Source organism: Achromobacter deleyi, assembly GCF_902859705.1.
Taxonomy (GTDB): domain Bacteria; phylum Pseudomonadota; class Gammaproteobacteria; order Burkholderiales; family Burkholderiaceae_B; genus Achromobacter; species Achromobacter deleyi.
In genome coordinates, this window is the sequence record NZ_CADIJO010000025.1 from 1 (window position 1) to 86,506 (window position 86,506).

Below are 86,506 nucleotides of genomic sequence, written 5' to 3' on the forward strand. Positions count from 1 at the left end.
AGTTACGCCTGACGACCATAGCAAGGTGGTACCACTCCTTCCCATCCCGAACAGGACAGTGAAACGCCTTTGCGCCGATGATAGTGGACGGACGTCTGTGAAAGTAGGTCATCGTCAGGCTTTTATTCCGCAAAACCCCATAGGCTCTCGCCTGTGGGGTTTTGTCTTTGTGGCGACAGAAAGCCTGAGTCGCGACGCCACAAACACAACAATACAAAAAAAGCCCCAGGGCGGCTGCGCCGCCCTGGGGCTTTTGCGTGGGCATCGAGCATGGAATACGCAGGGCCAGGTGCTGTGAATTGGCCGGCGCCTGGCCTGAAAATGGAAGCCTTGAAGGCCCGTCAACGGGGCTGCGAGCCGCGCCAATATTGAATGTGCCCAAATAACAACGCTCGTGGGCCAGATGGCTTTGTGCGGTAAGATTGACTGAGTCAATTGTTGGAGCGTAATCGTGAGTGATACCCAGACCCCCGCGCCCGGTACGGCATTAGACCTGCGCACGCTGACCCATGTGGCCTACGGCTTGTTTGCCCTGGGCTTTCTGACCAGTGGCTTCCTGGGCATTGCTACGTTGGCCGCCGTCGTGTTGATGTACCTGAAGCGTTCGGATGCCGCCGGCACCGTTTACGCAGCCCATTTCGACTGGCTGCTGCGCACCTTCTGGTGGGCCTTGCTGTGGCTGGCCATCAGCGGCCTGGCTCTGGTGATCTATATTGGTTGGATTGGTGTGGTCGCCACGGTTGTTTGGGGCCTGTACCGCCTGATCAAGGGCTGGCTGTCCCTGCTGGACGGCACGGCGCCGACCACCTACGCTTGATTGCAGGCGTCCTCGACGAAAGGCCGGCAACATGCCGGCCTTTTGCATTGTCAGCTCAGAACCACGTACAGCGCGACCAGCAACATCGAGGTGCCGAAGATCGCTGCCTGGATGCGTACCGCGCGCGGCGAATTGAAGCGGCCGAGGATGACCTTGCCGCCATAGATCCAGGGGAAATGGCAGAGCAACCCCAATACCGCGAAAGCCGCGCTGAGCTGGCCTACCTGCAGGGATAGGCTGACGTCCGGCGTCAGGAACTGAGCGAACATGACGACGATCATCGAATGGATTTTCGGGTTGAGGATCACGCAGATGAAGCCGTCGGCAAACCGCAGGCGCCTGTCGGGCTCGGCGTGATCGGCGGGTTTGACCGACGCGCGGAAAAAGCACCAGGCCAGGTAGAGCAGATAGGTGGCGCCGGCCCATTTCAGGGCGACGTGGATCTGAGGATGCTCGTGCAGCGCGCCGCCCAAGCCCAGCCCGTATAGCGCACAAAGGGCCAGATTGGCGGCTTCGAAACCCATCCAGAATGGTACGGATCCGCCGATGCCATAGCGGCCGCCCGCGGTGGCCAACAAGGTGTTGCCCGGCCCGGGACTGATGATCATGGGTGCTGCGTATCCCAGGAATGCCGCCCACATTTCCCAACCTGCCATGACTGCTCCCTGCTGTTGTACAGGCCGGCGCGAAGGTCAGGTGGGCGCCGACGGAATGGCCATTAGACGGGTCTTACTGGTGCGCTCAAAACGATCTATTCTCATGGCTTCGATAACCCTGGCTAATCGAGAAAATGCGACGTCTGCCTCCGATGAGCGCAATGCGAGCGTTCGAATCCGCTGCGCGGCATTTGAGTTTCACGCGGGCCGCTGCCGAGCTGTGCGTGACGCAGGCTGCCGTCAGCCATCAGGTACGGCAGTTGGAGCAATGGCTGGGCAGGTCTCTCTTCCTGCGGCGCGGGCATACGTTGGCGCTGACCCACAAGGGCCGGGCTTATCTCGATGAGCTATCGCTCGCGTTTGACCGCATGGCTGCGGCAACCGAACAGGTTCGCGAGCGCAAGGACGGGCCGCTGCGCATCACGGCATTGCCGTCCTTCGCGTCTCGTTGGTTGCTGCCGCGCTTGCCGACGTTTCGGGCACGTCATCCCGACATAGAAATCAAGTTCTCCAGTTCCGTGCAGCTTTGGTCGGGCGATGATGAATTCGATCTGGGGATACGCTCTGGCTTGGGGCGTTGGCCGGGGTTGAAGGCGGACCTGATCGCACGTGAGTATTTGAGTCCGGTATGCAGCCCGACTCTGCTGCAAGAGCAATCGGTGCTGGCTCAACCCGCAGGCCTGACAAGCGTCATGCTGTTGCACGACGAGCCGCGCGCCGCCTGGCGGCACTGGGCAGAGCTGGCGGGTGTGTCGCTTGACCTGGATCGAGGCGTGCAGTTCAGTGATGCCGCGCTTGTGCTGCAAGCGGCTGCCGATGGCCTGGGCGTGGCGTTGGGCCGCTTGATGTTGGCCGCTGATGATCTGCGGGCTGGGCGCCTTGTGCAGTTGTTTGACCAGGCGCTACCCAATGACTTCAGTTATTGGCTGGTCTATGCGCATGCGACGGCACAGCGGCCTGAAGCCGCGGCATTCAGGGCGTGGCTACTGGAGGCGGCGCACGAACACACCGGCAAGACAGCGCGTCAAGCGAGGGCGGGCACTATGCTGAACTAGGAGGGGGAGGCTGTGCCCAACGCGGGTGTGGGTCAAGCCACGCAAGGCGGAAAGCCTGCGGAACTGCATCGGCGGGGAGACGCCGTAAGTCGGGTCCGCCCGGCGTTCAAGCCAGGGCGTCGCGACAGTATCGAGGCAGGGACGTACGAGGTACGCCCTTTGCCTGCTTACTTCAGATGTGCGTTGACCAGCTTGGTCAGTTCGAACATCGTGACCTGATCCTTGCCAAAGATCGGGCGCAGCTTGGCATCGGCGTTGATGTTGCGCTTGTTGCTGGCGTCTTGCAGGTTGTGCTTCTTGATGTATTCCCAGATCTTCTTGGTGACCTCGGTGCGCGGCACGGCTTCCGAACCGATCACAGCAGCCAATTCGGCGCTGGGAGTCAGGGGCTTCATGAATGCAGCGTTCGGCTTGCGCGCGGTCGCGGGTTTGGAGGTTGTGGCCATAATGCGGCGCTCCTTCTCTGGCTGTTGGAAAAATTGTCCTGCGGCCGGAGCATAACGTGTCTCTCCCGTAAAGACAAAGGCATTTATCCTCTGTAGCAACTAAAATGTCCCGACCGTCCCCCACCTCACGTCATTCTGTAACCTCCTATGTACGCACGTTCTCCTTTGGAATCAATTCGGCTGTTTCATGACGAATTGACGGCGCTGCGGCGCGATTTGCATGCTCATCCAGAATTGGGCTTCGAAGAAGTCCGTACCTCCGGGATCGTCGCGGGCGCGCTGGAGGCGCTGGGAATCGAGGTGCATCGAGGCATCGGCAAGACCGGTGTGGTGGGTGTCATTCGCGGCAAGCGCTGCGACAGCGGCCGGATGATCGGCCTGCGTGCCGACATGGATGCCTTGCCCATGACCGAAGACAACGACTTCGGCCACAAGTCCACCAAGCCCGGCCTGATGCACGGTTGCGGCCATGATGGCCATACGGCGGTGCTGATCGGGGCGGCCAAGTACCTGGCCCAGACGCGCAATTTCGACGGTACGGCGGTGCTGATCTTCCAGCCGGCCGAAGAAGGGCGCGGTGGCGCGAAAGCCATGCTAGAAGATGGGTTATTCGATACGTTTCCGTGTGATGCGATTTACGCGTTGCATAATTGGCCAGGCCTGAAGCCTGGCACCATCGGCATCAATCCCGGGCCGATGATGGCGGCCGCAGATCGCTTCGAGATCCAGATCACCGGTCGCGGCGGCCACGGCGCGCATCCTTACCAGACGATCGACCCCGTGACCATCGCCGGTCAGATCATCACGGCGTTGCAGACCATCGTGTCGCGTAACGTCAATCCGCTGGATTCCGCGGTAGTCTCGATCGGATCGATGCAGGCTGGGCACCCCGGCGCGATGAGCGTGATCCCGCGCGAAGCCAAGCTGGTGGGCACGGTGCGCACGTTCCGCAAGTCGGTGCAGGAAATGGTCGAGACGCGCATGCGCGAATTGGTCACTGCCATCGCCGGTGCGTTCGGCGGCACGGCTGAACTGATCTATGAACGTATCTATCCCGCAACCCTGAACACGCCGCAGCACGCCAATCTTGTCGCCGACATCGCTACCGAGATGATCGGCAAGGAGAACGTCGTGCGTGACCTGGTACCGTCGATGGGTTCGGAAGATTTTTCCTTCATGTTGCAGAGCAAGCCCGGCGCGTATTTCCGGCTGGGGCAGGGCGGGGCCGATTCCGGCTGCGTGCTGCACAACTCGCATTTTGATTTCAACGATGCCGTCATTCCCCTGGGCAGCGCGATGTTCTGCGCGCTGGCCGAACGGGGCATGCCGCTGGCAGATTAAGAAGCTTCCCATGTCTACGCAAAACCCCCAGCAACTGATCATCACCCGCCCCGACGACTGGCACCTGCACCTGCGCGACGGCACGGCGCTGGAAGCCGTGGTGGCGGATACCGCCCGGCAATTCGCCCGCGCCATCATCATGCCGAACCTGAAGCCGCCGGTGACCACCACCGAGCAGGCGCTGGCCTACCGTGGCCGCATCCTGGCTGCGCTGACCAAGGCGGGCGGCAACGCCGACGCGTTCACGCCGCTGATGACGCTGTACCTGACCGATAACACGTCGGCCGAAGAGATTTTCCGTGCGCACGAGTCCGGCCAGGTCTACGCCGTGAAGCTGTACCCGGCGGGTGCGACCACCAATTCCGATGCCGGCGTGACCGACCTGCTGGGCAAGTGCGCCAAGGCGCTGGAAGCGCTGGAAAAATGCGGCATGCCGCTGCTGGTGCATGGCGAAGTGACCGATCCGTCGATCGACGTGTTCGACCGCGAGGCAATCTTCGTGGAACGCGTCATGAAGCCGCTGCGCCGCGCCTTCCCGGCGCTGAAGGTGGTGTTCGAGCACATCACGACCAAGGAAGGCGCCGAGTACGTGCGCGATGCCGAAGGTCCGATCGCGGCCACGATCACGCCGCAGCACATGCTGTACAACCGCAACGCCATTTTCCAGGGCGGCGTTCGGCCGCACTGGTACTGCCTGCCGATTCTCAAGCGTGAAACGCACCGCCTGGCATTGGTGGAAGCCGCGACCAGCGGCAGCCCGCGATTCTTCCTGGGCACGGACAGCGCGCCGCATGCGCGCGGCCTGAAGGAACACGCCTGCGGCTGTGCCGGTTGCTACACGGCGCTGCACGCCATGGAGCTGTACGCCACGGCGTTCGATGCCGTCGGCAAGCTGGACAAGCTGGAAGGCTTTGCCAGCTTCCATGGTCCGGACTTCTATGGCCTGCCGCGCAATACGGGCACGCTGACGCTGGTACGCGAAAGCTTCCAGATTCCGGATGAGGTGCCGTTCGGCAATACGGCGCTGGTGCCGCTGGCCGCGGGTGAAACCCTGGCCTGGCGCGCAGCAGTCTGACCGCGGGCGGCCTTGCCGCCCATTCATGACATGCCACTATCTATATATATAGATAGTGGCGTTGTCTTTACAGGGCGCCTTCGCGGCGCGCCTCGAGCAGCTCCCAGCGGGCGAACTTTTCTTCGAGCTCGCTTTCGAGCTTGGACAGTTCGCCGTTGATGCGCTCGACTTCGGCCGGGGCATCGCGATACAGGCTGCCGTCGGCCAGCTTGCCGGCCAGTTCGGCCTGCTTGGCTTCCAGTGCGGCGATGGCCTCGGGCAGGCCTTCCAGTTCGCGCAGTTCCCACGAGTTCATCTTGGCGGTCTTGGCCGGCTTGGGCTTGGCGGCCTTGGCGCGCGCCGCCGCCTCGTCGGCAGCCTTGATCGCCTTTTCGGCGTCTTCGCCGTTCGGCGATGCCGGGCGCTGGGCGACCCATTCGTCATAGCCGCCCACGTAGTCGCGCCAGCGGCCGTGGCCTTCATAGGCGATGGTCTGCGTGACGACGTTGTTCAAAAAGGCGCGATCGTGGCTGACCAGCAGGACGGTGCCGGAATATTCCTGCAGCAGTTCTTCCAGCAGTTCGAGCGTTTCGATGTCCAGGTCGTTGGTGGGTTCGTCCAGTACCAGGACGTTGGCCGGGCGGGCAAACAGGCGCGCCAGCAGCAGGCGGGCGCGCTCGCCGCCGGACAGGCTGCGTACCGGTGAGCCGGCGCGGGCGGGCGAGAACAGGAAGTCGCCCAGGTAGCTCATGACGTGCTTGCGCGTGCCGCCGATTTCCACCCATTCGCTGCCCGGGCTGATGATGTCGACCAGGGTGGCGTTTTCATCCAGTTGGGCGCGCATCTGGTCGAAATAGGCGACCGAGACGTTGGTGCCCAGGCGGGTCTTGCCGCTGTCGGGCTGCATTTCACCGAGGATGAGCTTGAGCAGCGTGGTCTTGCCGGCGCCATTGGGCCCGACGATGCCGATGCGGTCGCCGCGCAGCAGCGTGGTGGAGTAGTCGTCCACCACGATCTTGTCGCCAAAGCGCTTGCTGACGTGTTCCAGCTCGGCCACCATCTTGCCCGAGCGTTGGCCCTCGGCCAGCGCCAGCGATACGTCGCCGACGCGTTCGCGGCGCTCGGCGCGTTCGACGCGCAGCTTCTCCAGCCGGCGCACGCGGCCTTCGTTGCGGGTGCGGCGCGCTTCCACGCCCTTGCGAATCCAGACTTCTTCCTGGGCCAGCAGCTTGTCGAAGCGCGCCTGCTCCAGGCGTTCGGATTCGAGCCACTGCGCCTTGCGCTCCTGCCATTGCGAGAAATTGCCGGGGAAGCTGAGCAGGCGTCCGCGATCGAGTTCGACGATGCGGGTGGCCACCGAATCCAGGAAGCGGCGATCGTGGGTGATGATGACCGCGGCGCCCTTCCAGGTGCGCAGCATCTCTTCCAGCCAGGCGATGCCTTCGAAGTCGAGGTGGTTGGTGGGTTCGTCCAGCAGCAGCAGGTCGGGTTCGTCGACCAGGGCGCGGGCCAGCGCGACGCGCTTGCGGGTGCCGCCGGACAGGCCGGCAATCTGCGCGTCCGCGGGCAGGCCCAGCTTTTCGAGCACCGAGCGCACGCGCGACGGGCGCTGCCAGTCTTCGTGGTCGTCGCCCAGGTTGCAGACGACGTCAAAGACGGTGGCGTTCTCGTCGAGCTCGGGTTCCTGTTCGACCGTGGCCACGCGCAGGCCCGACGTGCGGGCGATATCGCCGTCGTCGGGCAGGGTGCGGCCATCGAGCAGGCGGAGCAGCGAGGACTTGCCGGCGCCGTTGCGGCCGATGAGGCCGATGCGCTCGCCGGCCTGGATGGCGAAGTCGGCGTGGTCCAGCAGCGGGTGGTGGCCATAGGCCAGCTGGATGTCGGTCAGGGTGATGAGAGTTGCGAGGGCCATGTAGTGGTAGTGTCTGCTGCGTCTAGGCGGATCAAGCGCTATTGTCGCAGGAACCCTGCCGGGTCGTTTGGGCCCTCTGGGGGACAGGCTCGCAACCTGTACTAGAATACGCACCGCAAGGCGGGTCGGGCGATCGCGGTGGATGCGAATCCATCGAGGAAGGTCCGGACTCCATAGGGCAGGGTAACGGCTAACGGCCGTCCGGCTGCGTCTTCGGGCGCGGACGAGGAATAGGACCACAGAGACGAGTCTGCGGGGCGGGCGCGCCAGTCGCGCACTGATACGGCCATCTCCGTATTGCGCCGGTCGGCAACGATCGGCGGCATCGCAGGGTGAAACGCGGCAACCTCTACCCGGAGCAACATCAAATAGGCATGCGTGCGGCTTTCGGGCCGCGAAGGGCGGCTCCGTTCAAGCATGCGGGTAGGTGGCTACAGCGGCTCAGCAATGATCCGCGCAGAGGAATGATTGCCCGCCAGGGAAACCTGGCGTACAGAATCCGGCCTATAGACCCGTCTTGCATTGAATTTCTCTTCCGTGCGGCGCCGGCGGCTTTTTTTCAAAGCCCATGGTGCGGCAGCCAGCGCGGAACGCCCGCCAGTCTTCGGCCAGCGGGCCAGGTAAAACAATGCAAAGGCATCGTTAGCCGCCACTTCTTAAGAAGCACTTTTAGTTAGTGACGCAACCTCCTGATTTATTAGGAGGTTTTTCTTTTTGCGCATTTACAAGTTGCTCTAAGTCCTTGTTGTGATTGAAAAAATTGCAACCGCGCGCTTGACCGCCCCATTGCCATACCGTAGAGTGGGAAATAGTAGGAAATTGTGCAATTAAGTGGGGTAAAAGTGGTGTTTCAGGGAAGCAGCGCGCTCACGCTGGATGCCAAGGGACGGATCTCGATTCCGACCCGGCATCGTGACGCGCTGGTGTCGCAGGCCGAAGGCCGCCTGACCCTGACTCGCCATCCAGACGGCTGCCTGCTGGTGTACCCGCGGCCCGAGTGGGAAAAGAAGCGCGAGCAGATTGCCGCCTTTCCCATGACGGCTCGCGCGTTGCAGCGGCTGTTGCTGGGCAACGCTCAGGACGTGGAACTGGACGGCTCTGGCCGCGTCCTGATCGCGCCTGAACTGCGCAACGCTTCCGGTATGACGCGCGATGTGATGCTGCTCGGTCTGGGCGCTCATTTCGAGCTGTGGGATGCCGCTACCCTGGCAAGCCGAGAGGCTGAAGACCTGGCCAAGGGTATGCCGGATGTGTTGAATCAGTTTTCGTTCTGAAAAAGTTATGGAATTCGAACATCGGCCCGTCCTGCTGGAGCCGACGGTGGACGCGCTGTTGCTGGCCGATTTCGGCGGCAAGGGCGCGACCCGGTCGCACATCCAGGACGAGCCGGCCGCGGCTACGCGGGCGGAACGTGGCGTCTTTGTAGACGGTACGTTCGGACGCGGCGGCCACAGCCGGGAATTGCTCAGTCGCCTGGGGGCGGGAGCGCGGCTGGTGGTGTTCGACAAGGACCCCGAGGCCATTGCGGTCGCCAATGCGTTGGCGGCGGCGGATTCCCGGGTGACGGTGGTGCATGGCGGCTTTGCCACCATGGCCGAAGAATTAGGGCAACTCGGCATCGACAAGGTCGATGGCGTGATGCTGGATCTGGGCGTGTCGTCGCCTCAGATCGACGATGCCGAGCGCGGTTTCTCGTTCATGCGAGACGGCCCGCTCGACATGCGGATGGACACCACTCGTGGACCCACGGTGGCGGATTGGCTGGCGCAAGCCAGTGTGGATGAGATGCGGGAGGTCATAGCGGATTATGGCGAAGAACGGTTTGCTTTTCAGGTTGCAAAGGCGATTGCTGCTCGCCGCGCAACAAGGCCGCTGCGCACCACGCTCGAACTTGCCGAGTGCGTCGCCAGCGCCGTCCGCACGCGCGAAAAGGGGCAGCATCCGGCCACACGCACCTTTCAAGCTCTACGGATTTACATCAATCGGGAACTCGAAGAGCTCGCGCGCACCCTCGCGTCAGCTTTAGATCTGCTCGCCCCAGGGGGGAGGTTGGCGGTGATCAGCTTTCATTCGCTTGAAGACCGCATGGTCAAGCAGTGCATCGCGGCGGCGGCTCGTCCGGCTGCCGCGCATGCGCGCCTGCCGCTGCGCGAAAGCGAAATGCCCCAACCCGTATTGCGTTCCCTGGGACGCGTGCTGGCCGAAGACGACGAAGTCTCGGCCAATGCGCGCGCCCGCTCGGCGGTGCTGCGTGTCGCCGAGCGCACTGAAACTGCGCTGCCCGCCGAGGGCGGCGCCGCCTTCGTCAAGATTGGCTCGCTGCCCGGCAGCGACCTGGCTCCGCCGCCGCGCCGCGGTGGCAAAGGGGGGCGCCGCTGATGGGTCGCGTCAACCTGATCGTTGCGGCTTTACTGATGCTGTCGGCCATTTCCCTGGTCACCAGCCGGTATCAGTCGCGCCAGCTCTTTGTTGAGCTGGGTCGCGATCAGGCGCAGGCACGCGACCTGGAAACCAACTGGCGGCGCCTGCAGCTGGAACGTGCCGAACTTGCGCGCAATGCGCGGGTCGACGTGATTGCGCGCGACAACCTGAAGATGATTCCCATCGTTCCGGACCGCACGCTGTACCTGAACCAGGCCCCGGTGCCGGCCAACGGAGGTGCCCAGTGAAGCGCGTTCCGTTCTTCGACAATCCGGTGCTGCGCGGGCAGTTGCCCACCTGGCGCGCCCGCCTGGTGCTGATCCTGCTGTTCGGCGGTTTTACCGTGCTGGCCGGTCGCGCCCTGTTTCTGCAAGGCCTGTCCACCGAATTCCTGCAACAGCAAGGCGAGCGCCGTTACGAGCGCACGCTGACGCTGGCCGCCACGCGGGGCAAGATCATGGACCGCAATGGCGCCGTGCTGGCGTCGAGCGTGCCGGCGCGCGCTATTTGGGCGATCCCCGAAGACCTGAAGCAGGCCACGCCTTCTCAGTTGGACTCCCTGGCCAAGCTGCTTGAGTCCCCGATCGCCGACCTGCGTCGCCGGGTCGAGGAAGACAAGAACTTCGTCTATCTCAAGCGCCAGGTCTCGATGGACGTGGCCGACAAGATCAAGCAGCTGGGCCTGCCCGGCGTGCACCAGCAGCCGGAGACCCGCCGCTACTATCCGGACGGCGACGTGATGGCGCACGTGGTCGGGTTCAACAGCGTCGAAGACCAGGGCCAGGAAGGGGTCGAACTGACCTTCAACCAGCAGCTGTCGGGCCGCCCCGGCAGCCGTCGCGTCATCAAGGACCGCCTGGGCCGCGTCATTGAAGACGTGCAGGCCGTGACCCTGCCCGTGGATGGCCGCGACCTGCGCCTGTCCATCGATACCCGTTTGCAGTACCTGGTGTTCAAGGAATTGAAGGACGCCATGGACAAGCACCAGGCCAAGGGTGCAACCGCCGTGGTCGTCGATGTGCATACGGGCGAAATCCTGGCGCTGGCCAACGTGCCGACATTCGACCCGAACAAGCGCGAGACCTTCCACGGCGCCAACCTGCGCAACCAGGCCATTACCGACACGTTCGAGCCCGGCTCGATCATGAAGCCCTTCACCGCCGCACTGGCACTGGATCTGGGCCGCATCAGCACGACCACCCTGTTCGAAACCGGCAACGGCCGCTTTACCTACCAGGGCAGCACGATCAGCGATGTGAGCCGCAACGGCACGCTGGATGTGGCCGGCGTGCTGCGCAAGTCCAGCAACATCGGCATGACGATGATCTCCGAGAAGCTGGAGTCCCGCGAGATGTGGGACCGCTTCACCGAGTTGGGCCTGGGGCAGGCGCCCCAAGTGGGATTCCCCGGCGCCGCGCCCGGCCGCCTGCGTCCCTGGGACCGCTGGCGCCTGATCGAAAAGGCCACGATGGCCTATGGCTACGGCCTGTCGGTGTCGCTGCTGCAGGTGGCGCGCGCCTACACCGTGTTCGCCCGCAACGGCGACATGGTTTCGCTGACCCTGGTCAAGCGCGACAGCGATCCCACCAGCGTCAAGATCTATACGCCCAAGACCACCGCGCTGGTGCGCGGCATGCTGGAAGCCGCCGCCGGCCCCGACGGCACCAAGGCCGCCCAGGTGCAGGGCTACCGTGTGGCCGGCAAGAGCGGCACCGCGCGCAAGATCGTCGACGGCAAGTACAGCATGCAGCGTTATCGCAGCTCGTACGTGGGTTTTGCGCCTGTGTCCGATCCGAAGATCGTCGTGGCCGTGTCCATCGACGAGCCCACGGTCGGCGGTTATTACGGCGGCGCGATTGCCGCACCCGTGTTCTCCCATATTGTCGGCGGGAGTCTGCGGTTGATGGGCGTGAGGCCGGACGCGCCCTTCGAATCCACTATTGTTGCCGGTAGCAAGGAGCCAGGCAGATGAGCGCCAAAGGCTTCCTCTCATCCCCCGCCGCCACGGTCGAACAAGCCGTGGCGTGGTTGCATTCGCGCGTGTCGTTGACCGCGCACCTGAAACTGGACTCGCGCGAGATCGAGCCGGGCGACGTCTTCGTCGCCTGCCCCGGCCTGTCCAGCGATGGCCGCCTCTATATAGAGAAGGCGTTGGCGCTGGGCGCCAGCGCGGTGTTGTTCGAGGCGCCCGCCACCGAGACCATCGAAGCCGCTGGCGCTGCCGGCGATACGCCGATGCTGCCGGTGACCGGCCTGCGCGCCCTGCTGGGCGAGCTGGGCGACACCTGGTACGGCCGTCCTTCGTCGGCGCTGGCCGTGGTGGCCGTGACCGGCACCAATGGCAAGACCTCGTCGGTGCAATGGATTGCCCACGCACTGGGCCGCAATGACAAGCCTTGCGGCACCATCGGTACGCTGGGCGCCGTGCTGCCTGACGGCCGCACGCTGGGCGGCAGCCTGACGACCCCCGATGTGCTGACCGTGCACCGCCTGCTGGCCGCGATGCGCGATGCCGGCGCCAAGGCGGTGGCCATGGAAGCCTCTTCCATCGGCATCGAACAGGGCCGCATGGACGGCGTGCGCGTGGCCTTGGCCGCGTACACCAACCTGACCCGCGATCATCTGGATTACCACGGCACGATGGAACGCTACGAGGCCGCCAAGGCGCGCCTGTTCCGCTGGCCGGGCCTGAATGCCGCCGTGGTGAACGCGGACGACGAAGCTGGACGCCGCCTGATCGCGTCGCTGCCGTCCGACGTGTCGGTCATGGGGTACAGCCTGAGCGCGGACGCCGCGATTCCCGCCGCGATGCGCGCGCGTGATCTGCAGGCGACCGCCCAAGGCCAGATCTTCACGCTGGTGTCGCCGCATGGCGAGGCACAGATCGTGACGCGCCTCCTGGGCGCGCACAACGTGTCCAACCTGTTGCTGGTGGCCGGCGTGCTGTACAAGCTGGGCCTGCCGTTCGCGCAGATCGCGCGCGAGCTGGCCGCGACCGATCCGGTCGATGGCCGCCTGCAGACCGTGGAACCCGTTGTCTCGAGCACCCAGGCCAATGCCGGGCGCGGCGCGCTGGTGGTGGTGGACTACGCCCACACGCCCGACGCGCTGGCTCGTGCGCTGGCCGCACTGCGCCCGGTGGCGCAGGCGCGGGCCGGCCGTCTCATCTGCCTGTTTGGCTGCGGCGGCGAACGCGATCCGGGCAAGCGTCCCGAAATGGGCCGCATTGCCGCCGAGCTGGCCGACCATGTGGTGGTGTCGAGCGACAACCCCCGTACTGAATCGCCCGAGGCCATCGTGGCCCAGATCCTGGCCGGTATTCCGGCGTCGGCAGGCGCCGATGTCCAGGTCGACCGCGCCCGCGCCATCATGCAGACCATCTGGGCCAGTTCGCCCGAAGACGTCGTGCTGCTGGCCGGCAAGGGCCACGAGACCTACCAGGACATCGGTGGCGAAAAGCTGCCCTTCGACGACCGCGAGTGGGCCCGACTGGCGCTGCTGTTGCCGCTGGTGAAGGGCGTGTCCACGGACACGCGCCGCATCGGCGCCGGCGAATTGTTCGTGGCGCTGGTCGGCGATAACTTCGACGCCCATAACTACCTGGACCAGGCCGCCGAACGTGGCGCCTGCGCCGCCGTGGTGGCGCATGCCGTGCCGGATTCGAGCCTGCCGCAACTGGTGCTGGGCGATACGCGCCTGGCGCTGATGCGCATCGGCGCTGCCTGGCGCGCCCAATACACGCTGCCGGTGGTGGCGGTGACGGGCAGCAATGGCAAGACGACCACCAAGGAAATGATTTCCGCCATGCTGGCGGGCTGGAAGGGCGAAGCGGCCCGTCTGGCCACCGCGGGCAATCTGAACAACGATATCGGCGTGCCGCTGACGCTGTTGCGCCTGCGGCCCGAGCATCGTGCGGCGGTGTTCGAACTGGGCATGAACCATCCGGGCGAGATCGCGCAGCTGGCGGCCATTGCCGCGCCCAGCGTGGCGTTGGTCACCAACGCCCAGCGCGAGCACCAGGAATTCATGCACACCGTGGAAGCGGTGGCCCACGAAAATGGCGCGGCCATCGCGGCCTTGCCCGACGACGGCGTGGCCGTGTACCCCGGCGACGAGCCCTATGCGGCCATCTGGGACAAGCTGGCCGCGCCGCGCCGCGTGCTGCGTTTCGGCCTGCAGCCCGGCCTGGACGTCTACGCGGAGCAGATCCTGGCAGACGTCGATTCGACGCGCTGCCGCGTGGTGACGCCGATGGGCGCCGCCGACCTGACGCTGCCGGTGCCCGGCCTGCACAACCTGCGCAATGCCCTGGCGGCCATCGCCAGCGCCATCGCCGCGGGGGCGCCGCTGGATGTCGCCGTGCGCGCGCTGGCGGGTTTCAGCCCGGTGGCGGGGCGCATGCAGTACAAGAAATTGAGTGACGGAACGTTGCTCATTGATGATACCTACAATGCCAACCCCGATTCGGTTCGCGTGGCCATCGACGTGCTGGCGCGCATCGGCGGCACCCGCGTCCTGGTCTTGGGCGACATGGGCGAGGTCGGGGACAACGGCCCCGCCATGCATGTCGAGGTGGGCAATTACGCGCGCGAGCATGGGCTCGACGCGCTCATCACGCTAGGCGAAGCCAGCCGGGCGGCAGCCGCCGCTTACGGTTCGGGCGCGCACGCCTGCGCATCGGTAGACGAAGTCGTTGCCGCGTTGCGCGGCCTGCGCGCGTCCTGCGTATTGATTAAGGGATCGCGCTTTATGCGCATGGAGCGGGTAGTGACGGCTTTTACTTCGACTGACGGGCAAGTGTCCAAGGGGCAGGGAGACCACCATGCTGCTTGAGATCGCCCGTCTGCTTTCCGATGATGTGCGCGCCTTGGGCGTGTTCGAGTACATCACGCTGCGTGCGGTGCTGGCATGTGCCACCGCCTTGCTGATCGGCCTGGTGGCCGGTCCGCGCGTGATCCGCAAGCTGACCGAAATGAAGATCGGTCAGGCCGTGCGTTCGTACGGCCCCGAAACCCATCTGGTCAAGACCGGCACCCCCACCATGGGCGGCGTGCTGATCCTGATTTCCATCGCCATCAGCACGCTGCTGTGGGCCGACTGGACCAACCGCTTCGTGTGGGTGGTGCTGCTGGTGACCTTCGGCTTTGGCTGGATCGGCTGGATGGACGATTACCGCAAGGTGGTCTACCGCGATCCGGAAGGCATGCCGGCGCGCCAGAAGTTCTTCTGGCAAGCCACCATCGGCCTTGTGGCCGCGGTCTACCTGGCGTTTGCCGTATCGGCGCCGGCCAATACCGAACTGTGGCCGCTCTTCAAGGCCTGGGTGGGCAGCGGCTTCACGATGGCGCTGCCGACGCGCGCCGACCTGATCGTGCCGTTCTTCAAGACCGTCAGCTATCCGCTGGGCGTGCTGGGTTTCGTGGCGCTGACCTGGGCCGTGATCGTGGGCACCAGCAATGCCGTCAATCTGACCGACGGCCTGGATGGCCTGGCGATCATGCCTACCGTCATGGTGGGCAGCGCGCTGGGCATCTTCGCCTACGTCGTCGGCCGCGTCGACTATTCGAAGTACCTGCTGTTCCCGTATATCCCGGGGGCGTCCGAACTGATGGTGCTGTGCGCGGCAATCGGCGGCGCGGGACTGGCATTTTTGTGGTTCAACGCGTATCCGGCGCAGGTCTTCATGGGCGACGTCGGCGCACTGGCTTTGGGCGGCGCGCTGGGCACCATCGCGGTCATCGTGCGCCAGGAAATCGTGCTGTTCATCATGGGCGGCGTGTTCGTGGTCGAGACCCTGTCGGTGATGATCCAGGTGACCTGGTTCAAGTACACGAAGCGACGTTATGGAACAGGTCGACGCATATTCCGCATGGCGCCGCTGCATCATCACTTTGAAGTGGGCGGCTGGAAAGAAACCCAGGTGGTCGTGCGTTTCTGGATCATCAGCATGATGCTGGTGCTGATTGGCCTCTCTACCCTGAAGTTGCGATGAACACGATGGAAACCTCTCGCGCTGACGCGCCGCTCGTCCTGATCCTCGGATTGGGCGAGTCGGGTGTCGCCGCCGCTCGCTGGTGCGCCCGACAGGGCGCCCGCCTGCGCGTGGCCGACACGCGCGCGGAGCCGGGCGGGTTGCCGGCGCTGCGCGACGCGCTGGCGCAGGCCGAGGTCGAATACCGGCTGGGTTGCGACACCGCGTTCGACGTCGCTCTGCTGGACGACGTGAACCAGGTCGTGATCAGCCCGGGCCTGGCGCCCACCGGCGCGCCGGCCGAAGACCTGCTGCGCGAGGCCAAGGCCCGCGGCATCGAAGTCATCGGTGAAATGGAACTGTTCGCACGCGCGTTGGCCGAGTTGGCCGAAAGCCGTGAATACCGTCCCCGCGTGCTGGCCGTGACCGGCACCAACGGCAAGACCACCGTGACCGCACTGACGCGCGACCTGGTGCAGGCCAGCGGCCTGTCGGTGCTGGCTGCCGGCAATATCAGCCCGGCCGCGCTGACCGCATTGATCGGGGCGCTGGACGCCGACGAACTGCCGCAGGTGTGGGTGCTGGAGTTCTCCAGCTTCCAGCTGGAAACCACGCACACGCTGATGGCCGACGCGGCCGTCGTGCTGAACGTGACGCAAGACCACCTGGACTGGCATGGCGGCATGGACGCCTATGCGCAGGCCAAGGCGCGCCTGTTGAAGATGGCGCGCGTGGCCATCGTCAATCGTGAAGATCCGTACACGGTCGCCATGGTGCCGACGCTGGACGCATTGAACGTGCGCAGCTTTGGCCGTGACGTGCCCGAGCGCGTGGGCGACATGGGCCTGGAATTGGGCCAGGGTGTGGCCTGGCTGGTTGCCGCCGAGCCGGTCGATTTCGACGAGCCCGTCGCACCCGTGCGCCGCAAGAAAGACGCGCCGGAACCCGTGCGCGCCAAAGGCCGCATGAGCCGCCTGATGCCGGTGGATGCCTTGCGCATCCGCGGCATCCACAACGCCTTGAATGCCCTGGCCGCGCTGCAGCTGGCGCGCTGCCTGGACCTGGGCTGGGGCGCCATGCTGCGCGCCCTGCGCGACTACGCGGGCGAACCGCATCGCGCTGCGTTCGTGCGCAATATCGGCGGCGTCGACTACATCAACGACAGCAAGGGCACCAACGTGGGCGCCACCGTGGCCGCGCTGGAAGGCCTGGGCCAGCCTGTGGTGCTGATCGCTGGCGGCCTGGGCAAGGGGCAGGATTTCTCGCCCCTGATCCCGGTTGTCTCGCGCCACGCGCGCGCCGTCGTGCTCATCGGTCAGGACGGTCCTGAAATCGGCCGCGTGCTGGCTGAAACCGGCGTCGACTGCATCCAGGCCGCATCCCTGCACGAGGCCGTGCGTCGCGCCGCCGACCTGGCGCAAGCCGGCGACGCGGTGCTGCTGTCGCCCGCCTGCGCCAGCATGGACATGTTCCGCAACTACCCGCACCGCGGGCAGGTGTTCGTGGAAGAGGTCGAAGACCTGGCCCGCGACCGTGGAGAGGTGGCATGAGCCTGATCGCCGATCTCACCGCCAGCGTCAACGCCGTACGGCCCGGCCGTACCCGCATGCGCAACTTCGATCTGCCGCTGGTCATCGCGGCGTCGACGTTGTTGCTGCTCGGCTTGCTGATGGTGTATTCGGCATCGATCGCGCTGGCCGACGGACCGCGCTATGCCTCGTATGGCCGCTATTACTTCGTGATCCGCCACGGCCTGTTCATCAGCGCCGGCCTGCTGGCCGCCGCGGTCGTGCTGGCCATTCCCATCCGCGTGTGGCAACGGCTGGCCGTGCCGCTGTTCGTGGTGGCGATGGTGCTGCTGGTGGCCGTGCTGGTGCCCGGCATCGGCCGCGAGGTCAACGGCGCGCACCGCTGGATTCCCCTGGGTCCGCTGAATTTCCAGCCGTCCGAACTGATGAAGCTGGCCGCCCTGCTGTACGCCGCCGACTACACCGTGCGCAAGCAAGAACACATGCAAGCCTTTGCCCGCGGCTTTCTGCCGATGGCGTTCGCGCTGGCCGGCGTGGGCATGCTGCTGCTGCTCGAACCTGACCTGGGCGCCTTCATGGTGATCGTGGCGATTGCCATCGGCATCCTGTTCCTGGGCGGTATCAACGGCAAGTACTTCAGCAGCCTGCTGGCGGTGCTGGTCAGCACCTTCCTGATGCTGATCTGGCTGTCGCCGTGGCGTCGTGCGCGCCTGTTCGCCTACCTGGATCCCTGGAACGAAGACAACGCCTACGGCAGCGCCTATCAGCTGTCGCATTCGCTGATCGCGTTGGGCCGCGGCGAATGGCTGGGCGTGGGCCTGGGCGCCAGCGTCGAAAAACTGCATTACCTGCCCGAAGCGCACACCGACTTCCTGATGGCGGTGGTGGGCGAGGAACTCGGCTTTGCCGGCGTGATGCTGGTGATCACGCTGTTCGCCATCATCGTCTACCGCGGCTTTGACATCGGCCGCCAGGCCATCGCCATGGAACGCACCTTCGCGGGTCTGGTGGCGCATGGCGTGGCGATGTGGTTCGGCGTGCAGGCCTTCATCAACATGGGCGTGTGCCTGGGGCTGCTGCCCACCAAGGGCCTGACCCTGCCGCTGATGAGCTACGGCGGTTCGGGCGTGGTGATGAACCTGTGCGCCCTGGCCATGCTGATCCGGGTGGACGTCGAAAACCGCATCATGATGCGCGGGGGGCGGACATGAGCGCCACGCCTCGCACCATCCTGATCATGGCCGGCGGCACCGGCGGCCACATCATGCCCGGCCTGGCCGTGGCCGACGTGCTGCGCCAGCGCGGCTGGCGCGTGCTGTGGCTGGGCAATCCCGACAAGATGGAAGGCAAGCTGGTGCCCCCGCGCGGGATCGAACTCGTGCCGCTGCGCTTTGCCGGTGTGCGCGGCAAGGGTGCCGCGGCGCTGCTCAAGCTGCCGTTCCTGCTGGTGCGTGCGTTTGCGCAGGCCTGGGGGCGGCTGTCTGCAGTGCGTCCCGATGTGGTGCTGGGCATGGGCGGCTACGTCGCTTTCCCTGGTGGTGTCATCGCGGCGCTGCGCGGCACGCCGCTGGTGGTGCACGAACAGAACGCCGTGGCCGGCACCGCCAACAAGTGGCTGGCCCGCATGGCCCGCCGCGTGCTCAGCGGATTCCCCGGCGTGCTGCCCAAGGGCGAAGCGATGGGTAATCCGGTACGCGCCGACCTGTGCGCTTTGCCCGACCCGGCCCAGCGCTACAGCGGCCGCAGCGGCGCGCTGCGGGTGCTGGTGGTCGGTGGCAGCCTGGGCGCCCAGGCATTGAATACCGCCGTACCCCAGGCGCTGGCGCGCCTGCCGCAAGACCGTCGTCCCGTGGTGGTTCACCAGGCCGGCGAACAACATCTGCCGGCGCTGCAGCAGGCCTACGCCCAGGCGGGCGTGGCGGCCGACTGCCGCGCCTTCATCGACGACATGGCCGGCGCCATGGGCGACGCCGACCTGCTGATCTGCCGCGCGGGCGCCATGACGGTGTCCGAAGTGGCCGCGGCGGGCGTGGCGGCGCTGTTCGTGCCGTTCCCCCATGCCATCGATGACCACCAAACCGCCAACGCGCGCTTCCTGAGCGACGCGCAGGCCGCCTGGCTGCAGCCGCAGAACGCCTTGAGCCCCGAGTGGCTGGCGGACTGGCTGGACCAGCGCTCCCGTCAAGAACTGCAGGCTGTTGCCGAACGGGCCCGCGCGCATGCGCACCCCGAAGCGGCAGCCCATATCGCCGACGTCTGTGAACAAGCAGCGGGGCGTTCAACATGAAACACAGAATTCAACATATCCATTTCGTAGGCATCGGCGGCTCGGGCATGAGCGGCATTGCCGAGGTGCTGCTCAACCTGGGCTACACCATCAGCGGTTCCGACCTGAACGAGTCAGCCGTGACGCGCCGCCTGGCGGGCCTGGGCGTGAACATCGCCATCGGCCACGTCGCCAGCAATGTCACAGGCGCGGGCGCGATCGTCACGTCCACGGCGGTGGCGGGCGACAACCCCGAGGTCATCGCGGCACGCGCCGCGCGCATCCCGGTGGTGCCGCGCGCCATCATGCTGGCCGAACTGATGCGCCTGAAACGCGGCATTGCGGTGGCCGGCACGCACGGCAAGACCACCACGACCAGCCTGGTGGCCAGCATCCTGGCTGCGGGCGACCTGGACCCGACCTTCGTGATCGGCGGCCGCCTGAATTCCGCGGGCGCCAACGCGCGCCTGGGGCAGGGCGACTACATCGTGGTCGAAGCCGACGAATCCGACGCCTCGTTCCTGAACCTGCTGCCGGTGATGGCCATCGTGACCAACATCGACGCGGACCACATGGACACCTACGGCCATGACGTGGCGCGCCTGAAGAGCGCGTTCATCGAGTTCACGCAGCGCCTGCCGTTCTACGGCAGCGCCGTGCTGTGCACCGACGACGCCAACGTGCGCGAGATCATGCCGTTCGTGTCGCGCCCCATTACCTCGTATGGCCTGAACGAAGAAGCCATGGTGCGTGGCTACGAAGTGCAGCCGGAAGGCACGCGCATGCGTTTCAACGTGCAGCGCAGCCATCGCGACACTCTGCTGCCGCCGTTGCAGGTGGTGTTGAACCTGCCGGGCCTGCACAACGTGCGCAATGCGCTGGCGGCAATCGCCGTGGCGACCGAGCTGGGCGTGTCCGACGAAGCCATCTGCGACGCGCTGGCCTCGTTCAAGGGCGTGGGCCGGCGGTTCACGCAGACCGGCGAATTCCCGGTGCCCGCCTCGCATGGCGGCGGCACCTTCACGGTGATCGACGACTACGGCCACCACCCGGTCGAGATGGCCGCCACGCTGGCAGCCGCCCGTGGCGCCTGGCCTGACCGCCGCATCGTGCTGGCTTTCCAGCCGCACCGCTACACGCGGACGCGTGATTGCTTTGAAGATTTCGTGCGTGTGCTGGGCACGGCCGACGCCGTGCTGCTGACCGAGGTCTATTCCGCGGGCGAGCCGCCCCTGGTGGCCGCCGATGGCCGCGCCTTGTCGCGCGCCCTGCGCGTGGCCGGCAAGGTCGAACCGGTTTTCGTCGAAGACGTCGCCGAGCTGCCGCAGGCCGTGGTGGATTTCGTGCGCGACGGCGACGTGGTGATTGTTATGGGAGCGGGTTCGATCAGCAAGGTCCCCGCCCAAGTTGGAGAACTGGCATGACCGCGAAATTCGGCAAGGTAGGCGTGTTGTACGGCGGTCGTTCCGCCGAACGCGAGGTGTCCCTGATGTCCGGGGCCGGCGTGCACCAGGCGCTGCTCAGCGCGGGTGTCGACGCGCACCTGTTCGACACCGGCGAGCGCAGCCTGGCCGAGCTGGCCAGCCAGGGTTTTGACCGCGTGTTCATCGCACTGCACGGCCGCTACGGCGAAGACGGTTCGATCCAGGGCGCCCTGGAACTGCTGGGCATTCCCTATACCGGCAGCGGCCCGCTGGCCTCGGCACTGGCCATGGACAAGACCATGACCAAGCGCGTCTGGCTGCAGCAGGGCCTGCCGACGCCGCAATTCGAATTGCTGGACGCCGACACCGAACTGCGCCTGGTGCCTGACCGCCTGAGCCTGCCGCTGATCATCAAGCCGCCGCATGAAGGCTCGACCGTGGGCATCACCAAGGTAGTGGGCTATTCCGACATGAAGGAAGCCTATGCCCTGGCCGCCAAGTTCGACGCCGAGGTGCTGGCCGAGCAATTCATCCAGGGCCGCGAACTGACCGTGGCGGTGCTGGGCGGCGGCAAGACCGCGCGCGCGCTGCCGGTCATCGAGATCGCCGCGCCCGGTGGCAACTACGACTACGAGCACAAGTACTTCTCGGACGACACGCAGTACTTCTGCCCGGCCACGCTGCCGCCGGCGGTGGCCGAAGAAGTGTCCGACATCGCCGTGCGCGCCTACCGCGCGCTGGGCTGCGAAGGCTGGGGTCGTGCCGACTTCATCCTGGACGCCGACAACCGCCCCTGGCTGCTTGAAATGAATACTTCGCCCGGCATGACGAGCCATTCGCTGGTTCCCATGGCCGCCCGCGCCACGGGGATGAGCTATGCCGACCTGTGCGTGGCGATCCTGGCCGACGCTTCGTGCAAAGTGCACAGCATCGCCCGCAACGCTTGACCTGGATACTCTGTGTGGAACGACGCTCGCACTACCAACCTGATTGCCAACACGCTAGCCGTGCTGGCGGTCTGCGCCATGCTGATCGCGGGCGTGGTGTGGGTAGCGCAACGCCCGTACTTCACGCTGTCGGCCATCGAACTGGAATCCACGCCGGATACCGAGCTGCACTATGTGTCGCCGGGCGCCGTGCGTGCGGCGATCGCGGGGCGGTTCAAGGGCAACTTCTTCACGGTGGACCTGGACGACGCGCGCGAGATCTTCGAATCGGTGCCCTGGGTGCGGCATGCCACCGTGCGTCGCATCTGGCCCAATGTGCTGCGCGTGCGCATCGAAGAGCAGCAGCCACTGGCGCTGTGGAACGAAAACCAGATGATCAACACCTGGGGCGAAGCGTTCACAGCCAATACGGGCGAGGTGGACGACGAAACGGTATTGCCGCAGTTCTCCGGGCCCGAGGGCACCGAATCGCTGGTGGTGCAGCGCTACGCCGAATTGGCGCGCTGGTTTGCACCGCTGGACATGCACGTCAAGCAGTTGGAGCTGAGCCCGCGCTATGCCTGGCGCGTGGTGCTGTCCAACGGCATGTTGCTGGACCTGGGCCGCGATCCGGGCGCCGATGCGCCGGACCCGCATGGCCTGCCCGGCGCGTTGCCGTTCGCGGCTCGCATTCAACGCTTTGTGCAGGCCTGGCCGGCCGTGGCGGGGCGCCTGGAAGGGCGCACCATCACGCAGGCCGACCTGCGCTATCCCAATGGTTTCGCCCTGGCGCTGGCCCCGTTGCCCGCGTCGGAAACCAAATCCAAATCCACACCGAAACCTCCCAAGAAACGCTAACGCCATGACCCGTGACATCAAGGACCTTATCGTCGCCCTCGATATCGGCACCAGCAAGGTGGTGGCTGTGGTGGCTGAAATCTTGCCTGAAGGCCGATTCGAAGTGCTTGGCCTGGGCCAGCACGAATCGCGCGGCATGCGCAAGGGCGTGGTCGTCAATATCGAGACCACCGTTAACTCCATCCAGCGTGCGCTTGAAGAAGCCGAGCTGATGGCAGATTGCAAGATCCGCGACGTCTACACCGGCATCGCCGGCAGCCATATCCGCAGCTTCAACTCCAGCGGCATGGTCGCCGTCAAGGACAAGGAAGTCACCGCCACCGATGTCGCTCGCGTCATCGAAACCGCCAAGGCCGTGAACATCCCGACCGACCAGCAAGTGCTGCACGTGCTGACGCAGGAATTCATCGTCGACGGCCAGGAAGACATCCGCGAGCCCATCGGCATGAGCGGCCTGCGCCTGGAAGTGCGCGTGCACATCGTGACCGGCGCGGTCAGCGCCGCGCAGAACATCGTCAAGTGCGTGCGCCGCTGCGGCCTGGAAGTACAGGACCTGATCCTGCAGCCGCTGGCCTCCAGCCTGGCCGTGCTGACTGCCGATGAAAAAGAACTGGGCGTCGTGCTGGTGGACATCGGCGGCGGCACGACCGACGTCGCCATCTTCACCGGCGGCGCCATTCGCCACACCGCGGTGCTGCCGATCGCCGGCGACCAGATCACCAACGACATCGCGGCCATGCTGCGCACGCCGACGCCCGATGCCGAGGAAATCAAGCTGCGCTACGGCGTGGCCAAGCAGGTGCTGGCCAGCCCGGACGAGTCCGTGGAAGTGCCGGGCCTGGGCGACCGCGGTCCGCGCCAGGTCAAGCGCCAGGCGCTGGGCGCCGTCATCGAGCCGCGCGTGGAAGAACTGTTCACGCTGGTGCAGCAGGTGGTGCGTGACTCCGGCTACGAAGACCTGCTGGCGTCCGGCGTGGTGCTGACCGGCGGCTCGGCGCAGTTGCCCGGCATGATCGAACTGGCCGAGGACGTGTTCCTCAAGCCGGTGCGCGTGGCGGTACCCGAATACGAAGGCAGCCTGGCCGACGTGATGCGCAATCCGCGCTTCTCGACCGTGATGGGCTTGCTGCAGGAAGCGCGCATGCAGCGTGTGCGCGGCCGCAAGGTCGCCGCGCAGACGGGCAATTTCAAGAGCCTGCTGGCGCGCATGAAGGAATGGTTTATGAATTGAGGGGGGCAGGTTGGGGCCTGCTCCTTGGCGTGATCCGCAGCAGCATCGCGGGTCGGGCCAGAAGGGGAGGCGTCTCAAACCCGTTGCGGATCAAACCGGTCGGCTTCGGCTTTGAGGCGATTCACAAAATATAGGTTGTTGGGGAATTTTTGTGATTTGCAAAATCGGACTTGTGAGGGAGTCATCATGATGAACTTTGAGATGCTTGAGAACAACACCAAAGGGACCGTAATCAAGGTCGTTGGTGTGGGTGGTGCAGGCGGCAATGCCGTCGCGCACATGATTCGCAGCGGCGTGCACGGCGTGGATTTCATCTGCGCCAACACCGATGCGCAGGCACTGGCGGCGACCAACGCCCCGGTGCAGATCCGTCTGGGCCGCACGGGCCTGGGCGCGGGCGCCAAGCCCGAGCAAGGCCGCGCGTCGGCTGAAACCGCACGCGAGGAGATCCGTGCCGCCCTGAACGGCGCGCATATGGTCTTCATCACCGCCGGCATGGGCGGCGGCACCGGCACGGGCGCAGGTCCGGTCGTGGCCGAAGTGGCCAAGGAGCTGGGCATTCTGACGGTGGGCGTGGTCACCAAGCCCTTCACGTTCGAAGGCAACAAGCGCCTGAAGATGGCCGAGGACGGCATTGCCGAACTCGCCAAGCACGTGCATTCGCTCATCGTGGTGCTCAACGAGAACCTCTATGAACTGATGGACGAGGACGCGACGCAGGAAGACTGCTTCCGTTCGGCCGACGATATCCTGCACAACGCGTGCGCGGGCATCGCCGAAATCATCAACGTCGAAGGTAACGTCAACGTCGACTTCGAAGACGTCAAGACGATCATGGGCGAGCAAGGCCAGGCCATGATGGGCACGGCATCGGCTTCGGGCGCTGACCGCGCCCGCGTCGCCGCCGAGCACGCCATTGCCTGCCCGCTGCTGGAAGGCGTGGACCTGAACGGCGCTCGCGGCGTGCTGGTCAACATCACCGCCAGCCGCTCGCTGAAGATGCGCGAAACGCGCGAAATCATGGAAACGATCCGCAGCTACGCTTCGGACGACGCGACCGTGATCTTCGGCACCGCCTACGACGAGTCGATGGGTGAAAACCTGCGCGTGACCGTGGTTGCGACCGGCCTGGGCCGTGCGCAGGCGCGTCCGCAACTGGTGCAGAGCACCGCTGAAGTGCTGCGTACCGGTACCGACAACATGCCCATGGGCACGATGCCGGCCGCCGGTCAGGGTGATTACCGCAATCTGGACATGCCGTCTGTCATGCGCAACCCGCGCAGCCAGGCGTCGGCCCAGGTGCGTGCACTGGAAAGCTCGGGCATGGATCATTTCGACATCCCGGCATTCCTGCGCAAGCAGGCGGATTGAACCTGGAGCCTGATTCGGGCTCTATATGCACTCCCTCATCTTCGGCTTGCCTGTCCCCGCAGGCAAGCCGGAGGCGGAGCGGCCCGTGTTTCCCTTGCACGGTGTGAATAGGGGACGGTTTTATCGGTCGGTCCACGCGCCCTTGATGGCGTTGGGAACCGGACAGAGTTACAATACGTCAGTTACGCCGGCAAACTCTTCTTAACTTGTCGGCTTCCTGGCTCAAAATACCTTAGTCTCATGTTCCGACAGCGCAGCATTCAGAATCTCGTCCGCACGACTGGTGTCGGCGTCCACTCCGGACGGCGGGTCGAGCTCACCCTGCGTCCGGCGGCGCCCAATACGGGCATCGTGTTCCATCGCGTCGATCTGCCCGAAGTCGTAGACTTGCCGGCGCAGGCTACGGGCGTGGGCGACACCCGCATGGCATCCGTGCTGCAGCAAGGCAATGTCCGCGTGTCCACGGTGGAACATCTCATGTCGGCATTGGCCGGCCTGGGCATAGACAACCTGCATATCGACCTCACTGCCGAAGAAGTCCCGATCATGGACGGCAGTGCGGCCACGTTTGTTTACCTGTTGCGCTCGGCGGGCATCGTCGAGCAGAACGCTCCCAAGCAATTCATCCGCGTGTTGAAGACGGTGGAAGTGCGCGAGGGCGAAGGTCGCACCGAGAAGTGGGCCCGGCTGGAACCCCATGAAGGGTACGCGCTGGCCTTCTCGATCGACTTCCGCCACCCCGCCATCGACTCGACCGCCAATTTCGCCGAGATCGACTTCGCCACCCATTCGTACGTGCGCGAAATCGCGCGCGCACGCACCTTCGGCTTCGTCAATGAAGTCGAAGCCCTGCGCTCGATGGGCCTGGCCCGCGGCGGCAGCCTGGACAACGCCATCGTCATGGACGAATACCGCGTGTTGAACAGCGACGGCCTGCGTTACGACGATGAATTCGTGAAGCACAAGATCCTGGACGCCATCGGCGACCTGTATCTGTTGGGCAAGCCCCTGGTGGCGCGCTATGTGGCGTGCAAGTCGGGCCACGGCCTGAACAACCAGTTGGCGCGTGCACTGCTGGCGCAGCGCGACGCCTGGGAATTGGTCACTTACGAATCGCAAGCCGCTGCGCCGCAGGCGTTCCGGCACGAATGGCAACTGGCTTGATGCCGGTTCGCCGCTAAGGGCGGTATCACCGGGGACCGTCCCCGGCTGATGTCCTGCCCTGTCCCCGGGATGGCGCCTGCCGTCGTCCCTCCGCCTTCGGGTGCCATCCAGGCATTTTCCGAGGCGTCATCCGGTCCGACAACTTGGTTTCGCTTGGTATCCGGGCGAGCGACGTGCCGGACAAGCCTGGCTATCTCAGCTACTCTTGTGGTGCTTCAAAAGCTTGGCGACGGCGTCGGCCAAGGGGCCGGGGCGCAGGGTGTCGTGCAGCGCTTCGAATGCGCCCAGGGCGGTGTCGCCCAGGGGCTGCGCCTCTTTCGGGGGTAGCGGCTGGCGGGCGCCGGGCTTGGGCAGGCCGGCTTGTACCTTGACGGCAATTTCGTTAAGGTTCCAGCCTTGGTCCGACAAGGCCTGCGCGATGCGCGGGGCCAGTTGACGCATCTTCGCCGCGTGCGCGGCACTGGGCACCACCAGTTGAAGGCGCTGGTTTTCCAGCTTGCCTACCTGGCATACGGCGCCCAACGGGGCGGGCAGAATCGCCGCCACCGCATATTGGATTTGCAAGTGCTTGCGGGCGGTCGCCAGTACGCCGGCGCCCCGCATGTCATGACCCAGCCATCCCAGGGCGGTATTTTCTTTCCGCCGGCTGGAACTGGAACGTTGACGGTATGAAGTGGGTCTATTCATCCCGGCTCTAAGAATTAGGAAGCAAACCTTGAAAATCGTGATTATGCACGCCCGCGATGGGCAGGACGGGCATTTCACCCTGGGAGGCACGCGATTGGCGTTGTTTCTGGGGGGCGCGTTGATGACGGCCGCCATCTTTGGCGCCGCGCTTCAACGGTACATTACGCCGATCCTGCCCGCCGTGCACACGGTGGGCTGGCCGCTGTCCGAGCAGCCGGGGCGCGATGCGGACTTCCTGCGCGGCAACATGAATCTGTTGGCCGCCAAGGTGGGGGCGCTGCAGGCCAAGCTGGTCAGCATCGACGGCCTGGGCCAGCGCGTGGCTCAGGTGGCGGGCGTGGCCTATACCGACCCGGAAGTCGCCAAGCAACTGGCCGCCGCGTCTACCGACGCCACCCATGCACCCGAGGCCACCCAGGTCATGGACGACCTGTTCACCGACCGGTCGCCGCCGAGCGCGGCGTCGGCCGAAGCGCTGGGCCGCCAACTGGACGAAATCCAGGAGCGGCTGGCGCTGCAGACCGATAACCTCAAGTTGCTGGATGCCGCGCTGACGCGGCGTTCGGCCGATCAGGCGCGCATGCCCACCGCGATGCCGATCACGGATTACCCCTATTTGAGCTCGTCGTATGGCTGGCGCCGCAACCCGGTGACGGGGCGCTCGGCCATGCACGAAGGGCTGGATTTCGCCGCGCCGCCGGGCACGCCGATCCTGGCGGCTTCGGGCGGCGTGGTGCTGGAAGCCAAGTTCCAGCCCGGCTACGGCAACATGGTTGAAATCGACCACGGCGATGGCCTGATCACCCGCTACGCCCATGCCTCGTCCCTGATGGTCAAGCAGGGGCAACTGGTCGAACGTGGCCAGCAGGTGGCCCGGGTCGGTTCGTCCGGCCGGTCCACCGGCCCGCACCTGCACTTCGAGGTCCGGCTGGCCGGGCAGCCGCTGGATCCGCGCCTGTTCCTCGGGCCGCAGCAACACGCGCCGCCCGCCGTGGCGCAGGTCGGCGCCAACGGCGCCGCGCGCTGAGGCCCGATCCGGGCTACAGTGCCAGCCTGGCCATAGGATCAGGCTATTGCGCTCCAGGTGCGTTAAACTGGTTCGTTTCCCAGCGGACCCCCGCTCAACCAAATAACATCAAGTCACGGGCGACGCTGCCCTCAGCCTGTTTGCGGGCGCGGCGTAGTTCGTGCGGCCGACATACGCATGGTTTCTTTGCTCAAAAAACTCATAGGTAGCCGCAACGACCGGCTGCTTAAGCAGTATCGCAAGCTGGTAACCCAGATCAACGGGCTTGAGCCCAAGATCTCCGCGCTCTCCGATGCGGAGCTGGCGGCCAAGACCGAGGAGTTCAGCTCCCGCCACGCCCAGGGCACATCCCTGGACGACTTGCTGCCGGAAGCCTTCGCCGTCGTGCGCGAAGCCGGCAAGCGGGTCTTCGGCATGCGCCACTTCGATGCGCAGCTGCTGGGCGGCATCGCCCTGCACAGCGGCAAGATCGCCGAAATGCGCACGGGGGAAGGCAAGACGCTGATGGCCACGCTGCCGGTCTACCTGAACGCGATCGCCCGCAAGGGCGTGCACGTGGTCACGGTGAACGACTACCTGGCCCGCCGCGACGCCGAATGGATGGGGCGCCTGTATCACTTCCTGGGCCTGTCCACGGGCGTGGTGGTGCCGCAGCAGCCGAACGAGGAAAAGAAGGCCGCCTACGCCGCCGACATCACCTACGGCACCAACAACGAATTCGGTTTCGACTACCTGCGCGACAACATGGAATACCGTGTTGAAGACCGGCGCCAGCGCGCGCTGTTCTACGCCATCGTCGACGAAGTGGACTCGATCCTGATCGACGAGGCGCGCACGCCCTTGATCATCTCGGGCCAGGCCGAAGACCACACCGAGCTGTACATCCGCATGAATGCGGTGCCGCCGCTCTTGACCCGCATGGCCAGCGAGCCCAAGCCGCAGGAGCCGGAACCCGAAGGCGACTACTGGGTCGACGAAAAGAGCCAGCAGGTCTACCTGTCGGAAGCCGGCCACGTCAATGCCGAAGGCATCCTGGCACGCCTGGGCATCCTGCCCGAGGGCGAGTCGCTGTACGACCCGCGCCATATCGCGCTGATGCACCACCTGATGGTGGCGCTGCGCGCCAACTCGCTGTTCTTCCGCGACCAGCAGTACGTGGTGCAGGACGGCGAAGTCATCATCGTCGACGAATTCACTGGCCGCCTGATGGTGGGCCGCCGCTGGTCCGACGGCCTGCACCAGGCGGTCGAGGCCAAGGAAGGCGTGAAGATCCAGCACGAGAACCAGACGCTGGCGTCCATCACGTTCCAGAACTACTTCCGCATGTACGAAAAGCTGTCCGGCATGACCGGTACGGCCGATACGGAAGCGTACGAATTCCAGGAAATCTACGGGCTCGAAACGGTCATCATCCCGACCAACAAGCCCATGATCCGCAAGGACCAGAACGACCAGGTCTTCAAGACGGACGCGGAAAAGTACAACGCCATTCTCGAAGACATCCGCGACTGCCACGAGCGCGGCCAGCCGGTGCTGGTGGGTACCACCAGCATCGAGAACTCCGAGCTGCTGTCGGGCCTGCTGAAAAAGGCCAAGCTGCCGCACGAAGTGCTGAACGCCAAGCAGCACGCCCGTGAAGCCGAGATCGTTGCCGAAGCCGGCAAGCCGGGCCACATCACCATCGCCACCAACATGGCGGGCCGCGGTACCGACATCGTGCTGGGCGGCAGCGTCGACAAGCAGGTCGACCTGATCCGCGCCGACGAATCGCTGTCCGAAGCCGAAAAGAACGCACGCATCGAAAAGATCCGCGCCGACTGGAAGCCGCTGAACGAGCAAGTGAAGGCCGCAGGCGGCCTGCGCATCATCGGCACCGAGCGCCACGAGTCGCGCCGTATCGACAACCAGCTGCGTGGCCGTGCCGGCCGCCAGGGCGACCCGGGTTCGTCTCGCTTCTACCTGTCGCTGGAAGATTCGCTGATGCGCATCTTCGCGGGCGACCGCGTGCGCGCCATCATGGAACGCCTGAAGCTGCCCGAGGGCGAGCCCATCGAGGCGGGCATGGTGACCCGATCGATCGAAACCGCGCAGCGCAAGGTGGAAGGCCGCAACTTCGACATCCGCAAGCAATTGCTGGAATACGACGACGTCGCCAACGACCAGCGCAAGGTGCTGTATTCGCAGCGTAACGACGTGCTGGAAGCCGCCAGTGTGGGCGCTACTGTCGAAAACCTGCGCGATGCCGCGGTGACCGAGCTGTTCAACACCTACGTGCCGCCGGAATCGGTGGAAGAGCAGTGGGACATTCCGGCCCTGCAAAAGGCGCTGGAAGCCGACTGGCAGATCCGTCTGCCGCTGGTCGAGATGCTCGAAAAAGAAGCCACCCTGACCGACGAAGACCTGCGCGAGCGCGTGGTCGCGGCGGCCCGCGAGATCTACCAGGCCAAGGTCGAGCAGGTGGGCGCGGAATCGTGGTCGCAGTTCGAGCGTTCGATCATGCTGCAAGCCATCGACACGCACTGGCGCGAGCACCTGTCGGCGCTGGATTACCTGCGCCAGGGTATCCACCTGCGCGGCTACGCCCAGAAGAACCCCAAGCAGGAATACAAGCGCGAAGCCTTCGAGCTGTTCTCGGGCATGCTGGACCGCATTCGCGACGACGTGGTGCGCGTGCTGATGACGGTGCGTGTGCAGTCGTCCGAGCAGGTCGAGCAGGCCGAAGCCGAAGCCGCCCAGTCGCATGTGCAGAACGTGCAGTACCACCACTCCGACTACGACGAGGCCCTGGCCCAGTCGGCCACGGAAGAGGGCGCGCAGCCGCAACGCAACGTGCTGCCCAAGGTGGGCCGCAACGATCCGTGCCCGTGCGGCAGCGGCAAGAAGTTCAAGCAGTGCCACGGCAAGCTGGTCTGACCGGATAGACGCCATGCTGCATTCCGTCGGCCACACCGAATTCGACCATGCCGTGGTCATGGTGCGCGACCGGCTGGATGCGCTGGCGCCGCACTTCGAGCGCCAGGGTTTTCACCTGAGCGAGAAGGCGGTGCACAACCTGGGGTCGTGCAATCGCCTGATCGTGCTGGAAGGCACGTATGTCGAATTGCTGGGCTGGCCGCCCGGCGCGCCGCCAGCCCGCAAGGAAATCGCCGATTCTCCGTTCGGGCTGGAAGCGCTGGTGTTTCGCACCTATGACGCCGAAGCCACGCGCGAGCGCCTGCTCGCCGCCGGCTTCGCAGTCAATCCCATGCAGGAATTGAGCCGGCCGGCCATGCTGGATGGCCAGGAAGTGCAGGCTCGTTTCCATACCGTGCGTTTCGCCGAGCAGCCGCTGCCCGGCATCCGCATGTATTTCTGCCGCCATCTGACGCCCGAGTGCGTGTGGTCGCCCGAACTCATGGCGCACCCCAATGGCGCCCGCAGCCTGACACGCATCGATGCACGGGCTGCCCAGGCGCGCCAGGTGGCTGAGCGCCTGGCCCTGGTGGCCGGCGTGAAAGCCGAAGCCGCCGCAGGGGGCTGGGATGTGCCGCTGGCCAACCTGCGCATCCACGTGCAGGAAGACCCGTCGGCAACCGTGCCGACCTTGTCCACGCTGACGCTGGAAAACCGCGACGGCGCGCACTACACGCTCGATACCGGTCTTTGAGCCCCAGGCGCGGCCACTCGGCCGCGCGTCTGTTTTCCCCATTCCCTGCGCATTGCCCTGTAAAAGGGGGCGGATTGCTCGTGCTCGCTTTCCGGGCAAACCCGGGTTGCGAGGCAAAGTGTATGCACTTTAGTATGCACTTCATCCCTGCTTGGAGCGCCCTGGCGGCTGACCCATCCGATGACGCAATCCCGACCCGCTGCCCGCACCTCGGCCGGACAGGCCGAGCTGTACAACGCCGTCAAGGCGATGGCGGTGAGCTTCGAGTTCAAGCCGGGCGAGCGCATCAATGAAGTGGAACTGGCCCGGCGCCTGAACGTCAGCCGTACGCCGCTGCGCGAAGTGCTGAACCAGCTGATGGTCGAGGGATTCCTGACCCGATCGGTGAACCGCGGCTTCATCGCCCGCTTGCTGGACGCCAAGCAGATCCACAGCCTTTATGAATACCGCGCGGTGCTGGAGGCGGGCATCGTGCGCGCGGCCTGCGAGCGTGCGACCGACGAAGAACTGGCCGAGCTGCGCGCGTTCGTGGAACGGTCGCGCGACGAACCGGACGACGGCGAGGCCACCCGGCTGCTGGCGCTGGACGAAGCGTTTCATCTGACCCTGGCGCGCCTGTCGCGCAACGAGGAATTCGTGCGGGCGCTGGAAAGCGTCAATGCGCGCATCCACTTCGTGCGCTGGATCGACATGCAGCAGGGCCGGCGCAGCCATACCCAGGGCGAGCACATGCGCATCGTCCAGGCGCTGGAGCGGCGCGACGTGGACGCCTTGCCGGACATGATGCGCAGCCACATCGGGCGGCGCCTGGACCAGATCACGGACGTCATCCGCACCGGTTTTTCCACGATTTACATGCGGGACCAGGCCGAACCCGCCACGGCAGCGCCGGCCAACACCACAACATCAGGGGAAAGAACATGACCTACACATCGATCCGGCGCGCCCTGGCGGCCGTCTGCGCGCTGGCCGCGCTGGGAGGCGGCCTGGCGGCCGCGCCCGCCCGGGCGGCGGACGAAAAGCCGTTGATCCTGGTGGTGCCGTACCCGCCGGGCGGCAGCACCGACATCCTGGCCCGCATCATGCAGCCGCGCCTGTCGCAGGAACTGGGCGGCCGCGCGGTCGTGGTGGAAAACCGCCCCGGGGCGGCCAGCCAGATCGCCACTGCGTTCGTGGCACGTGCCGAGCCGGACGGCAGCACGTTGCTGGTCAGCTTCGACAACCACGGCATCAACCCCGCTGTGAAGCCCAAGCTGCCGTACGACACGTTCAAGGACTTCGTCGCCATCACCCAGACCGTGCGCTTTCCGCTGGTGCTGGGCGCCAACCCGGGCGTGCCGGGCGACAACCTGAAGGAATTCCTGGCGGCGGCCGCCAAGCAGCCGCCCAACAAGTTCAACTATGCGTCCACCGGCGTCGGCTCGTTGAACCACCTGGCGCCCGAGGAACTCAAGCGCCTGTCCAAGGTGGACCTGCTGCACGTGCCGTACGGCGGCGGCGGCCCGGCCATCCAGGCCGTGGTGGGCGGCCAGGCCAACATGACCTGGCTGAGTTTTGCCGCGCTGCGCGGCCAGATCCAGGCCGGCAAGATCAAGCCCCTGGCCGTAGCCGGCGAGAAGCGCCTGCCCGACCTGCCCAACGTGCCGACGGTGGCCGAGTCCGGTTTCCCCGGATTCGTGGCGTATTCCTGGAGCGGCATGTTCGCGCCCAAGGGCACGCCCGACGCCACCATCAAGAAGCTGACCCAGGCATTCAATACGGTGCTGGCCGACCCCGACGTGAAGAAGAAGCTGCAGGAAGCGGGCTTCGAGATCGTGGCGTCCAACGGCCCGGCCCTGGATGCCTATGTGAAGGCGGAATACGACCGCTGGAGCAAGTTCATCAAGAGCAGCAACATCAATCTGGATAACTGAGCGGCCTGAGGCGGGACGCCCAGCGTTCCGCCCGGCCCGCGCATCGCTTGGAGAAGACATGGATAACTTGACCGGCGCCGAAGCAATGGTGCGGATGCTGCAACACAACGGCGTCAAACATATTTTCGGCCTGTGCGGCGACACCAGCCTGCCGTTCTACGACGCGCTGTACCGCCTGGACCACGGCATGCAGCACGTGCTGACCCGTGACGAGCGCAGCGCCGGCTACATGGCCGACGCCTATGCCCGCGTGACTGGCAAGGTCGGCGTCTGCGAAGGCCCGAGCGGCGGCGGCGCGACCTATCTGCTGCCGGGCCTGGTAGAGGCCAACGAGTCGTCCATTCCCGTGCTGGGCATCACGTCCGACGTGGCGGTGGGCTCGCGCGGCAAGTACCCTCTGACCGAACTGGACCAGGAAGCCCTGTACCGGCCGCTGACGAAATGGAACCGCACGATCGATCGCGCGGACCAGATTCCCGGCATGGTGCGCGCCGCGTTTCGCGCGATGACGACCGGCAAGCCCGGCTCGGCGCACTTGTGTTTTCCGTATGACGTCATGAAGCAGCAGGTGGATGCGGCCGACGTGTGGGCGCAGCCCGAGCACGCGCGCTTTCCGTCGCTGCGCTTCGCGCCGGACCCGGCCGACGTGGCGCGTGCCGCGCAGCGGCTGGTGGGCGCGCGTTCGCCCGTCATCATCTGCGGTGGCGGCGTGGTGATCGCCGGTGCCAGTGGCGCCTTGCAGGCATTGGCCGAAAGCTTGAAAGCCGCGGTCTGCGTGACCGTGAGCGGGCAGGGCAGCCTGGCCGACACGCATCCGCTGAATGCGGGCGTGGTGGGTTCCAACGGGGGCGTGATGGCGACGCGCGACGTAGTGGCCGCGGCCGACGTGGTGCTGTTCGTGGGGTGCCGCGCCGGGTCGACGTCGACCGAACACTGGCGTTTCCCGAACCGCGATGTGCCGATCCTGCACATCGACATCGATCCGATGGTGATCGGCGCCAATTACCTGACCGAGGTCGGTCTGGTGGGCGATGCCAAGCTGGCACTGGAAGCCTTGGGCGCCGAAGTGCAGGCGCGCCTGGCGCACCGGCCGTCCGATGCGGTCGATGGCGCCGTGCTGGCAGGCCGTGCCAAGGCCGCACGCCGGGCGCAGCTCGAGCCCCTGGCCGCCAGCCTGGACGCGCCGATCCGCCCCGAACGCGTGGTGCAGTCGCTGAACCGCCTGTTGCCCGATGACGCGGTGGTGTGCGCGGACCCGGGCACGCCTTGCCCGTATTTTTCGGCCTACTACGATGTATCGCGCCCCGGTCGCCACTTCATCACCAATCGTGCACATGGCGCGCTGGGCTTCTCGATGTCGGCGGCGCTGGGCGCCTGGGTGGGCCGGCCGCAGGCCAAGTGCGTGTCCGTGATGGGCGACGGCAGCTTCGGCTTCACGGTGGGCGAGCTGGAGACCATCGTGCGCCACAAGGCGCCGCTGCTGATGATCGTGTTTTCGAATTCGGTCTACGGCTGGATCAAGGCCAGCCAGAAGGCCGGCTACGACAAGCGCTACTACAGCGTCGATTTCGACCGCACCGACCACGCCCGCATTGCCGAAGCCTACGGCGTGAAGGCCTGGCGGGTGGAAGACCCGGCCAAGCTGGACGCGGCGATCAAGGCGGCGATGGAGCATGACGGCCCGACGCTGATCGACGTGGTGGCGCAGCCGTTGCAGGACACGGCGGCGCCGGTGAGCCAATGGATGGGCTGAGGCCCAAACGAGAACGGGGCCTGCGGGCCCCGTTTTTTTTCGCGTTCAGTGCGCCGCGGGCGTGGGCACCAGGTGATTGACGCCGGTGCACAGGTCGGCCTGGTCGACGCCGTAGATGTGCAGCGACACGGCGATGCCGGGGCCGGCGTTGCCCAGGCGGTGGATCTGGCGCAAACCTTGCGTGGCGGTGACGATGTCGCCAGGACGGCGGCGGGCCTCGCCGCAGGCGATGGCGGCGGCCGCATCGGGATCCCAGCGGTAGTGGGTTTCGGCCAGCTCGCCCTGCAGGACCTGGTAGGTGCACCAGGTCTTGTGGCCATGTACCGGGCTGAATTGCCCCGGACGCCAGATCAGATAGGCCACCGTGAAGGCGCCATGCGGATCGGCATAGGCAATGTGGCGGGTGTAGGTGTCGGCGCGGCCGGCGCGCAGGTCTTCGGGCAGGTTTTGCAGCATGTCGCCGGCATTGGCGACGCTGGCGGCCAGGTCGCGCAGCAGCGCGCGCGCCGCATTCAGCTGGGCAGCCTGCACCGACTCGCATAGCGAGCGCAGATCGGCGGCGGCAAGTTGGACAGAAGGCATGTGTATCCCCCTGAATGACAAGCCTTCATCTTAGGGATTCGCCGTGGAATGCCTTTGCCAAATTCGCCCGTTTGGCAGGGAAGATTGGAAAAAAATTCCATCCCGCAGGCCCTCTGGCGCTCCTATACTGGTCCGCTTCTTGGCACAACTCTGGGGAGTCTGGCATGGATCTGGGTATCAGCGGCAAGACCGCATTGGTGTTCGGCGGCAGCCGCGGCATGGGCCGCGCGTGCGCCCTGCAATTGGCGCGCGAGGGCGTGGCGGTGACCATCGCTGCCCGCAATCCGCAGACGCTGGAACAGGCCGCGGCCGAGATTTCCCGCGAAACGGGCATCGGCGTGGGTTGGGTCTCGGCCGACCTGACGCTGGACTCGGGGCGCGAGGCCGCGCTGGCCGCGTGCCCGCATCCGGACATTCTCATCAACAACGCCGATGGCCCGATGCCGGGCGATTTCCGCGACTGGAGCCACGAGGACTGGATCGCCGCGCTGGATTCGATGATGCTGGGGCCCATCGACATGATCCGCCGCGTGGTGGACGGCATGATCGAGCGGCGCTTCGGGCGCATCGTCAATATCGTGTCGCGCAGCGTCAAGGCGCCGCACGCCGAGCTGGGGCTGTCCAATGGGGCGCGGGCCGGCCTGATCGGCTTTGTCGGCGGCCTGGCGCGCCAGACCGTGCGCCACAACGTGACCATCAACAACCTGCTGCCCGGCGCCTTCGCCACCGATGCCCAGGCCCGCCACATCCGCGGCATGCTGGAACAGACCGGCAAGACCTTCGAGCAGTTGTGGGACGAGCGCGGCCGCGCCAGCCCCGCGGGCCGCTACGGCCAGCCTGAAGAACTGGGCGCGCTGTGCGCCTATGTGTGCTCGGCGCAGGCCAGCTACATGACGGCACAGAACATCCTGCTCGATGGCGGCGGCTACCCGGGCACGTATTGAGCCGATTGCCGGGCAAGGGTGTTCCACGGCTGGACGGGCGCAGGTCGACAGGGCAAGATTGGGCCGATATCGCTTGAGGAAACCCCATGGACCAGACGGACATCAAGATCTTGGCGTTGCTGCAGAAGGACGCCACCTGCTCGGTTGCCGAAATCGCCGAGCAGGTCAATCTGTCCGTCACGCCATGCTGGCGCCGCATCCAGAAGCTCAAGGACGACGGCGTCATCGCGCGCAACGCCATCCTGCTGGACCCGCGCGCGCTGGGCTTGAACCTGACCGTGTTCGTGTCCATCAAGACCAGCCAGCACAACGAAAAATGGACGCAGAGCCTGATCAACGCGGTCATGGCGCTGCCCAATGTGGTGGAATTTCACCGGATGGCGGGCGATATCGACTACCTGCTCAAGGTGGTGGTCGAGGACATGGCGGCCTATGACCGCTTCTATCGCCGCCTGATTGCGGCGGTGGACCTGCTGGACGTCAGCGCCAGCTTCTCGATGGAAGTCATCAAGAGCACCACCGAGCTGCCGCTGGACGCCGTCTAGCACCTGCCATCCGACGGCCTGCCGGCCGGCTTGGCCCAAGCGCGCAATTTTTTTCCCCTGCGGCCCCTTCCCGGGAATACAAATTTCTTTCGGGGTGTTGCGAGACGGCAATCTCGCAATTCTTTTGCGCGGCAGGCGGCGTAGCATATCCGTCATTCCAGCTATGGAATGAACCGGGATATCAGAGGACCCTATGTCGTTGGCAGTACCCACCGGCTGCGCCGGATTGGCGAAGACGCAACCCGCGTCGGTAGACGAGCTTTTGGCTGGATGGAACGGCACCGACGATCTCTGGGTGTTCGCCTATGGTTCCCTGATCTGGCACCCCGGTTTTGCCTGGCGCGAGCGTCGCCTGGCGACGGTGCGGGGTTATCACCGGTCGTTGTGCCTGTGGTCGCATGACCATCGCGGTTCCCCTGACAATCCCGGATTGGTGTTCGGCCTGGATCGCGGCGGCTGTTGCCGCGGCGTGGCCTTCCTGATCGCCGCGAGCGATGTACCGGCCGTTTTCCAGGCGCTGTGGCGCCGCGAGATGGTCACCGGCGCCTACACCCCCCGCTGGCTGGCCTGCCATACCGAGCAGGCGCCCGTGCGCGGCCTGGTGTTCCTCTTGAACCGCGCTTGCCAGGAGTACGCCGCCGACCTGTCCGATGACCGTCTGCTGGCCTCGGTGCGCAACGCGGTCGGGCATTCCGGGCCTTGCCTGGACTACGTGGTGGAAACCGAAAGGGCCTTGCGGGCCCACGGCATCGACGACTGGCGCCTGGGCGAACTGGTGCGCAGGCTGGGCTTGCAGCCCTGCTGACCCCTTGCCGGCAGGTCGCTGCCGACAGAAAAACGGGGCCTTTCGGCCCCGTAATATCAGACTAAATCTTGTGGCGTGGCCGCGTCAGAACGACCAGCGGCCAAACATGAACAGCACGTTGCCGGCGCCTCGCGAGCCCGGAATGTACGTGGCGTACAGCATGGTGTCCTTGTAGCCGGCCGAGACCAGCGGCAGCACGCCAGGGAACGGCACGTAGCTCATGATGTCGTGGCGCGCCGTCAGGAATACGGTGTAGCCGGCGCCCAGGCGGACGTTTTCGCTCACGCGGCCGATCTTCAGGAAGCCATATCCGGCGATGGGTTCGACCTTGCTGTGCGAGTCGAGAAACGCCATGGCGTACAGGCCCTGCCAGTCGCCGTCTTCGTCGTAGATGCTGCGGCCGTAGCCGCCGCCCCAGGCTAATTCATTGAAGCTGTTGATCTTTTCGCGGCTGTACATGGCGCGGTTGTGCCACGAGTATCCGCTGAAGTAGAGGTCGTTGCCGCCTTCGGTCCAGATCTGGTCGATCCGGTTACAGGCGGACTGCGCCCATGAGGGCAAGTTTTCACAGGCGTGCGCGGCGGCGCTGAAGGTCGAGAGCAGCAGGCAAAAAAAGGCTGCCCGGAGTCTGGCGGTCATGGGTGGAACGGAGAATATGATGACGATCCCGTTACTGTAACGGAGCGCCTTTCATATTAACTGTCACGCGGCTGTCAAATAGCCGCTGATGACACCCGATGAAACAATGATGCGCACGTCCGTTGCGGACGCGCTACAGCAGGAATATGGTGGCCAGCCCCAGGAAGATGAAAAAGCCCAGCGAGTCGGTGGCGAAGGTGAGCAGCACCGACGAGCCCATGGCGGGATCCTTGCCGAAGCGGGCCCGCAGCATGGGCACCAGCACGCCGACGGACGCGCCGACCAGCATGTTGCAGATCATGGCGGCCATCATGACCAGGGCGATCGACAGCGAATGCGAAATGGCCCAGGCGAACAGGGCGGCGACCACGCTGCCGCACAGGCCCACCATCAGGGTGACGAAGAGTTCGCGCTTGACCAGTTGCCACAGGTTGCGGCCCGTGATGCGGCCCATGGCCAGGGCACGGATGATCAGCGTCATGGTCTGGTTGCCCGAGTTGCCGCCGATGCCGGCGACGATGGACATCAGGAACGCCAGGATCACGATCTGGCTGACCGTGCCTTCGAATTGCGACGCCACGAACGACGCCGTGGCTGCGGTACAGAGGTTGAACAGCAGCCAGGGCGCACGGTTGCGCAGCGCGGTGCTGACGGGGGCGAAGATGTCTTCTTCTTGCAGACCGGCGCGCGACAGGGCTTGTTCCTGGGAGTCTTCGCGCATCACGTCGACGACGTCGGCAATGGTGACGCGGCCGATGAGGCGGCCCTGGTCGTCCATGACGGGGGCGGACACCAGGTCGTAGCGTTCGAAGGCGCCGGCCGCGTCGGCGTCGGAATCGAGCGGGTTGAGCGCCAGGAAGTCCGAATTCATGACGGCGCGCACTTCGGTTTCAGGTTCGCTGACCAACAGGCGAGACAGGGGCAGGATGCCTTGCAGTTTGTCTTGCCGGTCGACCACGAAGATCTGGTCGGTGTGGTCGGGCAGTTCGTGCAGGCGGCGCAGGTAGCGCAGCACGACTTCCAGCGTGACGTCTTCGCGCACGCGGACCATTTCGAAGTCCATGATGGCGCCGACGCTGTCTTCCGGATAGCCCATGGCTTCCAGCAGCTGTGCGCGCTCTTCTTCGGTCAGGCCCTTCTGGACTTCGGCGACGACGTCCGGCGGCAGGTCGGGCGCCAGGTCGGCCAGCTCGTCGGCGTCCATGTTGCCGGTGGCGGCCACCAGGTCCTGGCGGTCCATCGCTTCGATCAGCGATTCGCGCACCCAGTCTTCGACCTCGAGCAGCACGTCCGCGTCGTGCTCGGGGCTGACCAGCTTCCAGATGGCCTGGCGTTCGTCCTTGGGCAGCGATTCCAGGATGAAGGCGATGTCCGCCGGGTGCAGGCCGTCGAGCAGGGTCTTGAGTTCGGCTTCGTGCTGTCGATGCACCAGGTCTTCGACCAGGGTGGCCTTGGCATCGCCTTCTTCCTGGCGATGGACCAGATCGGCGACCAGCTGCTGGCGGCGCAGGCGTTCCTGGACTTCCGCCAGGGCGTGTTGCGCGTCTTCCGGGTCGAGGCGACGGGGCGTCGCAGGCGGTTTCTGCGCGGCGGCGGACTGCGTCATGCGTTACGGCTCAAAGAATAGGGAGGGGGCGGCTGCGCCGCGCTTCGTCGGTGGCCACGTAGGTCAGCGTGGCTTCGGTGACCTTGACGACTTCGGCGTCCAGCCGCTGGCGTTCGGCATAGACCTCGACGGACACGGTGACGGAGGTCTTGCCGGTCTTGACGACCGCGGCGTAGAAACTGAGCAGGTCGCCCACGAAAACGGGCTGCTTGAACTGGAAGGCGTTGACGGCGACGGTGGCCACCCGGCCCGCCGCACGGCGGGCGGCGGGGATGGACCCCGCGATGTCCACCTGGGACATGATCCAGCCGCCGAAAACGTCCCCGTGGATATTGGCGTCCGCCGGCATCGGCATGACGCGCAATACCGCGTCGCGATCGGCGGGCAAAGTCGTGAAGGGGGTTTTGGTGCTGGAGGTCATGCGGCCGGCTCCAATGCAAGGCAACCAGCCGATTATGCAGGAAAAACATGGCCCCCGGGCGCGTGCCGGGGGCCTGCCGCAGCGGTTTATCGCAGGATCACGAAGCCAGCTTGACGATGCCGTAGCCGCCCACCAGCAACCAGGCGTAGAGGATCAGGCCCAGCGCCATCACGCGGGGACCGGCCTTGCGGATCTGGGCGAAGCGGGTTTCGATGCCCAGCGCGGTCATGGCCATGGTCAGGGCGAAGACATCCAGGCGGCGAATGGCGGCGACAGCGTCGGCCGGGATGATGTTGAGCGAGTTGATGATGGCCAGGACCAGGAAGCCGACCGCGAACCAGGGGATGGGCAGCTTGGCGCCCTTGGCCTGGCCGCCGGCGTGGCTGGCGGCGCTGCGCAGGTACAGGCCCAGCACCAGCAGCACCGGCACGAGCAGGGCAACTCGGGTCATCTTGACGATGGTGGCGACTTCGGTGGTGGCCGGGTCGATGTTGCTGGCCGCGCCGACGACCTGGGCCACTTCGTGGATGGTGCCGCCGATATAGATGCCCAGGGCCTGGGTGTCGAATTGAAGCCAGCCGGCGTGGTACAGCACCGGGTACAGGAACATGGACAGGGTGCCGAACAGCACCACGGTGGCCACGGCTACGGCGCTTTTGTGCGGGGCGGCGCGCAAGGTGGGTTCGAAGGCCAGTACGGCGGCCGCGCCGCAGATGGCGCTGCCGGCGGCGGTCAGCATGGCGGTGTCGCGGTCCAGGCCCAACAGGCGCTGGCCCACCAGGGTGCCGATCAGCAGCGTGCCCACCACCACCGCCACCGATACGGCCAGGCCGGGCAGGCCCACGGCGGCGATCTGCTGGATGCTGATGTTCAGGCCATAGAAGGCCACGGCGATGCGCAGCAGGCGGCGCGCGGTGAAGTTGACGCCCACGCCCCAGTCGACCGGCATGGTGCCGCGCAGGAAGTTGCCGTACAGCATGCCGCAGACAATGCCGACGACCAGCGGCGAGAAACCCAGCTGGCGGATGGCGGGCAGGTCGGCCAGCTGCATGACCGCGGCGGCCATGAGTCCGACGAACAGCACGCCATTGAGCTTGTCGCGCCAGGGGGTGGCGGTGGCCGCGGGGGCGGCGGCCGGGGGGGAGGAAGAGAGAGGGGCGGTGGCGCTGGTGGCGGAGCTCATGGCGGGCCTTTGGGCATATCTAAATAACTAGACGAAATATTAATTTCCGGCCTGTTATTTGAAAAATCTTTATTTTGAATATGTAATATCAGAAATTCCGATATTTATTCGGAGCAACCGCCAGGTGCCCATCGATCGGGCTTCGTCATGACCCCAGACCAACTGCTTACCTTTGCCGCCGTTGCCGATGCCGGCAATATCAGTCGCGCCGCGCTGGCGCTGCATCTGTCGCAGCCCGCGGTGTCCGGCCAGCTGCGGGCCTTGCAGGAGTGGTTCGGCGAGCCGCTGTACCGCCGCAGCGGCCACGGCATTGCGCTGACCGAAGCGGGTGAGCGTCTGGCCGAGCAGGCGCGCCAGTTGCGCCAGGTGTACCGGCAGGCGCAGGCCGTGCGCGAATCCTGGCGCGGGCTGGAAACGGGCGCGTTGCGCCTGGGGGCCAGCACCACGCCGGCCAGCTATCTGCTGCCGGCGCTGGTGGCCGACTTCCGCCATGCCTTTCCGGCGGTCAGCCTGCACCTGTCCGACGGCAATACCCGCGAAATCGTCGAGCGCCTGCCGGCGTTGGACCTGGCCTTCATCGAAGGCGATGTCCCAGCCGGCCTGCCCGCCGACACGGCCGTGCACGCCTGGCGGCAGGACGAAGTGGTGGCGATCGTGCGGGCCGACCATGCCCTGGCGGGCAAGGGGGCGGTGACGCTGCGCGACCTGGCGGCATCGGCGCTGGTGATGCGCGAACCGGGTTCAGGGGTGCGGCGGCTGGTGGAACGCGCGTTTGCCGATGCCGGGCTGGCGCCGTCGATCGGGCTGGAATTGGCAGGGGTGGAAGGGGTGAAGCAGGCCGTGCGCGCCGGCCTGGGGGTGGGCTTCGTGTCGGCGATGTCGATGCGGCATGAAGATGGCGCGCTGGCGGCCTTGCGGCTGCTGCCCCGGCCGCTGACGCGCACCTTGAGCATCCTGGTGCCGCATGCCGATGCGGCGGCCCGCGCCGCCCAGCGCTTCCTGGCGATGTGCCTGGCGGTGGGGGCGGGGCAGGCCGTGATCTAGGCCTGGATGATCAGGCCTTGGCCAGGCGCTTGAGCGCCAGTTGCACCCAGTAGGTGCCGCCCAGCGGCAGCAGGTCGTCGTTGAAGTCGTAGCTGCCGTTGTGCAGCATGCAGGGACCCAGGCCGTGGCCGGCGGCGCGGTGGTCGCCCGTGCCGTTGCCGATCCAGACGTAGGCGCCCGGCAGTTCCTGCAGCATGAAGGCGAAGTCTTCGGCGCCCATGGTGGGCTGGACGTGGTCATTGACCATGTCGTCGCCGACGATATCGCGCATGACGTCGGCACAGAAGGCGGCTTCGTCGGGGTGGTTGATGGTGGGCGGGTAGTTGCGCTGGAAGGTGAACTGCACTTCGCAATCCATGGCCGCGCAGGTGTGGCGCGCGATTTCTTCCATACGGCGTTCGATCAGGTCCAGCACGTCCAGCGTGAAGGTGCGCACGGTGCCGCGCAGTTCGGCGTGGTTGGGCACGACGTTGTCGGCGCTGCCCGCGTGGATCTGCGTGATGCTCAGCACGGCGGCATCCAGCGGGTTGCGGTTGCGCGTGATGATGGTCTGCAGCGACTGCGCCAGTTGCACGGCGGCCATGACCGGATCGATGCCCAGGTTGGGCATGCCGGCGTGCGTGCCCTTGCCCTTGACCACGATCGAGAATTCGTTGCTGGACGCCATGATGGGGCCGGCGGTGACGCCGAACTGGCCGGGCTTCATGCCGGGCCAGTTGTGCATGCCGAACACGGCTTCCATGGGGAAGCGGGTGAACAGGCCGTCGTCGATCATGCGCTTGGCGCCGCCGCCGCCTTCTTCGGCGGGCTGGAAGATGACGTAGACGGTGCCGGCGAAGTCGCGGTGCTGCGACAGGTAGCGCGCGGCGGCCAGCAGCATGGCCGTGTGGCCGTCGTGGCCGCAGGCGTGCATCTTGCCTTCGTGCTTGCTGGCGTGGTCGAAGGTGTTGGCTTCCTGCATGGGCAGGGCGTCCATGTCGGCGCGCAGGCCGACGGCGCGTTCGCCCGGCTGGTTGCCGCGGATGATGCCGACCACGCCTGTGCCGCCCAGGCCGCGATGGATCTCGATGCCCCATTCTTCAAGCTTGGCCGCCACCACGTCCGCCGTGCGGAATTCCTCGAAAGCCAGTTCGGGATGTGCGTGGATGTCGCGTCGGATCTGGGAGATGTCGTGGTGCCACGCGACGATGGGTTCGAGCAGTTTCATGGGAGGGATCAAGCGGAATTTGGGAACGCAACAAGGTTATCATCAATCAAAAGCCAATTTAATGGAGACAAACACCATGACCCGCCCGTGGCTTGCCCATTACCCGCAAGGGGTTCCCGCCGATATCTCCACCGACGGCTACACCTCGCTGACCGACCTGCTGGACCGCGCCTGCAAGCAGTATTCGTCCCGCACCGCCCTGACCGCCATGGGCAGCGACATCACCTATGCGCAGCTGGATGCACATGCCCGGGCGTTCGCCGGCTGGCTGCAAAGCCTGGGGTTGCCCAAGGGCTCGCGGGTCGCGCTGATGATGCCCAATGTGCCGGCCTACCTGGTCGCCATGCTCGGCACGCTGCGGGCCGGCCATGCGGTGGTCAACGTCAACCCGCTCTACACCGCCGACGAACTGCAGCGCCAGTTGCAGGACAGCGGCGCGTCCGTCATCGTCATTCTCGAGAATTTCGCGCACACGCTGCAAAGCGTGTCCGACCGCGGTGCGCTCAAGCATATTGTGGTGACGGGCCCGGGCGACTTGCTCGGCGGGTTGAAGGCGCCGCTGGTCAATCTGGCGGCCCGCTATATCAAGAAGCTGGTGCCCGCCTGGCGCATCGACGGCGCGTTGATGCTGCCGCAGGTGCTGGCCCAGGGCGCGCGCCTGCCGTTCGCCGCGCCGGCCATTTCGATGGATGACCTGGCGGTGCTGCAATACACCGGGGGCACCACCGGCGTGCCCAAGGGCGCGATGCTGTCGCACCGCAACCTGACCGCCAATGTGATGCAGATGGAAGCCGTGGCCAGCCCCGCGCTGCACGACATGGCGGGCCAGCAGATCACCATTCTCAGCGCCTTGCCGCTGTACCACGTGTTCGCCATGACGGTCTGCGGCCTGTATGGCCTGCATGCGGGCATGCGCAACGTGCTGATCATCAACCCGCGCGACCAGCCTTCGCTGATCGGGGCATGGCGCAAGACGCCCATCAATGTGTTCCCCGGCGTCAATACGCTGTTCAACGCGCTGGCCCACAACGACGACTTCGCCAAGCTGGATTTTTCCGGCTTGCGGCTGACCCTGGGCGGCGGCATGGCCGTGCAGCAGGCGGTGGCCGAGCGCTGGCTCAAGATCACCGGGCGGCCGCTGGTCGAAGGCTATGGGTTGTCCGAGACGTCGCCGGTGGCCACGGTCAACCCGACCAACGCCACCGCGTATTCGGGGTCCATCGGCCTGCCGTTGCCGTCCACCGAGGTCGCGATTCTTGACGATGCCGGCCACGAGGTGCCGCTCGGCGAGCGGGGCGAGGTGGCCATCCGCGGGCCGCAGGTCATGCTGGGTTATTGGCAAAAGCCGGACGAAACTCGCCACGCCATGACGGCCGACGGATTCTTCCGCACCGGCGATATCGGCATCATGGACGACAAGGGCTACACGCGCATCGTCGACCGCAAGAAGGACATGATCACGGTGTCCGGCTTCAAGGTCTATCCGAACGAGGTGGAAGCGGCGGTGGCGCAGATGCCCGGCGTGCTGGAATGCGCGGCCATCGGCGTGCCGGACGAGCATTCGGGCGAGGCCGTCAAGGTGTTCGTCGTGAAGAAAGACCCGGCGCTGACCGAAGCGCAGGTGCAGGCATGGTGCAAGGACAAGCTGACCGGCTACAAGCGGCCGCGCTTCGTCGAGTTCCGTGATGAACTGCCCAAGAGCAACGTCGGCAAGATCCTGCGGCGTGAATTGCGCCCGGATGCTGGCGCCGAGGCCAACGCCGCGGCGCCGCAGGGCCAGACGGCCTGATCAGGCGTGATGCGGGACGGCCGGGCGTCAGCCCGGCTGGTCCAGGTGGGGGGCGATCATGTCGTGCAGGGCGCGTTCGATGTCGCGGTTGCCCGCCACCACGCGTCCGCCGATGGGCCAGGAATCGGTGCGATGCATGTCGCTGCAGGCGCCGCCCGCTTCGCGCACGATCAGCGTCCCCGCGGCCACATCCCAGGGGGCTAGCCCCATTTCCCAATAGCCGTCATAGCGGCCGCAGGCCGTCCAGGCCAGGTCCAGCGCGGCCGCGCCCATGCGCCGCACGCCGCGCGCACGGTTGATGGCGTCATGCAGCATCGGCATGTATTGGCTGGCGAAAGAGAAATCGCGGAACGGAAAGCCGGTGGCCAGCACCGAGTCTTCGAGCGTGCGGGTGCGCGAGCACGAGATGCGGCGGCCGTTGAGCCAGGCGCCCAGGCCGTACACGGCGGTGAAGAGTTCTTCGCGGCAGGGGTCGTAGACCACGCCGACGACCGGCGTATCGGCTTGCAGGCGCTCGTTGGCGGAGACCGCGGCGCCGGCATGCGCGATCAGGGCGATCGAGACCGCATAGTGGGGGATGTCGTGCAGGAAATTGGTGGTGCCGTCCAGCGGATCGATGTACCAGGTGGCGGCGCCTTGGGCCTGGCCGCCGGTTTCCTCGGCGACGATGCCGAATTTGGGCGTGCGGGTCTGCAGCTCCTGGATAATGACGGCCTCGGCTTCGCGGTCGGCCTGCGACACGAGATCGTTGCGCGCTTTGCGGTCGATCACGAGATCGGCGCGATGATGCGCGTAGGATTGCAGGATGGCTGCTCCGGCATGCGCCGCCGTGACCGCAGCGTCGATCGCGGCGCACAGGTCTATGGGAGAAGCCAGCGAGCGGGGCGGATCATAGGTTTCCATGAATCGAGTGTAAGCCCAGGTATGCGTCAAATTCGTGGCCACGGCCGCAAAAGGCGCTTGGTGCGTGGCGTCCATCCAACGCCGGCCATCGTGTCGTCCGATAATCCTTTCTGTCTGATAGTCGTCCAATTCGCCGCTTTCCATGTCCTCGTCCTATGTTCCCCTGACCCCCGCCGTCGCTGAATTCGATGCGCAAGGCCGTCTTTTCAGTCCGGTCTATGGCGACGTCTACCACTCGCCGTCGGGGGCGCTGGGGCAGGCGGAACATGTGTTTCTGCGTGGCAATGGCCTGCCTGAACGCTGGCGTGGGCGCGACGCCTTCACGGTCTGCGAGACCGGCTTTGGCCTGGGGCTGAATTTCCTGGCGCTATGGCGCGCGTGGCGTGACGATCCGCAGCGCTCACGGACCCTGCACGTGGTGTCGCTGGAAGCGCATCCGTTCGGGCGTGAGGACCTTGCGGCGTTGCTGGCGCGGCACGCGCCCGATTCGCTGGCGTCGCTGGGCGGGCAATTGGCCGCGCAATGGCCGGCGTTGCTGCCCGGCTTGCATCGGTTGGAATTCGAGGGCGGCGCAGTGACGCTGACCCTGGGTTTCGGCGATGCGCAGACGCTGGCGCCACGTTTGTCGGCCAGGGTGGATGCTTACTTCCTGGACGGCTTTGCGCCCGAACGCAATCCGCATATGTGGCAGGCGCCGCTCTTGAAGGCGCTGGCGCGCCTGGCCGCGGCCGACGCCACCGTGGCGACCTGGGCATGTACCGGCGAGTTGCGGCAGGCCTTGCAGGATGCGGGTTTCGAGGTGCGCCGGGCGCCGGGTTATGGCGGCAAGTGGCACATGACGGTGGGGGCGGTGGCGGCGCCGGGCGTCGCGGTGAGCACACCGGCCGTGGCCGATGCCCAGCGCCATGCCGTGGTGGTCGGCGCGGGGCTGGCCGGGTCGGGAATGGCGCAGTCCCTGGCGCTGCGCGGGTGGCGCGTGACGGTGCTGGACGCCGCGCTGGCGCACGGTACGGCCGCCCATGCAGGCCATGCCGCAGCGGCATTGACGCCTGTGCTGGCGCGGGATGACAACGCGCGGGCGCGCTTGTCGCGCGCAGGCAGTGCGCGGGCGTTGGCGCGTTGGGCAGGCTTGCCTGTCGGCGCGGCGCCGACCGTCTGCGGCACCGTGCAGCTGGAACGCGACGAGGGGCGGGCGGCCGCACTGGCCGGCACGTTGGCAACCCTGGCCTTTCCCCAGGATTGGGTCCGCGAAGTCAGCCGCGACGAAGCCAGCGCCTTGGCGGGTCTGCCGCTGGCGCGAGGCGGCGTGTTTTTCGGCCAGGGCATGCTGGTGCAGCCCGACAAGTTGATTCCCGCGTTGCTGGCCACGCCCGGGGTACAGGTCGTGCCGGGTGCGGTGGCGCGGGTGGTGGCCGAGGGGACGGGCTGGCGTGCCCTGGACGCGGCTGGCCACGAATTGGCGCAGGCCGACACCGTCATCCTGGCCAATGCCTTCGGCGCGCAGGCGGTATTGGAGGCCAGCGGCTTGCTGGCGCCCCTGCCGCGAGTGGCTCAGATGCATGCGCTGGCCGGCGAAGTGACCCTGGTGCCGGCTGCGGCCTTGGCGGGCGGCCCGCGCTGCGTGGTGGGGGGCGAAGGTTATCTGCTGCCCGACACCGGGGCCGGTTGCGTGGTGGGCAGTACTTATGTGCATGGCGCGACCCAGGCGAACATCGGGGCCGAGGGCCAGCGAGTCACGCTGGACAAGGCGGCGGGCTTGCTGGGCTGCGCATTTCCGGGATTCGACGCCCTGGTGCCGGGCAGTCTGCCCGGTTGGGCGGGATGGCGCGCGGTGCTGCCGGGGCGGCTGCCCGCCGTGGGGCCGTTGGCGCATGCGCCAGGCCTGTGGCTGGCCGCGGGCTACGCGTCACGCGGGCTGTCGTGGTCGGCACTGATGGGCGACCTGATCGCCGCGCGCCTTTGCGGCGAACCGTCACCGCTTGAAACCGATCTGGCCCAACTTATTTTGCCGCGCTGAAAAAAACTTCAGAGCCCCGGGGGGAGCCGGGCGAGGTGGCGTAGAATTGCGGGAAATGCCAGGATTTGGCGCCAAATAGCCCGCTTTGGGCTCAAAGTTGGCGTTCCGGCGGCGCACCGGCGGTTGGCCGGGCAAGCGTTGGCGGGGGCTTTGTGCCCCCTTTTTTGGATGATATCGCTGTCCAAAAGAGGGACCGAGTTTATTTCAAAGCTCAAATCCGTCAAAATAGCGTCTTTTGATGGTTTTTGGCTTAAGCCGGGGGATGCTCTGTGCCGCCCAAGTTCGACTTTGCCCATACTACCCAGCTCGACAACATCGAGCTGCTGACGTCCCGCCCCAGTCGCATCGATTTCGACGCGGGCGATGGGTTGCACCTGGTAGTCGAGGCGCATGCGCCTGGTGTTTTTCGCCTGCGCTGCGGCGAGGCGAACCACCTTACCGATGACAAGCCCGGCGCGCGTGCGCGCGCCGTGGCTGAAATGCTGCTCGCGCGCCAAGAGGCCGTGGGCGAGGCCGCCATCGCGCCACGCGAAGGCGGGGACGGTTGGCGCATCACCCAGGGCGATGTTGCCCTGGAGATCCAATCCAACCCCGTGCGGATTGCGTTGTACCGCAATGATGCGCGGGTGTTCGAGTCCGAGGTTTCCGCGCATACGCCCGCATTCGGGCACAACGCGCTGGACCAGGCCGACGATGCCTCCTGGACGGCGGGGTTCTCCCTGCTGCCGGACGAGCGCGTCTACGGCTTGGGCGAAACCCCGGGCGACCTGAACCGTCGCGACGAATCCGTCGTTTCCGACGATCCCGAGCATCGCGCCTTGCCGTTGGCATGGAGCCCGCGAGGCTGGGGCGTGTACGTCAACGCGATGCGCCGGGTACAGCACTCGGTGGGCGCCGCGCCGGCCGATTCGGCCTACATCGTCAGTGTCGACGATGCCGTGCTCGACGTCTTCCTGTTTGCCGGCGAGCCCGCCGAAATTCTGAACCAGTACACCGCCCTGACTGGCCGCGCCGGCCAGCCGGTGCTGTGGGCAATGGGTGCGTGGCTGCAGCAGGCCAGCGGCGAAATGCCGACGCAGACCGTGGCGCTGGTGGCGCGCATGCGCGAAAACCAGATCCCGGTCGACGCCGTCACGCTGGCGCAGCCGGCGGCCTGGGGCTTTCAGTCCGACAAGGCCGTGTTCGAATGGGATGCCCAGCGCTTCCCGGACGCCAAGCAGATGCTGGCGCTGTTCCACAAGCACAACGTGCATGTCGCCGCCTCGGGCTTTCCGGGCGTGATCAAGACCAGCCCGCTGTTCGAGGAACTCGAAGACCGCGGCTGGCTCCTGACCAAGGACGACGGCTCGGCGCAGGTGTTCGACGGCAACGCCGCCACCTCGGGCCAGCCTTATGGCCTGCTGGACCTGACCTACCGCGACATCTACAACCTGTGGGTCGAGCGCCATCGCCAACTGATCGAAGACGGCCTGGACGCGCCCGCGTGCGATGCCCAGATCGCCATTCCCGACGGCGTCAATGCCCGCAACGGCGAAACCGGCCCCGCACTGCGCAGCATGTATCCGCTGCTGGTGCGCCGCGCGCTGTTCGATGCGGTTGCCGGCCTGAAGGTGCCGCCCGAAGGCGTGGTGCCCAGCACCGACCTGTTCCCGGCGGCGCAGCGCCTGCCGTGGCAGGTGGGGCCGCAGGTCGACAACACCTGGGATGGCCTGCGCCACACGTTGCGCACGGCCCTGTCCATCGGCGCCTCGGGCCTGCCCGTGCAGGTGCACGGCATCGGCACGGCCGCGCGCAGCGCCGCCGGCATGACGCCCGAGCTGTACCTGCGTTGGCTGACCGCCGGCGTGTTCTCGGCGAACTTCTCCTTCCAGGGCGTAGCCGGCCTGATGCCTTGGGACTTCGGCGACGAGACCCTGGCCCAGGTCAAGACCTGGATGCAATGGCGCTATCGCCTGGTGCCCTATGTGCTGGGCGCCATCGAAGACGCCGCACGCACCGGCTTGCCGGTGCAGCGGTCCATGGCGCTGTCGTTCCCGAACGACCCGCATGCCCACGAATGGGATCTGCAATACCTGCTGGGCCCGGCCCTGCTGGTGGCGCCGATCACCGAGCCGGGCAAGCAGGTGCGGGTGTACCTGCCCAAGGGCGACGCCTGGTGGGACCTGAACACGGGCCATCGCTACGAGGGCGGCACCACCTGGACCATCGACTGCGACCTGGGCCAGTTCCCGGTATTCGGCCGCGAAGGGCACATGCTCTGTCTGGGACCCGCCGCGCAGCACACGGGCGAGTTCAATTCGGCGCGCATCCTGGACGAAGTCTGGATGTTCGGCATGCCGGTGCACAACCCGGTGGTCATGCGCAACAAGATCCGCGTCATGCAGATGCAAGGCTCCAGCTACATCAAGGGCCTGGAAGGCTTGCGCATTTCGCCGTCCGAGGGGCTGGAGGTCAAGCGCCGCGGCGCTGAAGTGCGTATCTCGCGCGCTCGCTGATCCCGGAGGGGCCGGCTACCGGCCACCCCCGAACAAAAGGGCAGTCAGGAAGGCTTTCCTTCCAGGCTGCCCTTTACGTCTTTGTGCGGACGCATTCTATATTACTGTTAGTTATTAAAAATGGAAAAAACGGTCGTTCTCTTTAGAAGAGAAAAGATACAAAATCGCTTGCCATGATCCAGATCGAGAACCTATCCAAGACCTACGCCACGCCGCATGGCCAGTTCCAGGCGCTGCGGGGCATCAACCTGCACATCCAGCAGGGCGAGGTCTTCGGCATCATCGGCCCCAGCGGGGCCGGTAAAAGCACGCTGGTCCAGTGCATCAACCTGCTCGAGCGCCCCAACGAAGGCACCATTGCCATCGGCGGCCAGCAACTGACCGGCCTGAATGAAGCGCAACTGCGCGCCCAGCGCCGCCGCATCGGCATGGTGTTCCAGGGCTTCAACCTGCTGTCGCGCCGCACGGTGTACGGCAACGTGGCGCTGCCGCTGGAAATCGCCGGCGTGGCCAGAAATGAAATTCCCGCGCGCGTCGAGCGCCTGCTGGCCCTGGTGGGCCTGGAGCATCTGCGCGACCGCTATCCCAGCCAGATCAGCGGCGGGCAAAAGCAGCGCGTGGGTATCGCCCGCGCCTTGGCCAACAACCCGGATGTGCTGCTGAGCGACGAGGCCACGTCCGCGCTGGACCCCGAAACCACGCACAACATTCTGGCATTGCTGCGCGACATCAACCGCAAGACCGGCGTGACCGTGGTGATGATCACGCACCAGATGGAAGTGGTGCGCGAGGTCTGCGACCGCGTGGCCGTGCTGTCGCAAGGCGAAGTGGTTGAAATGGGCAGCACGCGCGAAGTGTTCGCGCAGCCGCGCCACGAAGTGACCCGCGCCATGGTGTCGGCGGCCACCGCGTCGGACCTGACCGACGCCACGCTGGCCGCCGTGAAGCAGCGCATCGAGACGCTGGCCGCGGCCAAGCCTGGCCAGGCCGTGCGCCTGTTGCGCCTGTCCTTGACCGGCACCGACGCGTCGGGCTCGTTCCTGTCCGACCTGTCCACGCAGTATTCGCTGGACGTCGGCCTGGTGCAGGCGCGTGTCGAAGACATCCAGGGCGTAGCCGTGGGCACGATGTTCGTGCTGGCGCAAGGCACCCCCGCCGCGGTCAAGGACGCGATTGCCGCGTTGACCGCCCGTGACATTACCGTTGAAGAAATTGCTCATGAGCCCGCAACTGATCGACCTGCTTATTACGTCGCTGCTTGATACCCTGCTGATGGTGGGTGTGGCCAGCGCCATTGCGGTGCTGGTCGGCATTCCGCTGGGTGTGATCCTGACCGTCACCGCGCGCGGCAGCATGCTGGAGAACCAGCCGGTGAACCACGCCCTGGGCGCGGTCATCAACGCCACGCGTTCGGTGCCGTTCGTGATCCTGATGGTCGCCATCATTCCGTTCACGCGCCTGGTGGCCCAGACGTCCATCGGCACCACCGCCGCCATCGTGCCGTTGTCGGTGGCCGCGATTCCGTTCATGGCGCGCATCGCCGAGAACGCGATGCGTGAAGTCGACCCGGGCCTGATCACCGCGGCGCGCGCCATGGGCGCATCGCCGATGCAGATCATCATGAAGGTGCTCCTGCCCGAGGCGCTGCCCGGCCTGATCGCCGCCACCATCGTCACCGTGGTCAGCCTGATCGGCTATTCGGCCATGGCCGGCGCCATCGGCGGCGGCGGCCTGGGCGACCTGGCCATCCGCTACGGCTACCAACGTTTCCAGTCCGACGTCATGGCGGCCGTGGTCATCGTGCTGATCGTGCTGGTGCAGTTGATCCAAAGCCTGGGCGACCGCTACGTGCGCCGCATTTCGCACCGCTGAGCATCGCCGGCCATTCTTCTTTTCGTTCTTCCTCTACTTCCGACATTCGGGATATCCGCAACATGAGCATCAAGGTTTTGAAGTCGCTGGCCGCGTTCGCCCTCGGCGCCGCCGTATTCGCCCAGCCCGCGCTGGCCCAGGACAAGCCGCTGAAGGTGGGTGTCACCGCCGGCCCGCACGCCCAGATCTTCGACGTGGTCAAGCAGGAAGCCGCCAAGCAGGGCCTGAACATCCAGGTGATCGAGTTCACCGACTACGTGCAGCCCAACGTTGCGCTGGCTTCGGGCGACCTGGATGTGAACAGCTACCAGCACCAGCCCTACCTGGACAACGCCAACGCCGACCGCGGCTACAAGCTGGTCAGCATCGCCAAGACCGTGATCTTCCCGATCGGCATCTACAGCAAGAAGATCAAGTCGCTGGCCGAACTGAAGGACGGCGCCCGCATTGCGCTGCCGAACGACCCGACCAACGGCGGCCGCGCCTTGCTGCTGCTGCAGGCCAACGGCCTGATCAAGCTGCGTCCGGAAGCCGGCCTGAAGGCGACCCCGATCGACGTGATCGAGAACCCCAAGAAGCTGCGCTTCATTGAACTGGACGCCGCCCAGCTGCCGCGTTCGCTGGACGACACCGACGCGTCGGCCGTGAACACCAACTTCGCGCTGGAAGCCGGCCTGAACCCCGCCAAGGATGCGATCGCCCAGGAATCGCCGGATTCGCCGTACGCCAACGTGCTGGTCGTGCGTGAAAAGGACAAGGACCGTCCCGAGTTCGCCAAGCTGGTCAGCATCTATCACAGCCCGGCCGTGAAGCAGTTCATCGAGACCAAGTTCAAGGGCGCCGTGGTGGCCGCCTGGTAAGCCAGAAGCGTCGCCTCGGTACCAGAACGGCCGCGCGAGCGGCCGTTTTTCATGGGGATGGCCGGCAGAGCGCCACAGTGAGCGAGCACTGACCTGCCGGGCCGGTGGAGATGGAATGTTGCGGCGTCGAGTCGGTCGTGTCTCTATTTTTTGACAAAGCCCGTGAAATCCGCCATAATTTCTGGCTTCGGTCGGGCTGATAGCTCAGTCGGTAGAGCAGCGGACTTTTAATCCGTTGGTCGCGAGTTCGAGTCTCGCTCAGCCCACCACCCCCCGCTTTTTCACGAAGGCGGTAAGAGAATCAAGCACCTGCGAGTGATCGCGGTGCTTTTTTTTCGTCTGTATTGCCCGGAGGTGTGGGGCTGAAAGTGTGTGCCCCGAAGGGGGCGGCCCCCGGGGCACATCGCCGATGCCCGCCGCGCACAATCATTGCGCGGCGGTGATCCTGCTTGTGGGGTTTATCGCGTGACGTCAATAACGCCAGGTGACGCCGATCGTGCCCGCATTTTCACGGTTGCCGCCGCCATATTGGCCGCTGTACGTGATGCCAATGACCGCCGACTGCGATATCGCCAGATCCACGCCCAGTTCGGTGAATGCCGCGTTGCGTGCGATCGGCGCGCCGGTCACACTGAACGGCTGACTGCCGTCGAAGGCCAGGCGCGTGCCCGGTTCGACGTCGCCGAACGCATGGCGCCATCCCGCCGAGGCGCGCAGCACGGCTTCTGTCTTGCCGGCCGAGAAGGCGGTCTTGCCGCGTAGGCCCAGGGTCGTGGTCGTCAGCGTATTGCTGGCGCTTTGCCCTTGCAGCGCCGCGATGCCACCCGTTTCCTGGAACCCGCGGGTACGCGTATTGGACCAGGCCACGCCGCTGAAAGGCTCGAGTTGCAGGCGGTCGGTGACGGGCAATGCGTAGCCGATCTCGGTGAAGACCTGCGCGGTGCTGGCGCCGTAATTTGCCGTCAGCTTTTCCGGCTGGCCTGCCGCGGCAACGTTCCGTGTCGTGGAGACGTCGTGCCAGATATACCCAGCCCCCGCCAGCCAGTTGATGTTGCCGGGCCCTGCCTTGAAGCTTTTGCCGCCATAGATCGTCGCGCTGTAGCTGTCCACGTCGGCCTTGGACGACTTCGCATCGACGGTGATGCGGCTGTCGGTATAGCCCAGCGCACCGCCCAGGCGCCAGCCGGCGCCCACTGCGTGATCGGCGCCGATGAATACGCCGCCGGTCCGCTGATCCACGCGCGAAGTGTTGTCGTTGCCGTTGAAGGTTTGCCAATTGCCGACGATTTCCGCCCAGGCCGGCTGCGCCTTGGAGCTTGGCAAGGCGGACACCGGCAGACCGCCCGCGCCGTCTTGTGCCACGGGTTCGCCAGCGGCCAAACCGGCATCCAGGTTTGTGCGCAGGCTCTTGAACGGCAAGCTCCTGGCGACTCCGCTGGCGCTGCTCAGGCTGGACGTGATGCTGGCATGTGTCTCGCCCGACAACTGGTCGAACACGCCGGCGGGCGCGCCTTGGGGCAGGGTCAGCACATACTGATATAGCGGGTTGCCGCCGGCCAGGCTTTCGAGCGCGTTGGCCGTGGCTCGCTGGTTGCTCGTGTACGCGGCGTCGGCAAAACGCATGCCTCCGCCTTTCCGGGTCAGGCGCAACGTGACGGCCTGCGGCTCGTACCCGATGCTGCTGTCCACAAAGGCGAACGACGAGGAGGAGGAGGCGAACTGGCCGTTCAGGCGGTTCGCAGTCAGGATGGTGTAGGTCCGTTCTCCGGCCAGACGCGATTCCGGTCCCACGTGCAGCACCGAGCCGGCCAGGTTGGCCGTGCCGGTCACGTCGATGCGATCGCTGTTGTTGGACTCGGGGTCTGCCTCGACCCGGTAGACCGAGCCGGGCGCCAGCGTCAGGTCGCCCTGGACGCGTAGCGTACCGATGGAATTTCCGGGGGCGATCGCGCCGCCCGCCTGCACGGTCGTGTTGCCCACCGTGCCCGTGCCCTGCAGCACGGCGTTATTGCTCACAGACAGTGTGCCGCCCAACGATCCCTGACCTTTGACGCCCACGGACAGCACGCCGGCATCGACCTGCGTGTGGCCGGTAAATGCCGATCCGTCACCGGTCAGCATCAGCATGCCGGCGCCGCTCTTGGTCAAGGTGCCATTGCCGGACACCGAACCCGCGAAGGTGCCATCCTGGGCCTGGTCGAACACGACCGCCCCGCGGTTTTGCAGGTTGCCGCGAATGGAGTCCGCATTGCCGACCAGCGTGCCCGCGTCCACATGGGTGTTGGCGTAGGAATTCTTGCCGCCGAGCACCAGCGTACCCGTGCCCAGCTTGACGAGATCGCCGCCGCCAGTGAGCGGCTGGGCAACCGTGAAGCGGTTGTCGGATGCGGCGATATCGAAGGCGCCGCCCTGTGCTTCCCAGATGATGTTGCGCGAGGTCTGCGTATAGTCGGTGCCGGTAATGCGCAGCGTGCCGCCATTGAAAGCCAGCGGGCCAATGCGATCGCCCAGGTTGACGTCTTGCGCGACGCTCAGTACCCCATCCATGAGGCGGGTGCCGCCGGAATAGCGATTGGCCTGATTCAGCACCAACGTACCGCCGCCCGTCTTGCTCAGCCCGCCTGCGCCTTGAATCGCCACGCCCAGGGTGGCGCTTGCGCCGGTCAGGACGCGCAGCTCGCTGCCGTCGTCCGCGGTCTGTAGTACGCCGCCGGAAGCGTGCGTGGTGAATTGCCAGCCGTCGGTCAGAAACTGCAGGCCCTTGAACGATTGCGTGCCCGCCACGGCCACCGTGCCCGCGGTGTCCTTGAATACCGCGTGCTGATTGCCCCAGGCCGCGGCCCAACTGGGCGCGCCATCCACATTCCACTGCAGATTGCCGGCATCCCAAGTGCCCGAGCCGCCGGTCCAGCTCAGGAGCGACTCGGGGGCCGACACCGGGGCCACGCGCAAGTCGACGACACCGCTGCGCGAGGTATCGACGGAGAATTGGCCGCGCGTGTAGTTGGCAGGGATCGTGTCCAGGGTCAGCCCCGCGCCGTCCAAGGCGCCGCCATAAGTGAACAGGCGGTGATAGCCGAGCGCTGGGATATTGTTGTCCCGGATCTGCAGCTTGCCGTTCAGGCTGAGATTACCGGTGACTCGGGTGGTGCCGGACGTTCCTGGCGTGGATTCCGGGCCGGGATTGCCGAGGTAGTAGCGGAACGTCGAGCCCTGCTGCAACGCCAGGTCGCCGTTGACGCGCAAGGTGCTGAAGCCGGAGCTCACGAGCATGCCGCCGGCTTCGATCTCTGTGTTGCCGACCTGGCCATAGCCTTGCAGCCGGCCGCCATTCTTGACCGAGAGCGTGCCGCCCAGCGAACTATTGCGATTCATGAACAGCTCGCCGCCAGTGACCGTGGTATGCCCGGTAAAGGCGGAACCGTCGAGGTTGATGCCCAGGCGAGCCGGGCCGAGCAGATTGAATTGCCCTTGTCCCGTCAGTTTGCCGGACAGCTCCGTGTAGTCGGAGTGATTGAATGCAACTTGCGCACCTTGGGCAAGCGAGATTTCCCCGCCGAAGAATTTGCCCTCCGTGCCTCCTGTTCCGAATTGCACCGTACCGTTCTGGACATCCAGGCCCATCTTGTAGCCGCCGACCAAGCCCAGCAGTGTCGACTTGCCCGCACCGGTCTTGATCAGTGTGCCTTCCTGCAGCGAAATATCGTTGTCGATGACAAAATCGTCGCTGCGGTTCAGTGTCACGATGCTGAGAGATGACCCGAGAAGAGAGCCACGCCCGATGCTGCCCGATGCGCCGCCGTTGCCGATCTGCAATTTACCGATGACCGTGGTTATTCCGGCATAGGTGTTGTCCGCCGCGAGGATAAGGAGCCCCGTGCCAGACTGCTTCAGTTCCCCCGTACCCGAAATGGGCTGTTCCAAAACGGTAACCGTATCTCGTTGATAAGACAGCTTGCCATTGTTGATCCACTGACCAGGGTTCATCGAATACTGCCCTGATGAGGAAGCGATGATGAGTTCTGCGCCCTCGCCGATGGTTGTCCGACCGGTATAGGTGTTGTTTCCCGCCAGTGACAGAAGTGTGTTGCCAGTAACGTCCAGATTTCCGGGGCCGGAAATATCGCCGTTCACGCCGCCGCTGAAATTTTCAAAAACCAGCAAGCCGTTGTTGACGATGTTGCCCGAGCCTTGGCTGCCGTAGGAGCCGTAGGTACCTTCATTGCTGATGTGCAAGGTGCCCGCGGAAATCTGGATCGGGCCCGAGTATCCAGTGACGCCGAACAGCTTCAATGTGCCGTCAGACACTTTTTCCAGACGGCTGACCCCTTGGAAAAAACCGCCATAGTTTCCCGTTTCGATAGTCAGGGGTTGCGCCGCGCTGGCGACGGATGGGCTGACGGTCGAACTTTGCAGATTCCTGATGTACCCCGGCGAGCTATTGAAATCAAGCGTGGCATACTCGCCCACGAAAGTTGTCGCGGCCTGGCTGGTAATCGCGCTCAGCGCAGTGCTGCCCGCCGCATTCCTCAGTTTGCCGCCTTCGACACGCAACTCCGCTTGCGGTCCCACAGTGACCGGAATGCCGGCGGCCAATTCAATCTCACCCTTCTGGGTATCCATGCCGAACCGGGCAACGCCCTGAATATTCAGCGCACTACCGATCGTCAGGGTCTGGGCGAGCGTCGAGGCTATCGTGCTGGTCTTGCCGGCTTCGAAAATCAGGTTCTGCGCTGGCGTCAATGCCTGGGTGAACTCTGAAATCAGCGTGCCACCTTGCATGGTGATCGTGCCGTTATCCAGTGGCGTCGTCGGGAAGTAACGGGTTTCGCCTTCACCGATGACAGTGCCTTGCGCCATGGCGGAACTCAGCAATAGCGCACCCGTTGCGCCGCCCAGGGGTTTCAGGCGCCGGGCCTGCTTATTTCTTATTTTCATGTCAGGTTTTATGTATGCGGTTGTCTCAGGCTGGGCTTGGCGGGATGATTATCCGAAGCGCATCAGCGCCGAGATAATAGCGCACGAAAAATATAGAAAATCCTGACGTCTCGATGCGAAAAAAATAATCATGGCCATGAGGAATTTTGACCAATGATTAAATAGAAAATAATGTCGAGAATTATGTTGCGGGCAGCCGAAATGCGCCGTCATCCAACGTGTGACGCGGGACGAGACGGCCGAACCGACGCCGTTCAGGCTGCGGCGGTCCATCTTCGGGAGGTTTCACCCGTTCATACGCTTGGAATAGACTGGTTTCCTTCCCAAGGAATCTGTGACGCCATAATGCGCCACGCCACCTTTCCATCCGACCCGCCAGGCCTCCCATGCATTCCTTGGTCCAGACCGTATTCCGCCTTTCCCGCGCATTGCCAGGCGCTGGGGCGCTCGTCCTTGCTGCCGCGGGGCTGTGCGGTTCTGCCGCTTTTGCCGCTCCGCGCACCGTGTACACGGGCACGCTGCAGGGCGCCGGCGATGTGGTGATGGAGCTGGACAGCCAGGCAGCGGCCGATGGCACGCTCAGGGGCCGCTACTTCTATCCGAAGCATGGCGTCGACATCCCGCTCAAAGGCACGCCGCAGGCGCTGCGCGAACCCAGGACCTACTACGAGATCAAGGAAAGCGGCGGCGACCCGGAGTCGGACGCGGCGCCGCCGGCCGCCACCTGGTCGGGCAAGCGCGACGCCGCCGGCTACGAAGGGAAATGGGTCGATGCGCGCACGGGCAAATCGCGCAGCTTCAAGCTGCGCCGCGTTGCCGAGTACGATCCCGCCGCCCTGGCGCCGGATGCCGTGCAGGCCGTGACCGATGCGATCAGCGGCGGCGTGGGCAGCGGCATCGACGTCAATGCCGACATCGACTTGCGGCACGCGCCGTATGAAACGCTCAAGCTCGCCGGCTACGCCGTGCCGGTCGGCCCTGACGTCGGCAACGCCAAGGTGGCTTACCGCCTGTGGCGCGATCCGCGCACGAAGTTCAGCTATCCGCGGCTGAGCCGCCATCCGGACCCGCAGGTGCTCGTACGCATCAACCATCTGTTGGAGCAGCGGCATTGGCAGATGAATCTGGCCGCGTTGGAATGCATGGCCACGATCTACACAGACGGCAATCCGGCGGCGGGCACGCTGGGCAGCTATGACGACGAGAACATCACGGTGGCCTGGCTGTCGACGGCGCTGATGACGTTGACCGAGTCCGGCAGCCTGTACTGCGGCGGCGCGCATCCCAATAACCATTTCGATCCCTACACCTTCGATCTGCTGCGCGGCGAGTACCTGAATTGGAATCGCATTTTCGACGCGTATGTGCCGGGTGATGATGGCCTGCGAACCGCAAGCCCGACCTTGCTGGCACTGATGGAAAAGGTGCGGGCGCCGCTGGCTGCGGAAAACGCCAAGGGTGCGGCCGACGGCGAATCGCTGGAAGGCTGCTCGGATGTCTGGCCCAGCTATCTTGCCTTGAGCGTGGCGTCGCCTGGCGAACTGGTGCTGTCGGTGTCGGGCATCGGCCATGCCATGGGCGCTTGCCTGGGGCCGCATGCCAGCGTGCCGTTCAAGGCATTGAAGCCGTACTTGAAACCGGGTGGCCAGGCTTACTTGGTGACCGAATAGCGTGTATTGCGTGGGACGGGCTGGCGCAGGGCGTCCACCTGCACCTGGCGGAAGCCAGGTGGGCCTTTCGTGATGAACACGGCCGAGCAGATTTTCCAGGCCTGCCAGGATTTCCGCAGTGGGGCTTTTGGCGCCTGATACGGCCTCAAAGCGGCAACAGCGCAGTCGCTTCGATTTCCACCAGCATGCCGTCCAGCGCCAGGCGCGGCACCGGGATCAGGGTGCAGGCCGGGGCCAGGTGGATGCCCCAGCGCGACTTGATCTCTTGGGAAAACACGGCCAGGCGTTCCTGGCTGTGGTCCACCACCAGCACCGTCAGCTTGGCCACGTCGAACAGGGTGGCGCCAGCGCCTTGCAGGGCGGTCTGGACGTTGTCCAGCGCCTGGCGCACTTGCTTGAGGAAATCGGGCTGCAGCTCGCCCTGGACGTTTTCGCCGCCCTGGCCGGCGGCAAAGATCAGCCGGGCCGGGGTGTCGGCCACCGCCACGTGCGAGTAACCATTGGGCCGCGGGTCGTACAGGCCGGGCGGATTGATGAAGGCGAGCGAGGGCAGGGCGGGGGTGATGCGGGACGGCATGGCGGGCTCCAGAATCGTGTCGGTCTTGATGGGAGCGCCAGTATCAAACCTCAACCACGGTTGAGGTCAAGGAACGCGGCCGGGCATCACTTGTCGGCCAGGCCGACGGATCAGGACAGCGCGCGCGGCGGCATGGCCGATAGTTCGGTCAGGCTCAGGCCACAGCTGCGGGCGCGCTCGGCCAGGGTGGCGCTCTGTTCCAGCGCGCGCTTGCTTTCGGCCAGCAGAACATCCAGCTGCTCGTCCAGCGACGCGGCCATGACCCAGGCTCGTTCGGTGAATTCGGCCGAAAACGCATCGACACAGGTCTTGCAGATGGCCGAACCGTTTCTTTCCAGAAGTGGGGCGCCTTGCGCCAGCGTCGAGAGGCAAAAATGACAGGCGAGGGCGCGGCTCATGCGTCGGGGGCTCGTGGTCGAAGGGAGGCCCGGCGCAAGCTGTCTTGCGGGGCCTTACCTTATGGACAACGGCTTGGCGGGCGCACTCTTAAATGACCGGGGCGCCATCGCACCCTGGCCAGAGGCGCCCCTGCGGCGCATTACCCCACGTAGGCCGGGCGCAGCGGGGCCGCGATGGCCTGGGGCGTGACGTCGATGACGGTCTCGGCGGGCAGCTTGAAGAAGGCGGCGGTGGCCGCCAGGCGCTTGGCCTGCTCTTCCAGTGACGAGGCCGCGGCGGCAGCCTCTTCGACCAGGGCCGCGTTCTGCTGGGTGACGTCGTCCATCTGGGTCACTGCGCGGTTGATCTGGTCGATGCCGATGGACTGCTCGGTCGAGGCTTCGGTGATTTCCGCCATGATCTGGGTGACGCGCTGCACCGAGGCCACGATTTCCTGCATGGTGTTGCCGGCCGCGCGCACTTGCTCGGCACCGCTGTCGACGTTGCTGGTCGATTGCTCGATCAGGTCTTTCACTTCGCGGGCGGCCTGGGCGCTGCGCTGGGCCAGGGTGCGGACTTCGCCGGCCACCACCGCAAAACCCTTGCCCTGTTCGCCGGCCCGGGCGGCTTCGACTGCTGCGTTCAGGGCCAGAATGTTGGTCTGGAAGGCGATGCCGTCGATGACCGACACGATTTCGGCAATGCGCCGCGAGCTCTCCGAGATGCGGGCCATGGTTTCCACGACCTGGCCCACAGCCTCGCCGCCGCGCAGGGCGACGCCACGGCTTTCGGCCGCCAGGCTGTTGGCCTGGTGGGCATGTTCCGTGTTCTGCTTGACCGCGGTGGCCAGCTCTTCCATGGACGCGGCGGTTTCTTCCAGCGATGCCGCCTGCTCTTCGGTGCGCGAGGACAGGTTGGTGTTGCCCGACGAGATCTCGGCCGCGCCGGTATTGATTTCGTTGACGCTGCGGCGCACTTCGCTGACGGTGCGGGTCAGGCTTTCCTGCATGCGCTTGAGCGCCGTGAACAGCACGCCGATCTCGTTGTGGGAGTTCACCGCGACGCGCTGGGTCAGGTCGCCCGAGGCGATGCGGTCAAAGTGCAGGGCGGCGTCCTTCAGCGGTTGCAGCACCTGGCGGCTGATGAAGCGCCAGCAACCGACCGCCAATGCGGCGGCCAGCGCCAGCATGATGATGGTCGACAATTCGGCACGGTCGTAGCGCTGGTCGGATGCGACATTGATCTCATCGGTGCGCCGTTCGGTGTGTTCCAGGAAGCTGTTGACCCGTTCGACGAAGCGGGCGTCGGCGGTACGCGTGTCGACCACGGCGGCCGCATAGCCCTCGGCGGACTGTTTCTGCAAGGCCTGTTCCAGCGCTTCGATGCTGCGCACATAGGCGGTGAACACGCCGTCCAGGTCGCTGGCCAGTTTCTTGCCGGCCTCTGTGTTCTTGGGCACGCGTTGGTAGACGGCGAAGCGTTTGCGGGCGTCTTGCAGGTATTGGGTGGCCTGGTCGACGCTGGCCTGGGCTTGCGCGCCCTTGCCGCTGGTGATGTCCAGGTAGGCGGCCACCAGCGTCAGGCGGCTGCGCAGCAGCAGCGTCTGGGTTTCGTACAGAGGACGGGTTTGTTCTGCAGACACCGAGCTCAGGTCGTCCACCGCCATGTCGGCAGCCTTGGCGTAGAGCCAGCCCATGCCTGTGGCGACCGCCAGCGCCAATACGAAGAGGGCCAGGACGGCCGCGAGGCCGGTGCGTATCTTCAGGTTCTTGAGCATGGTGGGGGGCTCCTGTGTGTGTCTTGGGGCTGACCCGTCAAAGCGCGGTCTCGGAAAATCCGGGCTGACTGTAAATTTAAATTACATAACTAACAATTGATCATTTTTCAGGGGGGCATTCTGGTTTTGGCAATGCCTGCCCCGAGCCAGGCTAGAACAGCTGGGGTGCATCGCTGCGGATGAAGCGCAGGAAGCGGTGGGCGGCGTCCGACAGGGGGCGCGAGGCATGCGTCTGGAATTGAAGCTGGCCGGCGTTGAGCAGGGCGTCGTTGATGGGCCGGCAGATCAGCCGTCCCGTTTCCAGGTGATCGGCGGCGGTGAGCCGGGCGCACAGCGTCACGGCGTCACCCGTCAATACATATTGGTAGGCCGCATCCGGCAGGTTGGACGTGAAGGCTGGCGACAGGGTGATGTTGTACAGGCTGCACGCCATGTCGAGCACCTGGCGCAGGGCGCTGCCGCCTTCGGGCAGCGCCAGCGGATAGGCCGGCAATTGGGTGATGTGCAGCGATTCGCAGGCCGCCAGCGGATGGCCGGGTCGCATCACGGCCACGATCTCGGCCGGATGCGAATAGATGACGGCAATGTCCTTTTCGGCCGAGTGGCTATAGGTGACGCCGATGTCGGCCTGGGCCGAACGCACGCGTTCGGACACCAGGCCGGCATCCAGGATATGCAGGCTGAAGCGGATGGACGGGTGCTCGGCCTGGAAGGCCGCGAACTTGCGCGGCAGGGCGCAGGCGGCAAAGCCCGGCGCACCGGCGATCTTCACCGTCTGGGTATAACGGCCGTTCTGGCCATCGATTTCGGCATAGGTACGGGCGGCGTCGGCTTCCACCCGGCGGGCATGGTCGGCCAGGATCCGGCCGACTTCGGTCACGCGCATGCCTTTGGGATGGCGTTCGAACAATTGGTTGTGCAGGCGTTGCTCCAGCCCCGCGATCTGCCGGCTGACGGCCGAACTGACGACGTTGAGCCGGGCGGCGGCGCCATTGACGGACCCTGTGTCGACAACGGTGAGAAAGTAACGAAGCGCGGTGCTGTCGAATTGGAATCGCTTCATTGATATGAGTGCCGTAAATCTCAGTGTCGAGCCCGGGCGGCCGGCAACCGCTAAAAGAGGGTGCGCGGGAGGCGGCGGCCCCCTGGGGCGGTCGCGCCGCGGCGTCTTGTGAACGCGCCGGCCAATGGCGTCGGACCATGGAAGCGAGGGCGGGTCGTACCGCGGACAGGCCGTGAGCGCCATCCGGGGAGGCCGGCGCGCTGCGATGCCAGCCCTGGCCTGCGGGACAGGCGATCGGGCCAGAGGTGGAATTTATTCCAGCAACACCTTTTGCCACAATCGCAAATTTATCAATATTGCATTCTAATTTCGGCAATAAGACGCAGCGCTGGGGCCTGGCGGCGAGGCGCGGGCCAGGCACGAAAAAAAGCGCGCCCGAAGGCGCGCTGGAAAACGGGTGGCGGCGGGCCGGGGGCTCAGTCCACCACGAAGCCGCCCGGGCCGGTCTGGCCCAGCAATTCCCTGGCACATTGCACCGCTTCATGGGGCGTGGCTACGGCCAGGAAGGGCATGCCGAATGCCTGCGCCATCTTTTCGGCGCGCTTGCGGATCTTGGCCAGGGCGCCGGCATCACGCTCGACCGCGATGAACGCGCGGCAGCGCGCCTTCAGCCGGGCCATGTTGCTGGTCTGCCATTCGATCATTGCCTTGCGGTCGTCGTGGCTGGCTTCCTGGCGCATGTCGGGCACCACCATGACGAAGGTCTGCGGGTTGTTGACCAGCATTTCCATTTCGCGGATCCAGCTGGTGGAATAGCCGGCCGGCGCGCTGCCGTGCTTGGCCGTGACGATGGGGAATTGGGACAGGTCGTGGAAGAAAAACTGGTCGCGGTTCATTCGAATTCTCCGATATAAGGGGCGGGCGCATCCTTGCGGCAGCCGCAGCCGCCGTAAAGCACCAGGCTGTAGGAATCCAGCGTGAAGCCGCAGTCCTTGGCGATCTTGCGTACCAATTGCGCCATGGCGGGGTCGCTGGATTCCTGTATCCGGCCGCAATGCCGGCAGACCAGGTGGTCGTGGTGTCCCTTGTCATTCAGCTCGTACACGGTCGAGTGCGAGTCGAGCTGAGTACGTTTGAGCACGCCGGCGTCCTCAAGTTGCGTAATGACGCGATAAACCGTCGCCAGGCCGATGCTGCTGCGTTCCGAGATGAGGCTGCGATAGATGTCCGCCGCGCTCATGTGCTGATCTGTATGCTGGTGAAAGACGTCCAGGATCTTCAGGCGCGGGAAAGTGGCTTTGATGCCGGCCACGCGCAGGCGGGTGTGGTCCATGTAGATTCTCCGGTTCCGGGGCCGATGCCCGAATGATGAGAATGATGTACATTTTCAAATGATCCCGCTAACGGGAATCCGTCAACCTGTAGCTCAAATCTGCCAACCATGTTCCAGGTGACCGTGGTCCACCAAGCCCTTCCCGATGTCCTGCTGACGCCGTTCAGCATGCGGCGCCCGCGGGAATCCAAGGGCATCTTCGTCCCCGACCATGTCCATAACGAGGGCATGCTGGTGCTCGTGCATGAAGGGCTGGTGATGGTGCAGGCCGGCGCGCAGGTCTGGACGGTGCTGCCGGGCAGCCTGGGCTGGATTCCGCCCGGGGTGACACACGCCGCGCGCTGGTTCGGCGAGGCCCGCGGCTCGTTCCTGTATGTGCGGGAAGACGCCTGCGCCCGCTTGCCGACGCATTGCCGGTCGTGGCCGTCGTCCAAGCTGATCGACGCGCTGGTCGAGCGCTTCACCACCAGCCCGACCGGCGCCTTGTCGGAGGCCTACCTCGAACAGCTGTTCGAGGTGCTGCTGGCCGAGATCGCGCAGCGCGAACACGCGCCGGTGCTCTTGCCCATGCCGGACGATCCGCGTCTGCAGGACCTGGCCAATTCGCTGCTGGGTACGCCGGACGACCCCTCCGGCATCGACGAATGGGCCCAGCGCCTGAACATGTCTTCGCGCACGCTCATGCGGCGTTTCCGCCAGGAAACCGGCGTGACGCTGGGCCAGTGGCGCCAGCAGGCGCGCCTGCTGCGGGCCCTGGAATTGTTGTGCAGCGGCGGTTCGGTGACCGAGGCGGCGCTGTCGGTCGGCTACGAGAGCACCAGCGCGTTCATCGGCAGTTTCCGTACGGCGTTCGGTACGACGCCCACGCGCTACCTCGCCGGGCGAGAGTAGACGCCCCGCTTTCCCCGCGGTTTACGGATCTTCACTTTTTCCCGACAGATTTGCGGATCTTCCCGCACGCCCCTTGCCTACCATGGCGCCAGGGTAGGACAGGTCTTCTCGTCCTGCCCTCCATGCATCAAGGGTGTTCCATGACTTGCCAACCTTTCCTCGTTCTCTCGCCGGCCGGGAGCGCCGGCGCCGCCGTGGCCCCGGCCCCGGCAAACGCCTTCGCCCAGGTCCTGGCGCGCCTCTTGGCGGCCACCCGCCACGCCTGGCAGCTGGACGCCGCCGCGGGGTGCGCGTCGTGATTGCGCCACCGACCGTGCAACCGGCCGGGCAGCGCACCTGCGCGCTGCTGATCCACGGCCTGGGCGGCACCGAATTCGACATGGGCTCGCTGCACAAGGTGCTGGCGCGCGCCGGGGTGGAAACGCACGGCGTCACGCTGCCGGGCCACGCCGGACGGCCCGAGGACCTGCTGGACGTGCGGGTCGAGGACTGGATGGACGTGGTGACCCGCCGCTATCGCGAGCTGTGTGCCCAGTACGAGGTGGTGCACGTCATCGGCATGTGCCTGGGCGCCTTGCTGGCGGTCGAACTGTGCAAGCGCGAATCGCACACCCGCGGCGCGCTCGTGTCGCTGTCGGCGCCGGTGTTCCTGGACGGCTGGAGCACGCCCTGGTATCGCGGGCTGCGCTATCTGCTGTACCACGTGCCAGGCGTGCCGCGCCGCATCCGGGTCGAGGAAGAAGACCCTTACGGCGTCAAGAGCGAACTGGTGCGGGCCTTCATCAAGGCGGGTTTTGCGCGCGGCGATGGCTTTCACTATCAGTGGGTGCCGCTGGCCTGCGTGCGCCAGGTGGACCGCCTGCGCGGCATGGTCAAGCGCGGGCTGGAACAGATGCGCTGCCCGACCTTGGTGATGCACGCGGTCGAAGACGAGCTGACCAGCCCGCGGTCGGCGCGCCTGCTGGGCGAGCGCATTCCCGGCGCCTCGGTCGTGCTGCTGCAGGACAGTTATCACATGATCTGCGTGGATCACGAACGCGAACGGGTGATGCAGAACGTGCTGGAATTCCTGGGCAAGGACCCGGGCATCGTGCGCACTCGCCGACGTGCCGCCGAGCCGCAGCGCGGCCGCACACAAGCCGCGCAACTGCCGGCGCAACAGCCGGCGGACAGCCTGCTGGCGGTGGCCCGCTAGCGCGCTGGCTGACGTCAGGCCGCGGCGGGTTGGTCGGGCTGGTTGGGGTGCGACGGGCCTTGCGGATCGTTTTCGGCGTCCGGGCGCGGCGGCACGGCGGGCAGGCCCAGGCTCAGCCGCAGGCGCTGGCAGTCAGGGTTGGGCGAGCCATCGGGTTGCCAGATGTCGAATTCGCGGCAGGGCGTGGGGCGGTTTTCGTAGATGGCGCAATGGATGCCGGGCTTGCCCAGTTCGCCGCGCAGCGAAATGCAGCGGCCGCCGCCCATTTCCGTGCCCTTCATGCAGGCCCGCAACGGGCTCATCTGCGTGACCAGCTCGATGGGCACATGGCCGCCGTTTTCACCGGCCAGTTCGCCGCAATAGAACGACACCCGGAAATGTGAGCAACAGGCGCCGCAGTCCAGACAGGGATTGGCGGCCGGGTTGGCGTCGCCGGCCAGCGTGGCGGGCGACACGAACGTGATGACGGATGTCTCGAGCAGGGACATGGCGTGGGAAGTCCGAAAGCCTGTCCGGCTCCGGCTGCGGCCGGGCGAATCCGGGGCATGTCGCCCGCGCGCCTGGCAGATCCGGCAAGGGCGCGCGGACACGGCCGGCGCGGGATCAGGGTCGGAAATAGTAGCTGGATTCGGCTTGCGGCTGCTACGACTTTTTTCGGGGACGTGGCTGGAGTAGCATCGGGAACCGATTGCCGCCAGGACCTTATCCATGAATGCCAATTCCGCCTTCCCCGACGGCCGCGCCCGTTGCGGCTGGGTCGACACTTCCGCCGACTACATGGCCTATCACGACACCGAATGGGGCCGCCCGGAAGGCGACGACCGCGCCCTGTTCGAACAGCTCTGCCTGGAAGGTTTCCAGTCCGGTCTCAGCTGGCGCACCATCCTGAACAAACGCGAGGCTTTCCGCCGTGGTTTCGCCAATTTCGAACCGGCCAAGGTGGCGCGCTTTGGCGAGAAACAGGTGCTGGCCTTGCTGGCCGATGCCGGCATCGTGCGCCATCGCGGCAAGATCGAAGCCGTCATCAACAACGCCCAGCGCGCGCTCGAAATGATCGAACGTGAAGGCTCGCTGGGCGCTTATCTGTGGCGCTTCGAGGCGCCTGCGGGGGCGCCGTCCACGCTGGGTGCATCCACGTCAGAACAGTCCGACGCCCTGTCCAAGGCGCTCAAGAAACTGGGCTGGAAGTTCGTCGGCCCCACCACGGTCTACGCGTTCATGCAGTCGGTCGGCATGGTCAACGACCACCATCCCGACTGCTATTGCCACAGCCTCAGCGAACGCGCACGCAAGGCGTTCAAACGGCCGGCGTGACGGTCGCTGCACCCGGTATGCAGTAACGTCCTTCGCGATAGGCCCAGCTGGGCCACAGGGCGTGGGCCAGCGCTTCGGCGGCCAGGTCCGGGTCCAGCGGCACCGGCGCGTAGTCTTCCGGCGCGGTGTAGCGGTACTGCACGGGTGTCTTGTTGGGGGCCATCACCAGCAGGTCGTTTTCCTTCAGGTAACCGTAGGTGTTGTCGTACTGCATGATGGCGCGGCCCGGTGTGCTGCGGGTCAGGTCGTGGCCGATCATGGGGTGTTCGGTATCTACGCCCATCAGCGACAGCAGCGTGGGCGCCAGGTCGATCTGGCTGATCAGCCGGTCGTCGCGGCGGGCTTCGATGCCGGCGCCCAGGATCACCGCGGGAATATGGAAGTGGCGCACCGGCACCAGGCTGGCGCCGAACACGCGCGAATCGTGGTCGGCGGCAATCAGGAACACCGTGTTTTCCCAGTACGGCGCGTCCTTGGCCCGCTCGAAGAAGCGGCCCAGCGCCCAGTCGGCATAGCGCACGGTGTTTTCCACGGTGGCGGGGTTGCCTTCGGTCTGGATGCGGCCCGCCGGGTATTCCCAAGGCGAATGGTTCGACACGCTGAACGCCAGGGTGAACGTGGGCTGGTCGCCGTCTTCGCGCAGTAGCCGGTCCAGCTGGTTGAACATATCTTCGTCCGACGCGCCCCAGGTGCCCACGAAAGCCGGGTCCACGAAGTCTTCGCGGTCGACGATCTGCTTGAAACCGTTGCCCAGGAAGAAACCCTTCATGTTGTCGAAGTGCGACTCGCCGCCATAGATGAAGCGCGAGTGGTAGCCGTGGCGGCCCAGCAGGTCGGCCAGCGAGAAAAAGCCGCGCTGCGAGCGGGGCAGTTTCAGCACGGCCTGGGCCGGGGTGGGTAGAAAGCCGGTCACGACGGCTTCCAGGCCGCGCACCGAACGCGTGCCGGTGGCGTAGGCGCGGGTGAAGGTCCAGGCGTCGCGTGCCAGGGCGTCGAGCTCGGGCGTGAGGTTCATGCCGCCCAGGCCGGCGCTGTACTGCGCGCCCAGGCTTTCTTCCAGGATGATCACCAGGTTCAGCGGGCGCGCCGTCTTGCGGGTAGCGGGCTGGCGATGCAGGCTGGGGTGGTCCGCGTTGGCGGGCGGATAGGGCAGGCCGGCCTGGGTCAGCACACGCCGGTGCATGTCGTCATCGTCCATGCCGCCATACACGGCAGAGGCCGATTTTTCATTCTTCATGCTGTAGACGGCATAGAACACGTTATAGAGCGAGTTCAGCGCCAGGGTGTTGAGCATGCCGTCCGAACTGTAGGCCACCGACGACGGGTTGATGGGCCGGTGGCCCAGCGTGCCGCGGATGGCCAGGATGACGATGGCCAGGATGGCCAGGCTGGCCAGCGGCATCTGCCACCAGGCCAATTGCGGGTCAGGCGTGGCGTGGCCGAACAGGGCGTAGGCACCCCAACCGATCAGCGCCAGGGCGCCGAAGCCGCCCAGCAGCGCGGCCTTGTAGCCCCGCCACAGCATGCCCGACACTTCGCGCGGGTGTTTCAGGTATTCGACGAACAGCCGGTTGGGCCGGGTGTCGTATTCCAGGATGAAGGGCGGCGTGGCGACTTCCAGGAAAGCCAGCAGGATGAAGGCAACCAGGTACCAGATGCCGGCGGCCGTGGCGGCGAACGGCAGGTGGCCCAGCCAGGGCGACAGCACTGCCGGCAAGGCGGCCAGCACGCAGATCTGATGGGCGTCGATGCGCAGGCCGCCCAGCAGCAGGGGCGCCAGGCCCCCCGCATTGCGTACGCGTTGCCATTGCCATGCGGCCAGCGCCAGGCGGCTGAGTGTCAGCAGCGCAAAGGCTGCCACCACGAAAATCAAACTCGAATGCCGCATCGGGCCTCCAGGTAGTACTGCTGTCCGCCCCGGTCGGGTGCGCAAATTCGGGGTGATCGCGCATTTGAACAGGGGTGGCGTCGAAAATTCGGTAGGGATTATTCCGTCCGTCAGCAGGAAAAAGCGGGTGCAGACAGGCTGCTTTGTAACTTTTGCCGACCGTGCGCTCTATGACGCGGAAAAATCCGCACACATTATGAGGCCGGCAAGCTTAACCTGCCCGGCTCCGCGCGCTACCCTTGAGCTAATTAGGGTCGGGGCATCGGCGCCCCGGCGACAAAGGCAGGGTGATAACGATGACGCGCAAAACAAAAATAGCGGTCGGGATTGTCGGGGGGCTGGCCCTCGTGGTCGTGGTGCTGGGGGTGGTGATCGCCACTTTTGACTGGAACCGGGCCAAGCCCATGATCAACGAACGGGTCACCGCGGCTATTGGCCGGCCCTTTGCCATCAATGGCGACCTGAGCGTGCAGTGGACGCGAGAGCCTGACGAAGGCGGCTGGCGGGCCTGGGTGCCATGGCCGCACGTGGTCGCCAATGACATCAGCGTCGGCAATCCGGACTGGGCCAAGGCGCCACAGTTCGCAACCTTGAAACGCGGCGAGTTCAGCCTGTCGCCGCTGCCGCTGCTGAGCCACCGCGTGGTGATCCGGCGCATCCAGTTGACCGAGCCCGCCGCCGACCTGGAACGCTTGGCCGACGGCCGCGCCAACTGGATTTTCACGCTGCCCGAATCGGGCGAGCCGTCGCCCTGGGTGCTGGACATCAATGAGATCGGCTTCGACAAGGGGCGGGTGGGCTATGCCGATGCGATTCTGCAGGCAGACCTGACCGTGCTGGTCGACCCCCTGGGCAAGCCGGTGCCGTTCGCCGACGTGGCCGGGTCGGCCTTCGTGCCGCAAGACGGCGCGGCGCCTGCGCCGCGCGACTATGTCTTCGGCTGGAAGGTCGATGGCAAGTACAAGGGCCTGGCCACCAAGGGCGAGGGCAAGGTGGGCGGCATGCTGGCCCTGCAAGACCCCAAGCAACCCTTCCCGGTGCAGGCCGACGTCGCCATCGGCGGTACCAAGGCGTCGGTGACCGGTACGCTGACCGACCCGGCCAACCTGGGGGCGCTGGACCTGCGGCTCAAGCTATCGGGCGGGTCCATGGCGCAGCTGTATCCGCTGACCGGCGTGACCTTGCCGGACACGCCGCCCTATTCCACCGACGGCCATCTGGTGGCCAAGTTGCGCAATGCGGGAGGCGCGGTGTTCGACTACCGCGACTTCAATGGCCAGGTGGGCAATAGCGACCTGCACGGCGATGTGTCGTTTTCGCTGGCTGCGCCGCGGCCCAAGCTGACCGGCAAGCTGTCGTCCAGGCAACTGCGCATGGCCGATCTGGGGCCGCTGGTCGGGGTGCCTTCGGGCAAGGCCGCGCCGGCCCAGGACAAGCCCAAGGACGCGCCGGCCAAGCGCGCCGGCGGCAAGGTGCTGCCGGACCAGGCCTTTCGCACCGATCGCTGGCGCGACATGGATGCCGACGTCTCGCTCGAGGCCGGCCGCATCGTGCATGACGCCAAGCTGCCCCTGTCGGATCTGACGGTGCACGTGGTGCTGCTGGACGGGCAACTGACGCTGGACCCGCTGCGTTTCGGCATGGCGGGCGGCACCATGGCCGCGACGCTGCATCTGGACGGCTCCAAGGCCCCCATGACCGGGCGCGTCGACATGCATGCGCGGCGCCTGCGCCTGAAGCAGCTCTTTCCCGCCACCGAGTCCATGCAGAAGACGCTGGGCGAAATGAACGGCGACCTGGCTTTGTCGGGCACCGGCAATTCCGTGGCCGCACTGCTGGGTACGGCATCCGGCGACGTGAAGATGCTGGTCAATGACGGCGTGATCAGCCGCAGCCTGATGGAAATCGCGGGCTTGAACGTGGGCAATTACGTGGTGTCCAAGTTGTTCGGCGACGACGAGGTCAAGATCAATTGCGGCGCGGCCGACCTGGAAATGAAAAGCGGCGTGATGACGCCGCGCGTGTTCGTGTTCGACACCGAGAATGCCCTGATCAACATCACGGGCCCCACCGACTTCAAGAACGAGAAGCTGGACCTGGACATCACGCCGGACAGCAAGGGCTTCCGGATCTTCTCGCTGCGTTCGCCGCTGTACGTACGCGGCACGTTCGGCTCGCCCGACGTGGGCGTGCACGTGCTGCCGCTGGCGGCCCGCGGGGCGGGCATGGTGGCCCTGGGCGTGATCCTGACGCCGGCGGCCGGCCTGTTGGCGCTGATTGCGCCCAGCACCACCGACGACAATTCCTGCGCCACGCTGCTCAAGCAGATGCGCGTGCCACCCAAGGCGCCGGCGCCTGCCAAGGGCAAGTAGGGTGGGCGATGCGGCCGGGCCGGTGCCGACGGCGCCTGGCGCCGTCTCGCGCGTGGCCGCCTAGCGGGGAAGCGCCATCCGCGCGCCGTCGGGGGCGTGGTTGTCGGCGATGCAGACGGCGTTGCGGCCGTGGTTCTTCGCGTAGTAGAGCGCCCGGTCGGCCCGCTGGATGACTTCGTCCAGCGTCGCGCCGTGTTCCGGGTAATGGGCCACACCCGCCGACATGGTGATCGGCGCGGGCAAGCCCGCGGCGGCGCCCAACTGGGCCAGCTTCAGTCGCAACCGTTCGGCGGTGGCCACGGCCGCCGCCAATGGCGCACCCGGCATCAGCATCACGAATTCCTCGCCGCCGCTGCGCGCCACGGTGTCGCCGCTGCGCGAGCCTTCGGTCAAAAGCGTGGCCAGGGCCTGCAAGGCGCGGTCGCCTGCCGCGTGGCCGTAGCGGTCGTTGATGTGCTTGAAGTGGTCGATGTCCATCGCCACGATCGACAGCGGCGTTTCCGCCGCCTGCAGCAGCGCCATCGCCTCGTCCAGGCCGCGGCGGTTCAGCAGCCCGGTGAGCGTGTCGGTGGTGGACGCGCGGCGCAGGTCGCGAATCTTGTGCTGGATCGACGCCAGCCCCATCAGCAGCGCGCGCTTGAGTTGCGAGGCCTCGAAATACCACGACCGCACCTTGCGGATGCGCTCGGTCGAATCGGGGTCCTGCATGCGCTTGGCGATGCCGGCCAGTTCGCCCAGTGGGCGGGCGATCCAGCGCGACAGCAGCCACAGCAGCACGATGGACAGCAGCAGGAGCGGCAGGGTGTTGCGGGCGGTCGCCATCAGCAGGTCGTTCAGCGGCAGCAACGTGCTGGCCACCGGCCGCTGCGCGATGATGGTCCAGCCCGTGCTGGGCACCGGCGCGTAGCCGGCCAGTATCTCGGCGCCGTCCGCGTCGGTGAAGCGCAGCTCACCGGTTTCGCCGCGCAGCGCCGCACCCAGCTTGGCCTTGTCGGCGGACATGTGGCCCAGGCGGCTGCGGTCGGGGTGGTAGATCAGCGTGCCATCGCGCGCCAGCACGTACAGCAGCGAATCATCGCGGTTGAAATGCTGGCCCAGCAGGCGGTCCAGCACATTGTCTTCGTGCAGGTAGAGCGTGCCGGCGATGTAGCCCAGGTAGCGGTAGTCGCGGGAAAAAATGGGATGGGTATACAGGATCAGCCAACGGCCGGTGCTGGCGCGAAAGGGCTCGCTGATGAACGGACGCCGGGTGGTCAGCGCGGTCTTGGCCGCCTCGCTGGTCATCTGCTGGCCCTTCAGCTGCGGGTACGACGGCGACACCGCCAGCACCATGCCATCCGGCGACACCACGAAGCTGGAATTGAAATGACCCAGCTGTTCTTCCTGGCGGCGCGTCTCCGACACAGCGAGTTCGGGGTGGGCCTCCATGTCGGCCAGCGTGTCGGCGCTGAAGGCCAGGTGGCGGCGCAGGTCGCCCAGGAAGTATTCGGTGGTGGCGGCCAGCTTGGCCGCATAGACGCGGTTGCTTTCCAGCGCGTTGTGCAGCAGCAGATCGCGCTGGACGAGATAACTGGCATGCAGGCCCGCCGCCAGGACCAGGAAAATCGACAGCAGGCTGATCCACAGGATGAGGCGCCGGAGGTCGATGCGGAACATGGGAGATCCCGTCAGGAATGGGCGCGGCCTGGGGGCAGGCCGGAAGGGGGCATGCCGCCGGTGAGCGCATCCCAGGCACACATCGCCTGGCGCGCCACGGCTTGCAGGGTCTTGCGGCCGGCGCCGTCGCGCGCCTGGATGGACATTCCGTGCAGGATGGTGGTGTAGAACGCCGCCAGGTTTTTCAGATCGGCGCCCGGGGGCAGTTCGCCCGCGGCCGCGCCGGCGGTCAGGCGGGCCAGGATGCGGCCTTGCATTTCACGGCGGTTGTCGCCCAGAAAGGCGCCGACCCCGTCGTGGTTGTCGGCGCCGGAGGGCGCACCCAGAACGATCAGGCAGCCAGGCGGCGCGCCAGGCGCCGTGAAGCGCTCGGCGGCGGCCAGCAACATGCCTTGCACGGCATCGCGGGCGGTTTCGGCATCGGTCAGGGCGCGCCGAGAGGCGGCGCCGTCGGTGTCGCGATAAAGCTGCACCGCTTCGCGAAATAGTCCTTCTTTTGAGCCGAATGCGCCGTACAGGCTGGGCGAGTTGATGCCCATCGCAGCCGTCAGATCGGTTAGCGATGCACCTTCATATCCCTTCGACCAGAACACTTCCATAGCCTTGCGCAAGGCCTGGGCTCGGTCGAAGTTCCGGGGGCGCCCACGTTCTGCCATGGGCGGCATTTTACTCGCGAGGGATATTTTGTGTTGATCGATAAGAAAATCGTTGACGGCTGCGCTGCGGCGATGGATCATATTTGTGTCGATCACTACAAATTTAAGGATGACCCATGCAAAACCTGAACGGTAAGGTGGCTTTCGTGACCGGCGGCAGCCGGGGCATCGGCGCGGCGATCGTGCGGCGCCTGGCGGCGGATGGCGCCGACATTGCGTTTACCTACGTCAGCGCCGCATCCCGGGATGCCGCCACGGCGTTGGTGCAAGAACTGCAAGCCGGCGGCCGCCGCGGCCACGCCATCCAGGCTGATTCGGCCGATCCGGCCCAGGTCCGCCAGGCGGTGGAGCAGGCCATCGAGCAACTGGGGCCGGTGGACGTGCTGGTGAACAACGCCGGTATCTTCCTGGCTGGTCCGCTGGACGAGGTCACGCTGGATGACTACGACCGCACGATGAACATCAACGTGCGTGCGCCTTTCGTGGCGATCCAGGCCGCGCAGGCCTCCATGCCCGATGGCGGCCGCATCATCAACATTGGCAGCTGCCTGGCCGAGCGCTCGGGCCGGGCTGGCGTGACGCTCTATTCGGCAAGCAAGTCGGCGCTGCTGGGCATGACTCGTGGGTTGGCCCGCGACCTGGGGACGCGCGGCATCACCGTCAACGTTGTGCACCCTGGCCCCATCGACACGGATATGAACCCCGCCGACGGCGATCACGCCGGCGATCTGGTGGCGGTGCTGTCCTTGCCCCACTATGGCGAAGTGCGCGACATCGCCGGCATGGTGGCATTTCTGGCCGGGCCGGACGGCCGCTATGTGACGGGTGCGAGCCTGGCGGTGGACGGCGGCTACGCAGCCTGATGGGCGAGGGCAGGGCGTTCCGGGCAGGCCGATCCGGGCCTCGAAGGGCCAGGGGCAGCCTGCCGCGGCGCCTGTGCCGGCCGGGCCTGGAGCATGCCAGGCACGTCGGCGGGCCACTTTTTTTGTGGTCGATCAGCAGTCGACTTGCACATTTAAAAAAAGCTCCCTATAATCTTGCTTCTTCGCAGTTCACACACAACGAAGCGCAGCGGCAACGATGCAAACGAAGTGGATGAACCTGCAGGGCTGTTAGCTCAGTTGGTAGAGCAGCGGACTCTTAATCCGTAGGTCGAGTGTTCGAGCCACTCACAGCCCACCAGAATTTCAAGACGCCTTGGTCGCTTAGCGCCCAAGGCGTTTTTATTTGTCGTTGTTATTTGTCAGGTGTGGCAGCGTGGATCAGAAATCCAACGCCAGCGCCGCCGCCCGGGCCTTGCCCTGCTGCAGGGTTTCCGGCGCCCGCGCATCCCAGGTGTGTTCGACCGTCAGGCTGCTGACGTCCCGGACCCCGATGAACTTCAGCCAGAACTCGATATAGTCCGCCTGGTGCGCGAACCCGGGGCTGCTGTTGCCGTTCGCGGCGTTGTCGTGGCTTTGGCCGCGCACATGAATGACCAGCGCTCGCGCGATGTCCAGCATCGGGCCGTAGGCCTGGCCATTGAAGGTGAACAGCATGTTGCGCTGGCTGACCAGGTCGATCAATTGCTTGAGTTTGTAGGGATAGCCGAAATTCCACATCGGCACGCCCATGACGATCCGGTCCGCTTCCTGAAAGCGCCTGGCCAGCGATTCAATGCGCGCCCAGGCTGATGATTCCGCGGTGTCCAAGGGCGTGTTCGAGACGCGCTTGTACTTGGCGCCGATGGTCTGGCTGTCGAATTCCGGCAGCGCTTCTTCCCAGACATTCAGCGTATCGACTTCCAGCGCAGGGCAGGCCTGCCGGTAGGCGTCGATGAAGGCGTTGGCGATGGCGATGGACGCAGACTGGGCGCCGCGGGGTGAGGACTCGATGTTCAACAGACGCATGCTGCATGATCCGGATGACGAAGCGTGTACGTAGGCAACGCCAGGAATGCGTCACGCTGGGCCCGCATTCATACGATTGCATTTGCAATCGTTGGCGGAGGAAAGTGTATCGTGCTACGACTTGATTGCCAATGCCCTGGTGGGGCACTTGCGGCGGGCCAATGAAATTTCAGAATTATCCAATGGGCACGGCAGTGAAGGCTTAATAGGATAGGCGCCTTACGCCCTGAGATCTCTATGAAAATCAAAACCTTACGATTCCCGTTGGCATTCATTGCCTTTCTGGTGGCCCATTACCAATTCAAATTCGTCGATAACGACATTGCCTTTTATATCGTCGCAGGGGTGTTGGGCGTGGGCGCGATGTGGCCATTGGTGCAGCTTGGCATTCGCTGGAAACTGAGCCGAACGACGCCGGAATTCAATCTGGAAAAACTGATCAACAAAGTGCCAAAGGTCGAGCTGGGATCGGCAGACGCTCGCCTGGCAGGCTTGAGCGAGTCGTTGTACATGGTGACCGAAACCACGAGCAACGCGCCCGAGTGCTATATCAATTCCCTTGAAATCCTGGATCTGGACGACAAAGAAACGAAAAAGGTGCTCGGCTACAGCATTGAGTCTTCCTGGGACATCTCCAACCGTGCCCAAGCCGTCCAACAGATCGAGGCGTTGATTACGGAAGCCGATGAAGAGGCGAGTTTGACTCTGGCCGATGTTCCGGACGTGTTGCGGACCAGATTTCAGCGCTATCTGGCCAAGTACGGTTCGACCCTGCAGCCGCAAGGGAACGAATGCATGACGGCGTACAACCTTATTCGCGCGTCCTGGCTGGCCCGGGCTACCTTCTCGTGCGGACACCTCGATGAACCTACGGCGCGAGCCTACGTAGAGCAAGTAGGGCGTCTGATTCCGCAGCACTTCGCGTCCTGGAACGACCTGGCGGTGTCCTATCTGTTCGGTTTCCTGCATTGGTCCGACTTTCTGAACGATTCCGCCCTGGGCGTCATGAAGGAATACAGCATAAGGGAACGCATTTGCGGCGCCGAGCTTCTGCTTTGCGCGCAGAACAGTCCGTTTTACGGCAAGTCGTTGCGCTGACGCAGCTTTTCGTCGCGTCAAGGCGGTATTGATCACAACCTCGGAAAATTCAGAATGTTCCAATTCCCCGGGCGACATCGCCTTGGCATGATCGCATTCGAACGATTCCATTCGAATCTCATACCAAGGACTTTCCCCATGGCAATTTCCCGATTTTCCCTTTGCGTCGCCAGCGCCTGCTGGGCCGTCACTATTGGCGCGGCAGTCTTCGCGCAAAGCGATGCGCACGCCGACAAGCTGAAAGGCTGCGCGGCCAAGACCGACCAGATTGAAAAAGAACTAGACATCGCGCAGCGTGCGCATGCGGACAATGCGCGCATTGCCGGTCTGCGCGTAGCGCTCGAAAAGAGCAAGCAGTGCGACGACAAGAGCCTGGCCCGCGAGCGTGCCGACAAGGTCGCCGAAAAACAGACCAAGGTCGAAGAGCGCCAAGCCACGCTGGACCGCGAAACCCGCAACGGTGATGCCAAGCGCATCAACCGTGCCAAGGAAAAGCTGGATCATGCCAACGCCGAACTGGCCGAAGCCCGCGCGGCCCAAGACAGCTGATCCGCATTTGCCCTGACGCAGCTCAGCCCCGTGCATCGCGCGGGGTTTTTTTTGCCTGTGCCAAGGCCTTTGTCGGCGTTCAGCGCTTGCGCCACTCGACGACGCGCCAGTGCGCCACCGTATCCGTGTCGTCAAGTGTGATCCTGAGCGACTTGGTGTAGACGGGATCGATCGTATCGAAGTCCATGTCGACGCGATACTCGAGTTCGTGCCGTTGCGGGTCGCCATAATGATCAGGGGGACCCAGCAAGGCAAGCGTCTCGTCGCGGCTCAGGCCGGTCAGCGAGTGCCTGGCCAACAGGTCGTCCAGCATGGCCGCGCGTTGGGACGTGTCGAAGGAGTAAGGCCTGGCCCAGACCTGCGAGTCAAAGGGCTGGCGTTGATCGCACGCGCTGATGCCTGCCACCGATGCGGCCAAGAGCAGGGCAGCTGTGAAGCGCTTGATTCGAGGGAGGATGGAGGGGATAGACGATGAGCGGGACATGAATGGCAGTCTTGCTTTCTCCAGCCCTCGCGCCTATTGGAACATTCTGATTATTGGCATCGGTGCCGTCCCGTCCGGGGCGCGGATACTGGCAAGCGGCGCTGCTTGCTGCGCACTTCCAGCTAAATTAATATTAAGAATAATTCGCATTTCATATGGTGAAACCCTCCATGACATGCGCCGCGCCAACGTACTGTTCCACCTTCATGTCCGCGACCGGGACCTCCACCCAGCCCATCGAAGTGCTTTACGGCGACCATCACGGCTGGCTGCGTGGCTGGCTGCGCAAGCGGTTGGGCAATGCATTCGATGCCGCCGATCTGGCGCATGACACTTATGTGCGCATCCTCGCGTCCGGCACGACGCCGCAGCCGGACCAGTCGCGCCGCTACCTGACCCAGATTGCCAATGGCCTGTTGATCGACCTGTATCGGCGCCGCGGGATCGAGGCGGCCTACCTGGAAGCCATCGCCGCGTTACCCGAGGCGCTGGCGCCATCCGAAGAGACGCGCGCGCTGGCGCTGGAGGCGCTGGTCGAGATCGATGCCATTCTGCACAAGCTGCCCCGCAAGGCGCGCATGGCGTTGCTGCTGTGCAAGCTGGACGGGCTGAGCTATCGCGAGATCGCCGAGCGGTTGCACGTGTCGGTGTCGTCTGTCGAGAAGTACGTGGCGGCCGCGCTGCTGGCCTGCTATCAGGCGCTTTACGATGGCACGGACTGACGCCTTGGGGCGGGTGGCGGGGCAGGGGCCGATCGACCCCGCCATCGTGCGGCGCGCGTCGACCTGGATGGCGCGGCTGTGGTCGGGCGAGGCGAGCGCGGCGGATCGGGCCGCCTGTGATGCCTGGCTGGCGGCCCACCCGGATCATCAGCGCGCCTGGACCCGGCTGCAGGTGATGGAAGGCAAGCTGGGCGGGGTGTCCGAGCCGGCTGCCCGTCAGGTGCTGCTGGAGGCCCATCCGGCTGTGGCCGCCGGCCGCCGCAAGGCGCTGCGGGTATTGGGCCTGGCGGCGGTGGCCGTGGGCACCGCCTGCGCGCTGCGGGAAAGCGGCGGCTGGTACGCCCTGACGGCGGACTATCGCAGCGGCGTGGGCGAGATCCGCGAGATCACGCTGGCCGACGGCACTCGGGTGGTGCTTGATAGCCATTCGGCTATCGACGTGCGCTTTGACGGGCGCGAACGCCGCATCCTCCTGCGGGAAGGCGAAATCCTTGTGACGACCGCGGTCGATCCTCTGGCGCGGCCGTTGCGGGTTCAAAGCCGGCAGGGTTGGGTGCAGGCGCTGGGCACCCGCTTCACGCTGCGGGACGAGGGTCGACTGGCGCAGTTGGCGGTCTACGAGGGCGCGGTCGATGTCTATCCCGGCGATGCGACCGACGCGGCCTTGCGGGTGCACAGCGGCCAGCGCGTCCGTTTCGATGCCCGCCATGTCGAAGGTCCGATGGCCGCACGCGAGGCCGACGCGGCCTGGGCGCGCGGGGTGTTGGTGGCTGAAGACTTGCGGGTGGCCGACTTCACGGCGCAATTGGGCCGCTATCGCAGCGGCTTTCTGCGCTGCGACCCTGCCGTCGCAGACTTGCGCGTGACCGGCGTGTTCTCGTTGCAGGACACCGATCGCGCCCTGCGCAATCTGGCGTTGGGATTGCCGGTGGATATCCGCTATCGCAGCCCGTATTGGGTGACCGTGAGCGCGCGGACCGCCCGTTAGGGGCGCCTGTTGCAATTTTTTTTGCGGGGCATTGAGGAAATCGCCCGTTCGTCCGGAAGACGTATCAGCCGTAGCACTTCTTCCGTACTTTCTGGGACCGACCTGATGGCAAGCCGCCGCACCGCTTCTTTGCATTTCCTCTTTTCCCCTGAACCCGCCCAGGCCCGCCGTGCGCAGGCGGCGCTGTGCCTGCGCCTCGGCCTGGGGGCTGCCTTGCTGGCATCGATGCCGGTCCTGGCCCAGGCTCAGAGCGCGCCCGCCGCGGGGCCGAATGCTGCCCTGCGCAGCTACCGGATTCCGGCCGGACCGCTGGACCAGGCTTTGACGCGCTATGCCAGCGAGGCGGGCGTCGAGTTGTCGGTGGATGCGGCATTAACGCGCGGCAAGCACACGGTCGGCCTGGTCGGCAGCTACAACGTGCTGGACGGCTTTGCCGGCCTGCTCCAGGGGCAGGGCTTGCGTGTGGTGCGCGGGAACGGCGGCGCCTATTCGTTGCGGCCGGCGCAGGCCGATGGCACGACTACCTTGCCGGCGGTGACGGTGACCGGCAACGCGGAAACCGCCTGGGGCGCGGTGGACGGCTACGTGGCCACGCGCAGCGCGACCGGCACCAAGACGGACAGTTCCATTCTGGAGACCCCGCAGTCGATCTCGGTGGTGACGGCGGATTTCATCAAGGAAAGCGGCGCCTCGCGGCTCAAGGAAAGCCTGGCCTATACGCCCGGCATCAATACGTCGCCGTGGGGCGCCGACACGCGCTTTGATTGGACGATCATCCGCGGCTTCGACGCGCAGACGCCGGGCTACTACCTGGACGGCCTGCAACTGCGCAACAACAACAGCTGGGCGGTCTGGCAGACCGAGGTCTACGGCGCCGAGCGCATCGAAGTGCTGCGCGGCCCGACGTCGGTGCTGTATGGCCAGAACGGCGCGGGCGGCATGATCAATGTGGTCAGCAAGCGGCCCACCGAAGAGCCGCTGCGCGAGCTGGAAGTGCAGCTGGGCAATCACGACCGGCGCCAGGTGGCGGGGGATTTCTCGGGCCCGCTGGATGAGAACGGTAAGGTGCTCTATCGCATCACGGGCCTGGCGCGTGACGCCGAATTGCCCGCCAGCGGCCTGCCCAACGATCGCTTTTTCATCGCGCCGGCGCTGACACTGAAGCCGTCCAGCGACACGACGCTGACGTTGCTGTCGCATTACCTGCGAGTGCGCGACGGCAGTTCGTACGCCAGCTTTCCCGAGATCGGCACACAGTTGCCGAATCCGAACGGCAAGTTCTCGCGCAATACGTATGTGGGCGAGCCGGGCTTTGACCGCTTCAACCAGGAACAGTGGATGATCGGCTACCTGCTGGAACACCGCTTGAACGATACCTGGACCGTGCGCCAGAACACGCGCTACGGCTATACCAGCGTGGATTACCGGCAGGTCTACGTGCGCGGCGGCTTCGCCACGGTCAATCCCGACAATCCGGCTGACCCTGCCAACTTCCGCCTGCTGGAACGCTATCCGTTCGGCAGCCAGGAAAACGCGCGCCTGTTCACCATCGACAACCAGGCCCAGGCCAAGGTCAGTCTGGGCGACTGGGCCCACACCTTCCTGTTCGGGCTGGACTACCAGCATTCCCGCAACTACCAGCGCACCTACAACGACGGCGTGGTCGATCCGATCGACGGCTATTCGCCGGTCTATGGCAGCCGGGTCGAAACGGCGGCCCCCTGGTTCGACGCCACGACCCGGCTGGCGCAGACCGGCCTGTACCTGCAGGACCTGGTCAAATGGGGCAATTGGGTGGCCACGCTGGGCGGCCGCTACGACAAGGCGTCGGCCGACGTGGCCAGCAACATCGACGGCTCTCGCACCAAGATATCCGAGCACAACTTCAGCAAGCGCGCCGGCCTGGTCTACCTGCATCCGAGCGGCCTGGCGCCTTACGTGAGCTACGCGGAATCGTTCTCGCCTACCGCTACCCTCGATCCCGAAACCAACAACCCGATGCGGCCCGAGACCGGCCGCCAGTATGAGCTGGGCATCCGCTATGAGCCACCGGGCGGGCGCAGCCGTTACAGCGCCGCCGTGTTCGATCTGCGGCGCCACAACTACATTACCTACACGCCGGATTTCCTGCCCAAGCAGACGGGCGAGGTGCAGGTGCGCGGGCTGGAGCTGGAGGCCGCATTCCGGCCGCTTACCCAGATGAATGTGGTGGCCGCCTATACGTACACGCCCAAGGCCGAGATCACCGCCAGCAGCACGCCCAGCGAGGTCGGCAAGCAGATGCAGGCGGTGTCGCGCAATCAGTTCGCAGTGTGGGCCGACTACCGCTTCGCGTCGGGGATCAAGATCGGGCTGGGCGCACGCTACACCGGGCCGAACCGCGGGTACCTGGAATCGGCGGCGGAAAAACTGCCCGGCTACACATTGTTCGACGCGATGGTGGGCTACCAGATGCCGAACTGGAACCTGGCGCTGAATGTGCGCAACCTGGGCAATAAGTCCTATCTCAGCAATTGCAGCGGCGGTGATTGCCGTTATGGCGACCAGCGCACGGTGCTGGCCACCGCGACGTACCGCTGGTGAGGGACGGCAGGCATTAAGCCAAACCTTAAGGGTGGTTGCACCCCGGCTAAACCACGGCGCGCGATGGCCTCTCTATAGTGACGGCATCGATTTTCTGGAGTGCTGCCATGTCCGTCGTTGCCCCGCCTGCTGCCTATCCCCGCGCGGTGTTGTTCGATCTGTTGACCGCCTTGCTGGATTCATGGACGGTCTGGAATGCCGCGGCCGGCTCCGAAGCCCGTGGCCGTGCCTGGCGGGCCGAGTACCTGCGGCTGACTTATGGCTGCGGCGCCTATCAGCCCTACGAACACTTGGTCGAGGCGGCCGCCCGGGCCGTTGGCTTGCCGGCCGACGCGCCGGCGGCGCTGGAGGCGGGCTGGGATGATCTGCCCGCCTGGGATGGTGCGCGTGAACTGCTGCAGGCGCTGCGCCCGCATTGCCAGCTGGGCGTGGTGACCAACTGTTCACAACGTCTGGGCCAGCGCGCGGCCGCGTTGCTGGGCGTGGATTGGGACGTGGTGGTCACCTCGGAAGAGGCGGGTTTCTACAAGCCAGACCCACGGCCATACGCGCTGGCGCTGGCGCGCCTGGACACGCCCGCCTCGCAGGCGGCGTTCGTTGCGGGGTCGGGCTACGACCTGTTCGGCACCAGCAAGGTCGGCCTGCGCACCTATTGGCACAACCGGGTCGGGCTGGCATTGCCGGAAGGCGCTCCGGCGCCCGAGGCGCAGTCGCCGCGCCTGGAGGCCGCCTTGCCCTGGCTGGCCGGCTTTCGCGCGGGCAGCGCGCCGCGTTGATACTGACCGGGGCAAGCGCGGCAAAAACCCATGACTGTCCCGGCATGGGGCCGCCCCGGCATGGGCCGCCCCGGCAGAGGTACAAAATGTTGCGTGCCGACCGCTGACACCCGAGGCATGACTGGACTTAACATGGTCCTTGCTGCCGGCATCCGCCGGCGCACCGACAGGATCGTGGAGGTTGTCATGTACTCAAGAACAATACTCAAGCGTATCGCTGTAGTTGCGGCATCCGGGGCATTGGTGGCGGGGTGCGCCACCCAACAGCAGACCAACACTGCCGTGGGAACGGGAGCAGGGGCGGCCATCGGCGCCGGCATCGGCGCCTTGATCGGCCATGGCACGGGGGCCGCGGTCGGCGCGGGCATCGGCGCGGTGGCCGGCGGCTTGGTCGGCTACAACTGGAAGGTGGTCAAGGACGACGTGCAAAGCTCGGGCGCCACGTCGCTGGGCATCGACGTGGTCGAGATGCCGGATGGCAGCCTGAAGGTCAACATTCCCAGCAACGTGTCGTTCGATACGGACAAGACAGACCTCAAGCCGGCGCTGCTGCCCGTGCTGGACAGCGTGGCACGTTCGCTCAACCAGCATCCCGAGCTGCGGGCCAAGGTGGTGGGCCATACGGACAGCACGGGTGCGCTGGCGCACAACCAGACCTTGTCGGTGAACCGCGCGCGCAGCGTGACGGACTACCTGTCCAAACAGGGCGTGGCGGCAACGCGCCTGTCGATCGAAGGCCGCGGGCCCAACGATCCGATCGGCGACAATGCCACCGCGGACGGCCGCGCGCTGAACCGCCGGGTCGAGATCTACCTGTACGCGGTCAAGCAATAGCGGCGCGTGCCGGGCGCCTGGCGCGTAGCCCGCGCCGCGGCGCCCGCCCACGCTTATTCCTGGAGTTCACCATGAGCATGTTTCCCCCTGCCCGCATCGGCACCGACATCGCGGTGGCCGCCCTGTCTGGTTGGCAGGCCGTCGCCATGCGCGACGCCATCGAGAAGCGCTTTCGCTTCGCCAGTTTCAACGCGGCCTTCGGCTTCATGGCACGAGTGGCCATGTTTGCCGAAAAGCTGAACCATCATCCCGAATGGACCAACGTCTACAACCGGGTGGACGTCACGTTGACGACGCATGACGCGGGCGGCGTGACGGAACTGGATGTGCGCATGGCGCAGTTCATGGACGAGGCTGCCGCGCAGATGGGGGCGACCGCGCCGAAGGCGGCCTCGTAGACGCAAGCGCCGTCCGGTTCGCGTGCCCATAAAAAAACCCGCCGGCTGAACTGACCCCCAGAAGTTGGACGGTCAACTAAAGCCCGAAGGCCTGGGCTCGGTATTGCACCGGGCTCAGGCCTTTCAGCTTGAGCTTGATACGGTCGTGATTGTAGTA

75 protein-coding genes, 2 tRNA genes, 1 rRNA gene and 1 other RNA gene are annotated in these 86,506 nt (G+C 65.6%); 54 read left to right on the forward strand and 25 right to left on the reverse strand.

All coding sequences use genetic code 11. From position 1 onward, the window contains the following. Positions 1 to 7: 7 nt before the first annotated feature. Positions 8 to 120: ribosomal RNA gene (gene rrf, locus HV798_RS25760) — 5S ribosomal RNA — on the forward strand. Between the two features lie 331 nt (positions 121 to 451). Continuing rightward, positions 452 to 817, forward strand: a complete 366-nt coding sequence (locus tag HV798_RS25765) for a DUF4870 family protein (RefSeq protein ID WP_025136614.1) — start codon at positions 452 to 454, stop codon at positions 815 to 817. Between the two features lie 50 nt (positions 818 to 867). On the opposite strand, the gene HV798_RS25770 is transcribed toward HV798_RS25765, so the two are convergent. After that, positions 868 to 1,458, reverse strand: coding sequence for a LysE family translocator (locus HV798_RS25770; RefSeq protein ID WP_246289163.1), 591 nt, complete (start codon positions 1,456 to 1,458; stop codon positions 868 to 870). 149 nt (positions 1,459 to 1,607) lie between these two features. On the opposite strand from HV798_RS25770, the gene gcvA reads away from it, so the two are divergent. Next, entirely contained in the window at positions 1,608 to 2,528 is a 921-nt protein-coding gene (gene gcvA / locus HV798_RS25775; RefSeq protein ID WP_175190679.1) for a transcriptional regulator GcvA, read from the forward strand. Between the two features lie 167 nt (positions 2,529 to 2,695). Here the strand turns inward: gcvA and HV798_RS25780 are convergent, their stop codons facing one another. Continuing rightward, positions 2,696 to 2,974, reverse strand: a complete 279-nt coding sequence (locus tag HV798_RS25780) for an SWIB/MDM2 domain-containing protein (RefSeq protein WP_006217453.1) — start codon at positions 2,972 to 2,974, stop codon at positions 2,696 to 2,698. A 147-nt stretch (positions 2,975 to 3,121) separates the two neighbouring features. Here HV798_RS25780 and HV798_RS25785 point away from each other — a divergent pair, with 147 nt between their 5' ends. Beyond that, positions 3,122 to 4,315 carry a M20 aminoacylase family protein gene (locus tag HV798_RS25785; RefSeq protein WP_025136617.1) on the forward strand — a complete coding sequence of 398 codons (1,194 nt, stop codon included), beginning with the start codon at positions 3,122 to 3,124 and terminating at the stop codon, positions 4,313 to 4,315. A gap of 10 nt (positions 4,316 to 4,325) precedes the next feature. Then, complete coding sequence (gene pyrC / locus HV798_RS25790) at positions 4,326 to 5,390, forward strand: dihydroorotase (protein WP_425486171.1); 1,065 nt, start codon at positions 4,326 to 4,328, stop codon at positions 5,388 to 5,390. Positions 5,391 to 5,457: 67 nt separating this feature from the next. Here the strand turns inward: pyrC and HV798_RS25795 are convergent, their stop codons facing one another. Next, positions 5,458 to 7,281 carry an ATP-binding cassette domain-containing protein gene (locus tag HV798_RS25795; RefSeq protein ID WP_175190680.1) on the reverse strand — a complete coding sequence of 608 codons (1,824 nt, stop codon included), beginning with the start codon at positions 7,279 to 7,281 and terminating at the stop codon, positions 5,458 to 5,460. Between the two features lie 117 nt (positions 7,282 to 7,398). Between HV798_RS25795 and rnpB the strand changes: the two genes are divergently transcribed. The 16 genes from rnpB to lpxC all read left to right on the forward strand — a co-directional run bounded on the left by rnpB (position 7,399) and on the right by lpxC (position 26,442). Beyond that, positions 7,399 to 7,804, forward strand: an RNA gene (gene rnpB / locus HV798_RS25800) — RNase P RNA component class A. Positions 7,805 to 8,126: 322 nt separating this feature from the next. After that, positions 8,127 to 8,555, forward strand: coding sequence for a division/cell wall cluster transcriptional repressor MraZ (gene mraZ, locus HV798_RS25805; protein WP_025136620.1), 429 nt, complete (start codon positions 8,127 to 8,129; stop codon positions 8,553 to 8,555). A 7-nt stretch (positions 8,556 to 8,562) separates the two neighbouring features. Further along, entirely contained in the window at positions 8,563 to 9,660 is a 1,098-nt protein-coding gene (rsmH, locus tag HV798_RS25810) for a 16S rRNA (cytosine(1402)-N(4))-methyltransferase RsmH (protein WP_175190681.1), read from the forward strand. Further along, a complete protein-coding gene (ftsL, locus tag HV798_RS25815; RefSeq protein ID WP_025136622.1) occupies positions 9,660 to 9,950 on the forward strand; it encodes a cell division protein FtsL in 291 nt (96 codons plus the stop codon). The genes rsmH and ftsL overlap by 1 nt, the downstream gene beginning before the upstream one ends. Then, positions 9,947 to 11,674, forward strand: coding sequence for a peptidoglycan D,D-transpeptidase FtsI family protein (locus tag HV798_RS25820; RefSeq protein ID WP_175190682.1), 1,728 nt, complete (start codon positions 9,947 to 9,949; stop codon positions 11,672 to 11,674). Before ftsL ends, HV798_RS25820 begins: the two co-directional genes overlap by 4 nt. Further along, complete coding sequence (gene murF / locus HV798_RS25825) at positions 11,671 to 14,535, forward strand: bifunctional UDP-N-acetylmuramoyl-L-alanyl-D-glutamate--2,6-diaminopimelate ligase MurE/UDP-N-acetylmuramoyl-tripeptide--D-alanyl-D-alanine ligase MurF (protein ID WP_175190683.1); 2,865 nt, start codon at positions 11,671 to 11,673, stop codon at positions 14,533 to 14,535. Before HV798_RS25820 ends, murF begins: the two co-directional genes overlap by 4 nt. Then, positions 14,525 to 15,694, forward strand: coding sequence for a phospho-N-acetylmuramoyl-pentapeptide-transferase (gene mraY, locus HV798_RS25830; protein ID WP_025136625.1), 1,170 nt, complete (start codon positions 14,525 to 14,527; stop codon positions 15,692 to 15,694). The genes murF and mraY overlap by 11 nt, the downstream gene beginning before the upstream one ends. Then, positions 15,691 to 17,223 (forward strand): UDP-N-acetylmuramoyl-L-alanine--D-glutamate ligase, encoded by a 1,533-nt coding sequence (gene murD / locus HV798_RS25835; RefSeq protein ID WP_175216588.1) that lies wholly within the window; start codon positions 15,691 to 15,693, stop codon positions 17,221 to 17,223. The genes mraY and murD overlap by 4 nt, the downstream gene beginning before the upstream one ends. Further along, positions 17,220 to 18,413, forward strand: a complete 1,194-nt coding sequence (gene ftsW, locus HV798_RS25840) for a putative lipid II flippase FtsW (protein WP_175190685.1) — start codon at positions 17,220 to 17,222, stop codon at positions 18,411 to 18,413. The genes murD and ftsW overlap by 4 nt, the downstream gene beginning before the upstream one ends. Then, positions 18,410 to 19,489, forward strand: coding sequence for an undecaprenyldiphospho-muramoylpentapeptide beta-N-acetylglucosaminyltransferase (gene murG / locus HV798_RS25845; RefSeq protein WP_175190686.1), 1,080 nt, complete (start codon positions 18,410 to 18,412; stop codon positions 19,487 to 19,489). The genes ftsW and murG overlap by 4 nt, the downstream gene beginning before the upstream one ends. After that, on the forward strand, positions 19,486 to 20,892 hold the full coding sequence (gene murC / locus HV798_RS25850; RefSeq protein ID WP_025136629.1) for a UDP-N-acetylmuramate--L-alanine ligase: 1,407 nt from the start codon (positions 19,486 to 19,488) through the stop codon (positions 20,890 to 20,892). Before murG ends, murC begins: the two co-directional genes overlap by 4 nt. Next, entirely contained in the window at positions 20,889 to 21,839 is a 951-nt protein-coding gene (locus HV798_RS25855; protein WP_175190687.1) for a D-alanine--D-alanine ligase, read from the forward strand. The genes murC and HV798_RS25855 overlap by 4 nt, the downstream gene beginning before the upstream one ends. Positions 21,840 to 21,851: 12 nt before the next feature. Next, the gene (locus HV798_RS25860) at positions 21,852 to 22,676 is read left to right on the forward strand and encodes a cell division protein FtsQ/DivIB (protein ID WP_175190688.1); all 825 of its coding nucleotides are present in this window, start codon (positions 21,852 to 21,854) and stop codon (positions 22,674 to 22,676) included. 4 nt (positions 22,677 to 22,680) lie between these two features. Next, positions 22,681 to 23,907, forward strand: a complete 1,227-nt coding sequence (gene ftsA / locus HV798_RS25865; protein ID WP_006217473.1) for a cell division protein FtsA — start codon at positions 22,681 to 22,683, stop codon at positions 23,905 to 23,907. Positions 23,908 to 24,093: 186 nt separating this feature from the next. Beyond that, positions 24,094 to 25,278 carry a cell division protein FtsZ gene (ftsZ, locus tag HV798_RS25870; RefSeq protein ID WP_025136632.1) on the forward strand — a complete coding sequence of 395 codons (1,185 nt, stop codon included), beginning with the start codon at positions 24,094 to 24,096 and terminating at the stop codon, positions 25,276 to 25,278. 240 nt (positions 25,279 to 25,518) lie between these two features. Beyond that, on the forward strand, positions 25,519 to 26,442 hold the full coding sequence (lpxC, locus tag HV798_RS25875) for a UDP-3-O-acyl-N-acetylglucosamine deacetylase (RefSeq protein ID WP_025136633.1): 924 nt from the start codon (positions 25,519 to 25,521) through the stop codon (positions 26,440 to 26,442). A gap of 195 nt (positions 26,443 to 26,637) precedes the next feature. Here lpxC and HV798_RS25880 read toward each other — a convergent pair whose 3' ends face one another. Then, a complete protein-coding gene (locus HV798_RS25880) occupies positions 26,638 to 27,045 on the reverse strand; it encodes a flagellar hook-length control protein FliK (protein WP_175190689.1) in 408 nt (135 codons plus the stop codon). A gap of 127 nt (positions 27,046 to 27,172) precedes the next feature. Here HV798_RS25880 and HV798_RS25885 point away from each other — a divergent pair, with 127 nt between their 5' ends. The 6 genes from HV798_RS25885 (at position 27,173) to HV798_RS25910 (ending at position 35,468) form a co-directional block, all read left to right on the forward strand. After that, positions 27,173 to 28,156: a M23 family metallopeptidase gene (locus HV798_RS25885; RefSeq protein ID WP_175191097.1), complete on the forward strand. Its 984-nt coding sequence runs from the start codon at positions 27,173 to 27,175 to the stop codon at positions 28,154 to 28,156. A gap of 177 nt (positions 28,157 to 28,333) precedes the next feature. Then, entirely contained in the window at positions 28,334 to 31,069 is a 2,736-nt protein-coding gene (gene secA, locus HV798_RS25890; protein ID WP_175190690.1) for a preprotein translocase subunit SecA, read from the forward strand. A gap of 13 nt (positions 31,070 to 31,082) precedes the next feature. Further along, entirely contained in the window at positions 31,083 to 31,802 is a 720-nt protein-coding gene (locus HV798_RS25895; RefSeq protein ID WP_175190691.1) for a VOC family protein, read from the forward strand. Between the two features lie 180 nt (positions 31,803 to 31,982). Further along, positions 31,983 to 32,726: a GntR family transcriptional regulator gene (locus HV798_RS25900; RefSeq protein WP_175190692.1), complete on the forward strand. Its 744-nt coding sequence runs from the start codon at positions 31,983 to 31,985 to the stop codon at positions 32,724 to 32,726. Then, on the forward strand, positions 32,723 to 33,715 hold the full coding sequence (locus HV798_RS25905; RefSeq protein WP_025136639.1) for a tripartite tricarboxylate transporter substrate binding protein: 993 nt from the start codon (positions 32,723 to 32,725) through the stop codon (positions 33,713 to 33,715). The genes HV798_RS25900 and HV798_RS25905 overlap by 4 nt, the downstream gene beginning before the upstream one ends. A gap of 58 nt (positions 33,716 to 33,773) precedes the next feature. Then, entirely contained in the window at positions 33,774 to 35,468 is a 1,695-nt protein-coding gene (locus HV798_RS25910) for a thiamine pyrophosphate-binding protein (protein WP_175190693.1), read from the forward strand. Between the two features lie 45 nt (positions 35,469 to 35,513). Here HV798_RS25910 and HV798_RS25915 read toward each other — a convergent pair whose 3' ends face one another. After that, positions 35,514 to 36,050 carry a cysteine dioxygenase family protein gene (locus HV798_RS25915; RefSeq protein WP_175190694.1) on the reverse strand — a complete coding sequence of 179 codons (537 nt, stop codon included), beginning with the start codon at positions 36,048 to 36,050 and terminating at the stop codon, positions 35,514 to 35,516. A gap of 164 nt (positions 36,051 to 36,214) precedes the next feature. On the opposite strand from HV798_RS25915, the gene HV798_RS25920 reads away from it, so the two are divergent. The 3 genes from HV798_RS25920 to HV798_RS25930 all read left to right on the forward strand — a co-directional run bounded on the left by HV798_RS25920 (position 36,215) and on the right by HV798_RS25930 (position 38,344). After that, the gene (locus tag HV798_RS25920; protein ID WP_175190695.1) at positions 36,215 to 36,994 is read left to right on the forward strand and encodes an SDR family oxidoreductase; all 780 of its coding nucleotides are present in this window, start codon (positions 36,215 to 36,217) and stop codon (positions 36,992 to 36,994) included. A gap of 86 nt (positions 36,995 to 37,080) precedes the next feature. Next, a complete protein-coding gene (locus tag HV798_RS25925; protein ID WP_025136643.1) occupies positions 37,081 to 37,539 on the forward strand; it encodes an Lrp/AsnC family transcriptional regulator in 459 nt (152 codons plus the stop codon). Between the two features lie 193 nt (positions 37,540 to 37,732). Beyond that, positions 37,733 to 38,344: a gamma-glutamylcyclotransferase gene (locus tag HV798_RS25930; RefSeq protein WP_175190696.1), complete on the forward strand. Its 612-nt coding sequence runs from the start codon at positions 37,733 to 37,735 to the stop codon at positions 38,342 to 38,344. 84 nt (positions 38,345 to 38,428) lie between these two features. Here the strand turns inward: HV798_RS25930 and pagP are convergent, their stop codons facing one another. The 4 genes from pagP to HV798_RS25950 all read right to left on the reverse strand — a co-directional run bounded on the left by pagP (position 38,429) and on the right by HV798_RS25950 (position 42,193). Further along, positions 38,429 to 38,983 carry a lipid IV(A) palmitoyltransferase PagP gene (pagP, locus tag HV798_RS25935; RefSeq protein WP_175190697.1) on the reverse strand — a complete coding sequence of 185 codons (555 nt, stop codon included), beginning with the start codon at positions 38,981 to 38,983 and terminating at the stop codon, positions 38,429 to 38,431. A gap of 133 nt (positions 38,984 to 39,116) precedes the next feature. Next, on the reverse strand, positions 39,117 to 40,589 hold the full coding sequence (gene mgtE, locus HV798_RS25940) for a magnesium transporter (protein ID WP_025136646.1): 1,473 nt from the start codon (positions 40,587 to 40,589) through the stop codon (positions 39,117 to 39,119). A gap of 10 nt (positions 40,590 to 40,599) precedes the next feature. Beyond that, positions 40,600 to 41,010 carry an acyl-CoA thioesterase gene (locus HV798_RS25945; RefSeq protein WP_025136647.1) on the reverse strand — a complete coding sequence of 137 codons (411 nt, stop codon included), beginning with the start codon at positions 41,008 to 41,010 and terminating at the stop codon, positions 40,600 to 40,602. A 97-nt stretch (positions 41,011 to 41,107) separates the two neighbouring features. Further along, positions 41,108 to 42,193, reverse strand: a complete 1,086-nt coding sequence (locus HV798_RS25950; protein ID WP_246289169.1) for a YeiH family protein — start codon at positions 42,191 to 42,193, stop codon at positions 41,108 to 41,110. 147 nt (positions 42,194 to 42,340) lie between these two features. Between HV798_RS25950 and HV798_RS25955 the strand changes: the two genes are divergently transcribed. Continuing rightward, complete coding sequence (locus tag HV798_RS25955; protein WP_175190698.1) at positions 42,341 to 43,237, forward strand: LysR family transcriptional regulator; 897 nt, start codon at positions 42,341 to 42,343, stop codon at positions 43,235 to 43,237. 10 nt (positions 43,238 to 43,247) lie between these two features. On the opposite strand, the gene HV798_RS25960 is transcribed toward HV798_RS25955, so the two are convergent. Further along, on the reverse strand, positions 43,248 to 44,444 hold the full coding sequence (locus tag HV798_RS25960; protein WP_175190699.1) for a M20 aminoacylase family protein: 1,197 nt from the start codon (positions 44,442 to 44,444) through the stop codon (positions 43,248 to 43,250). Positions 44,445 to 44,520: 76 nt separating this feature from the next. Between HV798_RS25960 and HV798_RS25965 the strand changes: the two genes are divergently transcribed. Next, complete coding sequence (locus HV798_RS25965) at positions 44,521 to 46,233, forward strand: AMP-binding protein (RefSeq protein ID WP_175190700.1); 1,713 nt, start codon at positions 44,521 to 44,523, stop codon at positions 46,231 to 46,233. A gap of 27 nt (positions 46,234 to 46,260) precedes the next feature. On the opposite strand, the gene HV798_RS25970 is transcribed toward HV798_RS25965, so the two are convergent. After that, positions 46,261 to 47,136, reverse strand: coding sequence for an inositol monophosphatase family protein (locus HV798_RS25970; RefSeq protein ID WP_175190701.1), 876 nt, complete (start codon positions 47,134 to 47,136; stop codon positions 46,261 to 46,263). Between the two features lie 142 nt (positions 47,137 to 47,278). On the opposite strand from HV798_RS25970, the gene mnmC reads away from it, so the two are divergent. The 6 genes from mnmC (at position 47,279) to HV798_RS26000 (ending at position 54,649) form a co-directional block, all read left to right on the forward strand. Next, positions 47,279 to 49,153, forward strand: coding sequence for a bifunctional tRNA (5-methylaminomethyl-2-thiouridine)(34)-methyltransferase MnmC2/FAD-dependent 5-carboxymethylaminomethyl-2-thiouridine(34) oxidoreductase MnmC1 (mnmC, locus tag HV798_RS25975; RefSeq protein ID WP_175190702.1), 1,875 nt, complete (start codon positions 47,279 to 47,281; stop codon positions 49,151 to 49,153). Between the two features lie 269 nt (positions 49,154 to 49,422). Continuing rightward, positions 49,423 to 51,648 (forward strand): glycoside hydrolase family 31 protein, encoded by a 2,226-nt coding sequence (locus tag HV798_RS25980; protein WP_175190703.1) that lies wholly within the window; start codon positions 49,423 to 49,425, stop codon positions 51,646 to 51,648. A gap of 173 nt (positions 51,649 to 51,821) precedes the next feature. Beyond that, the gene (locus tag HV798_RS25985; protein ID WP_025136655.1) at positions 51,822 to 52,910 is read left to right on the forward strand and encodes a methionine ABC transporter ATP-binding protein; all 1,089 of its coding nucleotides are present in this window, start codon (positions 51,822 to 51,824) and stop codon (positions 52,908 to 52,910) included. Beyond that, positions 52,867 to 53,520 carry a methionine ABC transporter permease gene (locus HV798_RS25990; RefSeq protein WP_025136656.1) on the forward strand — a complete coding sequence of 218 codons (654 nt, stop codon included), beginning with the start codon at positions 52,867 to 52,869 and terminating at the stop codon, positions 53,518 to 53,520. Before HV798_RS25985 ends, HV798_RS25990 begins: the two co-directional genes overlap by 44 nt. Positions 53,521 to 53,582: 62 nt before the next feature. Further along, positions 53,583 to 54,380 (forward strand): MetQ/NlpA family ABC transporter substrate-binding protein, encoded by a 798-nt coding sequence (locus HV798_RS25995; protein ID WP_175190704.1) that lies wholly within the window; start codon positions 53,583 to 53,585, stop codon positions 54,378 to 54,380. Positions 54,381 to 54,573: 193 nt separating this feature from the next. Continuing rightward, a tRNA-Lys gene (locus tag HV798_RS26000) sits at positions 54,574 to 54,649 on the forward strand. A 202-nt stretch (positions 54,650 to 54,851) separates the two neighbouring features. Here HV798_RS26000 and HV798_RS26005 read toward each other — a convergent pair. Then, the gene (locus tag HV798_RS26005; protein ID WP_175190705.1) at positions 54,852 to 59,318 is read right to left on the reverse strand and encodes an autotransporter domain-containing protein; all 4,467 of its coding nucleotides are present in this window, start codon (positions 59,316 to 59,318) and stop codon (positions 54,852 to 54,854) included. A 386-nt stretch (positions 59,319 to 59,704) separates the two neighbouring features. Here HV798_RS26005 and HV798_RS26010 point away from each other — a divergent pair, with 386 nt between their 5' ends. Continuing rightward, on the forward strand, positions 59,705 to 60,988 hold the full coding sequence (locus HV798_RS26010; RefSeq protein ID WP_246289172.1) for a hypothetical protein: 1,284 nt from the start codon (positions 59,705 to 59,707) through the stop codon (positions 60,986 to 60,988). Positions 60,989 to 61,057: 69 nt separating this feature from the next. Next, positions 61,058 to 61,126, forward strand: a complete 69-nt coding sequence (locus tag HV798_RS31965) for a hypothetical protein (RefSeq protein WP_367647327.1) — start codon at positions 61,058 to 61,060, stop codon at positions 61,124 to 61,126. A gap of 7 nt (positions 61,127 to 61,133) precedes the next feature. Here the strand turns inward: HV798_RS31965 and HV798_RS26020 are convergent, their stop codons facing one another. The 6 genes from HV798_RS26020 to HV798_RS26045 all read right to left on the reverse strand — a co-directional run bounded on the left by HV798_RS26020 (position 61,134) and on the right by HV798_RS26045 (position 66,056). Continuing rightward, positions 61,134 to 61,565: a RidA family protein gene (locus tag HV798_RS26020; protein WP_175190706.1), complete on the reverse strand. Its 432-nt coding sequence runs from the start codon at positions 61,563 to 61,565 to the stop codon at positions 61,134 to 61,136. A 110-nt stretch (positions 61,566 to 61,675) separates the two neighbouring features. Beyond that, positions 61,676 to 61,963 carry an MSHA biogenesis protein MshH gene (locus HV798_RS26025; protein WP_175190707.1) on the reverse strand — a complete coding sequence of 96 codons (288 nt, stop codon included), beginning with the start codon at positions 61,961 to 61,963 and terminating at the stop codon, positions 61,676 to 61,678. A 140-nt stretch (positions 61,964 to 62,103) separates the two neighbouring features. Then, entirely contained in the window at positions 62,104 to 63,720 is a 1,617-nt protein-coding gene (locus HV798_RS26030) for a methyl-accepting chemotaxis protein (protein WP_175190708.1), read from the reverse strand. Between the two features lie 151 nt (positions 63,721 to 63,871). After that, positions 63,872 to 64,783, reverse strand: a complete 912-nt coding sequence (locus tag HV798_RS26035; protein ID WP_025136662.1) for a LysR family transcriptional regulator — start codon at positions 64,781 to 64,783, stop codon at positions 63,872 to 63,874. 416 nt (positions 64,784 to 65,199) lie between these two features. Next, complete coding sequence (locus HV798_RS26040; RefSeq protein WP_025136663.1) at positions 65,200 to 65,619, reverse strand: hypothetical protein; 420 nt, start codon at positions 65,617 to 65,619, stop codon at positions 65,200 to 65,202. Then, a complete protein-coding gene (locus HV798_RS26045) occupies positions 65,616 to 66,056 on the reverse strand; it encodes a Fur family transcriptional regulator (RefSeq protein ID WP_175190709.1) in 441 nt (146 codons plus the stop codon). Before HV798_RS26045 ends, HV798_RS26040 begins: the two co-directional genes overlap by 4 nt. Positions 66,057 to 66,164: 108 nt before the next feature. Between HV798_RS26045 and HV798_RS26050 the strand changes: the two genes are divergently transcribed. Next, positions 66,165 to 66,947, forward strand: a complete 783-nt coding sequence (locus HV798_RS26050) for a helix-turn-helix domain-containing protein (protein WP_025136665.1) — start codon at positions 66,165 to 66,167, stop codon at positions 66,945 to 66,947. Positions 66,948 to 67,242: 295 nt separating this feature from the next. Next, complete coding sequence (locus tag HV798_RS26055; RefSeq protein WP_246289175.1) at positions 67,243 to 68,142, forward strand: alpha/beta hydrolase; 900 nt, start codon at positions 67,243 to 67,245, stop codon at positions 68,140 to 68,142. Between the two features lie 14 nt (positions 68,143 to 68,156). Here HV798_RS26055 and HV798_RS26060 read toward each other — a convergent pair whose 3' ends face one another. Continuing rightward, positions 68,157 to 68,630, reverse strand: coding sequence for a YkgJ family cysteine cluster protein (locus HV798_RS26060; protein ID WP_025136667.1), 474 nt, complete (start codon positions 68,628 to 68,630; stop codon positions 68,157 to 68,159). Between the two features lie 220 nt (positions 68,631 to 68,850). On the opposite strand from HV798_RS26060, the gene HV798_RS26065 reads away from it, so the two are divergent. Beyond that, on the forward strand, positions 68,851 to 69,456 hold the full coding sequence (locus HV798_RS26065) for a DNA-3-methyladenine glycosylase I (protein ID WP_175190711.1): 606 nt from the start codon (positions 68,851 to 68,853) through the stop codon (positions 69,454 to 69,456). On the opposite strand, the gene HV798_RS26070 is transcribed toward HV798_RS26065, so the two are convergent. Beyond that, positions 69,440 to 71,344 (reverse strand): LTA synthase family protein, encoded by a 1,905-nt coding sequence (locus HV798_RS26070; protein ID WP_175190712.1) that lies wholly within the window; start codon positions 71,342 to 71,344, stop codon positions 69,440 to 69,442. The two genes, HV798_RS26065 and HV798_RS26070, sit on opposite strands and share 17 nt — an antisense overlap. Positions 71,345 to 71,640: 296 nt before the next feature. Between HV798_RS26070 and HV798_RS26075 the strand changes: the two genes are divergently transcribed. Further along, positions 71,641 to 73,716 (forward strand): AsmA family protein, encoded by a 2,076-nt coding sequence (locus HV798_RS26075; RefSeq protein WP_175190713.1) that lies wholly within the window; start codon positions 71,641 to 71,643, stop codon positions 73,714 to 73,716. A 60-nt stretch (positions 73,717 to 73,776) separates the two neighbouring features. Here HV798_RS26075 and HV798_RS26080 read toward each other — a convergent pair whose 3' ends face one another. Further along, complete coding sequence (locus tag HV798_RS26080; RefSeq protein WP_175190714.1) at positions 73,777 to 75,372, reverse strand: sensor domain-containing diguanylate cyclase; 1,596 nt, start codon at positions 75,370 to 75,372, stop codon at positions 73,777 to 73,779. 11 nt (positions 75,373 to 75,383) lie between these two features. Then, positions 75,384 to 76,028, reverse strand: coding sequence for a TetR/AcrR family transcriptional regulator (locus tag HV798_RS26085; protein ID WP_175191099.1), 645 nt, complete (start codon positions 76,026 to 76,028; stop codon positions 75,384 to 75,386). 116 nt (positions 76,029 to 76,144) lie between these two features. On the opposite strand from HV798_RS26085, the gene HV798_RS26090 reads away from it, so the two are divergent. Together HV798_RS26090 and HV798_RS26095 are read left to right on the forward strand one after the other, a co-directional pair. Continuing rightward, positions 76,145 to 76,891 carry a 3-oxoacyl-ACP reductase family protein gene (locus HV798_RS26090; protein WP_175190715.1) on the forward strand — a complete coding sequence of 249 codons (747 nt, stop codon included), beginning with the start codon at positions 76,145 to 76,147 and terminating at the stop codon, positions 76,889 to 76,891. 243 nt (positions 76,892 to 77,134) lie between these two features. Further along, positions 77,135 to 77,210 (forward strand) — tRNA-Lys (locus HV798_RS26095). 80 nt (positions 77,211 to 77,290) lie between these two features. Here HV798_RS26095 and HV798_RS26100 read toward each other — a convergent pair. After that, positions 77,291 to 77,917 carry an FMN-dependent NADH-azoreductase gene (locus HV798_RS26100; protein ID WP_175190716.1) on the reverse strand — a complete coding sequence of 209 codons (627 nt, stop codon included), beginning with the start codon at positions 77,915 to 77,917 and terminating at the stop codon, positions 77,291 to 77,293. Positions 77,918 to 78,154: 237 nt separating this feature from the next. Between HV798_RS26100 and HV798_RS26105 the strand changes: the two genes are divergently transcribed. Together HV798_RS26105 and HV798_RS26110 are read left to right on the forward strand one after the other, a co-directional pair. After that, positions 78,155 to 79,015, forward strand: a complete 861-nt coding sequence (locus HV798_RS26105; protein ID WP_175190717.1) for a DUF1266 domain-containing protein — start codon at positions 78,155 to 78,157, stop codon at positions 79,013 to 79,015. Between the two features lie 138 nt (positions 79,016 to 79,153). Next, positions 79,154 to 79,564, forward strand: coding sequence for a DUF1090 domain-containing protein (locus HV798_RS26110; RefSeq protein ID WP_175190718.1), 411 nt, complete (start codon positions 79,154 to 79,156; stop codon positions 79,562 to 79,564). Between the two features lie 79 nt (positions 79,565 to 79,643). Here the strand turns inward: HV798_RS26110 and HV798_RS26115 are convergent, their stop codons facing one another. After that, positions 79,644 to 80,048 carry a hypothetical protein gene (locus HV798_RS26115; protein WP_175190719.1) on the reverse strand — a complete coding sequence of 135 codons (405 nt, stop codon included), beginning with the start codon at positions 80,046 to 80,048 and terminating at the stop codon, positions 79,644 to 79,646. Positions 80,049 to 80,254: 206 nt separating this feature from the next. On the opposite strand from HV798_RS26115, the gene HV798_RS26120 reads away from it, so the two are divergent. The 6 genes from HV798_RS26120 (at position 80,255) to HV798_RS26145 (ending at position 86,349) form a co-directional block, all read left to right on the forward strand. After that, positions 80,255 to 80,770: a sigma-70 family RNA polymerase sigma factor gene (locus HV798_RS26120; RefSeq protein ID WP_175190720.1), complete on the forward strand. Its 516-nt coding sequence runs from the start codon at positions 80,255 to 80,257 to the stop codon at positions 80,768 to 80,770. Next, positions 80,757 to 81,758, forward strand: coding sequence for a FecR domain-containing protein (locus HV798_RS26125; RefSeq protein ID WP_246289178.1), 1,002 nt, complete (start codon positions 80,757 to 80,759; stop codon positions 81,756 to 81,758). Before HV798_RS26120 ends, HV798_RS26125 begins: the two co-directional genes overlap by 14 nt. Before the next feature lie 105 nt (positions 81,759 to 81,863). Then, complete coding sequence (locus tag HV798_RS26130) at positions 81,864 to 84,341, forward strand: TonB-dependent siderophore receptor (protein WP_246289180.1); 2,478 nt, start codon at positions 81,864 to 81,866, stop codon at positions 84,339 to 84,341. 107 nt (positions 84,342 to 84,448) lie between these two features. Next, positions 84,449 to 85,117, forward strand: coding sequence for an HAD family hydrolase (locus HV798_RS26135; protein ID WP_175190721.1), 669 nt, complete (start codon positions 84,449 to 84,451; stop codon positions 85,115 to 85,117). Between the two features lie 186 nt (positions 85,118 to 85,303). After that, a complete protein-coding gene (locus tag HV798_RS26140) occupies positions 85,304 to 85,951 on the forward strand; it encodes a YiaD family glycine zipper/OmpA-like lipoprotein (protein ID WP_025136681.1) in 648 nt (215 codons plus the stop codon). A gap of 71 nt (positions 85,952 to 86,022) precedes the next feature. After that, positions 86,023 to 86,349, forward strand: coding sequence for a 4a-hydroxytetrahydrobiopterin dehydratase (locus HV798_RS26145; RefSeq protein ID WP_175190722.1), 327 nt, complete (start codon positions 86,023 to 86,025; stop codon positions 86,347 to 86,349). A gap of 76 nt (positions 86,350 to 86,425) precedes the next feature. Here HV798_RS26145 and HV798_RS26150 read toward each other — a convergent pair. Continuing rightward, a partial coding sequence (locus tag HV798_RS26150) for an IS3 family transposase (protein WP_175167171.1) occupies positions 86,426 to 86,506 on the reverse strand: 81 nt, incomplete at its 5' end.

Bases quoted from the DNA above. Each gene is read 5' to 3' on its own strand.
- HV798_RS25770 (WP_246289163.1), bottom strand. From the start codon at position 1,458: ATGTGGGCGGCATTCCTGGGATACGCAGCACCCATGATCATCAGTCCC.
- gcvA (WP_175190679.1), top strand. From the start codon at position 1,608: ATGCGACGTCTGCCTCCGATGAGCGCAATGCGAGCGTTCGAATCCGCT.
- HV798_RS25780 (WP_006217453.1), bottom strand. From the start codon at position 2,974: ATGGCCACAACCTCCAAACCCGCGACCGCGCGCAAGCCGAACGCTGCA.
- HV798_RS25785 (WP_025136617.1), top strand. From the start codon at position 3,122: ATGTACGCACGTTCTCCTTTGGAATCAATTCGGCTGTTTCATGACGAA.
- pyrC (WP_425486171.1), top strand. From the start codon at position 4,326: ATGTCTACGCAAAACCCCCAGCAACTGATCATCACCCGCCCCGACGAC.
- HV798_RS25795 (WP_175190680.1), bottom strand. From the start codon at position 7,281: ATGGCCCTCGCAACTCTCATCACCCTGACCGACATCCAGCTGGCCTAT.
- rsmH (WP_175190681.1), top strand. From the start codon at position 8,563: ATGGAATTCGAACATCGGCCCGTCCTGCTGGAGCCGACGGTGGACGCG.
- ftsL (WP_025136622.1), top strand. From the start codon at position 9,660: ATGGGTCGCGTCAACCTGATCGTTGCGGCTTTACTGATGCTGTCGGCC.
- murF (WP_175190683.1), top strand. From the start codon at position 11,671: ATGAGCGCCAAAGGCTTCCTCTCATCCCCCGCCGCCACGGTCGAACAA.
- mraY (WP_025136625.1), top strand. From the start codon at position 14,525: ATGCTGCTTGAGATCGCCCGTCTGCTTTCCGATGATGTGCGCGCCTTG.
- murD (WP_175216588.1), top strand. From the start codon at position 15,691: ATGAACACGATGGAAACCTCTCGCGCTGACGCGCCGCTCGTCCTGATC.
- ftsW (WP_175190685.1), top strand. From the start codon at position 17,220: ATGAGCCTGATCGCCGATCTCACCGCCAGCGTCAACGCCGTACGGCCC.
- murG (WP_175190686.1), top strand. From the start codon at position 18,410: ATGAGCGCCACGCCTCGCACCATCCTGATCATGGCCGGCGGCACCGGC.
- murC (WP_025136629.1), top strand. From the start codon at position 19,486: ATGAAACACAGAATTCAACATATCCATTTCGTAGGCATCGGCGGCTCG.
- HV798_RS25855 (WP_175190687.1), top strand. From the start codon at position 20,889: ATGACCGCGAAATTCGGCAAGGTAGGCGTGTTGTACGGCGGTCGTTCC.
- ftsA (WP_006217473.1), top strand. From the start codon at position 22,681: ATGACCCGTGACATCAAGGACCTTATCGTCGCCCTCGATATCGGCACC.
- ftsZ (WP_025136632.1), top strand. From the start codon at position 24,094: ATGATGAACTTTGAGATGCTTGAGAACAACACCAAAGGGACCGTAATC.
- lpxC (WP_025136633.1), top strand. From the start codon at position 25,519: ATGTTCCGACAGCGCAGCATTCAGAATCTCGTCCGCACGACTGGTGTC.
- HV798_RS25880 (WP_175190689.1), bottom strand. From the start codon at position 27,045: ATGCGGGGCGCCGGCGTACTGGCGACCGCCCGCAAGCACTTGCAAATC.
- HV798_RS25885 (WP_175191097.1), top strand. From the start codon at position 27,173: ATGCACGCCCGCGATGGGCAGGACGGGCATTTCACCCTGGGAGGCACG.
- secA (WP_175190690.1), top strand. From the start codon at position 28,334: ATGGTTTCTTTGCTCAAAAAACTCATAGGTAGCCGCAACGACCGGCTG.
- HV798_RS25895 (WP_175190691.1), top strand. From the start codon at position 31,083: ATGCTGCATTCCGTCGGCCACACCGAATTCGACCATGCCGTGGTCATG.
- HV798_RS25900 (WP_175190692.1), top strand. From the start codon at position 31,983: ATGACGCAATCCCGACCCGCTGCCCGCACCTCGGCCGGACAGGCCGAG.
- HV798_RS25905 (WP_025136639.1), top strand. From the start codon at position 32,723: ATGACCTACACATCGATCCGGCGCGCCCTGGCGGCCGTCTGCGCGCTG.
- HV798_RS25910 (WP_175190693.1), top strand. From the start codon at position 33,774: ATGGATAACTTGACCGGCGCCGAAGCAATGGTGCGGATGCTGCAACAC.
- HV798_RS25915 (WP_175190694.1), bottom strand. From the start codon at position 36,050: ATGCCTTCTGTCCAACTTGCCGCCGCCGATCTGCGCTCGCTATGCGAG.
- HV798_RS25920 (WP_175190695.1), top strand. From the start codon at position 36,215: ATGGATCTGGGTATCAGCGGCAAGACCGCATTGGTGTTCGGCGGCAGC.
- HV798_RS25925 (WP_025136643.1), top strand. From the start codon at position 37,081: ATGGACCAGACGGACATCAAGATCTTGGCGTTGCTGCAGAAGGACGCC.
- HV798_RS25930 (WP_175190696.1), top strand. From the start codon at position 37,733: ATGTCGTTGGCAGTACCCACCGGCTGCGCCGGATTGGCGAAGACGCAA.
- pagP (WP_175190697.1), bottom strand. From the start codon at position 38,983: ATGACCGCCAGACTCCGGGCAGCCTTTTTTTGCCTGCTGCTCTCGACC.
- mgtE (WP_025136646.1), bottom strand. From the start codon at position 40,589: ATGACGCAGTCCGCCGCCGCGCAGAAACCGCCTGCGACGCCCCGTCGC.
- HV798_RS25945 (WP_025136647.1), bottom strand. From the start codon at position 41,010: ATGACCTCCAGCACCAAAACCCCCTTCACGACTTTGCCCGCCGATCGC.
- HV798_RS25950 (WP_246289169.1), bottom strand. From the start codon at position 42,193: ATGAGCTCCGCCACCAGCGCCACCGCCCCTCTCTCTTCCTCCCCCCCG.
- HV798_RS25955 (WP_175190698.1), top strand. From the start codon at position 42,341: ATGACCCCAGACCAACTGCTTACCTTTGCCGCCGTTGCCGATGCCGGC.
- HV798_RS25960 (WP_175190699.1), bottom strand. From the start codon at position 44,444: ATGAAACTGCTCGAACCCATCGTCGCGTGGCACCACGACATCTCCCAG.
- HV798_RS25965 (WP_175190700.1), top strand. From the start codon at position 44,521: ATGACCCGCCCGTGGCTTGCCCATTACCCGCAAGGGGTTCCCGCCGAT.
- HV798_RS25970 (WP_175190701.1), bottom strand. From the start codon at position 47,136: ATGGAAACCTATGATCCGCCCCGCTCGCTGGCTTCTCCCATAGACCTG.
- mnmC (WP_175190702.1), top strand. From the start codon at position 47,279: ATGTCCTCGTCCTATGTTCCCCTGACCCCCGCCGTCGCTGAATTCGAT.
- HV798_RS25985 (WP_025136655.1), top strand. From the start codon at position 51,822: ATGATCCAGATCGAGAACCTATCCAAGACCTACGCCACGCCGCATGGC.
- HV798_RS25990 (WP_025136656.1), top strand. From the start codon at position 52,867: ATGAGCCCGCAACTGATCGACCTGCTTATTACGTCGCTGCTTGATACC.
- HV798_RS25995 (WP_175190704.1), top strand. From the start codon at position 53,583: ATGAGCATCAAGGTTTTGAAGTCGCTGGCCGCGTTCGCCCTCGGCGCC.
- HV798_RS26005 (WP_175190705.1), bottom strand. From the start codon at position 59,318: ATGAAAATAAGAAATAAGCAGGCCCGGCGCCTGAAACCCCTGGGCGGC.
- HV798_RS26010 (WP_246289172.1), top strand. From the start codon at position 59,705: ATGCATTCCTTGGTCCAGACCGTATTCCGCCTTTCCCGCGCATTGCCA.
- HV798_RS26020 (WP_175190706.1), bottom strand. From the start codon at position 61,565: ATGCCGTCCCGCATCACCCCCGCCCTGCCCTCGCTCGCCTTCATCAAT.
- HV798_RS26025 (WP_175190707.1), bottom strand. From the start codon at position 61,963: ATGAGCCGCGCCCTCGCCTGTCATTTTTGCCTCTCGACGCTGGCGCAA.
- HV798_RS26030 (WP_175190708.1), bottom strand. From the start codon at position 63,720: ATGCTCAAGAACCTGAAGATACGCACCGGCCTCGCGGCCGTCCTGGCC.
- HV798_RS26035 (WP_025136662.1), bottom strand. From the start codon at position 64,783: ATGAAGCGATTCCAATTCGACAGCACCGCGCTTCGTTACTTTCTCACC.
- HV798_RS26040 (WP_025136663.1), bottom strand. From the start codon at position 65,619: ATGAACCGCGACCAGTTTTTCTTCCACGACCTGTCCCAATTCCCCATC.
- HV798_RS26045 (WP_175190709.1), bottom strand. From the start codon at position 66,056: ATGGACCACACCCGCCTGCGCGTGGCCGGCATCAAAGCCACTTTCCCG.
- HV798_RS26050 (WP_025136665.1), top strand. From the start codon at position 66,165: ATGTTCCAGGTGACCGTGGTCCACCAAGCCCTTCCCGATGTCCTGCTG.
- HV798_RS26060 (WP_025136667.1), bottom strand. From the start codon at position 68,630: ATGTCCCTGCTCGAGACATCCGTCATCACGTTCGTGTCGCCCGCCACG.
- HV798_RS26065 (WP_175190711.1), top strand. From the start codon at position 68,851: ATGAATGCCAATTCCGCCTTCCCCGACGGCCGCGCCCGTTGCGGCTGG.
- HV798_RS26070 (WP_175190712.1), bottom strand. From the start codon at position 71,344: ATGCGGCATTCGAGTTTGATTTTCGTGGTGGCAGCCTTTGCGCTGCTG.
- HV798_RS26075 (WP_175190713.1), top strand. From the start codon at position 71,641: ATGACGCGCAAAACAAAAATAGCGGTCGGGATTGTCGGGGGGCTGGCC.
- HV798_RS26080 (WP_175190714.1), bottom strand. From the start codon at position 75,372: ATGTTCCGCATCGACCTCCGGCGCCTCATCCTGTGGATCAGCCTGCTG.
- HV798_RS26085 (WP_175191099.1), bottom strand. From the start codon at position 76,028: ATGGCAGAACGTGGGCGCCCCCGGAACTTCGACCGAGCCCAGGCCTTG.
- HV798_RS26090 (WP_175190715.1), top strand. From the start codon at position 76,145: ATGCAAAACCTGAACGGTAAGGTGGCTTTCGTGACCGGCGGCAGCCGG.
- HV798_RS26100 (WP_175190716.1), bottom strand. From the start codon at position 77,917: ATGCGTCTGTTGAACATCGAGTCCTCACCCCGCGGCGCCCAGTCTGCG.
- HV798_RS26105 (WP_175190717.1), top strand. From the start codon at position 78,155: ATGAAAATCAAAACCTTACGATTCCCGTTGGCATTCATTGCCTTTCTG.
- HV798_RS26110 (WP_175190718.1), top strand. From the start codon at position 79,154: ATGGCAATTTCCCGATTTTCCCTTTGCGTCGCCAGCGCCTGCTGGGCC.
- HV798_RS26115 (WP_175190719.1), bottom strand. From the start codon at position 80,048: ATGTCCCGCTCATCGTCTATCCCCTCCATCCTCCCTCGAATCAAGCGC.
- HV798_RS26120 (WP_175190720.1), top strand. From the start codon at position 80,255: ATGTCCGCGACCGGGACCTCCACCCAGCCCATCGAAGTGCTTTACGGC.
- HV798_RS26125 (WP_246289178.1), top strand. From the start codon at position 80,757: ATGGCACGGACTGACGCCTTGGGGCGGGTGGCGGGGCAGGGGCCGATC.
- HV798_RS26130 (WP_246289180.1), top strand. From the start codon at position 81,864: ATGGCAAGCCGCCGCACCGCTTCTTTGCATTTCCTCTTTTCCCCTGAA.
- HV798_RS26135 (WP_175190721.1), top strand. From the start codon at position 84,449: ATGTCCGTCGTTGCCCCGCCTGCTGCCTATCCCCGCGCGGTGTTGTTC.
- HV798_RS26140 (WP_025136681.1), top strand. From the start codon at position 85,304: ATGTACTCAAGAACAATACTCAAGCGTATCGCTGTAGTTGCGGCATCC.
- HV798_RS26145 (WP_175190722.1), top strand. From the start codon at position 86,023: ATGAGCATGTTTCCCCCTGCCCGCATCGGCACCGACATCGCGGTGGCC.